The organism is Bacillota bacterium (assembly GCA_013178125.1).
In the GTDB taxonomy this organism is placed as follows: Bacteria; Bacillota; SHA-98; order Ch115; family JABLXJ01; genus JABLXL01.
Genome location: JABLXJ010000016.1, coordinates 1 through 111,845 on the forward strand (window position 1 = coordinate 1; position 111,845 = coordinate 111,845).

The window sequence follows — 111,845 nt, forward strand, 5'->3', positions numbered from 1 at the left end:
CTCAGTCCCTCATCACTGCTTAGTTTTCAAGGAGCATTCGAGAAACGTTGCCGTCCCTCCGTTTGCCGCCGTGTCGAGCGGCAGTTATTAATATATCACCTTTCACTATGCCTTTCAATTTACTATATCGGAAGCTAGAGCTAATTAACGCGGATTATTACGAAACTGCTGATCATATTATGTTTTCTTTAAGCGGCTCTCAGTTATGTTAACGTATGCTCTACAAAGTCTGTCTACCAGGTTGCTTCAATCATAGTTATTATATGCGCCCGACCACGGGATTAGACCTCGCGCCGCAAAATATACCCTATCCTACCTACGTCCTACCTTGCGGCCGCGCTCACGCTTTTGCTCGACCTTGCCTTCGCCCCCAGGCTCCTGCGCCAGAATATCACAGCGAGGCCAAGCAAGATAGGTATAGCGGATAGGATGTAGAGCGACCTTACAGCGCCCTCATTTATGGCCTTTATGCCCCGCACGCTCTCAGGGATCACATTCCCATCCTTGCCAACCATGCGTATCTGCATATTGCTCCCGGCATCAACCTCCACCTTGTAGGCTTCAAAAGATGGCTGCTTGTCCTTATCCTTCTTGGGATCGAATTCAACTATTTTATAGCCGAGAGCGTAGCCCGGCGTCTGATCTACCCGATACGGCTTCGATTCGACCGTCGATATAACCTTGCCATCCTTCAGGATCTGGAGCTTCACATCATTCCGGTCCCTGTGGTGCACCCAGATCCAGTTGTTCTCCCTCCCCCTTCCCGCCAGGGGGAACTGTAGCTTCGTCAGCTTGGTGTAGTAAAGCTCATTGTACTCCGCTTCGTCGAATGCCTTCAGGAAGAGCGCCCGTTTGCCCTGCATGTACATGGTCTCCTTCGGCTCGTCCGTCTTTGAAGGCATAGTCCATTTCTCTTCAGGTATTATCTCGTAGCCCATACCGTGGCGCCGACCCACGAAGACCACCAGCTTCTTCTTGAAAGTGCCCTTTGGCTCCGGTTCGGGCTTTTCATCCTTCTTGCCGGCAGTTGGCCCGCCCTTCTCCCCGGCGGCCTTCTCCTCGGCCTTGTGCTCTACAAATTGCATCTCATAGGTCCCGACCGGGAGGTTTATAATATAGGTCTCCTGGGGGTCGGTAACGTAATAGCTGGGTGGAACCGGCTGCTCAGGTGCCCTGGGAACGCTCTTGAACTTTTTGGGGTTCTTGATATATTCCCCTATGGCCTCCTGGTACTTGCTCTGCTGGTCATAGTAATCCATGACCTTCTTGTAATACTTATCGATCTCAGCCTTATAATCCTTGTATTTGGCCTCGGCCTCGGCCCCCACCATGAGCTTCATCTCAGCGTCGTAGGGTCCCTTGGGATAATAGAAGACATACTTGACCGGGGCTATAGATACGACCTTCTTGTCGCCCTGCCAGATCTCGAGTTCTCCCTTGAGATCTTTCTTGTAGTCAAACCATGAGCCCATGTATTCCTGGGTTATGGGCCAATAGTATACATCGGTAATCAGCGGATTTACCAGATTATCCTTCCCGGCCATCATGTATATGGTGTCTATCGCTCTTGGGCAGAAGGTGCTCTGGTAGGTCAAACCATCGAAAAGGTTCAACCCATATACTCGTTGCCGCTCTTTTGGAGGCTCGGCGGCAGCGGCGGCACCCCCCAGGGTGGCAATGAGCAACAGGATACAGGCCAGCCTGATAATGCCTGTCCACTTCACATTCACATTCATATCCATGCGATTGAGGTATGTCTTCATCGCCGCACTCCCTTCCTCTCAAAGGCGATCATCGAGAGCCAAAGCAAGATGCCGCTGTAAAGCACCGGTGAGATGATATTAATCAAAAGCTGGCGGACATCGCCTACCCTCGCCGCATCAATGCCACGGCTTAAATACGAAAGCGGTGATACCCACCCGATGCCGTGCGCCAGCCATGCAACAAATGAACGAGCGTATTCGAGTGGGGCCGATAGATCACCCTGGAATGAAAGAAGATAGCCCTCCAACATCGAAAACCCCGCAAAGGCCGCCATGACCAGTATGAACAGGAGGATGGAATTTCGCATCTTGCCCGTAACGGCTGAGAGGAATATGCCAAATGATATCATGCACGACGCCATGAAGATGGAAAGCACCAGGCCCTTCAATACCCCCGCCGTCAAGCTGAACCTTGTTATCGAGGATGCGAGCCCCAGAAACACCAAGGATGCAAGCCCCATCACCACAAACGCGGCCATGTGTTCGAGGTACTTACCCATGACGTACGAGGCTCCATCTACGGGGCCATAAAACAGGACCTCCATGGTGCCGCGTTCGCGCTCGCGGGAGATTGATACCGTTGCCGAAAGCCCCAAGTATACTGTGGAAACAAGGAGGATGATATAGAGAGGGGACATCATGGGGTCCGGTATGACAACAAGGCCTGCGTCGACCACGGCGCCTGTATAGCCCATAACAATCAGGCTCGAGACTACAAACGCCAAGGCCAGGGCCAGGTAAACGCCTATGCCATAGAATATGGAGGTAAATTCACGTCTTGCTACCGTCTTCACTGAATTGAACTGGTAGGAGAAAGGGCTTTGAGCCATGACTAGGCCTCCTTCCCTGTAAGCTGTGAGATATGCTTCTCAGTGATTGTGATGAAAGCGTCCTCGAGGCTCATCTGCTTCCTGTTGAGGCCGACGACAACGCCGCCTACCGCCGCGATCGCCCGCGATATATCGAGCCGGTAATCCTTATCCGGGTTTGTGCTGACCCCCAGGATCTTGCCGTCGAGCTGAACACGCTTCACAAACGGGAGCCCCGATACCGCCTGCAAAATCTCGGGGGCTGCCGCCTCCAGCTCAACCTCGATTTCAATCTCATCCACCAGGCGGGTCCTGATATTATCCATCGTATCTTCCGCTACAAGCGTCCCGGCGTTCATGATCCCAACCCTGTGGCACGTACGCTCGACTTCGGAGAGGAGATGAGATGAAATCAGAATGGTCTTGCCTTTCTGGTTTTCGTCCTTGATTAAATCGCGGACTTCCTTTATCCCATAGGGATCAAGCGACGAGACGGGCTCGTCCATGATGAGGATGTCAGGATCATGCAGCAATGCCCGCACAACCCCTATTTTCTGAGTCATTCCCTTGGAATACCCCCGCAGCATTTCGTTGCGCCAGTCGTAAAGCTGCACACGTTCGAGGAGCTCTGAAACGCGCCTGGCTTTGTCCTTGACGCCGTAAAGATCGGCGAAAAAGCAGAGGTATTCCCATGCGGTCATTTCTTCATACATGTACTGAACCTCTGAAACAACCCCTATCCTCCTCTTCAGGCCAAAATAATCCTCCTTGAGCGTCTTTCCGAAAAGGCGCACCTCGCCCCTAGTAGGCTTCACAAGCCCGAGCAACATGAGAATGGTGGTTGTCTTCCCAGCGCCGTTCGGACCCAGAAAACCATAGATCTCTCCCTTCTCCACATGGAGATTCAGGTCCTTCACGGCAGTGAAATCCCCGTAATCCTTGGTTAACCCGATGGTTTGGATCATTCCGCTCCCTCCGGTGGCAATTTTGTGATTGGCAAAATTGCAGCTCTCTCAGATTAAGATCTTAACCGCTTTGATTCCTTGTAAAACATCATGTTAAATTCTACAAAACCTGCTAATATTCCTGCTTCTAAGCATAATAAAGCACGAACGAGCTGACTTAAATACATGATATAACATGATACCATCATGATATCATAAAAGCCATGGAATTTGCATTGTCACTTTTCACCCTATAAGGAAGTATCTTAGAGCTATAAGTAGGACTACACCAGGAATGCCAAGAAAGCCAGCTACAAGTGCAGTTACGGGATTGACCGGGATCATGATGTTGAAGTGTCTGCCTACGATGTTAATGATCCAAAGAAGGATCCCGCCGATGATTCCATTATAGATAAGCTTCAGGATGAATCTCAGCGGGACGACCAGAATGCAGGCCAAAAGGCACAAAAGAAAAAGACCGAAAAGGTAGGCTACGACCACCGTCCAATCCATGCCATCTCGCCCCCCATATCAGCTCTCCCATATACCCTCCCCCCGGAACTGGGTTACCCGGCGGTTCACCGTTCTCCACCATTTTCCGCTCTCCCGGCCCGGTACCTGGTCTAGCTTGTGGCCTTGAAGTCTTCAGCCCTCCGGTCTCCATTCTGGGGTAGTACCCTTTCGCGATGAGGTAGGGATGAATCCTCCTGCCGCGCCTTTTTCAGAAGGTAAATATACTTCTTTTCCGCGGCACGCGCTGCATAGATAGCGTGATCCACAAGATCCGGATCTGTGACGCTATTGAAATAGGACTTGGCTAGCAGCCATTCTCGCCGGGCTTTTTCAACCGCGTCGGCAAGGGAGGGCCAGCGGGTTTCGCTATCCGTGGGTTCCCCCTCATTTCGAACCGGTAACCTCAATGCAGAGATCACCCTCGCCAGTCGCTTGTTCATAGGATATTCTCCCTCTCTTAACGCCAGCGATCTCCTATATCTACCATATTAATACAACAAAAATATATATCTTGTACTAAATTATAGGCGGGAGCTATCCTATTTATACATGAATCTCTTGCGAGAAATACCGAACCTGGCCCGAAACCCTCGTGGCTAGACCTCCCTCCGGCCCTCCAGCGCCCTCGCCAGGGTAACCTCGTCGGCGTATTCTAGCTCTCCACCGACAGGGACGCCATGGGCTATTCGGGTCACCCGGACGTCCAGCGGTTTAAGCAGGCGCGAGATGTACATAGCTGTGGCCTCGCCCTCGATGTTGGGATTCGTAGCCAGGATGACCTCCTTTACCCCACCATCACGGACTCTGGCAAGAAGCTCCTTTATCCTGATATCATCCGGCCCGATCCCTTCCATGGGTGAGATCACGCCGTTCAACACGTGATACAGCCCCCTGAATTCCTTCGTCCTCTCCATGGCCATCACATCCCTGGGCTCCTCGACAACGCAGAGCAGGCTCCGGTCCCGGTCGCTCCCTGAACACACCCTGCAGGGATCGATATCTGTGATGTTCCCACAGATAGAGCAGTAGCGGACCTTGTCTTTCGCCTCGATTAACGCCCTGGCTAGCTTCTGGACATCTTCGGCCGGGGCCTTCAATACATGAAACGCCAAGCGCTGCGCCGTCTTGGGCCCAACGCCCGGCAACTTCGTTAGCTCATCAATCAGCCTCGCGATAGGCTCAGCAAAGATCAAATACCCACACCCCCTTACCTTCCCTTCACTTCACTTCTAGCTGCCGCGCCCCCCTGCACAGGGCTGCGCAAAGGCTTTTACCTCAGCTAAAGTTCGACCAGATCAGATCCAACCGAAACGCGATCGAGATATGCGCATACAATAAAGCATAGTTAGAATCTCATCCTCCCGAGGCCTGGCATGCCCGGCAGGGAGAGTCCCCCGGTGACCTTCCCGAGCTCGGAAGCTGCCATCTCGTTGGACTTACTGAGCGCCTCGTTGGTTGCGGCAAGAATAAGATCCTCCAACATCTCAACATCATCTGGATCGACGGCTTCAGGCGATATCGATATCTCCACAATCTCCTGGTGGCCATTGGCAACAACCCTCACGACGCCACCCCCGGCTGTGGCCTCCACCGTCTTCGACTTGAGTTCCTCTTGAACCTTCTCCAGGTCCTGTTGCATCTTCTGAATCTGCTTCATCATCTTCCCCATATTTCCCATATTTCCCATCATCCCTATCGTACCTCCCTTGGAGCATATGCTTCCCACCAGTGCAGCAATACCATCATAGCGGAGTCACCACATGTCACGTGGATCAGCTTTGCTTCGGTTCGATCTTCAAGATGTGCCCACCAAAGAGGTCGAGGACCTCCTTCACAACATGGTTGTCAGCCAGGTTTCCCTGGGATTCGAGGGTGGCGGCAATTGCAGCCACCGCCTCGTTTTCCATCCCTCCCCCAGCCCCGCCTTCGGGGCCAGAGTCATCCATCTCCGGGCGGTCCTCCTCCCCCGCGTCATCGCGGGCACCCCATCTACCGGCATCCGCGGTTTCCTCGCCACCAGCCTTCCCTGTTCCCTGGGAACTCCCGGCCGTGATCGATACCAGGGCCGCTGGGGACGGAGCCAGGGCCGGGGCCGAGGTGCTGCGGCCTCCCCTATTTTGCGCTCCAGCTACCGGATCTTCTACTGCCGCTGATCCGGAAGCGTTCAGGTCCTCAGTATGCTGGATGATTTCACAGCGAAGCCTCACAGGCTGCCCAAAAACCGAGGATAGAATCTCCTGGATTACCGCCCTGTGAGCTGGGGACTCGATCTGTTCCTTATGAAACACGTGCTGAAATCCAAGGAGTATGCAATCCCGCTCGACGTCGACCGGGGCCGCATCAAGTAAATAGCCCCGGAGTCTCATTTTCCTTTCAAGCTTCAGGGCCTCCAGGACTTCAGGCCACCCTGGTTTTTACATCCTCAATGCTCAAGCCCGCGGCGGGGGCACCCGGTTGGACAATCCCGGTGTCCGGCCGGGCAACCTCAGCACTGTTACCCGGTGCGGCCCCCACCTCCTGCGCCACCTCAATATCGCTTTGCGGGGCGAGACGTTTCCGTTTTTGCGCATTTTGCAGATCCTGCAGGGCGGCATGAAGCCTCTTGACAGTCTCCTCAAGCATCCTGACGCGGTTGAGAAGATCAACCGCTTCGCCCGCCGGCGCTCCCTCCGCCGCAGCCACCGGCATCCTGGCCAGCCTCACAAAGGCCATCTCCATCACCAGCCGGGGCCGCGCCGCCCACCTCATCTCGCCCTCGGCCGCGCACATGACATCGATCACCCTCTGGAGATCATCTACTGTATAGGCGCCGGCCTGTCTCCGCAATTCCTGAAGGGGGGTGGTAAGGCCGTCTACGAGACGGGCAGGGTCCGAGCACTCCTTTACGATGAGCAAATCCCTGAAATGCTCGACAGCATCCTTTACGAATTGCCTCAGGTCCTTCCCTTCATCGCTTAACTTTTGAATGAAGGATAAACCTCCCAGGAGATCCCTGCGTGCCACCAGGTCGGCGAATTCCTTGGCGCCCTCCGACCCGACAGCGCCGAGCACCTCTACCGCGTTTTCATAGGTTATCTCATCCGTTCCAAAGGCCATGCACTGATCCAGGAGGCTCAAGGCATCCCTCATGCTGCCCTCGGCGTTCTTCGCGAGAAAACCGGCGGCCCGCTCATCCAGGTTTACTCCCTCCTTGTGAGAGATATCCTTCAGCTGCCCGGTAATCTCTGGCACAGTAAGCCTGCGGAAGTCAAAGCGCTGGCACCTAGAAAGGATGGTAGCAGGAATGCGGTGAGGTTCTGTGGTCGCCAGCACGAAGACCACATAGGCGGGCGGCTCCTCCAGGGTCTTTAAAAGGGCATTGAATGCCTCTGTGGTTAACATGTGGACCTCGTCGATTATATATACCTTATACCGCTCCTCGGCGGCCGTAAACTTCACCTTCTCCCGGAGGTCGCGGATCTCATCGATACCGCGATTGGACGCGGCGTCGATCTCTATGACATCCATCGAGTAACCCTCGCGGATTCTCTTACACGCCTCGCATACATCGCAAGGATCCGCTGTAGGGCCCTTTTCGCAGTTCAAGGCCTTGGCAAGGAGCTTTGCAACACTTGTCTTGCCCGTCCCCCTCGGGCCACAAAAAAGGTATGCGTGTGCCACCCTCCCGAAGCTCAAGGCGTTTTTGAGGGTCCGCGTCACGTGCTCCTGTCCAACTATCTCGTCAAACATCCGTGGGCGCCAGCGGCGGTAGAGCGAAAGGTAGCCCATAGTTCCTCGTCCTTCCTTAATATAACAGCCCGGTCAACCTGTTACCTTGATCTAACACGGGTTAAAATGACATCTTACCCGAGGGAATTTACCCAGCACATATGAGGTATGGCTTGAGTTTGAGCATGATCAATATCGCGGTAAAGCGGGAACGAATCTATATTACCTCGGCTTCTTGCCTTAATTTCTCCCAAAGACCTTCAATATCCAACCTCTTAGCCCACGAATCTATATAGTTGAGATCCAGCTTCGCAAACTGGACCTCATAGACCCTCAAGGCATCTATAAACTGTTTCTCGCTCCCTCCCGATAGCTTAGCCCATCTGAGTTTAGCTAGAATCGTATCCTCTGGGCTCGAGACCTTCATCCTAATGCCTAAAACATCTTCAACGTACTTTCGAGAAAAACGCGACTTGTCAAAGGGATCATCGGTCAGCATCCAAAAGTCAACCTTGATCCCTTCGTTTACATCGAGTAGGTTGAACATACCATTACCCTCAATCGCCGCTAGAATGCTTCTTTCATCAAGGTAGAATTCAGGGCCCGAGAAGGCTTTAACAAAGGCCTCTATTGAGGTCCTCTCCATGGAAATGACCAAATCTACGTCATGCGTTGAACGGGGCTCTCCTTGGAGACTGGATACCAATGAGCCTGTCACCATATAGTCGATCTCGGACCTCTCGAGAGCCTCTATGACTTTCATCAGTAATTCCTGTTGTGACATTTCTCGATACGCTCCAGATATAGTCGCCTAATCTCTTCATCTGATAATTGAGCGAACCTTTTTCGCAAACCGTGAAGGAAGAGCCTCTTTGTGAAATCAGATAGCTCAAAGGCCTTCTCTAGTCTCTGTGCCGGGGACATTTTACGCAGCGCATCAATGTATCTCCTGTGATTTGGATGTGGTTTGATCTGCATTATTCACCACCCCTTTTGCCCATACAATATTATATCCCATCTTTGACAAGCAAGGAATAGAAATACATAGATGAACAATTAAATGGCCCGTAGCAAGGCATACGGGCCATCATACAAAGAATCTCTTAGAGGCCGTGCACCCACCTTCGACAGCCTCTCCCGGGCGATACCACGGTAGCCAGCTCTGACCAGGCAACCCCACGGCACATGGAACATTCTACTTACCGCTGCTACCTCCCGGTCCTGACGGGGTTCATAGACTTCCATTGCGTGGGACCCAATCTTCCTCGCCCCTTGCCGAGGCCGGGCCCCAAGAGAAGACAGCCTCCGCTGGGAATTCGACCCCGCTATAGCGGATTGCGGGTACAGGGCACCGCTGCCTCCCCATCTAGCACGGCCAATTCTTCTGCCGGACAACTGCCAAACAGCATCTCTTTCTTTCTAACTAAAATCCAAACTAAAAACCTAAAATAAATAAGATATGGCGGAGAGGGTGGGATTCGAACCCACGAGGCAGAGAGCTTCTGCCTACCCGCTCTCCAGGCGGGCGCCTTAGACCAGACTCAGCCACCTCTCCGGATAATATGGCGGAGAGAGTGAGATTCGAACTCACGGGGCAGGGACTACCCGCCCACTCGCTTTCGAGGCGAGCGCTTTAGACCCCTCAGCCATCTCTCCACCCAAATCTCATGGTCTTAGTCTCATGGTCTCATCCTTGATGCTATCTTAATTCCATCTTTTATCCTATTCTTATTCTTAATCTTATAATCTTATTTCCCCTTGTCTCCCTCTCTCAGCTGCGCGAAGAAACGCTGCAATATCTCGGTGCATTCCTCGCGCATGACGCCCTCCTCGACCTCCATACGGTGGTTAAAGGCATCGCTCCCTACGAGGTTGACGATGGATCCCGCTGCTCCCGCCTTCGGATCCCTCGCCCCATACACCAGGCGACCTATTCTGGCCTGAACCATGGCGCCCGCACACATGGGGCACGGTTCAAGTGTAACATAAATCGTCGTATCAATCAACCGCCAGGAGGCCATCTTCGACGCGGCATCCCGGATAGCCAGGATCTCGGCGTGCGCAGTAGGATCCTGCAGCTCCTCCTTGCGGTTATGGCCCCTGGCTATCACCTCGCCCCCGTGTACGATCACCGTGCCAATGGGGACCTCACCCTTATCGAAGGCTTTAGCGGCCTCGCGCAAAGCCTCGCTCATAAACTCCCGGTCGCGCTCGGATGGCAAGACAAAACACCTCGCGCTCACGATAAGCCGTCCGTAACAGATTATAGCATAGACCCAGTACCAATACAAGATTATACCCGTTCCGCCCCATAGCCTCTTACCTCGCCATTTGCAAGGACGCGGACCCCGTTTCGCGTCAATACATCCACAGCCCCATCCGGATCTTCCACCCTGAATATCACGAGTGCATCGCCGGCGCTCTTGCCTGTAAAGGCGTAAAGGTATTCGATATTCATCCCCGCAGCCTCCAGTATGGCAAGCACCTCAGCGAGCCCGCCCGGCCGGTCGTGAACTGCCACTGCGATCACGTCGGTTACGCTGACGGTGAAGCCCTCGCGCTTCATTACGTCATAGGCCTTCTCAGGCTCATTCACGATGAGACGGAGTATCCCAAAATCGGTAGTATCGGCGATCGAAAGCGCCCGGATATTGATGCCGTTCTCACCAAGGAGCCTGGTCACAGCCGCCAGGCGGCCGGATTTATTCTCTAAGAATACAGAGATTTGCCTGACTTTCATCAATCCTAGCTCCTTTCCAGTCCTCTAGCTCGACTTCTATAACCCTCTATAACCCTCGACTTTATAATCCTCGGCTCTCATAATTCCCTTTTATCTATCACGCGTTTTGCCTTTCCCTCGCTGCGCTGGATCGTCTTGGGCTCGACAAGCTTGACCTTGACCGAGATGCCGAGCGTTGTCTCGATGTTCTCGCGAATCGCAGACTCGAGCGCCTCGAGCTTCTTGACCTGATCGAATATGATGGCCTCCGAGACCTCGACCCAGACCTCCAGCTCATCCAGTTTATCCTTCCTATCGACCACCAGGAGGTAATGGGGCTCGGTCTGCCCCACCTCCAGCAGGGCGCTCTCGATCTGGGATGGGAATACATTCACGCCGCGTATGATGAGCATGTCATCGGTCCGGCCCATGATCCGCGCCATCCGCACATGAGTTCGGCCACAGGGACATGGCTCATCGTAGAGCGCGGAGATATCGCGGGTGCGATAACGAATGACGGGTATACCCTCCTTGGTGATGGTGGTGAATACGAGCTCGCCCTGCTCCCCCGGGGGCAGGTTTTCGCCTGTTTCGGGGTCTATTATCTCAGGAATGAAGTGATCCTCGTTAACATGAAGACCGTTCTTCTCCGGACATTCACACGCCACTCCTGGCCCGATGACCTCGCTCAGGCCATAGATGTCCAGGGCCATAATTCCCAGCTTCTCTTCGATCTCCGCCCGCATTCTGTTTGACCACGGTTCGGCGCCAAAGATTCCCGCCTTGAGGGCAAGCTCATCCCGGCGAATGCCCATCTCCTCCATAACCTCTGCAATGTAAAGGGCGTAGGACGGGGTGCATGCCAGGATCGTGCTTCCTAAATCCTTCATGAGCATAACCTGTCGCTTTGTATTGCCACCGGACATGGGAATCGTCGTAGCGCCCAGGAGTTCGGCCCCATAATGAACGCCCAGGCCGCCTGTGAAAAGGCCGTAACCATATGCTACATGCACCACGTCGTCGCGGGTCGCGCCCGCGGATACAAGGGCTCTTGCGGTGAGCTCCGCCCAGGACGCGATGTCGTTCCGTGTGTAGCCTACCACGATCGGCCTACCGGTCGTGCCGGAGGATGCATGGACCCTTACTATCTCCCCCTGAGGCCTCGCAAACAGGCCAAACGGGTAGTTGTCGCGCAGGTCCTGTTTGGTCGTGAATGGCAACCTGTGAAGGTCTTCGAGGGACCCGATGTCACCCGGCTTTACACCCTTCTCGTCGAAAGCGCGCCTGTAAAACGGGACGGTCTCGTAGACGCGCCTTACGACCGCCTGGAGCCGCTCGAGCTGGAGCTTTCTCAGCTCGTTACGCGGCATGCACTCATGATCTTTATCCCAGTAGTTCTGAGGCTTTATTCTATCTATATCTATGCCGTAATTCATTTTCTTGACCCCAGTCCTCTCTTCTATAACCTCTCTATGGCGACCTCTCTATAACCTCTTTCTTGTGACTATAATCTTCTCTATGAGAGCATGATCTCTAGGGGTATAATCCTCCTTATGACCCCTTATGACCCCTTTTTATATTAGCCCTCTTTCCTTCTCTATCAAGCTTTCCTTCTCTATCTCTATCAAGGCTTAGCTCTTCGAAGGCTTAGTCTTCATGAGGACCGCCGGGTGGTGAGAGTTAAACCGGCACCGCTCATGAAAGCCCTCAAATTCACATCCATGAAACGTGAAGGGATGCTTTCTCCCAGCGCATCGAGCCAGCAGGATTTCTCAACCCCCAGGAATCTCGAGGCCACGCCGAGGAGCACAATATTGACCGATCGCGCCGACCCCGCCGCCCTGGCCAGCTCGAAAGCCCTGACGGTGACCATATTGGGCGACCTGGCCTCCAGCTCCTCGAGGATCCCGCCGGGATATGGTTCCCTTCCCGAAAGGGTCGTGATGGGTGGTATGGCGTAATCATTCACGATCAGTATCCCGCCGGGACGCAGGGAATTCACCCACCTGAGGGCTTCGAGCCTCTCAAAAGCTATGAGGCAGTCGACCTCCCCCTCCGGGATGAGAGGCGAATACACCCTTCTCCCGAATCTCACGTGGGTTACTACGCTCCCGCCCCGCTGGGCCATGCCGTGAACCTCCGAGGTCTTGACATCAAACCCTGCGAGCCTGGCTGCCCCTGCCAGGACCTTGCCCGCGAGGATTATGCCCTGGCCGCCGACTCCCACGATGAGCACGTTTACCGGCCTGTCGCCGGGCAGGCCTGCCAGTCTGATGGACGCCTCAGGCGCATTCGCATTCCCTGGCACGGGTGCCGAGGCCGAACTGGTCACCCGGCCTACAGGTCCAGCAATGGATGCAGCTATGCGATCCAAAGCACCAGCCGCAGCTCCAGCCCCCGATTCAGCTCCGGATTCAGCTCTGGATTCAGCCTCGGACCCCGTTCCGGGTCCAGCCGCACCACCTGTAGGGGCCACCCGCCTGATCGCCCCGGATGGGCAGACCTGGATGCACAACCCGCAGCCCGTGCAGAGCTCGCTGAAAACAACCGCCTTGCGGGCGCCGAGCCCCAGCGCCGGGCAGCCAAGGGCGAGGCATATCTTGCAGCCTTTGCACGCCTCCTCATCAACCTCGACGGCACCCGCAGCCACCGTAGCCACCGTAGCAGTACCGGCACTGGTGCTGGCACTAACACTAGCGCCGGCAGAGCCTTTATGCAGGAGCACGCAGGGCCGCCGGGATATCACGACCGATGGTTCCTCCGCGCTCACTTCCTCCTTGATAACCGCCTCGAGCGAGCCAAGGTCGTAGGGATCAACCTCCCTCACACGCTTTATGTTCAGGGCGGCCGCTACCCTGGCGGCATCCATTTGCTCTGCAGGCTCCCCGAGGAGGGTTATGCCCGTGCCAGGGTGATCCTGGTGGCCTGTCATGGCCGTCGTGGAATTATCCAGGATGATCACGGTGGAGGTGCCCTTGTTGTAAGCGACGTTCATGAGCGACGCGAGCCCCGAGTGAAGAAACGTGGAATCCCCTATGACCGCCACCGTCTTCCTGGCCAGCTCGGGCCGGGCCTTATCAATGCCATGGGCCATGCCGATGCTCGCACCCATGCATATACAGGAGTCCATGGCCTCGAGGGGAGGGAGGGCCCCCAGCGTATAGCATCCAATGTCGCCCGTTACAGTGAGTTTGAGCTTCTTGAGAACGTAAAAAACCCCCCTATGCGGGCATCCCGGGCATAGGACCGGCGGCCTCGCGGGAAGAGCCACCACGCGCCCACCCGCCGGGCCCGGCCCCGACCCCGGACCTGACCCCGAAGCCACGCCCGGGCCTGATCCTGAACCCGATCCCGAACCCGGTCCTGACTCCAAGCCCGGCTTTGCCTCAAATGTAGACCCCTGGCCCATTCCATAGCAGGGGAAGGAGATGGCCTTTTGTAAGGACTTGGCCACTATCGCAGGGGTGAGCTCCCCGACCCGGGGCAAGAGCTCCTTCCCCATGATGTCTATTCCAAGGAGCCTTATCTGCTCCTCGAGAAAGGGTTCCAGCTCCTCAACTACATAGAGCTTCTTCACCTCACGCGCGAATGAGCATATCAGATTAACCGGCAGTGGGTAGATGAGCCCGAGCTTGAGGCAGGATGCCCCGGGGAAAGCCTCCTTAACGTATTGATAGGCAACCCCGCTGGTAACGATTCCTACATCCAGGCTCCCCCACTCGATGCGGTTGACATCAAGACCCTCAGCAAAATGCCCTATCTCCTCGAGACGCGCCTCGAGGACTTCATGCCGTGGGCGGGCGTACGCGGGGATCATCACAAATTTCCTCGGGTCCTTTATAGGCCACCGGGCCCCACCGGCACCCCCGCGCCCGGCCGCAGCTCCAGCCGCAGCCCCGGTCCCAGGCGCTTGCCCACACCCCGAAACCGGAACACCCAGACTCTGGCGCGCACCGAGGGCGACCAACCCCTTGGAATGGGACACCCTGGTCGTGGTCCTCAGGAGAACCGGTGTGTCAAAACGCTCGCTGAGCTCCAGGCCCAGGCCCACAAGATCCTTCGCCTCCTGGCTGTCTGCAGGCTCCAAGCAGGGAATCTTCATAAACCTTGCGTAAAGCCTGTTGTCCTGTTCATTCTGCGAGCTATGCATCCCCGGGTCGTCGGCCGTCACAACCAGGAGGCCCGCGCCAACACCCGTGTAGCTCGCCGTAAACAGGGGATCGGCAGCGACGTTGAGGCCCACGTGTTTCATGGTCGCAAGCGCCCGGCCGCCCGCGAGCGACGCTCCCAGCGCGACCTCGAGAGCCACCTTTTCATTGGGGCACCACTCGGCGTGAATCGCGACCGGAGATGCTGGAGACGCCTCCCCTCGGCCCTCCTTCAGCTCCTTCTCCTTTATATGCTTCGTGTGCTTTATATACTTCGCTATATTCTCGAGTATCTCCGTGCTCGGCGTTCCCGGGTAACCGGTCGCAACAGCGACCCCGGACTCGCACGCACCGAGGGCAATCGCCTCGTTGCCTGAGAGTATCTCTCTCCCCGTCATACCCGTGCCTGCCATAACTCCCTGCCCTGGTTCCACCAAAACCCCTCTTGCCAAAACCCGTTACTCTCCCATCTCAGCGTTTTCAAAGCTTCTCGCCGGTCAACTTGCAGTCAGCTTTCTTCTATCGATTACCCTTTTTGCCTTGCCCATGCTCCGCTCCAGGGACATGTATTCCACCAGCTTGACCCCGGGCCTGAGTGACAGGGCGTTCTCGAGACGTTCTTTAACCTTATTTTCCAGCGCCTCGAGATCTCGCCAGCTCCCTGTGAAGCCTTCCTTCGAGAGTTCGACTATAACCTCTATATCATCCATAAAGCCCTTCCGGTCGACGATGATCTGGTATTGAGGCCCGACGCCATCGATATTCATCAAAACGGCCTCGATCTGCGACGGGAATATGTTAACACCGCGAATTATGAGCATATCATCGGACCGGCCCGTGACCTTTTTCATCCTGACCGTAGCCCGGCCGCACGGACACGGCGAGTAATCAAGAGAGGAGATATCCCTCGTGCGGTAACGCACAAGCGGGATGCCCTCCTTGGTGAGCGTTGTAAAGACCAGCTCCCCCTCCTCACCCGGCGGGAGCGGCTCACCGGTTTTGGAGTCGATGACCTCAGGGAAAAAGTGGTCCTCCGATATATGCATCTTGCCCCCATACTCGCACTCCCCAGCGACCCCAGGCCCCGTTATCTCGCTCAGCCCGTAGTTATCCGTGGCCTTTATATGCCACCGCTTCTCGATCTCGGCCCGCATCGCCTCGGTCCACGGCTCCGCCCCGAAAAGGCCGAGCCGGAGCTTTAGCTTGCTCGTGTCAACGCCCATCTCCTCGGCCACCTCTGCCATATGGAGGGCGTAAGATGGCGTGCCGACCAGCACGGTGGTGCCGAAGTCCTGCATGAGTTGAATCTGGCGCTGGGTGTTGCCGCTCGACACCGGCAAAACCGTGGCCCCGACCCGCTCGAGGCCGTAGTGGAGGCCAAACCCGCCCGTGAAGAGCCCATACCCGAAGCTTATCTGGGCTATATCGCGCCGCGTAACCCCTGCCTGCACCGCTACCCTGGCAACCATATCCGCCCATATCCTGAGATCCCTGCGGGTGTAGCCTACCACTGTGGACTGGCCCATTGTGCCTGACGAGGCATGAAGGCGCACGATCTTCGAGAGCGGCACCGCAAACATACCATAGGGGTAGTTCTGCCTCAGCATATCCTTTGTTGTAAATGGAAACCTCCGGATGTCATCGAGCGTCTTGACTTGCTCGGGCTTCACCCCGGCTTCGTCCCACAGCTTACGATAAAACGGCGACGTCCTGTATACCCGTTCGACCAGGGCCTGGAGCCGCGTGAGCTGGAGAGCCCTCATTTCATCGCGGCTCATGGTCTCATGACGTTTATCCCAGATCAATTATGCGCGCCGCTCATTGGCGGCGCATCCCCCCTTCCGCCTCCCTCATCTTCCTCACGTGCCTTTTCCCGTTATCTCAAACCAGTCACCAGTCTTCTAGCGTTCCCGCCAGGAGGCAGGGCGGGCAGCCCCTTACTCCTTTGTAGCCGCGAGAGCCGCAGGCTCGACCGCTCGCCCCAACCCGAGCTCGCGCTCGCGCTCGAAAATCCGCGATAAGTGAGCCTCCGGGTACTTCCGCGTAACCATGCTAACGGCCGGCACCACCAGGAGCGGGATCAACATAGCGAGCGAGCCCGTCATGGGGATCTTGCCCGCATCCATCTTGAAGTACCAGGCCAGGCCCACGGAGATAGCCAGGCCCGCCACGAGCCCAGCCCAGGCTCCGGCCCTTGTGACGCCCCTCCAATAAAGCCCATAGAGGTAGGGGGCGAGGAACATCCCGGCCAGCGTGCCCCACGATAGAGCCATGAGCGAGAGGATGAAGGCCGGCTTGGTAAATGCTATCAACGCTGAGAGCACGATGAAAAGCACGCAAAGTCCCTTCATGAGCCAGAGGCTTCTCAGCTGATCCTTCTGCTGGCTCCCGCCCCATTGGCTTCCACCCCGCATCCGGCCGCCCCTGTCCCGGGCGCTTGCCCTTGCCTGAGCCTCCCTTGCCGGGGCCTGTTGTTTACCTCTCCCCTTTTGCTTCGACCGGCCCCTGCCGGCTCGCGCGCCGCCCAACAGGTCTTGCGGCTGGCGCTGCCCCTGTGTGGAGGCAGGACTCTCCCCCAGGAGGTCTATGGCAATGGCCGAGCTCGAGACCAGGACCAGCGACGATAGGGTTGACATCGACGCCGAAAGCACAAGGACCAGGATGAACGCTGAGACAAGCCCGGGCATCGCCATGGTTATCATCTGGGGGATCAAGAGGTCCGCATTAGGCCCCACCTTGTCGGCGGGAAGCTGCGCGAAGAAGAGGTGCGAAAGCGAGCCAACGAAGTACGCCGCCCCAGCGATCACCAGCGCGAATAAGGTCGAGACCACCATTGCACGACTTATAGATTTTTCATCCTTTATAGCATAAAACTTCTGCACCATTTGTGGCAAGCCCCAGGGGCCAAGGCTCGTGAGCAAGACCAAAAAGAGAAGCGGGAAAAAGCCTGGAGGCCCGACAGGCCCCGCAAGCTTGGGGTTGATGCTGGCCAGGCGGGAAAGCCCCACCGCCAGCCCACCAACCTGGGGCTGGGCCAGGACCTTCCAAACCATCAGAACGACCCCGAGTATCATAATCGATCCCTGGAAGGCGTCCGTGAGGTTTACCGCAAAATACCCCCCGACGACCAAATACCCCGCCGTCAAAATGGTCATAAGCGTAACCGCGTAAACATAGGGGATCCCAAAAACGCCTTCAAACAGGTAGCTCAGCCCCATGTAAACCGAGGCAGAATAAGGAACCAGGAAGATAAAGATAGCCAGCGCCGAAAGAAGCTTGAGGCCCCTGCTATCATAACGAGCCTCAAGGAATTCGGGCATGGTTCGAGTGCCGAGGCGAGATGTTATTTCCCGCGTCCGCCCTGCAAGGACCCTCCACGCCAGGTAGGAGCCGACCAGGGCATTGCCGAGGGCGATCCAGAGCCCCGACACGCCGAAGCCCCACCCGATGCGTCCTGCATAACCGATGAAAATTACGGCCGAGAAATAGGTTGTCCCATAAGCGAAAGCCGACATCCAGGGCCCGATCCCCCGATTCCCCAGGAAGAAGTCTTCGAGGGTCCCCGAGCGGCGTCTACTTATGTATCCCATAGCCGCAAGCACAATTACGTAGACCGCCAACACCACTATCTTCATACTATTTCCCCACCCCCACATCATTCATTAACCTAAAATTACCAAACTGAAATCACTCAAATTGCCGGGCCATGCTGTCGGACCATACCATCTATCCCCTAGGCCTCAAGCGATCCCTCCTTCCCCCGCCTTCCCATCCATCTCCTCTATACAATGATCAATGCAGCTTCACCTTTAAATACAACCCTAACCCGCATCTACCAGCCTGCAGGTATCCTCTCGCCTTATGTCGTTGTCCCCGCAGTTTATCCCTGCTCACCCCTGCACACACCGGGGCGCGCCATCTTTGCCGGATATCGGCCTTGGCCGCTAATCTTTATTAAAACAACTTCATCTAAATGATCTAATGATGATCAACGATGATAAATTACGAAAACGCAATCGGTAGCCTGACACTCCGCGATAAAAAAGGCAATGTAGTATTTAATTCGACGCGGTTATAGCATATCCTCTCGGATGTTTATACCAAAAGCGCAATAGTGCTCATAGCAGGATAAAAATTTGATATTGACAAAATATAACCGGATATGTTATTGTTTTAGTGTCTAAACCTTTAATACTAATAAGGATGGTTTCGTACCAATGACATCAGATTTAAACTCAAATGCACCTTTATATATACAAGCCAAACAAAGGCTTGAGCAGATGATCAAGTCCGGGGAATTACGCCCAAGCGATAAAATCAGCCCAGAAACGGAACTATCTCAAAAACTCGGCATAAGTCGAACAACGGTACGACAGGCATTGAGGTTACTAGAAGAGATGGGCATCGTCGTCCGCGATAGAGGTCGAGGCACCTTCATCAGCGAGAATGCCCGAGACATCCTATCCTGCAGAATCAAAGGGAGCATAGGGTTCGTCCTCCCATTCCTGGATGCCTCATACGCTGCCGATATCATGGCCGGTGCTACGCGCGAGGCAGCCAAACAAGGTTATAACTTGATTCTAAGAGATTCGGAAAACGATCCCGGTAAGGAAGCTCAGGCCATAAAAAGCCTGGTAGAACACGGAGTAGAAGGGATTCTCCTGTTTCCATGTACCGAACGCTTTTACTCGCGAACAGTCTTAAAGCTTCACCTGGATGATTATCCCATCGTAATGGTAGGGCGGAAATATAGCCACCTCCCGATTCCGGCGGTTGAGGCGGATAACTACAATGGAGCTCGGGAAGCAGCGGAATATTTACATGAGCTCGGCTGCAGGGAATTCGCTCTCATCTCACCGGCCGTCTCCCATATGAGCTCCGTGGAAGCTCGTCTAAATGGTTATAGAGACGTCTGTCTGGAAAGAGGCATACCAGCCAAAACCGTCTGGATCGAGACTGGCCACCCCGAGGAATCAAGCATCTATTGGGAAAGGCGGGATGTAAATGCCCTAGAAAATTCAATTGCCACTATACAGAATTTCTTGGAAAGAAACCCAAAGGTGGACGCTATTTTAACATGTAATGATCTCCTGGCAGTAGATGCTTTGAAGGCAAACGCACGTCTGGGGCGCCGTGTGCCCGACGACATCTCAGTTATCGGGTTTGATGATGCCCCGTTTTCGAGTCAGCTGGACCCCATGTTAACTACCGTTAGGGTGCCACGGTTGGAAATGGGCCAGGCAGCCATCACGGTTATAACCAAGTTGCTCCAAGGGGAGATGCCTGAATCACTATCTATATGTATTCCGACATCCCTTGTAGTAAGGGGATCGACAATTCATTCATCGCAAGAAAAACCTATATTGGCAGTTAGTGTAAATGCTATTTAGAGCCATGGAGGTGTACCCAATGTATAATGTAATCGTCGTTGTCATGGACAGCCTCAGGCAGGACCACGTGGGGGCTTACGGCAACACCTGGATCCAAACACCTAACATCGATTCCCTAGCTAAACGTTCAGTAGTTTTCACAAATGCCTACCCGGAAGCACTTCCCACAATTCCCGTTCGCACGGCGCTTTTTACCGGCCAGTATACTCTGCCTTTTCGCCCGTGGCGACCTCTTAATAACGAAGACATCACAGCAGCACAGATTTTCCGCTATCATGGTTATACCACCGCCCTGATCACTGATACATATCACCTCTTTAAGCCCGGCATGAATTTACACAAGGGTTTCCATATATTCCGTTGGATACGTGGTCAGGAGGCCGATGCCTATGAATCATCCCCTCACAACAAAGATATAAACGATTATATTAAGCCCGCTATGCACGGCGATCCCGTAGAAGAAATGCTCCACCAGTATTTTAGAAATACGATGAACCGCAAGTCTGAGGAGGATTATTTCGCTGCACAGGTGTTTCGCGAGGCAACTCAGTGGCTCGAAAAAAATGCAGATCATGGGCCATTTTTCCTTTGGGTCGACTCTTTTGATCCACATGAGCCGTGGGATCCGCCCGCTCCTTACGACAAGCTATATACATCACAAGATTATAAAGGGCCCCGCCTGATCCATCCTAAATATGGAAAGACCAATTGGATGACGGAGGAAGAGCTGCGCTACGTTCGAGGACTCTACGCAGGAGAAGTCACCTTCGTAGACAAATGGTTTGGCATATTCCTCGACAAACTCGATGAACTCGGATTATATGAAAACTCTATTATAGTGCTCCTTTCAGATCATGGTCACCCGCACGGTGATCACGGCTCAATAATGAAGACCCCGGATAATCTTTACGGTGAATTGCTGAAACTTGTTCTTATGATCTACCATCCAACGGGTGAATACGCAGGTCGATATGTCGATGCACTCGTAGAGACCCCGGATATCCTCCCTACCCTCCTACATCTTACGGGGCTAGAACATGAGGCTATTGCCATGCATGGGAAGAACATATACCAATTGGTCACGGACAGACAAAAGACGCTCCACGATTATGTAATCACCGGATACAATGAGGCGCCCGACCGTTGCGTTAGAACAAAGGAATGGAGCTATATTTATAGAGCCGGAAATGGGCCCGACGAGCTGTTCAACCTGATAGAAGATCCGCGCGAAAAGATCAATTTAATAGAAGACCGCCCTGATATAGCCCGGGAATTGCAGGCAAAGCTTGGCCGTTATGTCGAATATCAACCCATTATAAGGGAATCAATCGTAAAGGGATCTATCCAGCTGAAGTACGAAGTAGCTGATACTGCCGCGGAAAACCGCTAGCGTATCTAGCGTATATTGACTCTATAATCAATTAAATATTAAACGATTAAACGCACGCGAATATACGGTTCTGCTCCTGGCTCCTGTCATCGACACGACATAATCACGACATAATTGAGGAGGTGGTCCCAGACTCCTGATGTAATATTTAAGCCCTCACGAATTCTAAACGTTCGGGGATTATGAAAAGACTTGACGAAGGAGGTAGACTATCTTGAGGCGTTGGCATGTGACAAGTATGACGATTGCCCTGGTGCTCCTGCTGGTGGTCGGCACTCACTCGTTGGTCCAAGCCAAAGTCAACCTGGTTTTTCGTCAAAGCGACAGCCCTGGAGAGGTCAAGGGCCTAAAAAAGGCCATCGACGAATTCAATCAGCTTCACCCGGACATTCAGGTCAGGTTTGAGACAGTGCCGTGGTCCGATTCTCGGGATCAATTCATACGAGAATCTGTGGCAGGCTCAGGACCCGATGTATTGCAGCTAGCATTCGTATGGACGCGAGATCTAGCCAAAGCAGGTAGCCTTCTCAAGCTCAATTCCCTCATTAAAAATGATCCTCTCCCTAACGGTATCGATGACTTCGTCGGGCTGGAGATGGGACAACTCGATGATGGTATTTACGGCATTCCATGGACAGTCGACACATTTGCAATGGTTTACCGTGCCGATATTCTACAAAAAGCAGGAATTAAGACATTCCCTGATACGTGGAAGGATTTTCAACAAACCGTCATCAAGTTAGCAGAGAGTCGTGGTCAGCCCGGGTTTGGTTTTCCGGCCGGAAGCGCTTCGGGCGGCGGAATGTGGTTCCTGGCGAATTACTTCCTGTGGAGCAACGGTTATGACTTCGTCAAACGGGATACTAGCTCTGGCGTTTACAAGCTCGGCGTTGACGTTGAAAACGTAGCAGACGCTATCCGTTACTTCAAGACGTTCTTTGACAAAGGCGCATCGCCTCGTTCTTTAATCGGGGTTGATTCCTGGGCTGACCCCACGTTGTTACATGGCATTCAGTCGGGCACCTACCCCATTATATTTATCCCTCCAGCTACCTTGAGAGCCATCCTTGCGTCGAATCCAGAACTACCCTTGCGTTCCGGTTTGGTTCCGCGAGGGAAAGTCCGCCGGATCTCCCACATGGGTGGTCGTGCGTTAGGTATTTCAGTCAACACCAAGCATCCCAAAGAGGCCTGGGAGCTCGTTAAATTCCTGACATCAAAGAACGTTTTCGAAAAGTACTATACCGAGCAATTTCCCGCACAACGCGCTCTGCTTCAGCAAATAAATTTCGATCCGGCCTTCCGAGGCTACGCAGAATTACTCCAGTATGCACGCTCCTTCAATGATTATATTGTATCTCCGGCACCAGTAGGCGCAATGTGGGATGCCACCAACCGGGAATTTGCTGCAGCGTTCTCAGGACAAAAAGATCCGGAAAGGGCTGCGCGTGATCTTCTGGAAAGCATCCAGAAACTATTAAAATAGGATGTTCCGGTTCCAGGGCTAGTAATGTGTTCCTTGACGCCCGTGTCACAATACATCGAATCAAATGATACTTTAATGTTAAGTCGATAATATTAAGTCGATAAAATATTAGGGGAGCAGTGGTGCTGGCATGAAGAGGCAGACTCGTGTAGAGAATAGGTGGGGGATCCCACCAGGGGCTACGAATTTTGCGAGGCACATGAAACGAATAAGCCCTTATGCTTTCCTCATGCCAGCACTATCTATTCTTCTGCTTTTCTTCTTTTTCCCATCCATATACAATTTTAAACTTAGCTTTACTGACATCAGTCTTCTCGATATTCGCCGAGGAGGAAGATTTATCGGTTTGGAGAATTACTGGCAGGTCTTAAAAGACCCAAATATCCATTTAGCATTTAAAAACACCCTCCTCTGGTTGACTGGAGCGACTGTTTTAATACGAATATTGATCGGAATTCCGTTAGCACTATTATTAAATAGTGCTGCCCTAAAAAGGTGGCAAGTCGCCGGAATAGCCAGAGCATTGGTGCTTATCCCTTGGGCTACACCTCCTATCGTTGCAGTCGCTGCCTGGAAATGGCTGCTCGATCAACAATACGGCATCCTGAACCTCATTCTCAAACATATCGGTATTCTCGATTCAGGCATTGCTTTCTTTTCGGATACGTCTACTGTATGGGCATGTATTATTGCTATCGTTGTCTGGAACCAAGTACCCTTCGTAGTTATAACCCTCTTAGCTGCCTTGCAGTCCATTCCAGAGGAACTATACGAGGCAGCCAGGGTAGACGGCGCTGGCCCGATCACAATCTACTGGTATATTACCCAGCCCCTTTTATATCCTGCATTAGCAATCATTACGTTGCTCAATGTCATTTGGACTTTTAACAACTTCGTTTATGTCTGGTTGAGCACTCGAGGCGGGCCCGGCAATTTCACTAATGTTCTCGGAACCTCCGTATATCTCGAGGCATTTACCTCTTACCACCTTGGGTATAGTGCGACCATCGGCATCTGCATGACTCTTATTTTGCTGATCATGGCTGTTATCTATTTTCGCACTACTTTCACAAGGAGCGTGATGAGTCGATGAACATAGGGCGAAGAGTAACAGTATATCGTTCAAGTAACACATGGCTTACGCGCAAGAAAAACATTCTTGATGGCTTGATCGTAATTACAACATTCACGCTTCTCGCTATCATGCTCTTTCCTTTCCTTTGGATATTTGTTACATCTCTCAAACCCGAGCGGGAACTCTTCTCGGCCTCTTTAGCCCTAAACGTCAAAAGCATAACCCTCGTAAATTATATGGGACTTTGGGAAGCCGGTTTCGCGCGCTTCTTCATGAATAGTTTGTTTGTCTGCACTGTCGCCGTGATTATCTCAACATTTTTAGCTGTGCTTGCCGCCTATGCTTTTTCCAGAATGCATTTTCGGGGTAAACAAAGCCTGCTAACGACGATAGCGGCAAGCCAGATGTTCCCGTGGGTAGTCCTTATAACACCCATCTATGTCCTCTTCTGGAAGCTAAGGTTCATAAACACTTATCGCGGCCTGATTCTTTCGTATATCGCCATTACCTTGCCTTACTCTATCTATCTGCTTTTAGGGTATTTTAACGCGATCTCAAAGGAGCTTGACGATGCCGCAAGTATCGACGGTTGCTCGACACTAGGAACCATATTCCGCGTAATCTTACCAGTATCCACCCCAGGCTTAGTAGCTACTGCCACCTATTCCTTTGTTCAAGCCTGGAATGAGTTCCTATTTGCCCTGACCTTTATGACTCGTACCGAGCTAAAAACGCTCCCGGTGGGATTAGCTAGCTTCTTTGGAGAGTACACGACGGAATGGGGAAAAGCCATGGCCGCCTCTGCCATCACCACCATTCCCACTGTTCTTTTCTTTCTACTAATTCAGCGGCACCTCATATCGGGGCTTACGGCTGGGTCGCTCAAAAGCTGAGGCCTTGAGGGTTTCAACGTATCCTACGCACCTTGAAGCAAAAAGCATGGTAAATTCGAAGGAATTTTGCTTTGTGTGTAGAATATAATTTATGAAATATTTCAAAACACAATCCCGTTGATTCCATTAGATACTTTTACATACTTAATGATAAAGCGTTTTAGGTTATTTAAACTGGGCCAGATATCTGTATAAGGATATTGTGTTTGGGCAGCCGGTTGGATGAAGGTCTTCGTTAACCGCTAAGTCAGCGAACTACTAGAGAAGGCGGAAAATAAGGCTGTAGGGAAAAGAGGTGAGCCAGAGAGTTCAAATCAAAATGTAGCTCTGAGATTGATTTCTAAAACCATAATACTTACGAGGTGAGACAATTGTTGATTATTAACAAAACAACCAGGCGACTCTTTCTAGTCCTGCTCTTGTTGGAGTTCGGCATTGCGTTGCTGGTCAGTACTTTTGTCTTTGCAAAAAGCGAGGAACCAATTAATGTCGCTATTCACGAATCTCCGTGGTTGCCTGCATATAAGCAACTAGTGGCGGCTTACGAAGCAGAGACAGGTGGAAAGATCAAGCTTTTAACCTTTACCCACTCAACGTTGTATGATAAGGAGATAGCCGCTGTAACCCAGAAGAGTGACATCTTTGATATCATGCACTTAGATGACTCCTGGATTCCCTTCATGATGGGAGGACACTATGTGACTCCGTTAAAGGAGATCGATGCCTCTTTCGAACTTGATAGAGAGGTCATTGAATACAAGTACTCAACGCGGTTTTCACATGAGAAAAATTATACGACAGCAGATGGAATTCTCTATGGCATTCCCGTTACTGGTAATATGCAGCTTTTCTTCTACCTCGGAGAGAAATTCAAAGAAGCGGGGTTAACCACTCCTCCAGGGACCTGGGATGATGTAATTAATGCAGCGAAAAAGCTATATAAGCCGCCATCTATGTATGGGTATGCTACAATTACCGTTGCCAGGATCCAAGCTGTCTACTTCTGGATGCCAGTTTTGCGGGCCTTTGGTGGCGATATCTTCGCTAACCCGCCGAGCGATTGGACGGTGACCATTAACAGCGATGGAGCTCGAGAATCGCTGGAGTTTATAATCAACATGAAGAAGTATTCGCCACCCGGCATCGGCAATACGGGCCAACAGGACGCTCTGACCTATATGGCCAATGGACAATTAGCCCAATCCATCAATGTTACCGCCACCTACCCATTTGTTGATAAACCCGATTTCGCAGCCCAGCCCTATAAAGTCGACTTTGCGCCTATCCCGAGAGGTAAAAGTGGGAAGAGTTCGACCACATTAGGCAACTGGCTAGCAGTTATCCCTGTGACATCGAAACATAAAAAAGAAGCTCTCGAGTTTCTGAAATGGATTACTAGCAAAAAAGCCCAGATAATGTATGGAGAGGCTGGCGGTGTGCCAGTGCGCTGGGATGCTATAGCCGAATTGGCATCGAGACCAGAGCGCAAATACCGGTTTTTCCGTGCCCTCCTCCAAACCATTCCGTATGTCCAGGAGCGACCACGAATTCCAGAGTGGCCAAAGGTTGAGGATGCTATCGGTATTAACTTCCAAGATGCCGTGATCGAAAAGATCGGCGTGAAAGACGCGTTACGCAACATGGCCACCAAAATCTACTCGATCATGAAGGATGCCGGGTACCCCACAAAGATCGCTGAGAAGTAATCTAACTTCAGGCCTACCGCACCGGGAATAAATAATACGGGCGGTAGGCCTTCTATGAATTAGGTAAGGGAGAGGGAGCGGATGGCACCTACGTTTACGGAAAAGCAGTTGAAATACATTATGCTAATTCCACTAACTTTGCTCTTGATCAGCATGATTTTATACCCCCTTATCCAACTCGTGCTCGTCAGCATCGATTCCGGAAACATCGTCAAGCATCTGGGTCGCCTCGCTAAAGATGCAGAGTTTTGGGGTTCCGTAAAAACCACTCTGATTTTTGTAGTGTTCAGTGTCGCGCTCGAGTTTTTACTAGGCTTTGTAATGGCACTTCTAGTGTCCGATTTAGAGAGCACCTCGATTAGGGCGATCCTCCTCTTGCCGATGCTGGTCGCACCGGCCGCAGCAGGGTTGATCTGGCGCATTATGTTCCAGCCAATGTTTGGGATCATTAATCTCATACTGCAAGCGCTACACCTACCGCCCCAAGGCTGGCTCGCCGATCCCAAGCTGGCTCTGCCTTCGGTCATCCTCGTAGACGTATGGCAATGGACTGCTTTTGTCTATCTAATTTTGCTCGCCGGCCTGAAATCTATCCCCAAAGATCCCTACGAGGCAGCCCGCATTGACGGAGCCAGCAGTTGGCAGATGTTGCGGCATGTCACTTTGCCTCTCCTAAAACCAACTATCTACGTTGCGCTATTGTTCCGATCAATGGATGCATTTAAAGCGCTAGACAAATTCATCACTTTGACAGATGGAGGACCAGGTCAGGCAACCGAAGTTTTGGCGCTTCATATTTACAAGGTCTCATTTCGATTCTTGGAAATGGGCTACGGAGCCCTACTGGCCATTGTCGCGGTTATCTTTGTAATTATCTTCAACGAATCGTTTACCAGAGCGTTTAACCTGAGAGCAACCAGGTGAACATGCAAGGGGAGTGGAGTAATCCATGAAGACTCGTATGAGACTTATCTTGATAATCGTTATTTTGTTTACGATCTTCCCGTTTTTTTGGATCGTCATTACTTCTTTCAAACTGACGAAGGATATCATGACGAATGAGATTTTCTCTAAACCAACGCTGAAGAACTATTTAGTCATTTTCGCACCCAGATCTCCGTTTCCCCGGTATCTGTTAAATAGTTTCGTGACCGCAGTGGTTTCCACGCTATTAAGCATCTTTACCGGTGTGCTTGCCTCCTATAGCCTTTCTCGGTTCAGGTACGCAATTCGGGTTGATACATATATTCTAGCATTTCTGTTATTCACTCGTATGATCTTTCCCGTTGCTCTCGCCATCCCATTTTATGCTCTGATGCAGATGCTGGGCCTTTATGACACCGTCTTGGCTTTGATATTAGTAAATACGGCCGTCAACGTTCCCTTCGCTATCTGGATGCTGAAAGCATTCTTCGATGAATTCCCCGAGAATATCGAGGACGCCGCCAAAGTGGATGGCTGCTCGACGTTGGGAGTCCTCGTGAAAATTGCTCTTCCACTTATCAAGCCAGGAATCGCAGCCGCTGCTATCTTTGTTTTCATGCTTAGCTGGAACGATTATCTTTTCGCAGCGACATTGACTACTTCGCCCCGAGCTATGACACTACCTATAGGCCTTGCCAATTTTATTCAGGAGAATATTGTCCAATGGGGCCCTATGAGTGCAGGTGCCGCTTTATTTACCGTACCTATATTTCTGTTTGCCTCCTTAGTACAGGAGCACTTGATCAAGGGATTCTCTCTGGGTTCTTTCAAAGGATAGAGATATTGCCTTCTACTAATCAAGACTGGGCATTGATAGGTTAATTAAAAATACTAAATAGCAGCTCTATTAAGGGGGAACTATTCGAAATGTACAACAAATATGGTAGAGCAGAATTTACGCCATCTAGTCTTGTAGTAGGTACCAAAGCAACTATATCATTAATTTATACGGTCGGTAAGTCAACCATCTGCCCAGGGGGAGGCATCAAGTGCGGATTTCTTCACAGAGAAAATTTTCCCCTATTACAAATCGATGACCCAACTGCGGGTAATTATATCTTCGCAATATGCTCCCGCCCGGAGACACAAGCTCTAGTCGTGAAAAATCGCCTTCGTAACGATTTTGAATACACCGAATTTACAGTGATTACATTTGGCGCTTCTTTATCTGAGGGAGACACTATCACCGTAATCTTTAAGGAATTCGATGTTCCCTTGATTACCCATAACAACAGGGTGCTGTTTTGGGTCGATGTAGACGGCTCCCGTAATTACAATAAACTCGGCAACCCACCGATCCTTAAATGGGTGGCAGATAAACCCAATAATTTGGTTGCTTATCTACCATCTGAGGCTCTGGTCAATGATCGGTTTTACCTTCATGTCAAGGTTATGGATCAGTTTGGCAATCCCGCAACATCTTACCGAGGTACCATAAAGTTCTCTTGTGATCAATCGGGCCTTAATTTACCCGAACCATATACCTTTACCGCAGCCGATGGGGGAGTCCACCACTTTGCGTCGTCTTTATATGCACAACAACCTGGATGGTACCGCATAACTATAATTGATGAAGAAAACAATCTACGGTGCCACAGTAACTTTATCCGTGTGGGAGCAAGCAATCCGGAATTCAACCGTTACTGGGGGGTTATCCACGGACAGACATTGATGAGTGACGGACTTGCTACACCTGATTTGTACTATCATTGGGGACGCGATGTCGAAAAACTAGATGTTTGTTCAGCTACGGACCACGACACGCACGCAACGCATCGAGAAATTGGGGGGGGCGGCGAGTATATTACTACGCCGTTCTGGCAAAAGCCGGACGATCCCTGGGCCATCCTACGCTACGAGGCAGATCGGTTTTACGAACCTGGGAAATTCGTAACCCTGCTCGGCTATGAGTGGACATCCGGGCACTGTTTCACCCCGGAAGGAATGGGTTTTGGGCATAAAAACATATACTACCTTAACGACGATGGCCCAATGTACTCGCATATTGACCCTGAATCAAACACTCCTGCCAAACTCTATAACTTATTAAGATACAAGGACGCAATTGTCGTGCCACATCATACATCTCGTCCCGTGAATCCAGAAGGGACTGGTCACCCTAATCCGTTGCTCAACCGTCCAGTCTCTGGTAATGACTGGCGGTATCATGATCCTGAAAAAGAAAGGCTCGTCGAAATTTATTCGCACTGGGGAAACAGTGAACTCCATGGTGGTCCGCGCCCGGTCATCGATTCCCAACCCGGAGGATATGTCCAAGAGGCCTTGGTTCGCGGCTATAAACTCGGTTTTATCGCCGGAAGCGACACTCATAAAAGTCGGCCGGGAGGCTATGTTGCATCAGATATGCGATATCCCCAGGGGGGGTTAACCTGTTTTCTAGCCAGAAACCTGACCCGCGAGGGGATTTTCGATTCCATGTATGCGCGACGGTGCTACGCAACCACTATAGCACGAATTTATCTCGATGTACGCGTGAACAATTTGCTGATGGGCGAGGAGACCAGAATACAAGAATCTGATTGCAAAGAGCGGTGCGTGCAGGTTACTGTCGCCGGCACAGACGACATTGACAAGATTGAAATCATCCGCAACAATCGCAATGTCTACATGTATCAGGGTGATGGCCCCCTGGCCGAGTTTACCTGGACTGACACAGACGACCTCAAAGGGATACTGTTTCAGTCTCTAGTAGATGACACTCAGTTGGTATTCTACTATGTACGAGTCACTCAAAGAGACGGAGAGATGGCCTGGTCGTCGCCCGTGTGGTTCCAAATCAAGTAAGCTTGCCTTGATGCCTTATCGGTTATATGTGTAATCCTACAGTGTAATCCTCTATCTTGAGCAGACCCCCTAAGCAGGAATTTCGGTGAAAAAGGGAAATATACATTAAGGGGTCTCTAAGGGGTCTCTTGTGCCATAGTTTCTGGAAGGTTGGGCGGTATTAGATGGATATGTCTACAGAAAATTTCATCCCCAAGTATCAACGATTAAAAAACTATATCAAAGGTCTAATCTCCAATGGTGAGATTAAACCCGGGGAAAAGATCCCCTCGCAGCGGGAACTGGTCGAGATGTTCCAGATCGGTCGGCTCACAGTTAGACAGGCGATTAGAGACTTGATTTACGAAGGATACCTTTCCAGCGAGCAAGGAGCGGGTACATTTGTAACTACACGAAAACCCGCGCAGGGTGGGCGCGCCTCAAAGCGTGTGGCCCTGTTATTCCCGGAGGACTCAGGCCAGTATCCCAATCCTCACTTCACAACTATTATTTCCGGCGCAAGTGCGGTCGCCAAAAAAGAGGAACTGGCAACCTTCTTTTTAAGCTTAAAAGAAGGAGAAAGTCTCGAAGATTCGGGATTACTTCGAACCCTGGACTCCCAAAGAGTGAATGGGGTTATTACCATCGGAGTTATCGATACCGGGGTTACAGACATTCTGCTTGAGAAAAACATCCCTTTTGTTGCCACTCTTAACCGTCCACAGCGAAGAGGGGCTTACTACGTTGGTACGGATAATATATATGGCATTCATCTAGCCGTTTCACACTTGTATAAGTTAGGGCATCGTCGGATTGGGATGATCGCGGCAGGCCGAGAGCCAAAATGGTCATATCTCGCTGAGCGTCTGGCCGGATATCGTAAGGTGATGAGAGAGTTAAATCTTGAAATACCAGAGGAATACGTTATCGATACATGGGAAGAGAGAGAGCTACTTAAGTACTTCTCGTGCGCTGATCGCCCCACCGCAGTTGTTGGAGGTACTGACCTGGCTGCTCTGCAAGCGCTACGAGTGTTAAACCAACTAGGTATCATCAACGAAGTCGCTGTAATTGGATATGGAGGTATTGAGCTGGGGGCTTACGCTCACCCACCTCTCACGACAATAGAAGAGCAATTTCGGAAGGTCGGCTCAATTGCCATGCAACAACTTGTGGCCTTGATGAATGGACAAACTTTAGTGAAGTCGACTGTCCTGATCAAGCCAAAGCTTCTAATCCGAGAATCATGTGGGTCGCCATTAAAATAAGAGTTGGGGATTTAAGGGAGTGGTCCAGGTGGGCGAAAGGAATAGGTGGAGTGCCGCCCGCCCTTATTGGGGGGATCTTCACAGCCATTGTAATATAAGTTATGGACATGGAACTCTTCAATATGCGTTAAGCATGGCCCGGGAACATTTAGACTTTTGCTCCGTTACTGGGCATGCGAGTTGGCCGGACATGCCGACGGACCGCAAAGAATATAGCCAGATCATCGACTATCATAGCAAGGGGTTTGCTAAGCTGAGATCCGACTGGCCCCGAATTGTTGAGGAGGTAAATCGCCATAATCGTGATGGCGAGTTTATCACCTTCTCAAGTTATGAGTGGCATTCTTTGGAATATGGTGACCACAACCTGTACTTTCCCGGAGAGGATGCCCCTCTTTTAGAAGCCTCTGATATAAACGGCTTGCATGCTATCTGCGAAGAATTTAACGCCTTTGTCATCCCGCATCATATTGGTTATCCCAAAGGCCTCAGGGGCGTGAATTGGGACGTCTTTTCTGAAACCCACAGCCCATTTGTGGAAATCTTCTCCATGCACGGGTGTGCAGAAAGTGATAGCGGTCCCTACCCTTACCTGCACGACATGGGGCCGAGGACAACGCAAAGCACGGCGGTTGGTGGTCTAAATGCTGGCCACAAATTCGGGTTCATCGGTTCAACCGATAACCATGCAGGGTACCCTGGTCATTACGGCGGAGGACGCGCGGCAGTCTATGCCGATGAGTTGACGAGGGAGAGTTTGTGGGAAGCTTTCCAAAAGCGCCGTGTATATGCCGTGACCGGCGATCGTATCCTTGTAAAACTTTGGGTGAACGATGGATTTATGGGGGAAGTCTTCGCCGACTCCACGTCTCCCAGGGAAATCGAAGTGGACATTCTTGCAAGTGATCGGATCGACTATGTCGAAGTGGTCAAAAACGGAAAACGGTTACAGAGAGGAGCTGACGTAGAGGCGCGGCGCCTCAGTCCGGATGCGTCGGGAGTCGTGCGGGCAAAACTCCGCATCGAATGGGGCTGGGGGGATAAACACCGTCCCATTCAGTGGCGGGGCGATTTCCAATTGGCCGATGGGCGGATCATTGATGTGGAACCTTGTTTTCGAGGGGCTTCATCCTTGTCACCCGAGGAACTTGAGCGGTTGGGAGACGACCTGCCATGGAACCGGATCGCCTCCAGGGAGGAGCGGGGGGTGATATGGGAGTCTATCACCCTGGGCAACCCATCTCTTCTGGACCCGAGCACTAATGCTCTCGTCTTCGAAATAGAAGCGCCCTTGAATACCCCTGTAGAGCTTCGGATCAATGGTAAAACACTTTCCACCTCTGTGCGGAAGCTGTTGGAGGGTTCTGTCGTTTCCCCGATGAGGGGCTGGCTTTCGGAATCGGTTTGCATTCATAGGGCTGTCTTACAAGAGGAGTACTGCTTTCATTGGGTTTTTCAAGATATTCCGGAGGCCGTAACGGATTACTACTACATCCGGGTTGCCCAAAAGAATGGCAACTGGGCTTGGAGTTCCCCGATTTGGGTTTCAAGATAGAGGGATAAATAGCATGGTACAGGCAGATTTGCCATTTTCTTGATCAATAATAGATCCCATGCTCCTCCAAAAGAGACATGGCCAGCAAATAATTGTCGTAACTGACAGATGGGGGGACGGAGTTGTCTGAGTGATAGATATAACCCCCGCCTTCTTTCCCTGCGGTGATTTTTGATAACATCTCAGTTCTAACGTCTTCCTTGGTTCCGCCCAAGGCTCTGACGTCTATGTTACCAAACAGCACTAACCTACCGTTGTAAATCTTCTTAAGTTCGCGCAGATCCATTCCGGCCTTGGCTTCCAAAGGATGGAGGCCTCGAAAGCCGGCTTTAATGTAAAGTGGTATGAGAGAACGGCAGTCTCCATCTGTATGCAAGATCACCGGAATGCCCAGATCGCGACATGCATTACAGATCATCCGATCAAAGGGTAAAAGCAATTCTTCATAAAACTGTGGCGAAAAGAGCGGCCCGTTGCGGTAGCACATATCGCCACCCAAGACCAAGGCATCCACTGGATAACCTGAGGAAAACAGATCCTGAACCATTGCAATGGTGAGATCGGCCGAGGTCTGAAACATATCTCGCACGAGGCCCGGATCATTTACCATATCCATCAGAGTATTCTCAACACCATGGAAATGCCACGTATGAACATAGGGTTCATTGGTGCGGGCATAGATAAAGAGCCCATGTTTTCGCCAGCGATGATAAGTCTCGGGATCCACCTTGAGTCGATTGCGTGAATATGCAAGGCGAGATTTATATTCATTCCAGTCTTCCCTTGTTTTCACAAGCACGTCGATCATCTGCGGTGGGCCAGATGCCTCCTTGAAGTGCTTGACGGTCATTCCATCTGCATTTCTTTTTACAATATAGTTATCGGTTTCGTCGAGAAGCTCTTCGGGCAACTGTAAGGTATTATCTAATCCTATCTGGCGCATATCGTGACCAAAATAATCGGACAACCACGAGTTTATCGGGGACTCCTCGTCGAAGTAAGCAGGCAGGTCGACCCCTAATGCCCCCAGATTTCGGGGTAGTCCTTCCTCAGTCCAGCGCTGAATCGTTTCCGGCCAGTAAAGGTCCTGTTTTGGTATACGGTCAGGGATCTCGAAATTCAGCACGGCGGCGACGCGATCTTTTGAAGTCCAAGCCACACACATCACCCTTTCAACCCGCTAAAGGTCAAACCCTTTATAAATTGCTTTTGCAGGAACAAAAACAACGTAACAATCGGGGCTGTGGAAACGACCATTCCTGCCATCAATAAATTATACTGTGTCCCGTACATATCCTGGAACGCAGAGAGCCCCACTGGCAAGGTAAATAGCTCTTTCGAACTCGTGGAAATCATCGGCCACAAAAATGCGTTCCAGGTCCAAACGAAGATAAAGATGGCGAGAGCGGCCATGGGCGGTTTGATTATCGGTAGGATCATTTTCCAGTAGATGGTCCATTCACTCGCGCCGTCGATCCTGGCACTATCCATAAGGTCCTGGGGGACATCCATGATCATCTGACGCATCAGAAATACACCCATCGGATTTATAATATTTGGTAGGATTAGGGCTCCGTAGGTATTCACTAACCCTAGGACTTTGACTACCAGAAAAAGCGGAAGAAAAATCATCTGTACGGGTATCATCATGGTGCCCAACACCAAGACAAAGATGATATCTTTGCCCGGATAATTGTATTTGGCCAAACTGAGCCCAGCTAGCGTGCAGAAGAACAGGTTACCGACCATGACTGTTGTCGAAACCAATATACTGTTGAAGAAGTACCGGGCTAAAGGGATAACAGTAAAGACATCTACGAAATTCATCCAGCGAATATTTTCAGGTATCCATCGGATCGGGTAAGTGAAGACCTCCTCCGGCGGCTTTAAGGATGTGGATACCATCCACACCAAGGGGAGTAGCATAATAAGCGCACCGGTCGTGATCACCAAATATAACAGGAAGCGTCTCATAAGTCTAGTAGTTAAAGCCATTTATGATGCCTCCAACTAATTCTCATCGCGAGTAGTAAGTTTCGGTTTTGAAGAATTTTAAATAAAGCAAACTAAGGCACATGATAACGATGAGAAGAATAATCGCGAGAGCCGACGCATAGCCCATATCCTGTAAATAGAATGCCGTCCGATAAATGTAATAAACGGCCACCAGTGTCGAGTTGGCTGGCCCTCCTCTAGTCATCACATAGACCTGGGCGAATACCTGTAATGTTTCGATAGTCGACATCACGATCGCAAACAGCAAAGTTGGTCGCAATAGCGGCAAAGTAATATTCCAGAAGGTTTTCACTGGAGACGCGCCATCGATAACGGCTGCTTCATAGAGATTGGGGTCGATAGCTTGTAGAGCCGCCAAAAATATCACCATATAAAACCCAATAGCTTGCCAGATACCTATTACCATAATGCCAGGCAGGGCTCGCTGGGTTGAGGTAAGTATAGGTATTGGGGTTATATGCAGTAAGTCGGCTATGTATGAGACCAAACCAAAAGAAGGGTTATACATCGTTTTCCAAATAATAGATATAACAACCCATGAGATCACTGTAGGCAGAAAGTAGGCGGCCCGGTACCAGTTTCTGAAGGATAGAGTCTGATCGAATAATACCGCTAAAACAATCGATATAGTGAGTGTACAAGTCACCACCACTATTGAATATGTGAGACTACGCTGCAAAGAAGCCAGGAAAACCTTATCTGTCACAGCTCTAATGTAATTTGCTCCGCCAATGAATCTCATCTTCTCCACCAGGTTCCAATCGGAGAAGCTTGCGATCAGGGAATAGATGATGGGGCCAATCCGGAAGACGAGAAAGTAGATGATGGTCGGCAGAATGATTAGCATACCGAATTTAGAATATCGGTTGGGTAATTCCCAAAAGAGTAGACGAGGTTTTCTGGTTTGATCTGTACCAAGAAATGTATCTCTGGCTGCCATTTTGCACCACATCCCTGGAATTTGTGTTGACATTCCGAACGCCGGGGTAGGGCACGGCGGGCACACCCTAGCACACCCTACCCCGAGCCCCCCAAAGTAATCATTCACCTATCTGGAACTCACTTAGAACCGACTTAGGAAATTGCCATCCTAATTATTGGGAGCGTGGCAGTTTCGCAACTAGCTCCTTGTAGGCATCCTCAGGGGTCATGCCCCCCATGCTGATATCTTGCATGACTTTGGAGACTGCGACGGAAACCGCTGCGTAACTGGAGAACCTATCCAAATAGCGCGACTTCCCCAATACCGCAATCCAGGGCCTGACTTCTGGATGAGCCTGAATCCACGGCGACTCTTCCCAACCTTTCAATCCAGCTACAATTCCCCCCAATTTCAATCTCTTTTCCACTATATCAGGGCGGCTCAGAAAAGCAATGAATTTCGATGCCTCCAGTTTGTGTTTTGAAGCCGCGTTTAGGCCGTAGGACCAGGACCACCGTATTGTGCTCTGGTGCGGCCCGGTAATCCAATCAGTCGCGACCCAGTTCTTTACGATCTTATGGTTATTGATCAGTGGGGTAACCCACATACCTGCAGTGTAAGTTGATGCAAACCCTCGGGTAAATACATCTGGACTTATCGAGCCAAAGGTGGCTGCGAAATCGGGATTGGCGAATTTAGCAGTGTGTATCGAGTCATAGTAGTATTTGAGAGCCTTTATTGTCTTTTCTTTGTCCAAAGCCAGGGTTCCGTCGGGATTGTATAAGGTGGTCCCTTCATTGCGCAAAAGAACAGTGAATTGTTGTGTATCCCAGAGCTCGTGGTCGTACTTCCACTCGAATCCGGACCTTATCCAGCGACCATTCTGTACTTTCGTCATCTTCTGCATCGCCGTGACCCAGTCCACCGCATTTGCAGGAGGTTTAGCAAAACCAGCCTCCTTCAGGTGGTCGAGGTTCACCACTAATAGGAGGTTGCACGCATCTTCTGGGACTGCATACAACCCCTCTTTCCTGAGAAACGGGTCAAGCACACCCGGAACAAATCGGTCGACCACTTCTTTAACGGTTTTAGCCCCGAAAGCGCGGATGTCCAAGGGTGCTACTACGCCATCGCGAATGTACTCGTTAATAGTCCAGTCGCCGACCCGGAAAACATCTGGGCCTGACCCTCCCGCAATAGCGGTTAGGACCAGCTCGTTATATTGTGCGCCCGGTTTCTGATAATATTCGACGTGTATATCAGGGTTTTCTTTTTCAAACTGTTTAATAAGTTCCTCATACATGCTCACCAAAAGGGGGTAATTGTGCCCCCACCAAGTGATGGTTACCTTTTCCGCGGCCAAAATCAACCCAGAACCTAGTCCGACCGCTAGCAAGCAAACCAGCATCAACGCGACAAATGTCCTCCTCAACACTATTGACACCTCCCTTTGATGTTGACTGCGCGACTTTACTATCTTTTCTCACTCTTCTCCCACATTCCACTTGTTGCTTCTCTAGATATCTGGACGCAAGCCGGCCAAACATCACCCTCCTTGATGACGCGATTTTACCTCAATTCCATCTCTAATCCGAGGCGTTCAAGATCATACCGTTACTTCGCAACCATATTGTCGATTGACCATGAAAGGTCAAGGGTTGGTTGCCTAAAAATCTCTCTCAGCACAAGGGTGCTCGCTCCCACGATACCGGCATCATCTGGATGCATAGTCGCAGGGAGCACCCGGAGATTTTGTTTTAATACGTTCATTAATCTATCTTGCACGGCAGCCTGGACGTATTCGGCGAGCCACTCGCCCGCCAAGGCTAAGTCTCCACCCAATATAATAGTTTGTAGTTCGAAGAGGTCGACCATATTAGCAATTCCAACAGCTAAGTAATCCATAGAACGAAGAAGCTCCCAGCGACAGATAGGGTCGCCGTCGTTGGCGGCTAGAATAATCTGTTCACTTGTTGGCTCACCTGGGAGAGCCAAACGCGACGAACTGGAGGGATTATCCGGGGCCATCAGGGATTTGAACCTCCGTTCAAGAGCCCTCCCTGAAGCATAGAGTTCCAGACATCCCCTGTTGCCGCAATAACACCTATCTCCGTTCATATCTACGGTAGTATGACCCAACAAGGCAACGTTTCCGAACCTCCCTTGGTATAATTGGCCGTTCAAGAAAACACCTGCTCCTAGACCATGAACGAAACCGATGTAACCCACATTATCGTTATTGGATATCGGCGTCTTTTCTCCCAGCTCCCCTAAAGCCAATACATTGCACAAAGCCTCGATAAAAACCGGAACCCCGAAGTGCATCTGTAGGCGTGCCCTTATAGGGACGTTCTTCCAATGGGGAGCGCGAGGGCTTTCAAGATAAACACCGGTACGGTTATTCAAGAAACCCGAGAGCCCCAGGCCGATCCCATATACTTTGTCGCGTGGTATGCGGCCGTTTACGAGCAGGTTTTCAATCTGGGCTATTAGCTGTTGCATGATGGTATCAGCTGAATCGTCCCGCGACACATAGTAAGTGGCCCGGGCCACAACTTTTCTGCCGAGATCTGTTACGCCCAGACGCACCTTGGGGATCTCAAATTCAACCCCCACCACAAAATGCGACTTGCTGGCAAATTCATATAGCACAGGGGCGCGACCTCCTGTTGATGGGCCAAAACCTTGAGGAACTACAAGCTTTGCCCTTTCAAGCCCCCGCAAGTAATTGACCACAGTAGGCTTGCTCAGACCTGTCAAGCGCATGATATCATCCACTGCCAATGGTCCGTGAGTTCGAAGCGCCTCAAATACTGAAAACCTGCTGAGTTCCGCCAGAAACTTCTTCTTTTCTTTGACTTTCTTGTTGAAGACCATAGATATCAACATCCTTGATAATTTCAACAAAGTCGTTCCTAGCTGCTAGATAGGAGAGTACTTTCAAAAGAAGAGAACCCCCTGCGAAGGAATAGCGAACCCGAGATAATCAGCAGCCCGCGAGATTCTTTCGGTGTACCGCTTCCGCAAAACGTCGCAGTTTAAGTTCGAGAGCATCGGCCACCTCTGTCTCGCTAGAAATGAGATTGTGTTGCTCACCGCGGTCTTGCCGACGATTATAGAACTCGGGTTTCCATTGGGGATCCACGGGATGTAAGTAGGTCCAATCCCTGGTTCTGATGCCCCACTGTGCGTTATGGTGTGCTGTCACGGCAAAGTCACGAATGCTTTCAACCTCTCCACGCATGATGGGGAGAAGGCTTTTACCATCAAGATCTATCTCTCGCTTGCTTACAATAATATCCTGCGGGAAGGTGAGTTTTACAGGCGCCAGAAATGGCAACTCAAGATGTCGGTCAATTCTAAGAGCATCGAGAATCGTCGGCATAAGATCCGGTGGCTGAACAAACGCTGGGAACCGCTTCCCCGCCCCCCAGCCCTCTGGGTGACGTATGAGCCAGGGAATATGCGCAAGTTCCTCGTAATTCCAGGGGAGGGCCTTCCTGATGATACCGTGTTCTCCAAACGGCTCACCGTGATCGCTCGTGAACATGATCAAGCTGTTATCATATATTCCAAGCTCCCGAATCCGATCCAAGAGAATTCCAACCCATTTATCCACAAAGCTAACCTCTCCAGCATAAAGAGCCTTTGTGTGTTCCAGCTCGCGATGAGTCATATACCCTTCGATAGGCCCAGGGATTGGGTCGATTAGCTCCTGGCCCTTATATTCGGGGTCATACATCTCACGAAAAGGTGATGGCGGATCCCACGGCTCATGAGGGTCAAAGGAATCCACCCAGAGGAAGATTCTATCTTTCTGCTTCTTAGTTACATTTTCTAGCCACCGGATAGCCTCCTTGATGACCCTCGGAAGACACCAGTCTTCCTCCGTCTTATACCAGCTCCGATTCCGCATGTACTGCACAAAACGCTGCCTCCACATATCGTCCGTGGAGTCTCCTTTAAGCCGATGAAAGGTGTCGATATCAACCTTGATGGAATCATCCATGATCCAATGATCATATTCTTGACCCCTCACCCAGACCACCGTGTCGAACCCTCGGCCACAATTGTACACAGGCTTATGCATATGGTAGGTATCAGAGACCAGGCACGAAGTCATTCCCTGATCCCAAAGGACCTCGGCAAGGGTATAATCCCACGGCTCAAAGTGTTGCCAGCCGCGCAGGGTGAATAGATAAAGCCCGGTCCACCAGGATGTCCTGCACGGAAGCGTCGGAAGGTTTTCGCTATAAGCCTCCTCAAAAAGCGCAGATTCCCTTGCGAGTCGATCGATATTCGGCGTTTTTACCCTGCTTCCATAACAGCCTACATGGTCTGCCCGCAGGCTGTCGGCCACGATTACGATAACATTCATTCTTCAAGAACCTCCAGCTTCGCTTCTCTCCATTTTTCCCCATCTTTTAGTAACACTTCGCCATGCCCAACATGAAATTACGAAAAGAACGAATAAGGAATATAGACATCGGTATCTTCGGGTGGCTTACGCCAGCACTTATTATAAATAACTTTATTAAAGTTACTTCGATGAAGTTTTGCAAATTCCTGCTTATGTTGGGAACTTTTTTGACTGCTATTATTTATTTCGCCCCTTCCCTTACTCACTAAACGCGATATGCGTTGTAATTCGGCAGTCTGTGCTGATTTATCAGGTCAACAAGGGTGTCCACAGCCACCGGGAAAAACTCCCGATAAGCATCGCACAGGAAATCGACCTGGGCTGCGTCACCGTTTCCAAAACCCCGATTGCGAGGACAACCACCATGACATAGATCGAACCAGCGGCAATCTTTACATCTTGGCGGTCGACAAAATGCTGATGCCCGATTGTAAAATATCTTCGCAAGCGGACTATTAATCATTTCCTCCAGGGATTGTTCCATGATATTGCCTAATCTCCACTCATCTTCAACATAAAAGTCGCATGGGTATGCCCCACCATCGTAATCCACCACAACCTTGCCGTCGCACCGTCCCCTGAGGATGCAAAGATCTGGCCCAACTCCGAGAAGTGCCTGAACTAGATTATCAAAAAGCTGGATGCTGATCCGATGGCCTCCATACAGATCCTCGATCCATTGAGTGAAGATTACCTTCAGGAATTGAGCATAATCCTCAGGAGTCACGCTAAAGGCGGCCAGATCGCCTGTCCTTGGATTTCTCTCTATACATGGGATAAACTGTAAATAAGAAAAACCCTGGCTACGAAGGAAGTTGTATATACGCATCGGATGACGCGCTGTGTAATTATTGACAACCGCCAGGATATTGAAATCAGCTCCGCACCTCTTTAACAGGTTAATCCCCTGCATCACCCTGTTATAACTTCCGCGACCCGCGACATCCAATCGATAACGATCATGTTCCTCTTTGGGACCGTCTAAACTCACTCCGACAAGAAAGCGATTTTCCTTGAAAAAAGTCGCCCATTCCTCGGTGAGCAAGATCGCATTTGTCTGAATACAGTTGAAGACTTCCTGGCCCCTCCGGCGATACTTATCTTGGAGACGAAGAGCCTGTCTGAAAAAGTCCAGGCCCATTAAAAGTGGTTCTCCGCCTTGCCAGCCAAATATGCATTGCCTCTCGGAATACTCAAGGCATCTGCTAATTAAGTGTTCGAGCACTTCCGTGCTCATGCGATGTCTCTTCTCAGAAACGTTCTGCGCCTTCCCCAAATGGACGAAACAGTACTCACACCTTAAATTACAATCGCCTGACGCCGGTTTAATGAGAACAAATAATGAGAGCAAGCTCTTCACTCCAAATATTTCAAATTCACATCATCAACCCATATCAATGCTTCTAACCCAGATGCCAGCTACCTGATCCGATGCTGGAATCGGTACCGCCCTTCACCGCCGCTATTTTTCAATTACCCGCCCATCCGGCGTGATCCTTTTAAGCCCCTTATAACTTGCATACACCAAGGCCTTCAGTGTGGTCTGAATGCTAGCACTCGCCTTAATGAAAAGCGTATCGCCCTTTTCACTCGCCTCGGCAATTGTCCGGCTTGATGTTGACCACGGCTCCAATGCAATATTATAGGTCCGGCCATACCATGGATAGTCCAGATGTCCCTTATAAACCTGCCAAAAGACAATACATGGGAAGACCTCTTTATCCCAGACCAGCCCGAACCCGAGTCCGAGTTTGGTATTTGTTATGCCGTACCATCCCTCTTCCAGCTGAGTCAGCCGAACTATGTCTGCGCTTTTGCTTTCCGGCGGCGGAATCTTGCTCAGGTCTACCAGCCCACCATGCTCCCCCTGAGCAATAGGCCACTGGAAACTCTGTCCGTTCACCAAGCGATTGTTGGCCCCACCGAGGTTAGTTACTACACCCATTCGAGCCGGGAGGTCAACAACGCAAGCCTCGCTCAAGAATGGCTTGCCCAAGGCTGGGTGATGTCCCCAAAATAGCGGGAGGTCTACCTCCCCTTCATTGGTGACCATCTCCTTTATCTCCAGAACTGACGAGCCCGACTGGAGAGATAATTCCTTCTCCACATAGAAAGGCGTGCGGACGGTACGCACCCATAGCTTCAGGGTAATCCTTTCAGGCCTATCTTCAAGGATCGTGTAATTCCAAGCCAGCAAAGGGGTCTCCCCGTGTAGACCGAACTCGGTTCCCCAGAAAGAACACGGTCTACCTCCCGAAGGCATAAGCTCCTGCCAACCACCCTCATAATAATCAGAGAAGGAGCCTTCTTTGCTGGCAATTGTCGGGACAAAGGTCTTCGGGTCTTTTACTCCCAACGGTGAACGCCACATGAAATCCACATCCAACGGCTTATAGAGGAACTCGAAGATGTCTGAGCCCTTGTCTACCAGGATGCTAATGCGAAGTTTCTCATTCTCCATGGTCACAGTCCTAAGGCCGCGATAAATGTACTCGAAAAAGCGACAACCATAGTTTCGTTCGTGGATGTAATCCATTTTCAACCCCCCGGAACCTACATGATCTCCCCATGATCTTAGATAGATTAGATAGATTTAAATAGAATTAGATAGATCTTGAAGCAAATCTGTGAGATGAATCCTACTGTTTAACCGCGCCTAGAGTCAAGCCCTTTACCAGGTATTTTTGCACGAACGCCACAAAAAAGAGGGCCGGCAGCGTAGCCAGAAAAGCAGCTGCGCTCATTTCGCCGTACTTTACGCCATATTCCTGCACGAAATTTGCGATCCCAACCGGGACGGTCATAGCGTTCGCCGTGGACGTCAACGACAAAGCAAAGAGAAATTCGTTCCAATTAAAGACAAAAGTAAGAACCGCAGTAGCCGCAAGCCCAGGAGCTGTCAAGGGAAGCACAACGCGACGGAAACAAGCTGCTTTTGTACACCCATCAATGTACGCGCTTTCCTCCAGCTCACGCGGGACTTCATTGAAGAATGACCGCATCATCCATATTGCAAAAGGCATATTAAGGATCAGATAGACCAGAACCAAACCCCAACGAGTATTATATAATCCCAACTCAGACACGATTACGTAGAACGGACCAACCATAGTAACTGGCGGGATTATCTGAAAAAATAAAATCCAATTAAGCACACCAGAGCGAGTGAGTTGCCCCCAGCGAAATCGGTCAAGGCTATACGCCCCAAGCGAGCCTATGCTGACGCAAGCCAAGGTAGCGAGTATTGCGACAATTAAGCTGTTGCCGAAAAGTGCAGGGAAATCGGAGCCACGATCAAAGAACAGTCGATAATAATTGATCAGGGTTGGCCTAAAGGTCCAGGTGAAATTCACAATGTCCCTGAAGTACTTAAGCGAATTTAAGAGAATCCAAATAAAGGGAATCAGGGTTATAATACATGCCATCCATAGAACAATATGACGCATAACTTCAGAAAAGCGCAGCCGACTCATAAACTCATACTCCTTCCCTGCGGAGCATCCTTTGATAGGTCAGTATAAACATCATAACCACGGCGATAACCAAAATAGATAGAAAAGCGCCATACCCCATTTGGTATTGATTGAAAAATACTCGGTAGATATACGTACTCGTCACTTCCGTGGCGGTCCCCGGACCGCCACTAGTCAATAAGAATATTTCATCAAATACCTTAAATGCATACAGGGTTCGGAACATGACCGCTACTGCTATAGTTGGTTTCAGCAGCGGCAATGTAACGTAGAGAAAGGCATGGAGATCAGACGCTCCATCAACCTTCGCTGCCTCAAAAGGCTCGGATGGGAGGGCTTGCAATCCTGCAAGAAGTATCAAGAATACATAAGATGTCCAATGCCATACGTCTACAGCAATGACTGCCACCATGGCCAAGCGAATATCAGATAGCCATGTTTGGCCGGGTAAAGCCATGCGTTGTAGGAGGGCATTAATCAATCCGAAATTCGGGTTATACATTAAACGCCAGACCGTGCTGATGGCGATAGGAGGGACAAGAATTGGCAAAATCAGTATAGCTCGATAAAAATTAGCCATACGTTTAACAGTGTTGGCAACCAAAGCCAAACCCAACCCCAATATCAATTCCAATCCGACCGTGGCGATAACGAAGATAAGAGTATTCTTTAGAGCTATGATAAAAATCTTGTCAGCAAGAACTTTATAGAGATTAGCTAGACCCGAGTACGCCCATATAAATCTCCCACCAGATAAAGACAATGTTGAAACGCTCATCCTTAATAGTTCGGCGAACGGATAGACAGTAAACAGGAGTAAGATTATGAAAAGCGGAATAAGTGCCCAATATTTGAAGCCAACATCGAACCAACGGGCAATATATTCCTTACGAGGTGAATTGAGGGCCATACGTTTCCCTCCTTAGGATTTAGACATGACGCAAGTTTTTCGAATAGGGGAGCCCCGCCACGGGCCCCCCATCGTTCGATGAGTTCCAACCCCATTGCCAGAGATATATTCACACTATTTATTCTTTAATTTGTACCCAGCTTCTCTCACAATCCCGGATATTTCCCTTTCCATGGTGGCAAGGGCTTCATTTATGGACAATTGCTTGGTAAGAGCTTGATTCAGGCGTAACTCCAAGACCTCGAAGATTCTCGGGCCTTCAGGGATGCGAATAATTGGATCGATATATGAGGTACTTGCGGCCATTGCCTTCATGTAGCGGAACTTTGGCTCGTTGCTTAGCTCAGACATAAACACGTCCTGTCGTACTGGAACCGCTCCGAACTGCGCATAAGCCATCTGAGCCTTCTTAGATACAGCCCATTTAAGAAATTCGAGAGCTTGAGATTGTCTGGCTTTCGGGAGATTCTTGGGGATGCCCATGAGCCAAATCCCAGACGTCGTAGAGTGTCTCCCCTTGGAAGGTCGAGGGATTATCGTGTAACCAATTTTATAAGGCACAATCGACTTCTCAGGATCATCCATGTGGGGAAAAGCAGCAGCCACCAAAATGGTCTGCACGACTTTACCCGAACCCATCAATGCAATTTGCTCAGCTTGACCGATATCACCTACATTGGGTGGTGCAAATTTCGCCAAGTTGAGGTATAGCTCAAGTGCTGACTTGCCCGCCTCACTATTAATCGTCACTGTCCAATCGTTCGGCGCGTCTGCAAAGATGTCCCCATTAAAGCCTCTCAAGAAGGGGAACCAGTCATATGAGATGGATATACCGCCCTTCTGGCCCCTGTTCACGTATCCATAGATACCTTTGCGAGGATCCTGAAGCTTTTGAGCTGCGGCGATAACATCCTCCCATGTGGTGGGGGCTGAAAAACCTCCGTTTTTGTAGAGATCGGTGCGGTAGTAAAATAGCTGAATGTTCCCATTGATAGGGACTCCATAGACGGGGGCATCCTTAACCGAATAATTTTTCTTCTTATCCCATCTTGTCGCCCATTGGTATTCAATAACCTGGGGATCGAGCTTAAAGCTAGGATCGATATCCGTAAGCGGACTTACAAGACCTCCGGCATAAAAAGTACTATACCAGCCTTCGTTAAGGTTGATAATGTCAAACTCGCTTGTCTTTGCGTTGACGGCTGTCAACTCTTTTTCCAGAAGGCCCGTGAAGGGAAATACATTAAGCTTTATTCTATTGCCTGTCTCTTGCTCATACAAATCAATTAGGCTCCTGAATCCCGGTAGCCATGGCGAATCCGCGATCGCAATAGATATAGTTTTCTCTGCCGACGCAAGATCTAAAATAACAACCTCGCCGAACAGAATCACTATAGAAAGGCACATTATTAGGATAATATACTTTGGATTTCGCAAAATTGGGCCTTTCATAAAAATCCCTCCGTAAATCATTTTCCGCATTTAATTTTACTTTCCAGGGTAGAACCTAATACCGCCGGCGCTCCAGAGGACAGAAATTGCCGACCATCAAGAATAGTTATTGAGCTTATACCAACATCCAGTCTCGCACTTCATTTGTATATAGGCATCCCCCCATTATCCCCTTTATGTTTTAATACCGCCATCCCCTGCGAAATATCGAATAGGCTCGCTACAGTGAGATGCATTGCCCCTTTGAGAACAGCATCCACATCCCTGTGAGAAGCATAATTAATAACAAGGCTTCTCCTGAGAATCGGCGGGGTATTATCGCAAATCAGGTTGGATAAAAGCTGAGCCAAGTTGGGAGGAATGCTGGCCAGCACACCTCCCATGATGACTGTCTGAATTTCGAAAAGCGTAATCAAGTTTGCAACGCCGGTAGCCAGGTATTTGAAACCCTCTTCCACGACCCGGTGGGCAATTTCATCGCCCGCCTCATATTTTGAAAAAATAATATCGGCCGAGATGTCCGTATCCCCGTTCTCTGGGGAGTTTAGTTCACGAAATCGCCGAACCAAAGCCGGTTCAGAACAGTATTGTTCGAGACAGCCGCGCTTTCCACAATGACATTGGCGGCCTCCGGGTTCCATCACCATATGTCCAATGACTCCAGCATTTCCAAATGGTCCAGTGTAGCTTTTCCCACCGAGCAACAGCCCCGCGCCGACCCCACGGCTCACATCAACATAAGCGAGATTTTCACCCAACGGCTGAAAATCAGCATTTATCTGTCCTAAGAGCGCAAGGTTAATCCAGCTATCAAGGTAAACAGGTAAGCCAAATCGCTGCTCAAAATAACTCCGCAATGGTACATCTCGCCAATCCGCTAAACGAGGAGAAAATAACGCAACGCCCTGCCCTTTGCTTAAGTAGCCACTTACGCCTATACCTATACCAAGGTATCGATTTCCCGGTATACCAAGTTGGGTCATGATCTCGTAGATTTGCTCAGCAATATCCAGCAAAGCTTGTTGAATACTCTTTGATGAGGATATCATATATTCAGAGTGCGATAGCACATTTCCCTCTAAATCCACGACTCCAACGCGACACCTCGGGATCTCCAGCTCAATGGAAATAGTATAGAATGCCGAATTACAAAATGCATATAGAGTCGGACGTCTCCCCCCATTTGACTCTCCTAACCCCTCAGCGTAGATGAACCCATCCTTTCGCAGCACTTCAACGTACTGATCAACGGTTGGTTTACTAAGGCCTGTAAATTGAACAATGCGGGCGACAGAAACTGGCCCATATTTTCTGACCGCCTGGATCACACGTACTTTATTAGGATTAGCTAAAGATTTATGAGGCAATTGGATCTTTGAAGAATTGCCTCCCGGCACATGCCTCGTTTTCATAGTCTACTCCTTATCGTTCGGAAATACCAAGTCTAACCAATTGTTCTCTAGGTGCGCCGATTGAGGCGATGAAATCTTTTAAGCCGTTAACAAGCCTTCGCACGACACCGGGTTCTTCGTCTATCAGGTTTCTTTGTTGTTGGTAATCATCTTTCACATTATACAAGGCACTCCTGGAATGCCCGCGGGGGACTTCGCAGGGGTACCGACCATTTTCGTATGGCCCGATAACCTTTTCTACATGGAATTTGGGAGGCCGCGGTGAGTACCAATACAACGGATTATTGGCTTCAGTAGGCGGCCAAAGAAAGAGAGTCCATTCTCCATCCGTAATATTTATTGCCTCACCATAACGACCATAGCAAGCATATTCACGAATAGTTGTGCTTTCGCCGGAATTCAAAACGTAAGGCAGCAAGCTCTTCCCGTGAATATTATCCGGGATAGGAATATGTAAAGCTTCAAGGACAGTCGGGAATACATCAACGATTTGCACTAGCTTAGAGATGCGTTTGCCCGGCGTCTCCAGTTTGGGGTGATAAACCATCAGAGGGATATGGGCAATCTCTTGATACAAGTTAGAGTCGGCCATCGCACTCCAAGGTTTACCCATCAGCCCGTGCTCGCCAAACATATGCCCGTGATCGGTGCATATAACAATCATTGTATCCTCCATCAGTCCCAGCTGCTCGACCTTGTCGAGAAAAAAACCCAGCCAGCGATCGGTCATCGTTACCTCACCGGCGTACAATGCTCTTACCTGGTTTAGCTCTTCGGGGGAAAGATCGCAGTAACCGTAATTCGGCCATATAACCTGGTCCCCCTTATAGCCGGGGTTGTACATCTGATTATACGGGAATGGCGGATCGAAAGGCTCATGTGGATCGAAGCAATCGATCATAAGGAAGAAATCCTTATGATTGCGATTACGCTCAACCCAGTCAATGGCCGTCTGGAAAACCAGGGGGGCGAAATAATCCCGCTCAGTCTTCCGGAAGGCTATATTCCTGGCGTACCGCTCGAAACCACCCTGTTTTATATGTTTCGCGAGTTTTTCCTTCGCCGCAGGATATTCAATCTTAATATCTGGATCGGTGATCCAAAAGTCGTTTTCCTGGCCACGGATGAATTCGAAGCCAGTAAAGGCGAAATGATAGTTCCCGGAGCCCCTTTCCCACAGATGAAAATGGTCGGTAATCAACATGGAGGGGATGTCCGCCGTTTGTAAGATGGAAGCTATATCTGCGTCATTATCTTCCAGGGGGCCCCAGCCCCGCCAGGGGAACTCGTACCTCCCAGTGAAAAGCTCGCGTCGCGCCGGCATGCACGGATATGATCCTACATATGCGTTATCGAAAACGACAGAGCGCGCAGCGAATCTATCGAGGTTTGGAGTCTGAATCCACTTATTCCCGTAGAATCCCAAATGATCTCGTCGCAACGTATCTATCAATACTACAATCGCCTTCATCCAGCCATTACCCATCCTTTCAAGTTAACTGAAGTCAAGTTAATTGAGGGGAACATATTCTAAGAACTAATTTATAAATGCTTTTACTAATCGTTTGTTATAAGTATTCGACATTGACATCGCAAATCCTGCTCGGTACCCCCTATCCTCAATAACTTTCGATACCGAACCTGACAAACAGACGAATATATATTATTCAGAGAAGGAATTCGGGTCTCGACGCCGAATATAAAATGGCACACAGGTTGATCTAGGAGATCTCTATAAAAAGTAACCCTATATAAAGAATTTGCCGAAGAAGGCACACCGCAGCGCGACAGGATGCGCTACGCAAGCGTAGGGAAGTAGGAAAGGGAAGTAGAAAGGTAAAGTAAGGAAGGTCACGAAGATCTTCACTAAAGCCGTGTAGGCTTAAGTAAGCTCGTCGTGGCCTTTTTGCGTTGTTTCTGTTGTTTCTAAGGAAAAGCCTATTTCAAGGAAAGGCCGCGGCTACGCTATGTATTGGAGGGTCGGCAATGCACATCCCTGATGGTTTTCTTGATACGAAAGTCTGGTTAAGCACTGCACTCCTGAGTGCAGGAGCGGTGGCCTACAGCATCAAAAGATTTCTTAGCACGCATAAGGTCTGGGATGACCGGTCATTAAGCGGCCGCTTGACGGGCCCAGTAGCTATCCCACTCAGCGTTATGCCAAAGAGTAGTCAAAGCACAAAGGGTGTCTGAACCTTCTAGGACCAACTCATCCCAGCCCCCTTCTGGCGCCTCGCTACCAAAATGTCATTTGCTTTCTCTACAACGCCATTTCCGTTATATTCGCGGTTTATCCTGCGTGTATTATAGTCCTTTATGGCTGGCTTCCTCGCCTCAAGATACGAGAGCAACTCCTCAAACCGCTCCGGATTCCGCGGCTCGGGCAGTAGAGTACGCAGTCTGTCTATCGACTCGTCCACTTTCCCATTCCAGAGTAGCGGTTGGATCTCGTCCATGATTGCGTTCCTGTGCTTCTTGCGGTTGCATACCATGCTGAGAAGCTCCCCAACCTTCTTCCGTAGATGGTACCAATCCAAGACAAGCCTAACCTCATCTCCCAAACCCACCAGCTCCCCATAAAGCCCTTCTCGTATCCATCGAGCGCCATCCCCAACGAGGGTGATCTTTGTGGGTTTAAGTGCTATCACCCATGCTCTCACAATCCGTGTTACTTCATCTCTGGCCCCGCTGAAATACCGACCTCTATCCCCCATCCGTAAAACTACTATGGTCTCTTCCGGACGCTTACATGAACCCCTACCATGGATGACAATCCCGTCCGCGAAGATTACCACCTCTCCTTCTTGGGGTTTAGGCCCTAAATTAGCTAATAGAAAGGGGTCTAATTCTTTAGTTGAGTGCCAACTTCCCCTCACGTATTCTAAAATCCTATCCCAGTCCCTCTTTGGTAAACCAAATGGAACCTCTTCTATCTCAGGCCGCTCAAGCGTGCGATTCACCGCTTCTTGAACATCCTCCGGCCAGACCTTCCTCCGCGATGGAGACATATCCTTCAACTGCTGGAAAGCCGCTTCCGGTTTTACATCAGGGGTATTCTCCATAACCTTGGCTCTTTCCGCCTCCTGTTGTCTTACAATAGACCCATGTTGATTTACCAAATTCTCCACCTCCCGAGCACACAAGACATCGGGGTCGTGAGAGATCTGTCCCAAAAGGCGCGCAGCCCCCTCATATGACGAGAAAAGCGAAAACAGACAAGCCATCTCTTGGAGCCCCCTGGTGATGACTATCCCATTGTGTTCAGGGAGAAGAGCATTCATGGGGATGAAATGCTCACCGCAAGTCTTACACTCCAATACCTGACGTTCCACATTGACCACACCGAACCTGGTAGCGACTTTTAAGGATGTGTACCCGTCGCGAACAACCTGACACTCAGGGCTCCGATGGGATAGATTCTCACATACCTGCGCGTCAATCAACTTCAGATGCTGAACAAAGAGCGCACGTTGTATCTGATTTGCAATCTCTATAACAGCCTGCTCTGCATTATCCATAAAACCTGCTCCAGATGAGCCTGAATTAGGTAAAAACATAGGTAGGGCTGGTGCCTCGAAGTTCAACCTATATTCTTGCTGTTGCGTGCTGGGGTGGGTGAAGCGTATAATTATAGCGTAGCTAGCCGTCATCATGCTGTGCCTCCATTATTGGTTTTTGCTTACCTTAATGGTAGCACAGGGCTAGCTACTTTGTTTAGCGGCAAATGTTGGATACTCACCGCCTAACTAACAACCTCACCGCTACCTATCCCAAGGGTTATGCGTGCTAAGAAAGATTTAATAAGATGGGTGAGAAAACTGATGGCGGAAAGCCTGAATCCCCGGCGGAGTTAGAGTCTTCCGCCCCCTTGATGGGAGTTATGGGAGCCTTTATCTTCGCCGCCCAGATGTTGAATTTCCCCGTGGCGGGCGGGACGTCCGGACATTTGATAGGTGGGGTCCTTGCGGCTACGCTCCTGGGGCCTTACAGGGCGACGCTGGTTATGACTGCGATTTTGATCGTGCAATGTCTCCTGTTTCAGGACGGAGGCCTTACCGCGCTGGGAGCCAATGTATTAAATATGGGAGTCATAGCGACAATGATAGGATATGCGGTATTCGTTGCCGTTCGTAAAGCCTTCGGCGGCGGGGTGCGAGGGGTATCCCGCGGCGCGTTCGTAGCATCATGGTTTTCCGTCGTCCTGGCTGCAGCGGCGGCATCGCTGGAGCTTGCGCTTTCGGGGACGGCGCCGTTAGGCGTCGTCTTGCCTGCCATGGTCGGATGGCATATGCTCATCGGAATCGGCGAAGGCCTGATCACTGCGGGCGTGGTTGCATACCTGGCTCATGTAAGGCCGGATCTTATCGAAGGGCTCGGTCCCGGTAAGATATCGCTCGAGGCCAGGCCATAGTCGAGGATTACGAGGATTACTATGATGCGAGGTGCTGAGAAACCATGAAAAAGGAATACCTTGTGGGCCTCCTGGTGGCCCTATTCCTTGCCGTTATCGTCTCCCCGTTCGCCTCCCCCTCGCCCGATGGCCTGGAGCGAGTAGCGGAGGATCATGGATTTATCCAGAAGGCCGAGGGGGAGCCGGTGATCAGTTCTCCTATTCCGGATTACGCCCTCCCGGGAATAAAAAATGGCGTGATCGCCACATCGGTGGCAGGATTCACAGGCACGGTCGTGGTCTTCGGCCTGATCTATTTCTTGTTCGGGCAGCTGATGAAGCCCAGGATGAGCCGCAGCCGCGGCCACGGGTCGATGCGTTAGGCCATGGGCCACGAAGAATGCGTCAACCAGATCAACCAAACCTGCCGGTCCGATAGCGGCTGCGAGCCCGATACTGGCCGGCCTGAACCTGCAGGAGGCGCAGCGTACGAGACCGTGATCCATGCCATTGATCCGCGGGCAAAGCTCCTTTGCGCGGCGGCATTCGTTATACTTGTAGTGACAATGCCCCCGGTAGCGCCGTGGAAATTTGCATTCTTCCTGATCCCGCTCGGCGTGGCGTCCCTCTCTGCGAGAATTCCGCCGGGCCGCCTCCTGCGACGCTCCCTTGTCGTATTGCCATTTGCAGCGATGGTAGCGTGCTCGACCTGGCTGGGAGCCCTCATGCACGCTGATCCCTCTTTTACACCCGCGGGCGCGGGCAAGGCGGCGTCGCTCGGCAAATCCCTGGCCGCGTCCCTGGCGGCATCCCTGGGTAATTCCGGATTCAAGGCGTGGCTCTCCTCACTTGGAGTGATCATCCTCACCTCCACGACGGAGTTCGCCGATCTCACAAAGGGGATGGAGCATCTCAGAGTGCCAAAGGTCATAGCTGTCACGCTCCTATTCCTTTATCGCTATATGTCTGTGCTGGGAGAGGAAATCCGGCGCATGAAACTCTCATATGATATGAGAGCCTCTGGTATGAGATTCTCGCATGAGGTTGGAGTGAAAACTTCATGGCGAACCTCGTGTCGATTGAAGACTTCACGAACCGGAGAGGCTACAAGGGCTATAAAGGCTACAAGGACTACAGGGGCGATAGGGGGCGGTTCGCTTTGGCGCTTCAAAATGACGGGCTACCTCATCGGGAGCCTCTTTCTCCGCACATGGGAGCGGGCCGAAAGGATATCCCGGGCGATGAACTCCAGGGGCTTCACTGGAGAGATGCCGGGTTTTAAGAAGTTCTCTATGAACGCAAAGGACTGGTTATGCCTAGCCTTGTTTCTCATCCTCATTCTCGCAATTAGATTTATGGTGGTCGACGTTTTATGACGACTGACCTTCGAACAACTGAATATCCATATGATGTGAAAGCTCCTGGCCATGAAGCCGTGCAGGGCCCGGAGAACCTGGAGAAGATCGTGGAGATTCGAAACCTGAGCTATACCTACCCGGATGGGACCCGTGCCCTCAACAACGTCTCTCTTGATGTGTATACGGGGCAATCCGTCGGGATCGTTGGACCAAACGGCGCAGGCAAATCGACTTTGCTCCTCAATCTGGGTGGGATCCTGCGAGGTGAGGGCATCGTAAATGTCCTCGGCCTTCCGGTTAACCGGCAGAATCTGCGAAAGATCCGTTCCAGGATAGGTTACGTATTTCAGAACCCCGATGATCAGCTCTTTTGCCCCACGGTTTTCGATGACGTGGCGTTTGGCCCCCTGAATCAGGGACTCTCCCCAGCGGAAGCGAGTGAGAGGGTAAGGCACGCGCTTGCAAGCGTTGGAATGGATGGTTTTGAACGGCGCCTGCCGCATCATCTTAGCTACGGCGAAAAGAAGCGCATCGCCCTGGCGACGGTCCTTTCGATGAATCCATCCCTCCTGATCCTCGACGAGCCTTTTGAGGGACTTGACCTCAGGGGCAAGAGGGGGCTCCATGCCGTCCTGCAAGAGATCGGGCTGGCCAAGATTCTCGTCGGTCACGATCTGGACTTCATCTCTGAGCTCTGCACCCACATCATCATCCTCGATAGGGGTGAGGTTGTGGCTCATGGAGAAACTCATGAGATCATAAGCGACAGGGACCTCCTGGAATCTCACGGTGTCGAATGGCCTCGCGCGCATGGTCCTGATGTATTGAGCCCCAAAGGGGCGAGAATTTATGTGCGCTAACCGAGGTATCTGATTAGACCCCCCATGCCGCGCTGCGGCGCCACAGAGAATGAAAATGCATCTGGAAGTAATTGGATCATTTTCGGGGTAGAGCGGCATAATGCGGCATAAAGAATAAAGATAGGTGCAGAAAGATGGGGTGTGGAAAATATGCCATCGACGAAAACCCTGCAAGGCAAACTTGCTGCTCTACGTGAAAACCTGGCCGAAATGAGCAGCATCCTTGTTGCCTTCTCGGGCGGGGTTGACAGCAGCTTCCTCTTGAAAATCGCAAGCGAGGTATTGGGGTCGGAGCCTCGACTCCTCGCTGTCACTATTTACTCCGAGGTCCATCCCACCCGCGAAATAGCCGAGGCTCGCGACCTGGGCCGTGAATTCGGCGTCCCACATGAGATAATAAAAATAAAGGTCCTGGATATCCCGGGCTTCAAGGACAACCCTCCCGACCGTTGCTACCTATGTAAAAAGAACCTTTTCTCCATGTTGAAGGAGATGGCCGTGGCGAGAGGGCTTGCCTGTGTGGTGGATGGTTCGAATAGTGACGACTCGGGTGATTACCGCCCCGGGATGGCGGCTCTCGCGGAGCTCGGAATTCGAAGCCCTCTCAAGGAGGCGGGACTTACCAAGCATGATATCCGCGTCCTTTCGAAGGGAATAGGCCTTACCACGTGGAATAAGCCCGCTCGTGCCTGCCTCGCCACGCGTTTCCCTTACGGTGTGGAGATTACGGAGGGTAAGCTCCACCAGGTGGAGGCGGCTGAGGACTTCCTGAGGGATATGGGAAAGGATATGGGCCTTCGTGACCTGCGCGTGCGTCATCACGGGGATATCGCGAGGATCGAGATATCTAAAGATGAGACGACCTTCTTCCTCGAGAAAGCGGATACTGTAGTAGCTAAGCTCAAAGAGCTAGGGTATGTTTACGTAACACTCGATCTCGAGGGTTATCGCATGGGGAGCATGAACCTCCCACTTACAACTGAAAGGCGAAAAGAACCGAAAAGGATTAATGGCATCTCTAGAAACGAGGATAAGGATGGTTTATGAACCCAGAAAAAATCAGGCGATTGTTGGAATCGGTAAAAGACGGAAGCGTCGAAGTCGATGAGGCGCTCCAAGAACTACGCCACCTCCCATTTGAGGATCTCGGCTTCGCGAAGGTCGATCATCATCGACATCTCAGAAACGGATTTCCCGAGGTCATATACTGTAAGGGCAAAACCCCAGCTCAGGTGGGACAGATCGTCCGGGCCCTTGTCGATAAGGGATCCGAAAATATCCTCGCAACGCGAGCGGACTCCGAGGTATTCAATGCGGTGAAGGAGATCGCCCCGGACGCCGTCTATCATGAAACCGCGAGGCTGGCGGTGGTGAAGCGAGCTGCTGGCCGATTATCAAATGGGATCATCCTGGTCATTACCGCCGGCACATCAGATATCCCGGTGGCCGAGGAAGCCGCCGTAACGGCTGAGGTTATGGACAACATGGTCGAGAGAATCTACGACGTGGGGGTGGCTGGCCTCCACCGGCTCCTCAGCCACGTCAAACGATTCCTCGCCGCGCGGGTGATCATAGTGGTGGCCGGCATGGAGGGCGCGCTCGCGAGCGTTGTAGGAGGAATAGTCGACAAGCCCGTGATCGCCGTCCCGACAAGCATGGGATATGGTGCCAGTTTCCAGGGACTCGCTCCTCTTTTAGCTATGCTGAATAGTTGCGCTGCAGGCGTAGGGGTGGTCAACATCGATAACGGCTTCGGGGCAGGATATCTGGCATCGATCATTAACAAGCTTGGGGAGAATACCACCGGAGAAGGGGAAAATAACTAACGCAAACTAACGCAGGAATGCATGGAGGTGACTGGTGAAACACCTGATGAAGATAGCGTACTTCGAGTGTTTTAGCGGCATCAGCGGGGATATGATACTCGGGGCCCTCGTGGATGCCGGGCTGGATCTTGGTGAGCTCAAAACAGGCCTCGACAAACTGAAACTGGCGGGGCCTGATGCCTTTGAACTTAAAGTGGAAAAGACAGCCCGGAATGGAATAAGCGGTACAAGCATCGAAGTAATTACGGACTTGAATCCAGGCCATCCCCGGGCTCAGGGGTTCCGCCGCCTTTCTGATATCGAGGCCGTGCTCGATGCAAGCGACCTGGACGAGGCGACAATGGAGATGAGCCGCCGGATATTCCGGCGACTTGCCGTCGCTGAGGCTAAAGTGCATAACATCCCTGTGGACCAGGTCCATTTTCACGAGGTGGGTGCAGTCGATACCATTGTAGATGTGGTGGGGGCCGTCCTAGGGTTCCGGGCTATGGGGGTCACGAAAATCTACGCCTCCCGGCTGCACGTCGGGACCGGGTTTGTGAAATGCGCGCATGGCATGCTCCCGGTGCCTGCGCCTGCGACTCTGGAGCTTTTGAGGGGTGTGCCCATATACGCCACCGGCGTCCAGGGTGAGCTCGTCACCCCGACCGGCGCTGCGATCATCACCACGCTTGCTGAGTCCTTCGGCGGGTGCCCGGAGATGCACCTTGAGCGCATCGGCTATGGCGCGGGCAAACAGAATCTTGATATACCCAATCTCCTCCGAATATACCTTGGCGAAAAGGTTAAGCGCAAGAGAGCGGATGGTAGCGAGGACCGCGCCAAGGGAAAAACTGGAGCAGTTGAGGCCCTGGCTGAGGTGACAGGGACTAATGATGCCGGATACGAGGTAATTGTCGAATGCAACATCGACGACATGAACCCGGAATTTTATGACCACGTAATGCAGGTCCTTTTTGAGAAAGGGGCGCTTGATGTATTTTTGACGCCGGTCATCATGAAGAAGGAACGGCCTGGCACTGTGCTCACCGTGCTAACCTGCGGCGAAAAGCTCGACGAAATAGCAAGAACCATAATGATGGAGACCACGACCCTCGGGGTGAGGATTCACAGGGTGATGCGCCGAAAGGCTGAGCGCGATTCGATCTCCGTGACTACGCGATTCGGCGAGGCCAGGGTCAAGGTTGCGCGGCTAGAGGGACAGATTTTGAACATAGCCCCGGAATACGAGGATTGCAGGAAGCTCGCCAGAAAACATGGGGTGCCCCTCAAGGTAGTCTACGAGGAGGTCAAAAGGGCAATCCAGCTCTAGACTCCAGCGCCTTTCCCGCTCAAGCCTGGCCGCGGGTGGCCGTGGGAACTATATTCCTCCGCGGCCAGGCAGATTTGGAAGGTTACGAGCCTCTCTCTACAATAGTATCCAGTATCCCGCCAGGGGAAATGTATAGTGTAATAGTGTATAAGGAAAAATATAAAGAATGTAAGGCCCAGTCAAGGTCTAGCGAAAAGTCTAAACGAAATAAGGATCTAGAAGTTTCTTGGCAAGGTAAATCCCATCAAGGATATTCTCCTCGTTCCTCTCCCAGCCCCTGTCCTCATGTTCGACGCTCACGACATAGTCATAGCCAACCTCGTAAAGTGCCCTCAGATACCCCTTCCAGTCAATATCCCCCAACCCCGCTATCTTATCCATATAGAACCCGAAGCCATATATCCCCTTCCTGCCGAGCTTATCTTTGAGCATCTTCGTATCCTTGGCGTGGGTGTGGAATATCTTGTCCTTGAAGTCGTAGACTGCCTGGATATAGTCGATCTGCTGCCAGATGAGATGCGAGGGATCCAGGTTGAGCCCGAGATAGTCCGAGGGGATCATTTCAAACATCCTCTCCCATATCTCAGGGGTGGAAGCGAGGTTTGACCCGCCAGGCCACCTGTCTTCATAGAGCATGGGGCAGTTCTCTATCGCTAGCTTCACACCGTGATCCTCAGCAAATTTCACAAGGTCAGGGAACACCCTTTTATACTCTGTAAGGCTCTCCTCCACGTTCGCCTTCGGGTCCCTGCCGACAAACGTCCCGACAACGCCGACACCAAGCATCTGGGCCGCGACTATAACCCGTTTGAGGTGCTCATGCGCCTCTCGCCTGGCAGCAAGGTCAGGGTCCAGGTTATTGGGATAGTATGCGAGAGAGGAAATCTGCATGTTCTTCTCGGCGAACATGGCCTTGATCTCCGATGCCTTATCTGCCGTGAGGTTGACTACATCGATATGCTGGGTGCCAGCGTATCTCCTCTTCTCGTATGAGGCAGGCCAGCATGCAACCTCTAGCATCTTGAAGCCCTTGCTCGAGCCCCAGTCCACAAGCTCCTTCAGGCTCTTCTTGGGCAGCGCTGCGGTCAGAAAACCCAATTTCATCGTAGGTCCCTCCTCTATTTTACTTCCACCCATTTGCGCTCGCGCGCGCTCTTCAGGATGACCTCGCACATCATGATCTCCCGGTGCCCGTCCTTGAACGTCGGGAATTTGGGGGCTATGCCCTTTTTGTAGTCCCCTGAGGCGATGTATGAATACACCTGCTTGAACATCTGCTTTGTTGTATCCGGAAACCCCTCGGTGTGCCCTCCCGGGAAGCTCACTATGTCCCTAGCCTCGGGATACATGAGCGATGGGTCCTTGATCATGACCTCGTTGTTCCCATCACGCCTCCCTATCCAGAGCTCATTGGGCTTCTCAGAATCCCATGCCAGGGCCTTCTTCGAGCCATCGATCTCGAAGTAAAGCCTGTTCTTCCGGCCGGCTGCAACCTGGTTTACGGTCATAACGCCCTTTGCCCCGCCCTCGAACTCCAGGAGCACCGTTGCGTAATCCTCGGTGTTTATGGGGACATCCTGGTAGTCCTCCGGGCTCAATATCTTGCCTGCATAGGTCTCAACAGGCTTCAGGGGCTTCTTCCTGACCGGGTGGAAGGTGGCGAAGTCAGCGCACACAGCTTTGACCTTGAGGCCCGAAATGAATTCAATGAGATCGAGCCAGTGGGAGCCGATATCGGCTACCGCCCTCGATTCCCCGCTATACTCGGGCTCGAGCCGCCAGTTATAGTCGGTCTCATAGAAGAGCCAGTCCTGGAGGTAAGACCCGTGGATTGCAAATATCTTCCCGATATCGCCCTTTTCAATCATCGCTCGGGCCTGGTGGGCAAGCGGGTAGTAACGGACATTGAAGTGAACGGCGTTCACGAGCCCGGTGCGGCTGGCCAGGTCAACGAGGTCCTCAGCCTCTTTAGAGTTCATGGCGAGGGGCTTTTCGCAGACCACGTGCTTGCCTGCCTCGAGAGCTGCTTTGCTCATGGGGTAGTGAAGGTTGTTGGGCGTGCAGATGTGAGCAGCCTCGATATCGGGATCGGCCAGTATCTTCCGCCAGTCCCCATATGCCTTCTCGATGCCGAGCTGCTCTGCCTTGCGATCTGCGACCTCCTGATCTATATCAGCGATAGCAACAACATCCACGAGCCCCGTGCGCCGCAAAGCCTCAACGTGCGCAGGCCCGATAAAGCCCGTACCTATGACTCCTACCGAAACCTTCTTCATGGTTTGCCTCAACCTCCATTAAAGTGAGTCTCGAATATATCCTTTAACGCCCCAGGCGCTCTTTGGCCCACAGGGCAGCACCTATCATGCCTGCATCCGGCCCGAGCTCTGCAAGGACCACCTGGATCTTCTCGCCCGGGACTATGTGAACCCGTGAATGGATCGTCTCCTTGATCTTGTTCATCAGCCTTCCCCCCGCTTGCGCCACCCCTCCTCCAATCACGACCATTTGAGGGTTGATAGTGGTAGCTGCACTCGAGAGGGCTATCCCTATATACTCCCCAGCCTCCTCAATAACATCGATCGCAACCCTATCGCCCTTCTCGGCGGCCTCCGCGATAACCTTTGGGGTGACCTTGTTTAGATCCCCGTCAACGAGATCGCGTATCAGGGTATCGTTCTGTTGCACTATCGCCCTGATCGCCATGGCGGCCATGGCGGGTCCGCTCGCGTAAGCCTCGAGGCACCCCCTGTTGCCGCACCCGCACAAGATCCCGCCGGGCTCCACGATGATGTGGCCGACCTCGCCCGCGCCGCCGTCCGCTCCGAGGTAGAGGTCGCCGTTCACAACAACACCCCCGCCTATACCCGTCCCAAGCGTAGCCAGCACCAGGCTATCCACGGATTTCCCCGCGCCAAGGCGCTTCTCGGCCAGGGTGGTCGCCCTGGCATCGTTTATCACATAGACGGGCAGTTTGAGATCCGCTTCAAGAAGAGATTTCAGCTGAACACCTTCCCACTTCCCGGGAAAATTGGGCAACATAATGCAAACGCCTGCATCCCAGTCTATGAGACCCGGAATGCCCGTCCCAACCGCCCCCGCTTCATAGCCTCTTCCCCTGGCCTCATTCATGACCACTCTAGCCATCCCGGCCATCGTCTCAACCACAGCCTGCGGGGGACGGTGGACATCGGTCGGGCCCATCGTCTTTGCTATCACCCACCCCTCGTTGGATACCGCAGCCACCTTGATATTGGTGCCGCCAAGGTCGATGCCAATGAAACACTCCATATGCCCCATCGCCATATACCCCATCGCCGTACCTTTCTTGAAGTTGTTTTTGCTCCGCCATCCCGCGGGCCCTCACTATCATATCCCCAAGATCATATCTCAGAAATGATCCAGTTCCTTTTTATCCCCTGCTCATCCGTCACCTGTCTATCCCCTGCTCGCCTGCTACCTATTGGTCACTTGTTGAAATTGACTGGGCTTCAAGGTGCGCGTGATCTGCGCGCTATTCGCCCAAAGCTCCACCACGAACTTGCATTTGTCCCCGCGAGTTATTGAGTTTGTGATCTCGATAGGCTCACCCGTCTCAAGGTAAGCTATCCGTTCGATGGAGAAACCACTTATGCCAGGTTTACACTTGAGCAATTTAGCTTCTGAAGGTGCAAGCGAGATAGCCTCGTGCGTCTCCACAGCCCTGTACGGTTCAAGGCCATATTCGTCCCTGAGTATGTGATAAAGGGATTGTCGCGAAAGATCCCGCTTGATGAGGCCCGGGCAGAGATAGTGTGGGATGCATGTGGTCTCGATCAACAAGGGTTCGTCATTTGCCATTCTTATCCGGGTGAATCTGGTCACCTTTTGATCGCTTGCGGGCAGCACCAGGTTCCTGCCAATATCCGCGCTGGCCTCGGTCACCACCATCTCCAGTATCTTTGAGCTTGGAATGAGCCCCATCCGGTACATGTCTTCCGTGAAGCTGTAGAGATGTTGCAGGGATCGTTGCATCTTGGGGCGGCCTATAAAGGTGCCCTTGCCCTGCCTCCGGTAAACCAGGCCTTCGCTCACAAGGGCATCTATCGCCTGCCTCACGGTCGAACGGCTTACCTTGTATTTCTCGCAGAGGTCGCGCTCTGATGGCAACATATCTCCTGCATTGAACAGGCCTGCCATTATCCCGCGCTTTATTATCCCCAAAAGTTGGTGATAGAGGGGCACGGCGCTTTCTTCGCTCAAGCTCCCTCCGAACTCTACCCGATTATCAGCCATCCTCCCCATCGCTCCCGATTCATTATTCCCTTCCGTTATTCCCTACCGGCCCAGGTTCGGCCCAGGTCAGGGTTAGCCCCGCTCAGCATCTGGCCCGCGGGATTCCAGGCGCTGACCACTCTGGTGGTCGAAGAAATGGATCTTGTTCCACGGCAGCTCAACCCACACAGCGTCCCCCACGCGCGGCTCAAATGCCACCTGGCTGCGGTAGACCCTGCACTTCAGGGAATGCCCATTTCTGCCGCCAAGGCCTAGATCCAGTAAAAGCTCATCGCTGTAAGGCTCCACAACCTGCAAAACGCAGGCAATAGCGTTATCCTTTTTCTCCCGGAAGACCCTCACATGCTCAGGTCGTATGCCTATGACAACCCTCCCGTTGCAGGCGCTTCCCTTTAAAGCATCATGTAAAGAACCATATAGCGTTCCTGGCAAGCCAATCCATTCATCAGCTGCCGTAATCCTCAGACCACCGGGGAGGTCCGCATCAATAAGAGCGTCGAGGAAGTTCATAGGCGGACTGCCTATAAACCCGGCGACAAATCTATTTGCCGGATTGTCGTATACATCTGATGGCGTGCCAAACTGCTCTATGATACCCTGCCTCATGACCGCTATATAATCCCCGAGCGCCTGGGCCTCCATCTGGTCGTGGGTAACATGGATGGTTGTGACTCCAAAATCCTGTTGAATCCGTTTGAGTTCAACTATCATCTCAGCCCTCAACTTGGCATCCAGTGCGCCGAGCGGTTCATCGAAAAGGAAGACCGCCGGCTCGCGCACGAGAGCCCTTCCGAGGGCAACTCGTTGCCTCTGCCCCCCAGAAAGCCTATCCGGCAACCTATCTAGAAGGTCTGCAATGTGAAGGAGCTCGGCTACCTCCCTTACCTTCTTATCAATCTCTTGTTTCGTCTTTCTCGCCACAACCATTGAAAAACTGAGGTTCTCGTAGACTGTCATGTGCCTGTAAAGGGCGAACCGCTGGAAGACCATTGCTACGTTCCTGTCGCTAGAATTCACAGTTGTAACCTTTTGCGAGCCTATATAAATCTCCCCGCACCTCGGAGTCTCAAGCCCCGCCACAGCTCGAAGGAGTATGGATTTCCCGCACCCTGATGGCCCGACAAGCACGGTGTATTTCCCATCAGGAGCACAGAGATTCACCCCGCGAAGCACGTCCTCCTCGCCAAACCCTACTGCTACATCCCTTAAACTGACCTCCGCCATGAAGCACGCGCCTACCTTTCATCCTGCCGTGAGATCGCAATAAGGTAAGTAATACCACGCCCTGCTCAGGCCCACTCATAGCCATATACCCGCTATATGATTCGCTCCGTTGTTCTCTTATCAAAGACGTAGGTCTTATCACCCGGTAGCTCAAGCCATATGTCCCTGCCCGGAGCCGGCCTGAACCCCAGGAAATCCCTATCTCTTCGTACCTTCACTACCTGGCCCCCAACAATTATATCGATGACCCATTCGTTCCCCACATGCTCCAGGATGGCAATCCTGGAGCCAAACCCATATTCCCTGGCTCCAGATTCAGATTCAGATCCAGATCGGCAGGCCCCGTTCTCCTTTATGAGGATATGCTCCGGCCTGGCACCCACAACAACCTCCCTCGGGGCCGATATCTCAATAAGCCTGGCAGCCACAGGTGGGGGAAGGGGTATCCGGTAGTCAGCACCCACGAGATAAGTAACCCCACCCTCGGCCTCGAGGTGCCCGGAGAAAAAATTCATCGCAGGGGTCCCTATGAAGCCGGCGACAAATAGATTCCTGGGCTGGCGGTAGACCTCCTGGGGTGAGCCAACTTGCTGGATAACGCCGGCATCCATAACCACCACGTTGTCTCCGATGGCCTGCGCCTCTATTTGATCGTGAGTTACGTGCACGGAGGTTATCTGGAGGTCCTGCTGGAGCTTTCGGAGAAACGTCCTCATCTCCGCCCGGAGCGTTGCATCCAGGTTTGATAAAGGCTCATCCAGCAAGAGGACCTGGGGCTGGCGGATGAGGGCCCGACCGATCGCCGCCCTTTGCTGCTCACCGGCGGAAAGCTCCCTGGGGTATTGATCCAGATACTTCTCCAGGCGCAACATCCTTGCGATATCCTGGATCCTCTTCTCAATTTCATATTTCGGAACCCTCCGACTGCGGGCATTGAGGCAAAATGCGAGATTTTCGCGAATCGTCTTATGGGGGTAGAGGGCGTAGCTCTGGAAAACCATACCTATATCTCTATCCCCGGGGTAGACGTTATTTACCAACTTATCTCCTATCCATACCTCTCCTCTGGAAGGCTTCTCGAACCCCGCGATCATCCTCAGGGTCGATGTTTTCCCGCAACCGGATGGCCCGAGAAAAACGGTGAACTTTCTATCTTCTATGACCAGGTTGATCCCTTTTACAGCTTCCTCCCTGGCTCCTGGATATCTAAGGGCCAAATCCCGAAGTGTGATGCTAGCCACGCACCCGTCATCCTCCTTCCCGCTTCCCGTGATCCCCATGCGCGCCGATCTCTCGCTATTTGTTTCGCATCATGCTATTGGCCTCCATCATGCCGCGTTTAATTCATTCATTTCACACCACTAATTTAATTCATTTCATGCCGCCGAAGCTCAGCCCGCGGATGAGATACTTCCGGACGAATATCGTAAATATGATGACGGGGGAGAGGAATATCGTTGCGGCGGCTGTTATATTTCCCCAATCTATCCCGAAGAACGCATGAAATCCGCTAAGGGCAACCGGAGCCGTCACGGCCACCCTGTTAGTAAGAATAAGAGCCAGCATGAATTCATTCAGGGTCTGTATGAGGCAGAATACCGCAGTCGTGGCGATTCCAGCGGATACCAAGGGGAGGCTGACCTTGGAAAATACCTCGAACGGGGAGTAGCCGTCAAGCATGCCAGACTCCTCGAGGTCGCGCGGGACCTCATCAAACATCCCCTTCATAAGCCAGACCGTAAAGGAAATGTTGAATATACTGTAGATAAGGATCAAGGCAATGTGGGTATCGAGCAGGCCAAGGGCCCGGAATATCATATACATTGGGACTATGATCGCAATGACAGGCAGCATCCTTAGAGATAGCATCCAAAATAGCAGGTTCTCGCTCAAGCGTATGGGATATCTCGATAGCCCATACGCCGTAAGCGTCCCAAGGATAACTGAAAAGACCGAAGAAGCGACTGCAATGATTATGCTGTTCTTGAACCCCGTCATGAAGGGCGAGTGCAACACGAATGAATAGTAGCCCAGAGACGGTTTGAATATGAACTTCGGAGGTATCGCCAGTATCTCAACCCTGGTTTTAAAGGAGGTAAGAAATAGCCACAACAACGGAAAGACGAATATCGCGGTCACCAATATCGTAAGAAGGTAAATCAACACCGTGCGAAAGTTGACATTCCTCATCCTCGCTTCTCCCCCCTCAAGATATAGCCTTTTGCGATTGGGGCTTCCCCTTTATCACTTTCATAAGTATGGTTACTATGATATTCACGATAATAACCATGACCCAGGACAGGGCTGCAGCCTTACCGATCTGGAAGAACTGGTAGCCATATTTATAGGCTGCAAGCGATAAAGTCTGAGTGCTATTGCCGGGACCTCCACCGGTCAGGATGTATACCAGGTCGAACATCCTGAAGGAATCTATTGTTCGCAACAGTGTTGCAAGAAGTATAGAAGGCTTGAGGTATGGGAGGGTTATCTTCCTGAATTGGAGCCAGCTCGATGCCCGGTCCAGGCTCGCGGCCTCATATTCCTCAACTGGAACGGTCTGGAGCCCCGCGAGTATTATCAGGACCATGAACGGCGTCCACTGCCATACATCCACAAGAATTATCGATGGCAACGCGAGGGCGCGGCTTGTGAGCCAGCTTACAGGCCCGGTCCCCACGAGCGACAAGAACCAGTTGATTATGCCGAATTGGGAATCGTACATAAACTTCCAGAAGTATCCTAAGACCAGCGGAGATAGCATCATCGGGATGAAAATCAGCAGCTGAAACAGGCCAAACCCCTTCCAGCGCCTGTTTAAAAGGATCGCGATAACCATGCCGAGCACCAGCTCTATGCTGACCGTGGACGCGACGATTATAAGGGTATTCAGGGCTGAAATCCAGAAATCCGGGTCCTTGAGAAGAAAGGCGTAATTGCCAAGGCCGACGAACTTCGCCCCTCCCCCAGTCAGGGTGTAATCAAACAGGCTTATATAGAGCGAGTAAATTAGAGGGAATATGGTCAGTGCTATAAGATAAGCGACCGTTGGCACATACAGGATGGCTTGAAGCATACGCATCTGAGCCCCTTCCCGGATGGACTCTTTTGATGGCACCCTTTGCTCTAAAGCAGCACCGGAGCTAATAGTAATCGCCCCTTTCTATCCTCATGTATATCCGGTATACCCGGGCGGGGCCCCCGGAGCAAACCCGGCCAGGCTTTCAGCTCATTCAAGCGGTTCCAAGGCATGCGTTTGGAGGCCCCCAAGTTCCGGTCCGCCTTCATATTTCCTAAGTTCCTAATCCACTATTTAGTCATTTTTAGGCTTATACTGCCTGTTGGAGTCGTAAATGGAATCCAGTATCTTGGCTGCATGGTCCAGGGCTTCCTTCGCGCTCGCCCTGCCGCTATAGACCAGGTTCAACTCCTTCTGGATGGTATCGAGCAACTCAGCATATGGCGGGATATTCCAGAAATCGCGCACATATGGGATCGAGTCCGCAAAAGCGCGATTCCAGGGATTGCTAGCCCTGTTGGCCTCCATCATATCCTTCCTCGACGAGAAGAATGATGCCTCTGGTATGCTGAGGAGCCTTTGCTGCGTCTCCTTGGAAACGAACCACAGCATGTACTGCCAGGCTTCCTTCTTATTCTTGGAATACCGGTTGATGCCCATGCCCTGGCACCCATACATGGCCACCCGGCCCTTTGGGCCCGCTGGCAACGGTGCGAACCCGATCTTGCCAACAACCTTAGATATGGCTGGATTGTCCATCAGCCCTCCGACCAGGTTCCACTCCTCGCAGAGGGCAACCTTGCCCTGGGTCAGAGCGTTCAGCTTCTCGTCCATTTGATAGTTCGGCGTGTCCGGGGCGGCAAGCCCCTCCTTGTAGAACGATGCAAAGAACTCCAGGGATTCAATATTCTGCTTGCTGTTGACGACACCCTCAGCCTTCCACTCGTCCTCGTCCCACAGCGAGCCTCCCCAGCTCCACATCATCGGGAAGTAGTCCATGGATATGAAGTCTGCAGTGCGCGATGCAGAGAATGTGGTGCCATACATGCGCGGGGGATCATTGAACTTCTTTGCAAGCTCCTTATACTCGTACCACGTCTTCGGTGGCGTCGGAATGAGGTCCTTGCGGTAGAACAGGATCTGGGCATTCAAGCTCCAGGGAAGGCCGTAGACCGGGGCCTTCTTAGCAGCCTCGTAGTCCTTCTTGACAAATAGCTGTTCCTCATTGTTAGGATAGGTCATGAGGCGTAAACACACTTCCGGGATGAATGTATCCACGGAAACGGGACAGCCCGGCGCCTGCAGGTATTCCTTCGTATCAAGCCTCTCGAGGCCTTGAGCCGCCACATACCCGCCAAGCCACTGGGAGTCGTAGTTTATGATATCGTAATATGGACTCTTGCCTGCGAGTTCCTGCTTCGCCTTTTGTTCGCAGAAGGCATAGGGCAGAGCCTCGACCACGACCTTGATGCCCGTCTTGGGGGTGAAATACTGGTCGGCGAGCTTCTGCTCTATCGTAGCCTGAGGCCAGTTCAGCGTGAGAATGTGCAACACTTTTCCGCTCGCTCCAGCATTGACGCTGATCGCCATTAAGCACACGAGGGTCAACATGACTATAATGTAGGAAAGACGTTTCATAGTTACGCATTACCTCCCTGATACTAAAGTAGTTTTAGCCTCCTTCTAGCATCGAACCCGAGAGATAATGAAACCCAGCATTGCCTTTCGTCCCTAAATCCCTGCAAGACCCGATCATCTACCCTATGATCTACCCCCTTTACCCGGATATCCTTGAATCGCGTCCTTGACTTATTGAATCCCACCTCCTGCCATGTTGAGAACTCTTCTAATACTGTTCATTTTGCACACACTACGTCGAGAGGGAGGCCGTACGCCAATGTGCCGTTAGCGTTCATAAAGATATCATCGTCAAGCGTAAGTCCGAGATCAGCGCCGTCGGTGACAGCACCACGCACATTCCTGACCTTCACCGAATCCCCCATATTGGCGACCGTTATGCCCGCAGCGAGGAGCTTCTCATAGAGCTCGTTATCGGGCACTGTGTGGGCGAGGACCACGGTATCAATGGCCAGCTTCGTCCGCCTGAATTTGTTATCCTCGACAACGACCTCCCCTTCGCCTATCTCCCTTACGATCGTGCTGGTGAATATCTTCGCAGGTATCTCGATCGTCCGGCCCTTCAACCCCTCACCATTACTTCCTGCGAGCCTCTTCATCAAAACGTCCCTGTGAATGGGCTCAAGGTTTGAAGCGAATTCACGGGCCTCGGTCACCACCGTCACCTCTTTGCCCTGGAAGGCCAGCATCTCCGCTGTGTCGGCGGCAGCGAAGTGATCTCCCCATACAAGCACCCTCTGCCCGGTCTCGACCGGCGGCTCCTTGTCGGTGGGGTGATACTCGCAAGTAGTCTTGTTGCACCCCATGACATCCTCAAATGTCACTGCCCTGTCGATGCCGGGTATGTCGGGCCTCAAGGTCCTGGCTCCGGTCCCGCAAAGCACCACATCGAAGTCCTTTACATCATCAGGGCCCGCTACCTCCCTGCGCAGCTGAACATCGACGTTGAGCTTCTCGAGTTGCCGGCGTATCCAGTCCATGTACCATTTCATCTTTTGCTTGCCGGGCACCATGCAACAATATCTCATTGCGCCGCCTAGCTCGCCGTCCTTCTCGAATATCGTAACCTTGTGCCCGCGAATCGTCGCGACCCTAGCGGCCTCCATGCCCGCCGGGCCACCTCCTATGATGGCCACCCTGAGGCTCTTCCGGGCCGGCTTCATGTTGAGGAAGCGCATGTCACCGACCGCAGGATTTATAGCGCATCGCATTTCGCGCTTGATCATCAGGGACTCCTGCCAGCACCCGACCAGGCACGATATGCACTTACGGATCTCCTTCGTCTCTCCCGCTTTTGCCTTGTTCGCCCAGTAAGGATCGGCAACCAATTGACGGGAGAGGCCGACCATGTCCGTCTTGCCTTCCCGAATGATCCTATCGCAATACTCAGGATCTCGAAGTGTGTGACTCGTGATGACAGGGATCTTAACCACGCTCTTGATCGCTTCTGCGCTATAAGTGTTCCATCCCTGCGGGTAATACATGGGATCCATTGTGGGGCCGGGGACATCGAATATGCCCGCGCTTATATCGAGAGCAGCAACTCCCGCCTCCTCGAACATCTTGGCCACCTTCTTGCTCTCCTCTATATCGCGGCCCCCTTCGATCCACTCGTCGCCCGAGTAGCGGATCAGCACGGGGAAGTCGTCACCGCACTTCTCCTTGATGCGAGCTATGATCTCGAGCGGGAACCTCATCCTGTTTCGCAGCGAGCCACCAAAGCGATCATGGCGTTTATTGGTGTAGGGGCTCATGAACTGGGCGATGAGGTAGCCATGGGCTCCATGGAGCTCGACAGCGTCGAACCCCGCCTGTTGCACCCGCCATGCAGCCTCGGCGAACTTTTCTATCAGGTCGTAGATTTCCTCCACAGTCATGGCACGGGCTATCTTGCCCTTTCTCTGTCCTCCAGCATAGACCACCTCATGGCCTGCTGAGCCGGGGAGATCGCTGATCATATCGCTGCACGATACCTGACCATAGCGCGGCACGGCCGCCTGGCGGCCTGGATGCTGGATCTGCACGGCGCACTTCGCCCCGAAGCGCTGCATTGCAGATGCGAGACGATGCAGGCCTGGGATGTAGATATCGCTGTCCACGGAAATGCAAGTCACCGTGGGACGGCCGGTTTCCTTATCGGGCGTTGAGGCCCCGACGATAATGAAACCCGTCCCTCCCTTCGCCACTTCAGCGTGATAGGCGATGACTCGCTCGTTGATGCCGCCGTCCGCGTCGGCGGAGCTTATGTCGGTTGGGACATGAACTATCCGATTTTTAATCATAACATTTCCAATCTTGATTGGTTGAAAAAGATTGGGAAAATACATATTATCCATATCTATCTCATTCCCTCCCGAATGATACGAATGGTAATGGCACTATGGCAGTGTCTTCAACTTGAGCCATATTTAGAATCCTCTAGAGTCAGCCTATCGATCCTATCGATCTGGCTCAGACGCCCGGGGCCCGCCTTCCGCCTCCCTCCTGAGACATTCCTCCATGATGGCCTCGGTCGCTGTCGCGCCGAACCTGGTGCAACCGGCGGCCCTTACCTGTATCGCCGCCTCGAGCGTCCTCACCCCGCCCGCGGCCTTGATTTTCACCTTCGGGCTGACCGAGCGCCTCATGAGCTCGATGTCTGGTATCGTCGCGCCACCTGGTCCGAAACCCGTCGATGTCTTGACATAATCAGCACCTGCCCGCTCGCAAATCTGGCAAGCCATCACCTTCAACTCATCCGTCAGGTAGCAGTTCTCGAGGATAACCTTAACCACGACCCCGCGGGCGTGCGCCATCTCAACGATCGCCTTGATCTCCCTCTCTATATAATCATAATCGTGCGAAAGCAACTTCCCGATGTTTAGAACCATATCGATTTCAACTGCGCCGTTTTTTATCGCCTCCTCAGCCTCAAAAAGCTTGGTTGCAGTAGTGTGGGCTCCATGGGGGAACCCAATAACCGTGGTAACCAGGACATCACTGTCTTTCAGGAGTTCCTTCGCCCGGGTCACATCGCTCGGCCGGACACACACCGAGGCTACGTTGTACTTCTTTGCAATCTCACAACCTTTAACTATATCATCGTCTGTAAGATTCGGCCGCAAGAGAGAGTGGTCGATCATCTCGGCTATCTCCCGGCAGCTGACTTCCTGCATAGCACAACGCCATCCTTTCTCTTCTCTCTATGTGCCATGTGTCTAAGCTAGGGATTCGTGACTTCCCGCCGTTCTCGAATCCATCACCAGACAGCAACGCGCCCGGCGAAGCGGCGGTTAAATAATAGACAATTATTCATCTTTTTAGAACTGAATACGATATTGACATGTAATGCGGGTATCCTGGTACGGACATCATACTCATCATTTATATCATGCTTATCCTGATACCAGGTTACCATTGGCATATATTCCAGTCAACGCATTGTGCGGGCCATGGACTCCTAAAAAGTCCCGAATAGTACTGGTACAGGGCAAATCGGGGATATGTTCGAACCCCTTTTGATTCTTCAGCCTATACGATCCTGGAAGGCGTTGATTCCAAAAATGATCACTTAAAAAGCCTTTAACGCGAAAAGCCTTTGGCGAGTACACAGCGCATACTCAACGCGTAGATATTGGCAACCGATACGAAGCCTTGTAGATATACATCCTTCCCACGGTACACGAAGCGGGGGGATGTAGCGGGCAGGCCTTTCGCCTCTGGCCCTGCCAGCTCACACCCCGCCCACGCGCGCATTTCATAGAATTCCTCCAGATTTGCTGCCGGTTATTCGTCGACTCAAGACATCCGTCAACCTAAGACACTCCTGGTCACATCAACATACTGCTTTACCTTCTGCAATGCTTTATCAGCCGAATCGATTACAGACCCCTCTATACGAATTGTATAATCCACCCGCCCGTCGCAGGTAGCCTTTATCCACTCTACCTGTTGGCGCATGCTCTCCTCTGTGGCCATTTGAATATCAGACGCGGGATCCAAACATATCTCAATCGCAATGTCCGGACCGAAGACTTCAACGGCTGCATTTAGATCAGTCCATGGACCTCTATGAAACATGCGTAAATTAGGGATCTCCTTGATGTACCTCATTAAGTCGGTTGTATTACCACAGCTATGCCAGTATGCGATGCCGCCGTGAAATGCGCTGAGCCTTTGTTCTGATGGTAAGACGAAGTCCCTATACATACCGGGCGATAAGAGAGGACAATTGACCTCATCATTATAGAGATTCCCAGGCTGGATCAGCGTCTTCATAAACTTGAAACGCTCCCTGGTCCACTCCATCCGGCATTCAGCAATAAAATTTATAAGCTCTCTTACAAAAGACGGCCGATCGTACATATCCATGACTATCCTGTCCATGCCTCTCAGGTGCAACGCTACAGCGAAGGGGCTACGGCCCCATTCGGGAAAGGCCACTGTAAAATCCTCATCGAGCAGCTCTCCGATGCCGCTATAAAGCCTGTGAGCGACGGGCATCAGCCCGCTCTTATAAAAATCCGGCCTGGGAAGACGAGCTAAATCAGATTCGTCGTTTATAACTGGTTTTTTCCCAATCCAGGGATCTGCTCCAGGCTCGAAAACTACCTCCACGCCAAAGAAACTAGGCTCAAATGGGACGCCAAGCCAAATGGGAACGACCTTGCCAGCGCAGGCATCATCATCAAAGTTTCTAAAGCGAAACAGCATCATCCTTAGCTGGCTTTCCAAGTAAACCGCCGGATCATTGTAATATTCTTTCAAATCAAAGCCAAGAATCCTCGACCACATGGAATTCTCACAATCGGCGTAAAAGGGCGCCTTACGGCTCCCCCTCTTTGGAATGCCACGCCAGTGGTCTCTAGCATCTCCCTCCTGTTTTTCCCAAAAAGCAATCCTTCTTTCATTCTCAGGGCTTTCGACGATCGTACGAACTCCATCCTGTAGCTTCTTGATCCGATCAAGTTGCTCCGTGTTCATCTACGTTACCTCCATACATCCCAGAATCCTAAATAGTATTGCGAGATTCCCTATTGGTTACTTACTTTATCGCTCCAAATGTGAGACCCCGAACGAGATGCTTCTGGATAGCAATAATGAAGACCAATCCCGGCAATATGGCGAGAACCCCGGCTGCCGACAATCCTCCCCAATCCACCGCCAAGTAGCCCACAAACTCCGTCGCCATATACACTGGCAGGGTGCGAACATTAAAACTCGTTAAGCTCAAGGCAAATATAAATTCATTCCAGGCGAATAGAAAACTCAACATTGCAGTCGCAACAAGACCCGGTGCAACTAAAGGCACAACAATGCTTCTTAATGCTCCAACCTGGGAGCAACCGTCAACCATTGCTGCTTCCTCGAGTTCCTGAGGTATACCCATAAAAAAGCCCCTCATCATCCAAACTACGAGGGCTAGGTTCACCAGGATACCAGCCAGTATTAATCCTATATAGGTGTCACTTATACCAAGGTAGTGGAAGATGCGAACAAATGGAACGATAACCACTATAGGGGGCATCATCTTTGTAGAAAGCACAAAGAAACCAATGTCCTCTCGTCCGCGGAACCTAAAACGAGATAGGGCATAGCCGAAGGGGGTGCCCACTAGTAAAGTAATGACAACCGAACCAAGTCCTACAATTAAGCTATCTCGAAATGCAGAAAGAAATCCATGTCTATGTAGCGTTGCAATGTAGTTTTGGAGAGTAGGCTTAAAAATGAATTTGGGTGGGATAGCAATGGCATCAAAGGAGCTCTTAAACGATTGTAGAATTATCCAAAGTAACGGGAACAAGACCACTATCGCCGCTATTGTTAAAATAATATGCTTAGCTAGGTTTAAGAGCATGGCATCCTTTCTTTTCCTTCCCAATTCTTACTCACCCCTGCCTTATTGATCAAGGACGCGCACAACCCTCTTGCATATTATGAGGGTCACTATTAGCATTATCACGCCTATTACGGCCCCGACCTCCAGTCTGTGGAAACGGAAGCTCTCCAGGTAAGCCCGGATGATCCAGGTTTCCGTTGCGTGACCAGGACCTCCCTTAGTTATGGTGTAGATCACATCAAATGCCTTAAATGCTTCAAGTCCACGGAAGATCAAAGCAATTGCCATAATCGGCTTTAGCAGCGGGATGGTAACAGACCAAAAGCATTGAAATGGCGAGGCGCCGTCGATCAGGGCCGCTTCAAATGGTTCTTTAGGAAGCATCTGGAGCCCTGCATACAGGATCAGCATCATGAATGGCGTCCACTGCCATACATCGATCATGATCACCGAAGGTAACGCCAGGGCTATATCTGTAGTCCAGCCTAGAGGTCTTATGCCAAATAATCCTATTAGGTAGTTTACAACCCCGTAAAGTGGATTCAATAACATATTCCAGGTAAGGCCTGTTACCACCGGGCTTACCGCTATGGGTAAAATAAAGATGGTACGATAGATAGCTACGCCCTTACCTATACTGTTTAGAATAAGTGCCAGACCCAATCCCAGGATGAAACTCATAATTATAGAGCCCGCTGTAAACAGTAATGTATTCAAGCTATTAGACCAGAACTCGTTACTTGTAAACAAGCTGATAAAATTCTGTAGCCCGACAAAGACGAGTCGGTTTGTGCCGCCCCCCGTGGATTGGAAGCACAGCGTTATCGCATATATGGTAGGATATAACAATAGGACAAACAACACTACTGTTATGGGCAAGGTAAGTAGATATGGTAGTGGCTTGGTTCTCCCGTGTTTCATTTTTTCCTCTCTTCTCGCGGCTTTATTTTAACAGGCGAACTCGGCGGATTGTCCCGGCATCACCATAGACAATCCGCCTTAATGACACCCCAGATATATTAACCAGCTATTAATGACTCACCTGCAATAACCCACTTGTCACTTGCTTGCCTTGATCTCCGCAAGCATCTTTTGCCATGCCTTATCTACCGAAGCGAGGTCGGGCGCTTTCTTGGTGGAGAAAGCCTCCTGCACCTCGGCGCGGACAACATCCATCATTTCAAAGAATCGCATGTTGGCAGGTGAGATCACGGCCGTCTTAAGGGTTGTCGCTACGCTATCGACAAAATCCTTGGGGAATGTCTTAGCAAAGCCAGGATCTCCCCACACAGAGCTCCGCGGGGCGAGTACACCCTTCAATGCCAGCTGCAGTTGGATCTGTTTGGACGTTGCCCATTCTATGAAGAGCCAACCGGCGGCTTTCTTCTTTGATTTCGGGTTGAGTGAGATCGACCAGTAGTGCGAATGGGCAATACGCCCGACCGGCCCTTTTGGAAATGGAGCTATACCTATCTTGCCAGCTACGGTGGAACGCTTTGGATCCTCAAGCCTGGAATAGATTACAGAAGAGTCAAGGACCATGGCAGCCCTTCCGGTGATCATAGCTGTATTGATTTCATCCCAGCCGAATGATGTCACCCCTGGGGGTGTATACTGAAGTAGCTTCAGGTACATCTCCACTCCCGCTTTGCTCCCCGGGGAATTGATGTGGGATTTGAAGTCTTTTATCGTCATATAATCTCCGCCATAGGAACGAACAACGCCATACATCGGCCACCACAGGTCCTGGCCACCCCGTATTGTAATGCCGTAGAGCTTGGTCTTTTGCTGTATTGTTTTAGCAGCATCAAGCAATTCATCAAAGGTATCTGGAACATTCAAACCCAGCTGGTCAAATATGTCCTTGCGATAGACAAGGACCTGCGCCTCCGCAGTTATAGGTATTCTGTCTTTGTAAGAAGCACCAACGGTCGCGACCGCCCGCGCCCCCGGGAAGAAATCCTGCCAGTCATACCACTTGGCATCAGTCAAAGCTGGGTTGGTGAGATAGTCGTCGAGGGGTTCAGTCCACTTTTCAAGGGTATATTTAGGAGCATCATAGTACTGGCTCATGAATACATCAAAACCAAATATACCCGCAGTCATGTCCGCCGGGACCTTGGTCAAAAATTCCTGCTCCGGCAGCTTGGTAACACGGACCTCTATACCTGTCAGCTTTTCGAATTGTGGGATCAAGGGCTCAATTGCTTCTTGCCACGGGTGAATCGAGAATAATACATCGATTGTCTGTCCAGAGAATTGCTTCCAATTTATATTTTGACTAAATTCGCCGGGTATTGGTTGCGCCGCCCACACGCCAGATACCAGTACCACCATGATGATAAAGCAGCAAACCAAACTTACGTGGACCAGTCTTCTCATAATTCGCCTTCCCCTCCTAATATAACTTGGGTTACACGCTGTTTGACTTTGACTCGCCTACGGGCACCTATTCTGCGTCTAAAACTTCTTTGCCAGCTCACCTCCATAATCCATGCTGTCCAGGCGAAATCTCCTTATCTTTTCACCCGCCCTTGCCCCCGCGAGCGGCATTGCGGCGCAGGCCTTACTGCCGCCTAGGTGCCTACCCTACCCCTATCCCATCGCCCTCATCGAGAGCTCGTGCAATCTGCTGCTTTTTACAACCCGGCGGAATTCCACATCCTTTTTAATAAGGGTGCTATAGACCTTGGCCATCTCCTCAAGGGCGTCCTCAACCCCCATTACCCCGGTCAAGGCATGGGAGCCGTAAAGAGAGGTAACCTCCATCAATGCCCTTGCCTCCCTGTAACGTCCCCAGCCCCGCCCCTTCCTCCACGCCCGCTCGATCACGCCTGCGCATGGGTTTCGCTTGTTAAATGTCGAATCCTGGACGATGGAAAGCCAATATGGAATGACGCCCTGGTTCATATAAACCCTTGCGACATCAGGCGAAGCACCCGTTGCAAACTTGATGAACTCAAACGCCTCAGCCTTGTGCTGGGAATCATATGGTATGGCGAGCTCCCAGCCGGCGACCTGAGGGCACTCGGGCGGGAAGAGGGCATACCCAAGCTTGCCGGCCACCTCAGAATAATCCGGGTTCTCGAGGCATCCTATCAAAGAGCTCCAGTTCATCATCATAGCCACATCGCCTTCGGCCATTATCTTCACGCCATCAAAGACGCTGTGGTTGACGCTCTGGGGCGGTGAGAATTCGAGTAGAGACTTATAAAACTCCAGGGCCCTCCGTCCCGCCGGCGAATTCACGATAGGGACCAGATCGCTATCGAAGAGATCGCCTCCAAATGCCCAGAGAAAGCCTATGAAGTCCTCCGCAAGATCAGCGCCGGTTCGCTTGGCGTTGAGCGCTGTTCCGAAGGGGATATGCCCCCCGCTTTCATCAACCGAATTGGTAAGCACCCTCGCAGCGTGAGCGTATTCATCAGGCGTTCGCGGCGCCTGCAAACCATACTTTGAAAACAGGTCCTTCCTGTAAAGCAACACGTACACATCATTCTGCACTGGTATCCCGAATCTTCTTTCGCCGACGCCAGGTATGTAAAAAGCACAAGTATGGTCGATAACCGGGCGACCATCAGGTCCTTTGAGATAATCGCGAGAGAAGTCCAGGCCTGATTCTTGTATATATGGATCGAGAACCTCCAGCTTGCCGCCGAGGACATACTCAGGCATCAACGAAAATGGGACCATGATTATATCAGTATGCCCGGCGTGGTGTATAAATTCGGTGTAAAAATGCTCATGAACAGCTTCGTATGGAGCCGAGATCACGTTGATCTGGATATCTTCGTGAAGGCGCATAAACTCCTCGGCTAACGGGCGCCCTATCAGGTTTGCATGAAAATCCGGGGCGAGAAAGGTAAGGCGAGTCTTAACCCGGATCCCCGGCTGCGTTATGAAGGTTCCACGCCCTTTCTCGCGTCGCAGCAGACCTTCACGCTCCAAATCGTCAAACGCCTGGCGTATGGTGGGCCTGCTCACTCCGTATATGCTGCAGAGCTCCACTTCTGCGGGAATTTTATCTCCAGGTCGATATTTCCCCTCAGCGATATCCTTCAGGAGGGCCTCTTTCACTTGAAGGTAATAAGGTATTGTGCTAGCTTTATCTATCAACCCGACCTGCCCCTATTATCGTAGTTGAGCTGCAATAAAACATACTGAACTTTGCATGTAAGTGATCAATGTTACAACTATAGGCAATTCATAGAGGTTAAGTCATTACTTTTCTATATTTCCTACCTTGGCAGTACTAACATTTCGACGCCGATTTAGAAATTCCTCCTTGTTATAACCCATTTTAAATCATGGGAGCAGGAAAGAACGTAGCAGGATAGAATCCGTAAAATTGAGGATTCTTATCATGCAATATCGCAGTATCACATGCAGCATCGCAGTACGAGAGGCATGAGAGAACATAGATAAAAAATCAAGGAGGATTGAATTCCATGAACCAGTATGAATTCCCCAGAGGCTTCCTGTGGGGCGTTGCAACGGCTGCGTATCAGATCGAGGGAGCGCCAGCCGAGGATGGAAAGGGCGAGTCGATATGGGACCGCTTCAGCCACACGCCCGGCAACATCTTGAACGGCGACACGGGCGATGTGGCCTGCGACCACTATCACCGGTATCGCGACGATGTTCGCATCATGAGGGACCTCGGCGTGACGGCCTATCGTTTCTCCATCTCATGGCCGCGCGTGCTGTCAACAGGCAAGGGCCAGGTCAACCGCAAGGGCCTCGACTTTTACAGCCGCCTCGTGGACCTGCTCCTCGAAGCAGACATAAAGCCCGCCGTTACCCTGTATCATTGGGACCTGCCGCAGGCGCTACAGGATAAAGGGGGCTGGGTCAACAGGGCCACAACAGACTATTTTGCAGAATATGCCTCCATAGTCTTCAACGAGCTCGGAGACAGGGTCCCGATGTGGATCACCCACAATGAGCCGTGGGTGACCGCCTACGCCGGCCACGCCCTCGGCGTGCACGCGCCGGGGCTCAAAGATCTCCCATCTGCGATCCAGGTATCCCATCACCTGCTGCTCTCCCACGGCAAGGCAGTCCAGGCCTTCCGCGACCTGGGGATAAAGGAGGGCAGAATCGGGATAACGTTGAATCTTCATCCCGTATACCCCGCATCTTCAGAAGAATCGGATACGACCGTCGCCCGGCGGGCGGACGGCACTAGCAACAGGTGGTTTCTGGATCCGATCTTCAAAGGCGCCTACCCTGAAGACATATGGGAACTGTTTAAGGAGAAGGTCAGGGCCCCCAAGATGGAAGAAGGGGATTTTGAGCTGATCGGGTCCCCGGTGGACTTCCTCGGCGTAAACTACTATTTCAGAAACGTGGTCCGCGCTCTCGGACCGGACGACGAAGGCGACGCAAGCCCGCTGGACCGCATAATCGGAGGCGCGCCGGTGCGGCCCGAAGGCAAGTACACTGAGATGGGCTGGGAGGTGTACCCTGAAGGCATCTACGACCTTCTCACGCGAATCCGGCGCGACTACGGCGACGTGCCGCTCTACATCACTGAAAACGGAGCCGCCTATGAAGACCGGGTCAATGAGGCGGGCAAGGCAGAGGACGACGACCGCCTCGATTATATTAAAGCCCACCTCATCCAGGTCCACCACGCGATAGGGGACGGCGTTAATGTCGCCGGGTATTTCGTATGGTCGCTGATGGATAATTTTGAATGGGCCTATGGCTACAGCAAGCGCTTCGGGCTCATCTACGTTGACTACCGCACGCCCGACCGCGATCGCACTTGGAAGAAGAGCGCCTTCTGGTACAGAGATGTGATCAAGAATAACGCGGTGACCATAAAGGATTAACGATTAGAATTTCTTGCCTACCGGGACCTGAAGTCCGCCGGACTTTTCCGGGTAGCAGTATCAGCAGTTGATGCACACTGAGCTGGCGGCATCCCTCTGTTCCGCCAGCTCAGCACTTACATGCCCCCGGCCCTCCGCGCCACCTGGAGGTAAGAGTCGCAGTAAACCTCCTTATTAAGGAGGATCCTCGCCGTCGCCATCGCGTCCATGAGCTCGGCGTCTGTCACGTCCAGGATCGCCCCGTCGAGGCCGGCCGCCATCGCCATGACGAGGAAGACCCTGTTTACGAGGCTGCGATTCTTCGTCTTCTGGGACACGTTGCTCAATCCCACGAGTGTGCGCGGCGGAGGGTCAGCCAGGAGCTTGACCTGCCTTATGGTTTCCAGAACCTCCACAGCGTGCTCCTGCGCCACGCTCACCGGGAGGATGAGAGGATCTATAAAGAGGTCCGTGGTAGGTATGCCGTATTCATCGGCTGCTGCAACGATCTCCATGGCTATGGCGCAGCGGTCGTTGGCGTCCTTCGGGACGCCTTTTTCATTCATCGCAAGGCCTATTACATAGGCATTGTGCTCCTTTACGAGGGGCAGGATCGCCTCGAGCTTCGCCCTCTCCCCCGTTGTGGAATTGATTAGTGCCCGCCCCTTGTGCACACGGAGGCCAGCCCTTATGGCCTCTATGTTCATGGAATCGATGGAGATTGGAAGATCCACAGCCTCCTGGGCGGTCTTGACAAGCCACCCCATTACCTCCACCGGGTCTTCCACGGCAGGTCCCGTGTTTATGTCAAGGAAATGCGCCCCGGCGTCCCTCTGAGCCACGGCGAGGGCCCTTATCGGCTCGGGGTTGCGCTCCTGAATAGCCCGGGCCACGTCCTTGAATAGCCCGTTTATTCGCTCTCCCACCAAAAGCATAACATCACCCCCAATAAATATTCCTTAATTACACCCACCTACTGCCCGGCATCCGCCATCAACCCCGCTATATGCTCGCGTAGCTTCTCGAGGGCCAGCGGGTGGCGCAGGACTATGAGATCAGCCCCTGCCTGCAGGAGGGTGCTCGCCGTCATCATCTCCCAGAGTGGTCCCCTCATAGTCTCCGGGCCCCACTCAGGGAAGGCATCCTCCGTCTCCTTCGCCTCCTTCGCCCTCCAGGCTTCTTGACCCGCGAAGATCACAACGGGCATCGCCAACATCTTATCCCCCTGGAGCGAGCCGAGCCTCACGCGCTCCATGATTGAGTAACAGTATTCGATCCCGTAGCCGAGGGCCCCACTCATCGGGTCAATGACTATATTCTCGGCGGGGAGGCCCATCTCCGTAATGAGGATGTTCAGCTGCTTACATATGTTGATATCCAGCGGCGACTGGGCGATGATGTTGTGCTTATTCACCATGCAGGTCGCTACCAGGGACTTATAATTCTCCTGCTTGGCTATGCCCAAAAGGCAATTCTCGCCGGCGAGCGCCTCCCCCACGGCAGGCATCACCTGGTTATCCTTGTCTGGGTCGCCGCACCCCACCACGATCAGGGGCACGCCCACCGCATCCCTCACAGCCGTCACGGTTTTCACCGCATCGTCGGGGCTGGAATTCTTGAGGTCAGGGTCAGCGCTCACAAGCCGGATCAATACAAGATCAGCGCCATACTCCTCAACACACTTCTGCGCCCACTCTACCGGATTGCCCAGTACATCCTTATACGGCTCCACCAGGGTCGCCGGCCATTCCTCGGGGACCATGTCGAATACCTCGAGCGCAAGCCCCGGCGGATTCGGCATCGTGCCTTCAAAATGCAAAAACGGTAGACCCGTCGCGCCCCCGAGCGTAACCACGCTCGCCCGCGTTCCCCCGGCATCCTTCTTGGCACCTATGGTGACCTCACGCACCTTGCCCGTCCATCGCTCCTTCAGGATCTCGACCGCCATCAGCTTCCCTCCAATCTAATCCAATCTATAATCTAATCCAATCTATAACCCCGATCTCCCAATCTTGCAAATCTATAACCCCAACCCTGTAAATAGCTCCCCCGCGGCGCGCACGGCCGGGGAGTCCCCGGGGAGGTCCGTTATTGACTTACCGTTGATATCGTTAGCCTCTATCTCAGGGTCAAAGGGGATAACCCCTGCCAGGCGAAGGCCCGCCGCCTCGATCTCCCATCTCAGCCGGTCGTCCAGGGCGCCTGTCGGCCCCGGGGCCTTCAGCACCACAAGGCGCCGGTCCTTCACCTTGAGCGAAAGGCCGCCCACGAGATCATCGATCCTCTTCGCCGAGCGTATCCCCTTGATCGTCGGGTCGCTGGTCACCAGGAGGATATCGACATCATTGGTAGTCCGCCTGCTCAGGTGCTCGAGGCCCGCCTCGTTATCCATCACAACAAACTTATACCCCCCGCTCAGGGAATCCATCATCTTGCGCAGCAGGTTATTCACATAACAATAGCAGCCCGGCCCCTCGGGCCCGCCCATAACAAGGAGATCGACACCCTTCCCTTCAGAGATAGAACCCTGGAGCCTGTATTCGATGAATGCTTCCTTAGTCATGCCGCTGGGAAGGGAATCCGCCTTGCGATTGCACTCGGACAGAATCCCAGCTATACTGGGCCCGGGCTTCATGCCCAGGGCCTCGCCTAAATTTGCGTTTGGGTCGGCGTCGACGGCCATGATCGGGGCGCCGCCCCTCTCGAGAAGGCGCCTGATCAAGAGCGCGCTGAGGGTGGTTTTCCCCGTTCCTCCCTTTCCTGCAACCGCTATTGTATATGCCATCAGAGGATCATCCTTTCTCTATCGTTCACCGTGGGGAAAAGGCTGAGGTCCGTGTGAGGTATGAAGAGGCCCGAGACGAATTCATCCATGAAGTCATTTCCCGCGCTAAGTTCAAGATAGGTCATCCGCCTCGCTATCGCCTCCGCCTCTCGCCGCGCCTTCCTCGAAAGCAGGTAAAGCTCCGCGCCCTTCACGGACGCGTTGCCCACATAGACGTAGCGCTCCCGCGGCAGGTCGGGCAAGAGCCCGATGCTTATGGCCCGGTCAACATCGAGGTAGTTGCCGAACCCGCCGGCGATCAGGATCCTGGATATGTCCTCAAGATCCATCCCCACCATCTTTAACAAAACCCTGATTCCCGCGTAGATAGCGGCCTTTGAACGTATCAGGTTTTTGACATCGCTCTCGGTGATCACAATATCCTCGCTGTTGCCGCTATCCTCCCCCCAGGCCAGCACGAACTCGGGCCCCTCGTCGCCTCGCCGCACCCGCTGCCCCCGTTGCCTCGTATGCCGCTTACCCTCTCGAGCTCCGTAGGCCGTTCCATAGGCCATATTGCAGGCCATATTGAATGCGCCGTTCCGCTCGATCACTCCCGCCCTGCGCAGCGAGGCGAGGCAATCCACGAGCCCGGAGCCGCATATGCCGAGGGGCCTTACCCCCCCAATAACACCGCACCTGACCTCGCCCGTTTCCGGGTCTATTTCGACCCGCTCTATAGCCCCGCGGACCGCTCTCATCCCAAACTTAACCCCCGCTCCCTCAAAGGCCGGCCCCGCCGAACAGGCGCACGCCAGGAGCCAGTCGCGGTTGCCGAGCACCATCTCCCCATTAGTCCCGATATCCACAAGGAGCTGTATCTCACCGGAATTCCCGATCCCGGTGGCGAGGACGCCCGATGTTATATCTCCCCCTACATAGCTGGCGATCCCGGGAAGGCAGTAAACCAACGCGCCCGGGTGCATCTCCAGTCCGAGCTCACCAGCCCTGACGGGCGGCACGAAGCTCGCCGCCGGCACGTAGGGTTCAAGGCGGATGTACCTCGGGACGATCCCGAGGAAAAGGTGGGTCATGGTGGTGTTGCCGGCGCAGGCCATCGCCCTTATCGCGTCAGGGGCGACCCCCCGCTCCGCGACAGCCTGGGCGATAAGCTCGTTTATCGTGCCAACCACGGCGCCCTGGAGCTCCCGGAGCCCGGCACCATGTTCGCCCGAACCATGTTCGTCCGCGTATATGATCCGCGAGATCACATCCTCGCCGTAGCGGACCTGCCGGTTGTATGTGCCGCGGACATCCACCGTCCGGCCCGTCGAGAGGTCTATAAGGTGAGTGACGACGGTGGTGGTCCCGATGTCCACCGCAAGGCCGTAATAAGGCTCCCCGGCCGCGGCGGCGCCAGGCAATACCTCTGCAATCTCGAAGCCATTGATCATCTCGGCCAGCGAGACCGTGACCTCCCAGTTTGAATTTCTGAGCACATCCGGGAGGCTCCGCAACACCCCGAGGCCTGTGTGCAGCAGCCTGGCCCCCTCCTTGAACTCTGCCGCCTGAATAGCAAGGTAGAGCCTGCTCAAATCGCTGGCGTTCTCCCCGAGGGAGGGCTCGGGCACCTTCACGCGAATCCTCCTGAATACCGGCGTGAGATCCTGCGCAAGGTCCTGGACGGGCCGGCAAGCCCCCCGGGCATCGAGGACCTGGATCTGGTGCTCGCCGGGCCCGGCAAGCCTGGACGCGGGCGGGATCTCAACCACGACGTCGCCCCGGACTACGGCCTGGCAGGCGAGCACGCGCAAGTGCCCGCCCTCACCCTCATCCCCTCCCCCGCTCACGCGGGCGGCGACAGGGCAGTCCACCAGGCCGCTTCTCACAATCACCGCGCACCTCCCGCACGCGCCGTTTCCGCCGCAGGCGCTCTGAATCTCGATACCAGCGAGGCGGGCCGCCTCAAGGAGGTTCAGTCCTTCTCCTACAGTCACTTTGATATTATCTGGTAAGAATGTTATCGTACATTCATTTGCGTTGATCTTGTCGCTACTCATATCGTTCATGCCGCCCATATCGCTCATTAATTAATAATCAATCGTCCGAGTTTGCGCCCATGAATTTCCGCCTCTTTTAGGACTCTCCTCGGGCGGGCGTCTGGCGTCTATGTTGCTCGCATCGATGTATTGTCGCATTGCCATTCCGCATTGCTGTTGCCGACTACGCGCTCCACTTCGCCTTCACAAATGAAGGAATCCCTGCGGATTCGCGAGGCCCGACCAGCACCTGCCACCCTGACTTCTCCTCGAGCTTCCCGCTCATGGCCGCCACATAACCCGGGATGATTACCCTCCGGTGCCTCACCCTGCCCTGAACCTCCGGGGCGCCCAGAGCCTCCGCGATCTTCTCCGCCGTAAACTTGCCCGCAGCCCACGCAGTAAGAACAGATGTCCCCTCCGTGTCGATGACCAGGAGGTGAGCGGGGATCTTGCTCGCCTCGATATCGCCCTGTACGGTGAAAAAGGTAAGCGAGAAATTGCTTGTAACATAAAGCGGTGAATCGTCCTTGGGCTCGCCGCCCACGGAATAGAGCTTCGCTTCAACCTGGATCGGTTTCTGCGGGTCGGTGTAGATGTTTTGTCGCAGCGTGAGGAGGGGGAGCACGAGCCACGGATAGCGCGACTTCAACACCACTATCCCCGCATATTTTGCGATATACACGCCCGCCTCCATGGCCTCATGATAGGGGTCGCTGGCCCCGACAAATGCCATGGCGGGGAACCCGAAGGTCCTGAACTTCTTCTTTATGGCAAGCCGCCTGATCTGGGTCAGGTCGGCGAGCCGGTCCGCGATCCCCGTCCTCCCCGGATCGAGAACCAGGTCCTTACATCCCGCCTTGATCACCTTGTCCGCGACGTTCGCAAGCTCATCCAGGCCCTCGCCGCGGACCGCCAGCGGGCAGTTGTACTTCCTGGCGAGCTCCGCCATATCCTTGAGGTTGGCCTGCGTAGCCGCGTAGATCAACGGTCTCCCGGCCCCTACGGCATCCAGGGCCCTCGCCATAGCAACAGGGTCCTGGCTTATGAGGATGAGCGGCAGCTTCGTGCGAGATACGATATAAGCGGCGCTCGCCGCGAAGGTAGCCGGGTCCCCTGAATCATTCCGGACTGCTATGAGGTTCACCCTCAATCTCTGGCCAACGCGTTCGAATTCCAGGCGGTTTACCTGTGAAACAACACCTGCAAGCCCGTCCTGACCCCCGTCCCGGGCCTGGTCCTGGCCCTGGCCCTGGTCACGGCTTAAGGCATCGCTCACCTCGAAGGCAAGGCCCGTTTCATGAAAGAATGTCTTGTCGTGCCGGAAAAGCACTGTCTCATCGCCGATATCCAGCTTCGCATCCCCGGTTCCTATCGTCACAAGCCTGATCGGCGGGGCCGATGCCGACTCCAGGGCCTGGCGCGCCTCGTCGGACACATAGGGGCAGGCATCCAGCGATGCCTTGGCGGCCGCGAGCTGCATGGCAAAGGCGAGGCACGTCGGCGGCCCGCATTCCCCGCAGTTCTTCTTGGGCAGGAGCTTATAGATTTCTAGACCCGTAAGCCCCATATCATACACCTCCTTCGCAACAACTAATAAGCTACTGAGCTACTGAGCTACTGAGCTATATAAACCTATCTGATCTGAATCAAGTTCGAATCAGATTTGAACCAGGGTGTGAAAGTTAAACGGGCTTCTCAGAGAGTTAACCAGACTTCCTCGGGCAGCAATTGCAATGAGCCCTAGCCTAAAAATTAGCCCTCACCTAAAGAAGAGGCGGCATGCTCAACGCAGGATGGCCCTTTTCTTCGAGGAAGGGCAGCACCTGCTCTATCGTCGTCCCCACCTTCTCATCGGCGATCTTATCGTAAAAGTCTACAAGGCCGAGCCCCTCGCTCCGTCTCAGGATATCCTCCCTGAGAAATTCCTTCAGCTCTGAAGGCATCCACACTACCCTTGCGAGGCCCCCATCAGCCTGTATGAACTTGCGGCTCGCTACATACGCCCTCCCATGGCCCATGAAGCCCGGCGTCTGCACGCCGCCCCCAACTGTCCCGGCGAGGGTCGAGAATTTCATCCCGCACGGGGTCTGCCCCGGGTACTCGCGATTCACGATCATCACGCCGTTCGCCTCGGGAAGGATGGCCATGATGCACTCGAAACAGCCGCAGGACGTCATGGGGTTTTCCATGAGGGTATAGAGGTTCACCGATTCAAGTGTACGATGGGACGCACTATACAAGAACTCGTTCACGCCCTTCCACTGGCCCTTGACCTCGTCGAGGCACTCACCCTTCAGAATCGGCTGATTGGGCCCGGTTGGCGTTATCTCATACGAGGCCTTGGCGTCGAGCCAGCTCACCGCCCCGCAGAGCCCGCTCCGCTCGGGAGCCACGATGCACACGTGATTGGGGGCAAACGACTGGCATAGGGTGCAGGAATAGAACGTGTCCACGGCCTCATCCGTGAGGCCTCGCAGGCGGGCATCCCGCGCGGCATACTTCTTCCGCGCAAGCTCCACATGCTCCAAAACCTGGGCCTCATCGGTCAGGATCGTGACCTGGACGCGGTCTACAATCGCGGGGAAATCCGACTTGAATTTAGCGTAGAGGATGTCGCCGTAATGCTTGATCTTGAAGCCGCGCGATACCGCATCCTTGCTTATCCTGAGCCAGCATATATCCCGTTGGGCTATATGCCAGCACCCCTCACAATAGTTTATGAAGTAATGAATGCGCCGCTCCAGGACAGGCTCGAAATCCTCCTGCATCTTGCGCCCGGCGACATCGACCACAAGGCCCAAGGGCATAGCGGTCCCGGCCGGTATCTCGTCCACATCCGGGCCTACCACGGTGATCCGCCCGTCCTCGACCTCGTCCATGGATTTCATCTGGACGAGCTCAAACGCCGGGGACCTCCCTCCGCCGAACTCAACATACATGTCCTCCTTGCGGATTCTCTCGCCCTCGAAAGCAGGGCCGTAAGTCACGGGAATCGGGATATCCACGATCTTGATCTTGATGTTCCTGAGCTCGAGCGCCGTCTGCACCATCTTCACATAATCCGGCTCGTAAACGAACTTTCCGGGTATCTCCTCAACCGGCTGGTCGCTGACGACGGGGAAGCCCAGGTGGATAGCGCCAAATTCCGCGGCGATCCTGACCTCGTCCAGCTCCCCAAGGGCGAGGACAAAGGCATCCACGCGCTCGGCCTGGTATTTCAGCATCTGGTCCCTATTGCCGGGAGGCACATTTCCAAAAGCGAGGCCCGCCCTCAGCGCGAAGTTGACCGCATGGATGGCCGCCGTAAAATGCCCGAGCGGGAACGCCATGTAGTCGACGCCCAGGCGCATCCCCTCATCGAGGAGTTGCTCAATGATGTTGTTTACCAGGATGACGAGTATCCCCTTTTTCTGAAGCTCCCTGAAGAGCTGCACGGCCGCCTTCGAATCCTGCGCTTCCCCTATAATGACCGCCACGCCCGGGATGGTGTCATCCACAAGCGGGACGCCGAGCTTCCTCAAAACCCCGTCCGAAACGAAGCCCATGTAGGGATCATTATAAGGGGCTACCCCATTTATGTATTTCAGAGCCTCGATGATCTCGGCGGCGAACAGCGTGGCCTCCCCGGCGAGCTTCGCATTCTCAAAGGTCGGCTCGTGCCTTATGTTGGCCTTGAATTTATTCAGGACCTTAGGGAGGTCCCCTATCACCGGGGTTTCCTCGCCGCTCAGGCTCCTTATCACAGGTAGCCTGTATGCCGTATCCGGGTAAGCCACGGGCCTATCCTCGCCATGGCGCCGTATGGCCTGGTTGAGCAGGATCTCAGCATAGCTTGTGGCGATGATCGAGCCCTCAATGGCCGCCTTGCATAATTCTCTGGACATTTCGCTTCCCTCCTCCCTCAAAGAATCCGGCCTTCTCGTCTATGAGGTCGATGAATGTAGCAAAGGTAAAGTCGTCGTGAAGAATCCGGTATTTGGCGTCGCCGCTTGCGTTGACGTTAACCCGTTTCTTTATAAGGGCGAGCACCACGCCGGCCTTCTCCACCCCGCCGACGAAGATCGCGCCCTTTATCATCCCGTCCTTCAGGACGAGCTTCCTGTACCAGTTGCCGGGTTTTCTGAGGGAGAGGACCTCAAACCCCTGGCCCCCACGGTCCGCCGGCCCTGCGTGCTCTCTTGTATGCCCCACCGCCTGCCCTCCAGGCTGACCTCCTGGCCGGCCTCCTACCTGCCCGCTACTTCCAGGTCCAGGCTGCACCCGCGGCGATGTGATCCCCATGGAGATCACGGGGACTCCAAACAGCTCCAGGGAATTCATCCCGATGCCCCCGGCATATTCGCGCTCCCTCCCGGCCATGTTGGAGCCGGCGACCTTGCCCTGCTCCACCGCCTGCGTCCACAGGGCGTTAACCCTCGGGCCTTCGTGAGCCACATCATACCCCTCGGCCACGTCCCCGGCGGCGTAAATATCCGGGACCGATGTCCTCATTCGACTGTCTACAAGGATGCCGCGATTGGTCTCGATCCCCGCGCCCAGGGCGAGCCCTATATTCGGCTCGACGCCCTTCCCGGTCACGACCATCTGGCATTCGATGCGCCTTCCAGTGTTGGTGACGACCCCCTCTACAGAGCCCCTTCCGGAGCTGCCAGTGCTGCCGGTGATCTCCGCGACATCCGCCCTCGTCTCGATCACGAGGCCGTGCTTCTCAAGGTGATCCCGCAGCATCTCCCCGGCCTCATCATCCACCATCTGCGAGAGGACCCGGCCCGAGCTCACCAACATATGCACGGCAAGGCCCCTCTCATACAGGGCATGAGCGACCTTCATGCCTACAAGGCCCCCGCCCACGATCACGGCCTTTTTCGACCGGCTTGCCCGGGCGAGGATGCGGTTCGCGTCGTTCCATGTGCGGAGGACAAACACCCCATCAAGGTGAGCCCCGGGGATGTCCGGGAGCTTGGCGTTCCCGCCTGTGGCTATAAGCAGGCGGTCATACGGGACCCTGACTCCGGCGTAGTCCTCCCGGCAGTCACCCGCGTCGGCGTCAAATTCATCTTTAAGAAAAACCATTCTCGCCTCAGGGTCTATCCTGACGGCCCTCCGGCCGAGCATCGCCTCAAAACCCATCTCTGAATAATAGCCCGGGCCCCTGAGGCACATATCCCCCTCGCTTATAGCCCCCGCGATGTAATATGACGTGAGACAGCGAGAATAGAACGGGTGAGGCTCATCCGAGATGATCGTGATACTGGCTTCCGGGTCAAGCCTCCTTATAGTCTCGGCCGCGCTCACCCCGGCGGCGCTATTCCCTATTATCACGTGCCTGGTGCGCTTTGCACTCATCGCGCCTCCTCGCCTCCTCTCTTTCTCTCCACTACTCCCTTCGCTGCCCTCTTTCCCGACCTCTTCCCTACCTCCCCGCCCTTTTCATCGCCACTCCCACCGCTTCCGCCCCGGCATGCATAGCTCCAGCTCCGCCCTTACCAGCCCCGGGCTTAACCTGCGGCATCGGTGGATGAACCGGCCGCGCCATACAACGCCCCGGCTGCCGCACCACGGGTGAACTTAAGCCGCCACCTTCGCTCGTCGAGCTTCCGGATGAGCTTCCTGGCGCTCGAGACGGGGTCGGTGTCGAAAATGAAGTAACCGCCATATACATCCTCGGCTATCTTGGTGACGACCTCGGTCACGAGGCTGCTGCCATAAACGGGAGGAATCACGCCAACATGGGTCGGGAGACCAAGGGCCACGGCCCATGCCCCTATGGAGACGGCCTTTTCGTTCATTGCCTCGGGCGCCGAGGCCACATAGGGGATGTCGCTGATATCGACCCCCATCTCGTTGGCCACCATCACGGCCAAGTCAACGGCGCGGGAATTGTCTACGCATGAGCCCATATGGAATATGAGGGGCAGCCTCACGTTGCGGCTCCCGCTCTCATTCTCGCTCTCGCTTCCGCTTTTGTTTCCGTTTCCACCCTCGTCCCCGCTTCCACCCATGTCTATAGCCTCATTCAACCTGCCGAGAAACCGTTTCAAGCCCTCGCCTGCATATTTATCTACCGCCTCAGGCGAAAGGTAGCCAGCCTTCGCGAAAGCCCCCGCCGCGCACCCCGTCGCCACGATGAAGACGTCATGCTTTGCAAGCTCCCGGGCTATGGTGAGGTGACCCTCATCCTGTTTCGCCTTGGTGTTCGTGCAGCCCGCAAAGAGGGCCATCCCCCGGAGCTCCCCGGACTCTATAGCATCGACGAGGACCCGTATAGGCCTCTCCCTGTTCACAAGGGAGAATATCTCGAGCATGGCCTCGAGGCTGAACCCCGCGGTGACATCGCTTTTGATATGCGGCACATGGACCTTATCGGGATTCCGGCTCTTGTAGGCATCGATTGCGACCCTTACGATCGCCCTGGCATCCTCCCTGGCGCTCGCCTCGCGGAACTCGATGTGGCAGGCGCCCGGGATCTTGGAGAACGGCATCGTCGTGATAATGCGCGTGTGGAAACACTCCGACAGGGTCTTGATGGCCGGCATTATGCACTGGAAATCCACCACCATGGCGTCGAGGGCCCCCGTCATTATGGCGAGCTCCTGCGATATGAAGTTGGTGGCAAGGGGCACCCCTTTGCGCATGAGAAGCTCGTTCGCGGTACAGCAGATTCCGACGATATTTATCCCCTTCGCCCCCACGGCCCTCGCTTCATCCTCCATCTCACGGGCCACGTCCACCACTATCTCGCTGAGGATCGGCGTGTGGCCGTGCACGGCGAGATTCACCTTCTCCGGGTCTATCACCCCAAGGTTGGCCTCGCTCCTCACGGGGCGCGGCGTCCCGAAGATAATATCCGTCAAGTCGGTGCTCAGGTGGCATCCCGCATAATCGGCGAGGGCGCACTTGAGCCCCCCGAAGATGAGGTTTATGGGGTCGGCATCAACCCCCATGAGGGTCCGGTGCATCACCTCGGCGATCGCGCCGTTTATGTTCGAAGGCATGATAGCGCACTCCTCAAACTTCCGGACCCTGCCCCCCGTCACTGTGGACCTGACCCATGTACAGGGCTGCTCCTCAAGCCTTGAAAAGTCCTCAAGTGCGGCGATTGTCACTTCTCTGACAATTTCCTCTACGCGCTTACCCCCCGTCTCGATGCCGAGCCTCTCCGCTATCCTCCTGGCCTTCTCAGGGTCCGCTATCCTGTAACCCGGAGCGTGGCCGTCCAGGTACGCCAGGAGCGTCAGGGCCACATGCCTCCCATGATCCGAGTGGGCGGCGGTCCCGCCAGCTATCATCCGGATGAGATTCCTCGAGACGATGGAATAATCCCTCGCCCCGCATATGCCCGCCTTCGCCCCTTCCCCGAACGGGTCGATCCTGCAAGGGCCCTGGAGGCAAATCCGGCAGCAAATGCCCAGGTTCCCGAACCCGCAGAGGGGTTCCTGGCTGGCGGCCCTGTCCCAGGCGGTTTCGAGGCCGTGCGATTGCGCTACCGAGAGCATCTCCTGACTTGCCGGGTCGGCGGATCTCTCCTTATAAATGGACATTTAGCCTCATCCTCCTTTCCCAATGATGAATACAAGAAGTATAATGAGAATCAATATTATGGGGTTACGGAGCAGGAAAGCCCTTGCATCCTATCATCTAACCTCACCGGCCTCCATACCGGACCCCATTAACGGCTCGAGGGCATGCTTCGGAACCGCAGGCTTCGCGATCAAAGCCCCGGTCGGGCAGTCCCTCACGCAAGCGGGTTCCTCCTGGTCGGGGCATCTATCGCATTTCAGCGCCACCCTGGAATCCTCATGGCGCTGGATTACCCCGTATGGGCACACCATCACGCACATCCAGCAGCCAACGCACCTCTTAAGGTCATTGACTACCCTTCCCGTCCCAACCTCGACTTGCATAGCACCGCTAATACATGCACTGACGCATGGGGGGTCTTCGCAATGGAAACATCTGAGGGGGTAATACTCCATGCTCTCCCTGACCACCCTGACGCGCTGCCTGGGCCCTGGCCGTTCCCATACGGCCTTATAGAGGTCCTTCGTTTTGGAATGCTCGAGGGCGCAAGATATCTCGCACTGTCGGCATCCCAGGCACCTGTCGAGCCTCACGAAGATGGCCTTGAAAATGGCCTTGGCGCCTTCATCTTCGCCCACGCCCATGCTCTCCACCTCCACCCCCATCTTCATCCCTTCTTTCCCTTTCCATCTCTATCTTCACTTCCTGCTCCTACCCTTGCCCCTGAGCCTGCCTTCACCCTTTCCAGGATCCTCTGAAACTCGGAAAATAACCGGCTATCTCGCGCAACCGAAGCCACAGGTTCGCCACGCCTCACGTCATCATCAAAGGGGAGCACCCCGAGCAGCCTATTATCTCCACCGCCGCCTCCAGGGTCGATATGATCGCGTATCGTCTTGAGATCCTCCGCCCCCTTTATTTTATTCGCGACAAACGCCGTCCTGGCTATCCCCAGATCCAGGGCTAGTCTTTCAACGATCCTGCCCGTCCTGAGGCTCGCCGCGGTTGGCTCCACAACGATAAGCATGATATCGACGCCCCTGGCGGTGCCACGCGTGAGATGTTCTATTCCTGCGCTCATATCCAGGATTGCAACTTCACGGCGTTTAAGAAGGAGAGAGTTCATGAGGGATGAAAGAAAAGCGTTTTCCCTGCAATAACAGGCCGTCCCGGCCTTCTTCACCGCACCCATCCGGAGGAGCCGGATATCCCCGATATCCCCCTGGCGGGCGGAATAGGCATCCAGGAGGTCGTCGACCTCGGGGCCGACCCTGAAGAAGGCCCCCTCGCCCACGCGCTCCCGGATAACCCCCTCGAGCTCCACAAGGGGTCTCAGGTTGAGCAGGCTCTCTTCGGAGAAGCCGAGAGCAAGCCCGAGGTTTGCATCAGGATCCGCGTCAACAGCGTAAACAGGGCAGCCCGAGCCGGCGAAGGCTAACGAAAGGCCTGCTGCCAGAGTGGTCTTGCCGGCCCCGCCCTTTCCAGAGACCGCAATTTTCATATAGCACCTCCGCCCACGCACGCCCACGTAAATATACAGATCTGCAGGTGATTTGCCACGCCTTATTGTACTTCAACCTTAATTTTAAAAATCCTTCAAAATTATACTGATTCCATCGTAATATCTCACCTCTGACCTGAGAACGGCCCGATTATTAGCCCAATTATTTCCGGAAATCTTGCGAACCAGTCGTCCGCCAGGGTCTATTTACCGAGTTATGGGGCGCCTAGTACTTCGTTTCATAAATTTTAATAGCCTTTGCTCCCCAAACATGCGCCCAAACCCAAGCCCAAGCATGCGTAGTGGTAACTTTCTTGGCAGACGCCCATGCCGCTACGCAGCACCATCAGGTAGAGGAAAATCCCCTGATGCGGCTACGGCGCTCGCGACCGCCGGCGCGGCCACCAGGGCCCAGTCACCAACCCCCAGGGGCGCGAGGCCGAACAATCTCGCAACAGGCGAAATATATATGCCTCCCAGTATGGCCAGCCATGAAACGCCCAGGGTATTGCGGAGAAAGGCTTCTGTCCTGAGCCACCTAGCAGCGTTGAGCCCCAGCGATGGCCAGTGCAAGAAGTGCAGGTACTGGCTCCCAACAATACTCGCGAATGCCATGGTCCTCGCCGTCACGATACTGCGGCCCGTAAACAGGGCAGCGGCGTAGGTGGAAAGCGAGCCGAGGCCTGTCAGAAGGCCGCGAATTATAACCCGGGGGTAGAACCCATCCTCCATAGTCTGCGTCTGCCCGTTCATAGTCTGCCCGTCTTTCCTGGATTTTATTGCCTCAATATCCGGTTTTCTTATAGCGAGCCCAACTGCAGGGAGCGCGTCGGTCAAGAGATTTACGAGCAGTATCTGAATGGGTATGAGCGATAACGGGAGCCCAGTGACAACAGCGAGGGTCATAAACAGGACCTCCCCCATGTTGCCAGTAACGAGGAATTCCAGGGCCGAGTGTATATTCCTTTGAATAACCCGCCCCTCTTCAACGGCCATCAGGATCGTTACGAAGCTATCATCTACGAGAACGACTGACGAGGCCTCCTTGGTCACATCCGTCCCGGTGCCCATTGCAAACCCGACATCAGCCCACTTCACAGCAGGGGAATCGTTTACGCCATCGCCCGTCTTGACTACCACCTGCCCCGCTCTCCTGAGGGAATTCACAATCCGGAGTTTATGGGAGGGCGTGACCCTGGCGAATATCTCGATGCGCTCCACGATCCTGTCCAGCTCATCGTCGCTCAAGCTATCAAGCTCCTCGCCCGTCATTATGCAACCTTCAGGCCCCAGGATCCCAACCTGGCCCGCAATGGTCCGCGCCGTATCCGGATGATCTCCTGTAATCATGACGACATGAATTCCGGATTCCCTGCAGCGTTTGACCGCGCCCGCAACATCCGAGCGTGGTGGATCCATCATCCCGACGAGTGCAGCAAAGGTGCTGGAGCTGACAGCGGCATCTGGGTCAGCGCCGACGCCAGCGGGTCTGGTGGAGCCAGCCCGGCTGTGGCTCATGATAGAGGTCATTCGGACCGTAGATGGCAAGGCGATCCTCGGCCTCGGATGTGGTTAAGCCACCCGCCCCTTCGTGCCCGCTGAGGGTTGAAATGACGCTGGCAACTGTATCAACGATATCGCTGACCTCGGAGGGATTGAGTCTTACGGCCACGGGAACTCCCGCCCCGCGGCCGTTGCCGCGGCCGTTGCCGCGGCCATTGCCATCGCCTGGCCCCCCGCCTGGCCCAGGGCGCCGTCTTGGGCTTCCCCTTCCGAGCGGAGGACTGCCGCCGAGCCCAATAGAGCTCAGGCGGTCAGCGTTAAAGCTGACTCCCAGATTCAGGAGGTCGCTCACGAGTATGGCAACCGGCGCGAGGAGCCGGCCGGCCAGGGCCATGGCTATTCCCGCTATGCCTATGCCGGCGGCCAGGATTACATTCTGCCTGTTTATCTCACGGAGCACCCGGCCAAGATCCACGAGGTCCACCACATCCGAGATATCACCCCTCGTGGCTACGAGCTGTGCCGCTTCTATAGCATCGCAGTCAGCGTCCTCTGTGGCGAGGCTGAGATAGGCCTGTCCCATATACGGCGCTGCCGCTTTGCTCCTGCCTATGATGAGTACCCTGGATTCTGCGGGCGCCGCGGGATCGGGCCACGGTATGACAGGGAATTGGCTTAGTATGTCCTGAAAGCTTAATTGAAATGTCAATGGCTCCGGCTATAGTTTATGTTAAAATTGAGCAACATTTATGTAACAAATACCTTAAATAAACAAGGGGGACGGAGGACCTCCGACACTGGCCGGAGAAAACTATATAGTAGTTATCTGCATGATTTCGGGATGATTTCGGCATAATCGCATAATTGAGGATGATCAAGATGGAATACCACAAAGAATACCACAAATTGCGCTTTTTGAGCGCCCTAGCCGCGGCGGCGTGCCTCGCAATCCTTGCAGTTCTCGCGCTGGCGCCGGATAAATACTCATCGATAAATGGAAACATCCAGATTGTCACCTCCCTGACGATGGCGCTGATAGGTAGCTGTGTAGTCTTTGCGCTTTCTTACGTGATGGCTGGCACGCCGTGGAGGCGCATGGCGAAAAGACTCTGGCAGCTCGGTGCGGGCTTCGGCATCCTGATTGCCGCAAGTATAGTCCTGAGCTTCCTTGCCCCCAGCAATGAGTTTGGGGCAACTATCATCGCCCTGGCAATGATCTTTATGCTAGTAAGCTTACTGCCGCGAGAGGGCAGGTCGTGATTCAACAGGCCGTGATCAGCATGGCCGAGAGCAATAAAAAATAGGTAATAGGTCGTAGTCGTAGTCGTAATCACCAGGATTGGAAGCAAAGCATAGGGCGGGCCATTAATACCCGCCCCCGCCCTGCATTGCCCTGCATTGGTTTGCATTGGCCTGCCCCGGCCCACCCCTTCCTCATCATCCGTGAATTCTGCCCTTTTCCGATTCTCATCCCTTTTCCATCCGTCGCTATTGCTTCGCTGCTACCCGCTTGCTGCTACTTGTTTGCTGCTATTTGGTTGCCGCTACATGCTGCCGGGCAACTATGGTCCGCCCATAATCCTTATCCTTATCCCTACTAGAATATCCTTCTGCGCTCCATGTGCTCGTGAAGGAGGTTGAGGGTCTCGCCGAAACGCTGGAAGTGAACCACCTCCCTCTCCCTCAAGAACCTCAACGCATCTGTGACACCAGGATCGTCCGAGAGCTGGATCAGATATTCATAAGTAGCTCGCGCCTTCTGCTCGGCCGCCATATCCTCGTGTATATCCGCTATGGGGTCACCCTTGGACTGGATGTAGGTTGCAGTCCAGGGAGCGCCCGCCGCGTTCACGAAGTATAATGCCCGGTCATGGTCGGCGTAGTATGCGTCAAGGCCCGCCCTGATGATCTCATCAAGCGATGCTTCCTTGATGAGATTGTAAACCAAGGACGCCACGACCTCCATATGTGCAAGCTCCTCTGTTCCTATATCGGTCAACACCCCTTTGGCCTGCGGAATCGGCATGGAATACCGCTGGGTGAGATACCGCAGCGAGGCTGCGAGCTCCCCATCGGGCCCTCCGTACTGGGTGATGATGTCTTTAGCCAATCTGGGGTTCGGCCCGGCTACCCTGATCGGATATTCCAGGATTTTCTCGTAAACCCACATAGATGATCAATCCTCCCTGTCGAACGTGATCTCCCATGGCCACGGCTCTTCGATCCAGCGCCACGTATCTGCGCTCGGACTCAGGCCATAATTCAGGAGCGGCCCGTAACGCGACTCATATGTCATCCTTGCCCGCATAAGCTCCTGGGCAGTAGCATTATAATCAGCCAGAGCACGCTGGTCCTGGGGATGTGTATCAAGGAATAGGTTGAGGTCTATGGCTGTAAACTCGAGCTCCATTATGCGGAGTAAATCCTGACGTCTTTGATCCATGGTCAACCCTCCCCGCGTCGTCGGATTCCACTAGACACTAGATAAATGACATTAGATAAATGGCGCAAGCGATGGCTCATATGGCCTGTAGAGTTCGGGGAAGACGGTGCCCCGCATCAGCGCCTCAGCCGGGCTGAATCTCTCCCCGTAGATCTGAACCGGGACATATGCCCGCGCCAGTTCACCATAATATGAAAGCGGCTTCACCGCTCTATTTGCTGCTCCGGCCTCCGGCTCCGGCGACCCACTACCGCCGCAGCTGCTGCTGCCGTTACTGCCGGCGACCCTGTTCATATTCACATCGGAATCGCTATATGTTGAATCGCTGTATGTTCCTTGAGACATGGCAGCGCCCCCTCTCCATCTTCTGGACATCTCGTAAGCGCTCAATAGCCCCCGATGGCTCCCTCCGGCCTTCGACGGCTACCTTAGTATATTCATCCAGTGGGCGGTGCGTGAACGATATGGTAGACAGCATAAGAGTAAGAGTAAGAGGTAATATGACAGGCAGTAAAACTGAGATTAAGACCCCAAAAAATAAAAGCCCGGCAAACTCTCCGAGCTTCTGACATGCTGTCTCATGGCATTCTAAAGTCTATCCCAAGGCTTCTACCTGAGCATCGCTGGCAGCTCCAGGTTATTCTCCCGCGCGAGCCGCAGCAATGCGACCTTGCAAACCATAACGTGACTCGGGGGTATCGTCGCCGCGCGCTCGTGAGTCAAACAACTTCAAAATCCGGGGAATAGAATCCAAAGAAGCTTGGGTCTTCGGTCGCCTCTATGATCAAAGAATACTTCAGATCAATCATAGGATCACCTCGGAATTAGGCTAAGAATGACCATTGAGGCCGAGAAACGCGCTCTCCGTCTCCACATAATCCCGGAAGACATCCTCATACGCCGCGACAAGCCCGGGGTCCGGGTTCTCGCGCGAGCGCAGGCCCTCGACAGCCGTCAGGCCTTCTGCATAGGTCTTGTATATCCCGCTCCCGACGCCTGCAAGAATGCTCGCTCCAAGGCTGGCTGCCTCGGAGGTGCTGAGTCGTAGGACCGGCTTATTGAGCGCATTCGCAAAAATCCCCGCCCAGACCGGACTCCTGGCACCGCCGCCGAATATTATGACCTCATTGACGGGGCCTACCAGGCTCTCGATTATCTCCAGGTTTTCCTTGAATTCAAAGGCAATGCCCTCCAGGACAGACCTGAAAAGGTCACCGGCAGTGGTGGCGAGGCTAATCCCATGGAACAATCCCTTGGCGCCGGCATTCCAGTGCGGCGTGGAGGCGCCGGCCAGGTGTGGGAGGAAAAACAGGCCGCCTGACCCGGCTCGAGACTTGGACGCCAGCTCATCCAGGTGTTGGTAGAGCCTTGATAAAGTTCTAGATGAGTCTTCCCCTGCCGCCGCGATTGTGTCACCGATATTACCAGCTTTACCGAAACTATCTCTATCGCCTGTACTGCTTACGTTACCCATATTGCCTATATTGCCTATGTTACTTACGCCACAGCCTTTACTCAGATCATCAATGCTCGAGACGTTTCCGCTAGCTGCAAACGCTTCCATTACTGCGCTGGCAAACCATTTTACGCTTGCCCCGGCTGTACTGACCACGCCCTCGAGCACCCAGCGCTTTCCCTCAACATGGGGGCAGCACGGGATGCGCATCCCGGCGTCCAGCACCGGCCTGCGGGCATAGGCCGTCAAAGCCCCGGCAGTCCCAAGCGATATAGTAGCCGTCCCCGGCGCAAGACCCGCGCCCAGCGCAGCGCACTTTTGATCCTGGCCGCCCAGGACAACTAGAGTTTCAGGGGATAGGCCGAGCTCGCGCGCAGCCTTAGGCATGAGCTTAGATATCGCCGAGCCTGCCCACCTGATCTCCGGGAGCACGGCGCGCGAAATACCGCACTTATCGAGAACCGACCCTGACCAGCCACCCTCATGTAAATCGTACATGAGGGTCCCCGATGCCATGGAATGATCCGTCACCGCTTGGCCGGTCAGGCGTTTCACTATGAAATCAAGCGGCATTAGGAACTTGTCGGCCGCCCTGAAGACATCTGGCTCATTATCCCTGAACCAGAGGAGCTTTGGCAGGGTGTACGCGGCGCTCGGGCGTTTTCCCGTGGCGTGGAATATCTTCTCAGAGCCGCCCAGCTCTCGCTCCAACCACTCGCCCTGATCCCTTGCCCGGGTATCAAGCCAGCTGATCGCCATTCGCAAGGGCTCACCATGCCTGTCAACAGGGACTACAGATATCCCCTGGGAGCTCACGCTCAGCGCGACAACCTCGTCTGGACTCACACCCGCGCCCGCCCATATCCCTGTTTCCACATGCGACCCCGCACATAACCCGGCCCTCCCTACTTGTGCGCTCTCGAAAGCGAGGTTCACGGCCCGGACGGTTACGTCCCACCATTCTCCGGCATCCTGTTCTATTTCAACCTCCGACCTGGCGACGAGCGGGTATTCTACATAGCCCTCGCCCAGCACCCGCCCGCCCGGCTCAAAGACCGCAGCCTTACACGCAGTCGTTCCTAAATCTATTGAAAGAAGCAAATTACGGTTCATAAGGTCATCCACCAGCCCGTTTGCTCGAGTTTACGAATTATGTTCCTATATTCCGGTATTCCGGAAGTCATCTCCGGGGCTCCCCACCCACCCCACGCTGTGCCGGACCTGTTACCTCGAGCCTGCAAAGAAACTTGGCAGGAGCTCCAGGCCCCTGCCAAGGAATTTGGCAGGCCCGACCCTAATCTGCCAAGAAACTTGGCAGGGTGACCCCTTAGTGTTGTAAAACCGCCAAGAATCTTGGCACCTTCATGCGCGACCTGGCAAAAAACTTGGCATTTTCACCTTTGACCGGGGCAAACTGCCAAGATTTTTGGCAAGATAAGTGAGTACCTGCCCAGAATCGTGGCATCTTCAGATTCAACCTGCCGAGAAAGTTGCCACTTTGACTTTTTACTGAGGAACACTGTCAAGAATCTTGACATCATTGCTCAGTACTAGATAACAATAGCCTCAATCCCTAGCATCTTTGCCAGCAGCTCCAGCTCGCGCAGGATGTCTCCGTACACGACTGCGTAATGCTGGCTTGCCAGATTCCGGATAAAGGCGTCCATCCGGTCACCGCTTCCCAGTTTGACTCCCACGGCCGGGAACATCCCCTGGCGCAGAGGGGTCGCGACCCCATCGGCGACGCCCAAAATTATCTTATAATCCCCCCTGCCCTCAACCAGCCGGGCGAAGGTGAGTTTACCAGGCTTCAGCGTAGCCGACGTCAGCAATCCGTTGAATCCCTTATGCTTAAACGGCTGGATCTCAGCCTTAAGGTCCCCGGGGTCCCCCGAATCAGAGCCGCCCAAGAGCGAAAACGGCGCAAACCCACACGATGAAAGAAGCAGCCCATCTGAATCCACATCAACAACATCGCCATAATATATGGGTTGACCTGTAAGCAGATTCAGAATCAACATCGTAACGGAGAGGGGGATATCCCCTTCACACGTCGAGACGGTCCCCGCATCGGCGAGCCATGACAGTGGAACGCATTGGGTATAGCCATAAATCTTGGATAGCTCGTACTGGCATTTCACATTTACGACATCCAGCCTGTATTCGTCCACCAAAGACTTAAGCCCCTTATAGAGCTTCACGGTCTCAGACAGCTGCCTGGGTGTCGCGCCAGCATTCACTTTCACGACCTTCTTGAGCTGCGCCAAATCACCGGCGCACTCATCGTCCGAGTATCTGCGCGCCCGCTCGATGAGCTGGTAAGTATCGAAGTGAAATACCTCCGGGCCGATGATGTCGCGAAGAAGCACATGATCAAATGTGCCCGGGTACATCCCCATCGAGGCGTAGCCGATAAGACCTATTCGCGCATGCCGCAACCTGTAACGCGCGCCGGCGGCGATACAGAAGGCTCTAAGTTCGTCCGCCACTTTTCCATTGCCGGGACCCGGGTCCGGCAGGCCGAGGATAAAACTGAACCTCTTATTAGTCCGGTCGAGAGCCCCCTTCACCACCGCCGCCCCGCATAGCGACCCTGTCGATTCACGCCGCCCATCCCAATCCAGCATCGGAATGGTCCACAGGGCAAAAGGGAGGTGCTCTATTTCCTTAATTGCGGCGAGCGCGACCGGACCCTCCACCCATGTGGAAACAAAGACGATCACCCCGGCAATGTCGCTCGCGGCCAGCCTCCTTGCGGCATCCGCCGCCCCGGAAGGCGTAACCTCGGTGGTGCCCGCCGAAACCACGTCAACCTCAAGGGCGGAGAGCAACTGGGATGCACGCTCAGCCAGGTGCTCGCTGAGTTCGCCGACGTAGTCTTCGTGTCCTATTGAGAGAAAGCCAATTTGCATGACTCATATCACCTCAAAATGCTTCATCACTAGACCAATGATTTACAGCATAGCACATCCACGGCACGGCCCGGCGCATAGCACATTCGGCGCACCCCGGCGCCCCACCAGGTGCCCCTTTAGATCCTGGACAATAGCGGGGACCAATAATTAACAATATATGGGAAACAATACGACCAACCCGAGATAACTCAATTCCTTCTATAGCTCAAGCCCTTCTAAAGGTGCTTTCACTCTCTGTGGCGCCGCACCGTGACACCGTGACATAGGGGGTTTTAACACCTAATGAGGCCTAATGAGCGTAGAATTCCCTGATGAACTTTACATAGTTATCCACTATGAAACGCATGATCTGCTCACCAGTCTCCTTCGATGCGACCGTGGGGTCGCCGTAGATTCCGGTCTTGCTCTGCTGCACGCCCCAGGTTGACCAGAATACCTTCTTCCCGCTAACGAAGTTATCCCCGGGCAGGAATTCAGAATGGTATCTCATGATGTCCTCATCAGTAGCCCTGTCCATGTTGACGTTACGACCTAGATGCAGCATCAGCGAAGTCTCCCACTCACCCCCATGAATGCTCCCGCCGACCACCGACCGCCTTATCTTGCCGTAACCCTCCGCGCTCATGGCTGCGGGCGCGGTTATGGCCATATAGACGCCATAGGTGTCCGCGATCTCCCGCGCCACCACATTCAGGATCCCGGAGTGATGGCCGTGACAATCCAAAATCACGATCTTCTTGAACCCCATCTCAATCAGCGAGCTGCAGACGTCGAAAAGCATATCTGTAAGGACGCGCGGCCTCACCCTTATGGTCCCTGGCCACCTCGTCATCTCCTTGGCCGAATACCCCGTCCAGACGGTGGGCATTATGAGGAGGGGGATCTCGTCCTTAAGTGCCTCCCCGATCCTGCGCGCCACGGCTTCGGCAATGGCCGCATCCGTCTCCACAGGGAGGTGCATGCCATGCTCCTCGATAGTCCCCACAGGGAGAATTATGAGGGTGTTTTTCTCAATCGCCTCTTTAAGCTCCGGCCAGCTGCGTTCGGCAAAAAACATGATATCACTCCTCCATATATAGTTCTCCATTGCATACTCGCCCAATTAGCGCTAACGTTTCTTAAGCATATCTATCAATACAGCGACTACGAGAACCGCGCCTTTGATCACGAGTTGCCAGTAAGATGAGACATTGAGCAGATTCAGGCCATTGCCCAATACACCCATAAAAAGGGCGCCGAAGATCACTCCCCAGATGGTCCCCTCGCCGCCAAACAGGCTCGTCCCGCCTAGCACGGCAGCCGTTATCGCCTCGAACTCGTAACCCACACCTGAATTAGGCTGGCCGGACGCCAGGCGCGAAGTTAGGATTATACCGCTCACGCCGGCAAGCATACTGCATAAGACGTAAGTCGCCCCGCGGTAAAACGCAACATTGATGCCTGAAAGCCTTGCCGCCTCTTCGTTGCCGCCAATAGCATACACAAACCTCCCAAATTTTGTTTTAGTGGCCGCGAAGTGCGCCAGGAGCACGATAGCCAGCATGATGATCACGGGGATTGGCACAGAGCCGATATATCCCCTTCCAAGCTCCTTGAACCCCTCCGGGAGCCCGAAGACTGCATAGCCATTGGTATATACAAACGCGAACCCCCGGGCGGCCGACATCATGCCAAGCGTGACTATGAACGGTGGAATCCTCCACTTCGTCACGAAATAGGCATTGATGAACCCCAACGTAGCTGCCAGTAGCAACGAAAGCCCTACCGCGAGTAGCACGCTCAGATGGCTCTTAACAACCAGGCCGGCCATGACTACACCGATTAACGCCACAAGGGACCCAACGGAGATATCTATCCCGCCCCCCACTAATACGAAAAACATTCCGACCCCAATTATACCGATCAAAGATACCTGGCGGGCTACATTGAAAAAATTGCTGACCGTCAGGAACGAGTCAGACGTGGCCGTCAGAAAGATGCAAAGCGCTATAAAAACCCCCGGGAGGCCGAAGCGTTGTAGAGATACTTTCACGTCGCTTATGGAAATTGCGGTACGCACGTTGCTGCTATGATCCATAGTACACCACCCTCCTACCTGACCAGCACCGAGGTCTCTGTCCTTGTCCCTGTCCCCACCCCTGCATACTGTCCCGTCGCGAGCCTCATAATTTCCTCTTGTGTCACAGATTGATCCTGGTTGTCAAGTTCCCCAGCAATACGGCCCTCGTGCATTACCAAAATCCTATCGCTCATCCCGATCACCTCAGGCAACTCCGAGCTCACCATGATAACGGCGACCCCTTCTTCAACGAGGTTGTTCATGAGCCGATAGATTTCAGCCTTCGCCCCAACATCTATCCCGCGTGTCGGCTCATCAAAGAGGATCAGCTTGAGCTTCCCAAAAAGGCATTTCCCCAATACAACCTTCTGCTGGTTACCGCCGCTCAAGAACTTCACCTTTCTCTCAAGACCCGGGGTCTTTATGCCAAGCTTCTCCACAAGGTCCCGGCAGGCGATCGTCTCATTCCTTGAATCCAGGACAAAAGACCATCTGCAGATTCTATCTATCGCCGAGAGCGACATATTCTCCCTTACACTCATCCCCAGCACAAGCCCGTGCCGCTTCCTATCCTCAGGGACCAAGCCGATGCCCATCCTGAGAGCCTCCTGCGGCGATTTGATGTCAAGAGGTTCATCATAGAAGAGAACCCTGCCACCGCTCCTTTTATCCGCGCCGAATATGGCCCTTACCAGCTCCGTCTTACCTGCGCCCATAAGGCCTGCTATGCCCAGTATCTCTCCCTCGAAAAGGGAAAAATTGATATCCCTAAGTACGTTCCCGCGTGACAGGTTCTCCACAGACATGATTCTCTTTCCCCGCTGCACGCTACGCTTCGGATACTCAAATCCCAAAGGGCGCCCGACCATGGCCTTTATCAGCTCTTCCCTGCTGATTTCCGTCCTATCTTTAGTCGCAATTATCTTACCGTCCCTCAGGATCGTTATCCGGTCCGCTATGCGAAATACCTCATCCAGCCGGTGGGTTATGAATATCACGGTAACCCCTTGAGCCTTCAGGGCCTTAACTACATTAAATAGCCTATCGACTTCATCTTCGGATAATGCGGATGTAGGCTCATCCATGATAAGCAACCGGGCATTGCTGGATACGGCCCTTGCTATCTCAACCACCTGCATCTGGCTTACGCTGAGGGTCTTCATGATAGCCCTGGGGTTGATCGACACACCAAGCCGTTCAAGAGCCTCGTGTGCTGTTTTGTTCATGGCCGGCCAATCTATCATGCCCATCACGCCTCGACGGATCATCGGCGGCCGGCCCAATGTGATATTCTCCGCAACAGAAAGGTGGGGGACATTCATGAGCTCCTGGTGTATAACTGCTATACCCAAACTCTGGGCATCGGAAGGTCCAGCCAGGCGCACGGGGCGCCCGTCAAAGTATATTTCCCCTCGGTCAGGCTGGTAAACCCCCGAAAGAACCTTGATAAGCGTTGACTTCCCAGCCCCGTTTTCCCCAACTAACGCGTGAATCTCACCCGCATTGATGCTCAGGCTCACTGAGTCAAGTGCCACAACCCCCGGAAATTCCTTTGTAACACCCTTCACTTCAAGAATTGGGGTCGGCAATTTAGAATCCACCCCCAACAGATATAGTATATTGCCGGTACGGGATGGTCTGGAGGACCCCGGACCATCCCGTTTAGTAAGGGACCTGCACTTAGGTGAGGCAATCAGCCGTTGTGTCCATTCCGTTCTCAAGATGAGCGTATCTACGTTGTTATCATTTAACGAACTTATCTACGTTCTCCTTCGTTATGAGCACTGGAGGGACGGGCGATGATTTGGGAATTCCGGCTGCCTTGCCTTCCAGGACTTTTATTCCTATCTCCATAGCCTTTGTCCCTATGAGCTTAGGCTGCTGGGCAACGTCACCTATCAGCTGAGAGCCCTTCTTTATGAAGAGACATGCCTCCTTGGTCCCGTCATATCCTATAAACACCATTTCCTTGATCCTGCCGGCACCTTCAGCTGCAGCCATAGCTCCGAGAATCGTATCATCATTGATACCAAATACCACATCGATCTTGGGGTTCCCCTGCAGGATATTATCCATAACGGCCATAGCTCTATCTCTCATGGCACCGCCATCCTGCTTGGCAACGATCTTGACTCCCGGTAGCTTCTTGATCTCGGATTCAAATCCCGCAACCCTGGCACCGCAGATGACAGGAGACTGCGGGAAATCGAGAATTACCACGTTGGCCTTTCCACCCAGCTTCTGCTGTATGTACTTCCTCGCGAGTTCGCCTGCGAGCCGCCCGCCCTCGAGGTTATCGGTCGCAACCTGCGTAACGATATTACCGCCCTCGATTGTCCCATCGACCGTTATTACAGGTATACCTGCCCGGTTTGCCTCCTCTACAGCCGGGATAAGGCCTCTTGGGTCAGATGGCCCGATGATTATCAGGTCCACCTTCTTTTCGATAAAGTCCTCTACCTGGGCAAACTGCTTAGCGGGATCCATGTTAGAGTCAACGCTTATAAACTTCATCCCGGCTTTTTCGGCTACCTCTCTAATGGCAGCCTCCATCTCCAGCTGGAATTCATGCTGCCTTGTGAGAAGCGTCAAGGCGACCGTCTTGCCCTTGACTGATGCCGATGCATAAGGGACAAACAGGCATGCCACCAACACCATAACCGATAACAAGGTCAATAGCAAAGCCAACCTATGTTTCATGGTTCAATCCCTCCCTTAAACTCCTAATAATTCGCTCTTTACCGCGTTGCTCTTGGACCTTACACAGAAATCAACCGGAACTTTCCCTTAGCCTCTTTTCTCTATACCCGAAGCCACTTCCCGGAGGAATCACCTCCCCCCTTCCAACGAACCATGGATTCACCTCCAATGGACATTACAGAGTTTTCTCCTTAATTTAAGATAGAGTTCTTCAGGCTAAAGTTCTTCTCAGAGAGTAGACCCCCATGCCGCCATGTGATGCCACAGAGAATAAAAATATCTCCGGAAATGATTGGGCATTTTCAAGGCAAACCAGGGGACTAGCGGCATATCGTCTTATATTTTAAAGATTACCTATAGATGCTCGACAAGTAAGCGATGCAAATATGCAACTATTACTGATCACCCATTCGGCTGGCAAACGTGCGGGATGCCAGCAACTGGGCATCTATGAGTGCATTTCGGAATAAACTCCTAGGTTTGTATATGACTAATCTACAAGCTACTGTCTACTGCAAAAGCCTCTCTTATCCCGCATAGGCCTAAGGATAAACCTACGCGCTGGGAAAATCATCTTAGACCACGGCGACCTCTATCCCCCTCTCGCGCAACACCTTCAACTCCTCCTCCGGCACCTTATCGTCCGTGACGATCTTGTGCAGGACGGTGACCGGCGCGACAAACGCAAAAGCCTCCTTGCCAAACTTGCTGTGGTCGATCACTGCCGTGACATGCCGGGCCGCCCTTATGATAGCCTTCTTTATCTGGGCCTCGGCCACGCTGCCCGTGCTCATCCCCCGGGCCGAAGTTATCGCGCTGACGCCGAGAAAGGCCTTATCCACACGCACCTCATCCAGGACCTGCTCGGCATAGGGGCCGACAAGGGCAGCCGTATGCTTCCTGAGGTCACCCCCTGTCAGCATGATCGATATGTCCGGATCGTTCTGAAGCTCCGCTGCAATGTCGATTCCGTTAGTTACTACTAGGAGATTCTTTTTCCCACGAAGGTTACGAGCAACACAGAGCGTAGTAGTCCCAGCCTCGATGAACACCGTCTCCCCGTCCTTGACCCCCTGGGCAGCTGCCCGGCCAATCCTTTCCTTCTCCTCGGCAAAGGCCTTCTTTTGCATGGCGAAGGGCGGGTCATAGCCCGTGCTGTCAATCGACATCGCGCCCCCGTACGTCTTCTCCAAGAGCCCTTTCCTCGACATCTGGTCGAGGTCGCGCCTGATCGTGCCCTCGGATACATTAAACAACTTGCTTAATTCAGCCACCTGTATGCTACCATTTGTCTTGAGCATCTGCAGGATGGCAGCCCGCCTTTCCGCAGGTAGCACCCGACTTCACCAGCCCCTCTATCTCCTGACTCCGTTATACCTTCACCCATCCCCGCTCCTCGGAGGACCGCATGGCGGCGCCCATTACCTCGTGGATCCTCAGCCCGTCCTCGAAGGTCGCGCCCGTTGTCGGACGCCCTTCCTGGATGCTGGCCAGGAATTCATACTCGCTCGCGAAGTGGAACCTTATCCATCCCACGGCGAACTTCGGGCCCGGGAAGCCGCCGGGCTCGGGGAACTTCTGTATGGTCTCTATCTTTGTATAGCCCTTCAAGCCGCCGATGGGCGAGCCAGGGCGCGTATTATCATAGAACCACAGCCAGTTCGGATCCATGAGGTTAAAAGCCAGGGCGCCGCCGCTCCCATGAATCTCGAAACGGAGCTCATCGTTTGCGCCCGTCGCCACCCGGGACACCTCTATAGTGCCGATGGCCCCGTTCTCCATCCTGGCCTGGATCAGGGCGAAATCATCAACATCCACCGGAACCATCACGGACCGGTCCGCCTGGGACGGCCGCTCCTTTATAAACGTCTCGAGCGACGCCATTACCTCCACATAGTCGCCAAGCAGATAATACATGAGATCCAGAATATGGGCGCCGAGGTCGTATATGGCGCCGGCGCCCCCTTGGGCCTTGCTCAGGCGCCAGCTGACCGGCCGCATCGGGTCGACGTAACCCGAGTGGAGGTAGGCCGCCCTGAAGTGGAATATCCTGCCCAGGGCACCCTCATCTATGAGCTGCTTCGCCCGCATCACCGCCGGGATGAACCTGTAGATGCAGGCCACCTGCGTCTTGGCGCCCGCCCGCCTCCCGGCCTCCCTCGCAGCCTCCGCCATCTCGCGCGCCTCGGCCACATTTCTGGCAAGCGGCTTCTCGCAGTAGACGTGTTTGCCAGCCTCCAGGGCAGCCAGAGCTATATCGAGATGTGTATCGTTAGGCGTGCAGCAGTCAACGACGCGGACGTCATCGCGTGTCACAAGCTCGCGAAAATCTGGGCACGACCACGCATACCCCGCCTCCTCCACGGCCTCGCGCCGGTTGGCCTCCGATCTCGAGCATACGGCCGCGAGCCTCGGCTTCCATTCAAGACCCCGGTAATACATGGGCATGTTCATATACCCGAGTGTGTGAACCCGTCCTATGAACCCGTATCCTACGAGCCCGATACCAACCTCAGTCCTGGTCCTTGAACCATTGCCCATGCCTCCATCCCCTTTCCCCTATCCTATGGCCCACTGGTCACGCCGCTCGCTGGGCTACTCGCTGGGCTCACTAGTCATGCCGTCTGCCGCCATATCACACCACATGCCACATTCCTCTATATCACGCCAAGCTCCTTCTCGGTTTCATAGAGGGCCTCATCGATGATATCAAGGGCCTTCGAGGCAACCTCCTCGGGCATGATGAGCGGGGGCGACATCCTGAGGTTATGGCCTGCAGGAATCCAGGCGAGCCCCTTGGCAAAAGCCTTCTGGTAGACGAGCTGCCCGGCTTTCACGAAGGGCTCCTTGGTGACCCTGTCCTTCACCAGCTCCATGCCGAGCAAGCAACCCTTGCCGCGGACCTGACCTATGATCGGGTGGTTGCTCTGCATCTCCTTGAGCTTATTCAAAATGAATTCGCCAAGCCTCGCCGAGTGCTCGACAAGCCCTTCCTCTTCTATGACCTCGATGGATGCCAGGGCTGCGGCGCAGGCCACGGGGTTCCCGCCGTAGCTTGTCGACGCGCTTATGAGCTCGAGCTTCTCGGCGAGCTCCTCCTTCATGAGAATCGCCGTGACCGGGAAGCCATTGCCGAAGCCCTTGCCCACCGTCATTAGGTCCGGGATAACGCCATAGTGGTCTACGCAGAACATCTTGCCGGTCCTGCCGAAGCTCGTCAGCACCTCATCAACGAAAAGGAGAATCCCGAGTTCATCGCAAAGCGCCCGCAGTTTCGGCAGGAATTCATCAGGTGGGACTACGGACCCTCCCCAGCCCTGGACCGGCTCGAGCACGATGGCCGCCACGTTGCCCGTCGTCTCCTCAGCGATGACCTGGCGGATGTAATCCACGCAATATATGCCGCAGTCCGGGTAGTCCTTCTTGAATGCACATCTATAGCAGTTGCCGTAAGGGACCCTGTGGTAGCCGACCGCCCGCGGGCCGCCCGTAAAATCCATGCCTGCGAGGCTGTTGGCGCCCATGGTCTTGCCGTGGAAATCCCTGAAGAATGATATGAACTCAAACTTCCTGGTATATGCCCTGGCCACGCGGAGCCCGGCCTCTACGGCCTCGGAGCCCGTGCAATAGAGCTGCATACCGGTGAGCTTCCCGCCAGGGCTTATAGACGCCACCTTCTCCAGGAGCAAGGTCTTGACCTCGGTGGAGAAGTCGTGACAATTCAGCAGCTTGCCGGCCCACTTTTGGATCGCCTCCGTGACCTTGGGGTGGGCGTGGCCGCAATTCGTTACATAAATGCCCGAGCTAAAATCAATGTACTTATTACCATCTACGTCTGTCAAGGTATATCCATGGCCCGATTCGAAGGCCACAGGGAAGAGCCTGACCTGCGAGGAAAATCCCTTCATATGCCTGGCCGCTCGCTCGTGGATATCACGCGACTTCGGACCGGGGGGCGTTACAACAATATGCGGGATATCATCTATATCCACATCGCACCAGCGTTTGACCTCGTTAGTATCGCTCCCTCTCCCTCGACCAGGCATTGAATCTTGCGACATATCACTAGCCTCCTTGGCTTTTTCTTATCTATTGTTGATAGTTATTAATATTCTATGCCGATGTTTATATTCCTTCTGGGTTTGAAAATTTTTCTGGTCGGGTTGCCCGCATGCGCCGGCAATTGGCTTGTCCCATGGTTTGGGGATTCTCGAGAGAAATCCTTGTTGCCTGCAGGGAAATTCCCTTTCGCAAAAAATAATAATATAACACAAAGATAGTTAATCATAGTCAAATAACATTTAAGCATTCACGACGATATGCTTGACTGGTAAAATCCTATAAACAAAACAATATTGAACTTGCAGGATGCAGGTACATGACGCGATGGTCCAGAGGAGATGGGTCAGCACAAGCGCATAAGCGTATACAGCGAATAAGCGTATACGCGAACGGGCGATCTGCCCCTCTTTGTCCGCCGGCTTCCGGCTCTTCGCCGGCTTCGTAAATAAAGTTTTCAAAAACTCCTTGGCAAAGTCTTGTAAAAACCGGAATTGTAAAGTAGAATAAAGATGGTATTCAACCCCAATTCTGCCGGGTCCCATGAGTCTGTCTCAAGCTCCCAGGAACCCGGCAGAATCATATCTGGCTCTAAACGATGAAGGTGGCCGATTATATATGTATCAAGGCGCTCTGATCTATGCGATAAAAGAGAGAATAGGCCTGCCTGAGCTCTTCGTTGGCAGGAGGGAAGAGCTCGCCTCTCTCCTAGATTGGGTGGGTTCTATACCGAGGGAACTCTCTCGCTCCACGGCTCTGCTCTCCAGAAGGAAGAAGGGCAAGACAGCCCTTGTCGAGAGGCTCTACAATATCGTATACACCCAGAACGGTAAGGTCATCCCCTTTTACTTTGAAGTAAAAGAGGGGAGCAAGTGGGTTGTTGATTTTGCCGAGGTCTTTTATACGACCTTCATATCTCAGTACATTGGGTTTAAGACCCGGGATCCCGGCTTTTGTAGGAGGCCCTCGAGCCTTGATGACCTTGTTGAGCGGGCCCGCAAGCATGGGTTGGATGTTATCGCTGATGATATCCCATTATTTAAGGAGAAGCTCGCCCGCACCCATATGGTGGATGTGATATGGGATCACGCGCAGTCTGCGCCCCACAGGATCGCCAGTGTAACTGGGGACTATATAGTCCAGATCGTAGACGAGTTCCAGTTCCTGAATAGCGAGATATACAGGGATAAAGCTTGTACCATCAGAATAAGCGACCTTGCGGGCTCATATCTCTCCCTTGCAGAGTCCAAGATAGCCCCCTTGCTTGTTACCGGCAGCTGGGTGAGCTGGCTCAAGAACATAATCCATATGCAGCTACCCGGCAGGTTCATTGAGATGGAGCTCGGAAACCTCACAGAGGAGGAGGGCCTCGAGGCTGTCTTGAACTATAGCCTCATAACAGGGGTGCCTGTGGGGGAGGATGTGGCCATATACCTCAATAAGCTTGTGGACTCAGACCCGTTCTATATAAGCGCTGTCATAAGAAGCACGTATAAGCATAAGGACCTCACCACGGTGGATGGGCTTCTTGATACTTTAGAGTATGAGCTCAGGAAGGGGACTATTTACGGTACATGGCTTGAGTATATAGGCAGGACCCTTGCTCAGGTGA

General features: G+C 53.2%; 91 protein-coding genes, 2 tRNA genes, 1 other RNA gene and 2 pseudogenes. 22 read left to right on the plus strand and 74 right to left on the minus strand.

The window, feature by feature from the left end; genetic code table 11:
- Positions 1-323: 323 nt before the first annotated feature.
- The 20 genes and pseudogenes from HPY71_11940 to HPY71_12035 form a co-directional block, all read right to left on the minus strand.
- Positions 324-1,763, minus strand: coding sequence for a hypothetical protein (locus HPY71_11940; protein ID NPV54210.1), 1,440 nt, complete (start codon positions 1,761-1,763; stop codon positions 324-326).
- Positions 1,760-2,593, minus strand: a complete 834-nt coding sequence (locus HPY71_11945) for an ABC transporter permease subunit (protein NPV54211.1) — start codon at positions 2,591-2,593, stop codon at positions 1,760-1,762. The genes HPY71_11940 and HPY71_11945 overlap by 4 nt, the downstream gene beginning before the upstream one ends.
- Positions 2,594-2,595: 2 nt before the next feature.
- The gene (locus tag HPY71_11950) at positions 2,596-3,537 is read right to left on the minus strand and encodes an ABC transporter ATP-binding protein (GenBank protein NPV54212.1); all 942 of its coding nucleotides are present in this window, start codon (positions 3,535-3,537) and stop codon (positions 2,596-2,598) included.
- 225 nt (positions 3,538-3,762) lie between these two features.
- A complete protein-coding gene (bofA, locus tag HPY71_11955) occupies positions 3,763-4,029 on the minus strand; it encodes a pro-sigmaK processing inhibitor BofA (protein NPV54213.1) in 267 nt (88 codons plus the stop codon).
- Positions 4,030-4,139: 110 nt separating this feature from the next.
- Complete coding sequence (locus tag HPY71_11960; GenBank protein NPV54214.1) at positions 4,140-4,469, minus strand: YaaL family protein; 330 nt, start codon at positions 4,467-4,469, stop codon at positions 4,140-4,142.
- 156 nt (positions 4,470-4,625) lie between these two features.
- Positions 4,626-5,222 carry a recombination protein RecR gene (gene recR / locus HPY71_11965; protein NPV54215.1) on the minus strand — a complete coding sequence of 199 codons (597 nt, stop codon included), beginning with the start codon at positions 5,220-5,222 and terminating at the stop codon, positions 4,626-4,628.
- A 152-nt stretch (positions 5,223-5,374) separates the two neighbouring features.
- Positions 5,375-5,719, minus strand: coding sequence for a YbaB/EbfC family nucleoid-associated protein (locus HPY71_11970; GenBank protein ID NPV54216.1), 345 nt, complete (start codon positions 5,717-5,719; stop codon positions 5,375-5,377).
- Between the two features lie 82 nt (positions 5,720-5,801).
- Entirely contained in the window at positions 5,802-6,395 is a 594-nt protein-coding gene (locus HPY71_11975; protein NPV54217.1) for a hypothetical protein, read from the minus strand.
- A gap of 31 nt (positions 6,396-6,426) precedes the next feature.
- Complete coding sequence (dnaX, locus tag HPY71_11980) at positions 6,427-7,797, minus strand: DNA polymerase III subunit gamma/tau (GenBank protein ID NPV54218.1); 1,371 nt, start codon at positions 7,795-7,797, stop codon at positions 6,427-6,429.
- 157 nt (positions 7,798-7,954) lie between these two features.
- Entirely contained in the window at positions 7,955-8,521 is a 567-nt protein-coding gene (locus tag HPY71_11985) for a hypothetical protein (GenBank protein NPV54219.1), read from the minus strand.
- A 326-nt stretch (positions 8,522-8,847) separates the two neighbouring features.
- An RNA gene (gene ffs, locus HPY71_11990) (signal recognition particle sRNA large type) lies at positions 8,848-9,112 on the minus strand.
- 85 nt (positions 9,113-9,197) lie between these two features.
- Positions 9,198-9,292: transfer RNA gene (locus HPY71_11995), tRNA-Ser, on the minus strand.
- Positions 9,293-9,300: 8 nt separating this feature from the next.
- Positions 9,301-9,393, minus strand: a tRNA-Ser gene (locus HPY71_12000).
- A 92-nt stretch (positions 9,394-9,485) separates the two neighbouring features.
- On the minus strand, positions 9,486-9,932 hold the full coding sequence (gene tadA, locus HPY71_12005) for a tRNA adenosine(34) deaminase TadA (protein ID NPV54220.1): 447 nt from the start codon (positions 9,930-9,932) through the stop codon (positions 9,486-9,488).
- Between the two features lie 98 nt (positions 9,933-10,030).
- A complete protein-coding gene (locus tag HPY71_12010; GenBank protein ID NPV54221.1) occupies positions 10,031-10,477 on the minus strand; it encodes an ACT domain-containing protein in 447 nt (148 codons plus the stop codon).
- Positions 10,478-10,554: 77 nt separating this feature from the next.
- On the minus strand, positions 10,555-11,892 hold the full coding sequence (locus HPY71_12015) for a phenylacetate--CoA ligase (protein ID NPV54222.1): 1,338 nt from the start codon (positions 11,890-11,892) through the stop codon (positions 10,555-10,557).
- Positions 11,893-12,110: 218 nt separating this feature from the next.
- Positions 12,111-12,716: an indolepyruvate oxidoreductase subunit beta gene (locus tag HPY71_12020; protein ID NPV54223.1), complete on the minus strand. Its 606-nt coding sequence runs from the start codon at positions 12,714-12,716 to the stop codon at positions 12,111-12,113.
- Between the two features lie 219 nt (positions 12,717-12,935).
- Positions 12,936-15,002, minus strand: a pseudogene (locus tag HPY71_12025) (4Fe-4S binding protein).
- Positions 15,003-15,101: 99 nt separating this feature from the next.
- Entirely contained in the window at positions 15,102-16,409 is a 1,308-nt protein-coding gene (locus tag HPY71_12030; GenBank protein NPV54224.1) for a phenylacetate--CoA ligase, read from the minus strand.
- 771 nt (positions 16,410-17,180) lie between these two features.
- A pseudogene (locus HPY71_12035) lies at positions 17,181-18,239 on the minus strand (sodium:solute symporter).
- A gap of 582 nt (positions 18,240-18,821) precedes the next feature.
- Between HPY71_12035 and HPY71_12040 the strand changes: the two are divergent.
- The 11 genes from HPY71_12040 (at position 18,822) to HPY71_12090 (ending at position 33,135) form a co-directional block, all read left to right on the plus strand.
- Positions 18,822-19,994 (plus strand): GntR family transcriptional regulator, encoded by a 1,173-nt coding sequence (locus HPY71_12040; GenBank protein NPV54225.1) that lies wholly within the window; start codon positions 18,822-18,824, stop codon positions 19,992-19,994.
- 19 nt (positions 19,995-20,013) lie between these two features.
- Complete coding sequence (locus HPY71_12045) at positions 20,014-21,384, plus strand: sulfatase (GenBank protein ID NPV54226.1); 1,371 nt, start codon at positions 20,014-20,016, stop codon at positions 21,382-21,384.
- Between the two features lie 238 nt (positions 21,385-21,622).
- On the plus strand, positions 21,623-22,870 hold the full coding sequence (locus HPY71_12050; GenBank protein ID NPV54227.1) for a sugar ABC transporter substrate-binding protein: 1,248 nt from the start codon (positions 21,623-21,625) through the stop codon (positions 22,868-22,870).
- Positions 22,871-23,069: 199 nt separating this feature from the next.
- Positions 23,070-23,963, plus strand: a complete 894-nt coding sequence (locus HPY71_12055) for a sugar ABC transporter permease (GenBank protein NPV54228.1) — start codon at positions 23,070-23,072, stop codon at positions 23,961-23,963.
- A complete protein-coding gene (locus HPY71_12060; GenBank protein NPV54229.1) occupies positions 23,960-24,838 on the plus strand; it encodes a carbohydrate ABC transporter permease in 879 nt (292 codons plus the stop codon). The genes HPY71_12055 and HPY71_12060 overlap by 4 nt, the downstream gene beginning before the upstream one ends.
- 374 nt (positions 24,839-25,212) lie before the next feature.
- A complete protein-coding gene (locus tag HPY71_12065) occupies positions 25,213-26,544 on the plus strand; it encodes an extracellular solute-binding protein (GenBank protein ID NPV54230.1) in 1,332 nt (443 codons plus the stop codon).
- 81 nt (positions 26,545-26,625) lie between these two features.
- The gene (locus tag HPY71_12070; GenBank protein ID NPV54231.1) at positions 26,626-27,468 is read left to right on the plus strand and encodes a sugar ABC transporter permease; all 843 of its coding nucleotides are present in this window, start codon (positions 26,626-26,628) and stop codon (positions 27,466-27,468) included.
- A gap of 64 nt (positions 27,469-27,532) precedes the next feature.
- Complete coding sequence (locus tag HPY71_12075) at positions 27,533-28,306, plus strand: carbohydrate ABC transporter permease (GenBank protein NPV54232.1); 774 nt, start codon at positions 27,533-27,535, stop codon at positions 28,304-28,306.
- 89 nt (positions 28,307-28,395) lie between these two features.
- On the plus strand, positions 28,396-30,333 hold the full coding sequence (locus tag HPY71_12080; protein ID NPV54233.1) for a DUF3604 domain-containing protein: 1,938 nt from the start codon (positions 28,396-28,398) through the stop codon (positions 30,331-30,333).
- Positions 30,334-30,497: 164 nt separating this feature from the next.
- A complete protein-coding gene (locus tag HPY71_12085; GenBank protein ID NPV54234.1) occupies positions 30,498-31,580 on the plus strand; it encodes a GntR family transcriptional regulator in 1,083 nt (360 codons plus the stop codon).
- A gap of 190 nt (positions 31,581-31,770) precedes the next feature.
- Complete coding sequence (locus HPY71_12090) at positions 31,771-33,135, plus strand: DUF3604 domain-containing protein (GenBank protein ID NPV54235.1); 1,365 nt, start codon at positions 31,771-31,773, stop codon at positions 33,133-33,135.
- A gap of 43 nt (positions 33,136-33,178) precedes the next feature.
- Here the strand turns inward: HPY71_12090 and HPY71_12095 are convergent, their stop codons facing one another.
- From HPY71_12095 to HPY71_12155, 13 genes are all read right to left on the minus strand, one after another.
- The gene (locus HPY71_12095) at positions 33,179-34,294 is read right to left on the minus strand and encodes a hypothetical protein (GenBank protein ID NPV54236.1); all 1,116 of its coding nucleotides are present in this window, start codon (positions 34,292-34,294) and stop codon (positions 33,179-33,181) included.
- Between the two features lie 5 nt (positions 34,295-34,299).
- Positions 34,300-35,109, minus strand: a complete 810-nt coding sequence (locus HPY71_12100; protein ID NPV54237.1) for a carbohydrate ABC transporter permease — start codon at positions 35,107-35,109, stop codon at positions 34,300-34,302.
- Between the two features lie 43 nt (positions 35,110-35,152).
- The gene (locus HPY71_12105; GenBank protein ID NPV54238.1) at positions 35,153-36,091 is read right to left on the minus strand and encodes a sugar ABC transporter permease; all 939 of its coding nucleotides are present in this window, start codon (positions 36,089-36,091) and stop codon (positions 35,153-35,155) included.
- Positions 36,092-36,245: 154 nt separating this feature from the next.
- On the minus strand, positions 36,246-37,508 hold the full coding sequence (locus tag HPY71_12110) for a sugar ABC transporter substrate-binding protein (protein NPV54239.1): 1,263 nt from the start codon (positions 37,506-37,508) through the stop codon (positions 36,246-36,248).
- 179 nt (positions 37,509-37,687) lie between these two features.
- Positions 37,688-38,950: an ROK family transcriptional regulator gene (locus HPY71_12115; GenBank protein ID NPV54240.1), complete on the minus strand. Its 1,263-nt coding sequence runs from the start codon at positions 38,948-38,950 to the stop codon at positions 37,688-37,690.
- 109 nt (positions 38,951-39,059) lie between these two features.
- Positions 39,060-40,451 (minus strand): sulfatase, encoded by a 1,392-nt coding sequence (locus HPY71_12120; GenBank protein ID NPV54241.1) that lies wholly within the window; start codon positions 40,449-40,451, stop codon positions 39,060-39,062.
- Between the two features lie 247 nt (positions 40,452-40,698).
- Positions 40,699-41,844: an anaerobic sulfatase maturase gene (locus HPY71_12125; GenBank protein ID NPV54242.1), complete on the minus strand. Its 1,146-nt coding sequence runs from the start codon at positions 41,842-41,844 to the stop codon at positions 40,699-40,701.
- A gap of 111 nt (positions 41,845-41,955) precedes the next feature.
- Positions 41,956-43,029 (minus strand): DUF4432 family protein, encoded by a 1,074-nt coding sequence (locus tag HPY71_12130; protein ID NPV54243.1) that lies wholly within the window; start codon positions 43,027-43,029, stop codon positions 41,956-41,958.
- 103 nt (positions 43,030-43,132) lie between these two features.
- The gene (locus HPY71_12135) at positions 43,133-43,966 is read right to left on the minus strand and encodes a carbohydrate ABC transporter permease (GenBank protein ID NPV54244.1); all 834 of its coding nucleotides are present in this window, start codon (positions 43,964-43,966) and stop codon (positions 43,133-43,135) included.
- A 4-nt stretch (positions 43,967-43,970) separates the two neighbouring features.
- Positions 43,971-44,876 carry a sugar ABC transporter permease gene (locus HPY71_12140; protein NPV54245.1) on the minus strand — a complete coding sequence of 302 codons (906 nt, stop codon included), beginning with the start codon at positions 44,874-44,876 and terminating at the stop codon, positions 43,971-43,973.
- A gap of 114 nt (positions 44,877-44,990) precedes the next feature.
- Positions 44,991-46,328 carry an extracellular solute-binding protein gene (locus HPY71_12145; protein NPV54246.1) on the minus strand — a complete coding sequence of 446 codons (1,338 nt, stop codon included), beginning with the start codon at positions 46,326-46,328 and terminating at the stop codon, positions 44,991-44,993.
- A gap of 140 nt (positions 46,329-46,468) precedes the next feature.
- Positions 46,469-47,740 (minus strand): ROK family transcriptional regulator, encoded by a 1,272-nt coding sequence (locus HPY71_12150; GenBank protein NPV54247.1) that lies wholly within the window; start codon positions 47,738-47,740, stop codon positions 46,469-46,471.
- 10 nt (positions 47,741-47,750) lie between these two features.
- Entirely contained in the window at positions 47,751-49,211 is a 1,461-nt protein-coding gene (locus tag HPY71_12155; GenBank protein ID NPV54248.1) for a sulfatase-like hydrolase/transferase, read from the minus strand.
- Between the two features lie 515 nt (positions 49,212-49,726).
- Here HPY71_12155 and HPY71_12160 point away from each other — a divergent pair.
- Positions 49,727-49,933, plus strand: coding sequence for a hypothetical protein (locus HPY71_12160; protein ID NPV54249.1), 207 nt, complete (start codon positions 49,727-49,729; stop codon positions 49,931-49,933).
- A gap of 5 nt (positions 49,934-49,938) precedes the next feature.
- On the opposite strand, the gene HPY71_12165 is transcribed toward HPY71_12160, so the two are convergent.
- Positions 49,939-51,258 carry a hypothetical protein gene (locus tag HPY71_12165; GenBank protein NPV54250.1) on the minus strand — a complete coding sequence of 440 codons (1,320 nt, stop codon included), beginning with the start codon at positions 51,256-51,258 and terminating at the stop codon, positions 49,939-49,941.
- Positions 51,259-51,545: 287 nt separating this feature from the next.
- Between HPY71_12165 and HPY71_12170 the strand changes: the two genes are divergently transcribed.
- From HPY71_12170 to larC, 7 genes are all read left to right on the plus strand, one after another.
- Positions 51,546-52,151, plus strand: a complete 606-nt coding sequence (locus HPY71_12170) for an energy-coupling factor ABC transporter permease (GenBank protein NPV54251.1) — start codon at positions 51,546-51,548, stop codon at positions 52,149-52,151.
- Between the two features lie 44 nt (positions 52,152-52,195).
- Positions 52,196-52,513, plus strand: a complete 318-nt coding sequence (locus HPY71_12175; protein ID NPV54252.1) for a hypothetical protein — start codon at positions 52,196-52,198, stop codon at positions 52,511-52,513.
- Positions 52,514-52,516: 3 nt separating this feature from the next.
- A complete protein-coding gene (locus HPY71_12180) occupies positions 52,517-53,506 on the plus strand; it encodes a hypothetical protein (GenBank protein NPV54253.1) in 990 nt (329 codons plus the stop codon).
- A complete protein-coding gene (locus HPY71_12185; protein NPV54254.1) occupies positions 53,503-54,348 on the plus strand; it encodes an ABC transporter ATP-binding protein in 846 nt (281 codons plus the stop codon). Before HPY71_12180 ends, HPY71_12185 begins: the two co-directional genes overlap by 4 nt.
- A 150-nt stretch (positions 54,349-54,498) precedes the next feature.
- Positions 54,499-55,395, plus strand: coding sequence for an ATP-dependent sacrificial sulfur transferase LarE (gene larE / locus HPY71_12190; GenBank protein ID NPV54255.1), 897 nt, complete (start codon positions 54,499-54,501; stop codon positions 55,393-55,395).
- Complete coding sequence (gene larB / locus HPY71_12195) at positions 55,392-56,174, plus strand: nickel pincer cofactor biosynthesis protein LarB (GenBank protein ID NPV54256.1); 783 nt, start codon at positions 55,392-55,394, stop codon at positions 56,172-56,174. The genes larE and larB overlap by 4 nt, the downstream gene beginning before the upstream one ends.
- A gap of 46 nt (positions 56,175-56,220) precedes the next feature.
- Entirely contained in the window at positions 56,221-57,486 is a 1,266-nt protein-coding gene (gene larC, locus HPY71_12200) for a nickel pincer cofactor biosynthesis protein LarC (GenBank protein NPV54257.1), read from the plus strand.
- A 198-nt stretch (positions 57,487-57,684) separates the two neighbouring features.
- On the opposite strand, the gene HPY71_12205 is transcribed toward larC, so the two are convergent.
- The 16 genes from HPY71_12205 to HPY71_12280 form a co-directional block, all read right to left on the minus strand.
- Positions 57,685-58,590 (minus strand): sugar phosphate isomerase/epimerase, encoded by a 906-nt coding sequence (locus HPY71_12205; protein ID NPV54258.1) that lies wholly within the window; start codon positions 58,588-58,590, stop codon positions 57,685-57,687.
- Positions 58,591-58,604: 14 nt separating this feature from the next.
- Entirely contained in the window at positions 58,605-59,762 is a 1,158-nt protein-coding gene (locus tag HPY71_12210; protein NPV54259.1) for a Gfo/Idh/MocA family oxidoreductase, read from the minus strand.
- Between the two features lie 43 nt (positions 59,763-59,805).
- On the minus strand, positions 59,806-60,774 hold the full coding sequence (locus HPY71_12215) for an ROK family protein (protein ID NPV54260.1): 969 nt from the start codon (positions 60,772-60,774) through the stop codon (positions 59,806-59,808).
- Positions 60,775-60,939: 165 nt separating this feature from the next.
- Positions 60,940-61,758: a GntR family transcriptional regulator gene (locus HPY71_12220; protein NPV54261.1), complete on the minus strand. Its 819-nt coding sequence runs from the start codon at positions 61,756-61,758 to the stop codon at positions 60,940-60,942.
- Positions 61,759-61,830: 72 nt separating this feature from the next.
- Positions 61,831-62,982: an ABC transporter ATP-binding protein gene (locus tag HPY71_12225; GenBank protein ID NPV54262.1), complete on the minus strand. Its 1,152-nt coding sequence runs from the start codon at positions 62,980-62,982 to the stop codon at positions 61,831-61,833.
- Positions 62,983-63,074: 92 nt separating this feature from the next.
- The gene (locus tag HPY71_12230; GenBank protein ID NPV54263.1) at positions 63,075-64,223 is read right to left on the minus strand and encodes an ABC transporter ATP-binding protein; all 1,149 of its coding nucleotides are present in this window, start codon (positions 64,221-64,223) and stop codon (positions 63,075-63,077) included.
- 130 nt (positions 64,224-64,353) lie between these two features.
- Positions 64,354-65,172 (minus strand): carbohydrate ABC transporter permease, encoded by an 819-nt coding sequence (locus HPY71_12235; GenBank protein ID NPV54264.1) that lies wholly within the window; start codon positions 65,170-65,172, stop codon positions 64,354-64,356.
- A 16-nt stretch (positions 65,173-65,188) separates the two neighbouring features.
- A complete protein-coding gene (locus tag HPY71_12240; GenBank protein ID NPV54265.1) occupies positions 65,189-66,061 on the minus strand; it encodes a sugar ABC transporter permease in 873 nt (290 codons plus the stop codon).
- A gap of 231 nt (positions 66,062-66,292) precedes the next feature.
- Positions 66,293-67,636, minus strand: coding sequence for a sugar ABC transporter substrate-binding protein (locus tag HPY71_12245; GenBank protein NPV54266.1), 1,344 nt, complete (start codon positions 67,634-67,636; stop codon positions 66,293-66,295).
- Between the two features lie 218 nt (positions 67,637-67,854).
- Positions 67,855-69,972, minus strand: a complete 2,118-nt coding sequence (locus HPY71_12250; protein ID NPV54267.1) for an FAD-dependent oxidoreductase — start codon at positions 69,970-69,972, stop codon at positions 67,855-67,857.
- Between the two features lie 102 nt (positions 69,973-70,074).
- On the minus strand, positions 70,075-70,791 hold the full coding sequence (gene deoC / locus HPY71_12255) for a deoxyribose-phosphate aldolase (protein NPV54268.1): 717 nt from the start codon (positions 70,789-70,791) through the stop codon (positions 70,075-70,077).
- A 634-nt stretch (positions 70,792-71,425) separates the two neighbouring features.
- Positions 71,426-72,598 (minus strand): hypothetical protein, encoded by a 1,173-nt coding sequence (locus tag HPY71_12260; protein ID NPV54269.1) that lies wholly within the window; start codon positions 72,596-72,598, stop codon positions 71,426-71,428.
- Between the two features lie 61 nt (positions 72,599-72,659).
- A complete protein-coding gene (locus tag HPY71_12265; GenBank protein ID NPV54270.1) occupies positions 72,660-73,496 on the minus strand; it encodes a carbohydrate ABC transporter permease in 837 nt (278 codons plus the stop codon).
- Between the two features lie 18 nt (positions 73,497-73,514).
- On the minus strand, positions 73,515-74,135 hold the full coding sequence (locus HPY71_12270; protein NPV54271.1) for a sugar ABC transporter permease: 621 nt from the start codon (positions 74,133-74,135) through the stop codon (positions 73,515-73,517).
- Between the two features lie 378 nt (positions 74,136-74,513).
- A complete protein-coding gene (locus HPY71_12275; protein NPV54272.1) occupies positions 74,514-75,836 on the minus strand; it encodes a sugar ABC transporter substrate-binding protein in 1,323 nt (440 codons plus the stop codon).
- 213 nt (positions 75,837-76,049) lie between these two features.
- Entirely contained in the window at positions 76,050-77,570 is a 1,521-nt protein-coding gene (locus HPY71_12280) for an extracellular solute-binding protein (protein NPV54273.1), read from the minus strand.
- 332 nt (positions 77,571-77,902) lie between these two features.
- On the opposite strand from HPY71_12280, the gene HPY71_12285 reads away from it, so the two are divergent.
- Entirely contained in the window at positions 77,903-79,291 is a 1,389-nt protein-coding gene (locus HPY71_12285; protein ID NPV54274.1) for a beta-glucosidase, read from the plus strand.
- A 116-nt stretch (positions 79,292-79,407) separates the two neighbouring features.
- On the opposite strand, the gene HPY71_12290 is transcribed toward HPY71_12285, so the two are convergent.
- The 12 genes from HPY71_12290 to HPY71_12345 all read right to left on the minus strand — a co-directional run bounded on the left by HPY71_12290 (position 79,408) and on the right by HPY71_12345 (position 95,184).
- Positions 79,408-80,205, minus strand: coding sequence for a methyltetrahydrofolate cobalamin methyltransferase (locus HPY71_12290; GenBank protein NPV54275.1), 798 nt, complete (start codon positions 80,203-80,205; stop codon positions 79,408-79,410).
- A gap of 38 nt (positions 80,206-80,243) precedes the next feature.
- On the minus strand, positions 80,244-81,218 hold the full coding sequence (locus HPY71_12295) for an acetyl-CoA decarbonylase/synthase complex subunit delta (GenBank protein NPV54276.1): 975 nt from the start codon (positions 81,216-81,218) through the stop codon (positions 80,244-80,246).
- A 72-nt stretch (positions 81,219-81,290) separates the two neighbouring features.
- On the minus strand, positions 81,291-82,055 hold the full coding sequence (locus HPY71_12300) for an AAA family ATPase (GenBank protein ID NPV54277.1): 765 nt from the start codon (positions 82,053-82,055) through the stop codon (positions 81,291-81,293).
- Positions 82,055-84,094: a DUF4445 domain-containing protein gene (locus HPY71_12305; protein NPV54278.1), complete on the minus strand. Its 2,040-nt coding sequence runs from the start codon at positions 84,092-84,094 to the stop codon at positions 82,055-82,057. The genes HPY71_12300 and HPY71_12305 overlap by 1 nt, the downstream gene beginning before the upstream one ends.
- A 163-nt stretch (positions 84,095-84,257) precedes the next feature.
- Complete coding sequence (locus HPY71_12310; GenBank protein ID NPV54279.1) at positions 84,258-85,643, minus strand: acetyl-CoA decarbonylase/synthase complex subunit gamma; 1,386 nt, start codon at positions 85,641-85,643, stop codon at positions 84,258-84,260.
- Positions 85,644-85,839: 196 nt separating this feature from the next.
- Positions 85,840-87,960, minus strand: a complete 2,121-nt coding sequence (gene cdhC / locus HPY71_12315) for a CO dehydrogenase/CO-methylating acetyl-CoA synthase complex subunit beta (protein NPV54280.1) — start codon at positions 87,958-87,960, stop codon at positions 85,840-85,842.
- Positions 87,929-89,422, minus strand: coding sequence for an NAD(P)/FAD-dependent oxidoreductase (locus HPY71_12320; GenBank protein ID NPV54281.1), 1,494 nt, complete (start codon positions 89,420-89,422; stop codon positions 87,929-87,931). Before HPY71_12320 ends, cdhC begins: the two co-directional genes overlap by 32 nt.
- A gap of 152 nt (positions 89,423-89,574) precedes the next feature.
- A complete protein-coding gene (cooS, locus tag HPY71_12325; GenBank protein NPV54282.1) occupies positions 89,575-91,617 on the minus strand; it encodes an anaerobic carbon-monoxide dehydrogenase catalytic subunit in 2,043 nt (680 codons plus the stop codon).
- A gap of 93 nt (positions 91,618-91,710) precedes the next feature.
- Complete coding sequence (locus HPY71_12330) at positions 91,711-92,241, minus strand: 4Fe-4S dicluster domain-containing protein (protein NPV54283.1); 531 nt, start codon at positions 92,239-92,241, stop codon at positions 91,711-91,713.
- Positions 92,242-92,264: 23 nt separating this feature from the next.
- Positions 92,265-93,098, minus strand: coding sequence for an AAA family ATPase (locus tag HPY71_12335; GenBank protein NPV54284.1), 834 nt, complete (start codon positions 93,096-93,098; stop codon positions 92,265-92,267).
- Between the two features lie 333 nt (positions 93,099-93,431).
- Positions 93,432-94,628: a cation-translocating P-type ATPase gene (locus HPY71_12340; protein ID NPV54285.1), complete on the minus strand. Its 1,197-nt coding sequence runs from the start codon at positions 94,626-94,628 to the stop codon at positions 93,432-93,434.
- Entirely contained in the window at positions 94,567-95,184 is a 618-nt protein-coding gene (locus HPY71_12345) for a hypothetical protein (protein ID NPV54286.1), read from the minus strand. Before HPY71_12345 ends, HPY71_12340 begins: the two co-directional genes overlap by 62 nt.
- A gap of 281 nt (positions 95,185-95,465) precedes the next feature.
- Here HPY71_12345 and HPY71_12350 point away from each other — a divergent pair, with 281 nt between their 5' ends.
- Positions 95,466-95,861: a hypothetical protein gene (locus HPY71_12350; protein ID NPV54287.1), complete on the plus strand. Its 396-nt coding sequence runs from the start codon at positions 95,466-95,468 to the stop codon at positions 95,859-95,861.
- A gap of 337 nt (positions 95,862-96,198) precedes the next feature.
- Here HPY71_12350 and HPY71_12355 read toward each other — a convergent pair whose 3' ends face one another.
- From HPY71_12355 to HPY71_12410, 12 genes are all read right to left on the minus strand, one after another.
- A complete protein-coding gene (locus HPY71_12355; protein NPV54288.1) occupies positions 96,199-96,771 on the minus strand; it encodes a manganese catalase family protein in 573 nt (190 codons plus the stop codon).
- A gap of 6 nt (positions 96,772-96,777) precedes the next feature.
- Positions 96,778-97,044 (minus strand): spore coat protein CotJB, encoded by a 267-nt coding sequence (locus HPY71_12360; GenBank protein NPV54289.1) that lies wholly within the window; start codon positions 97,042-97,044, stop codon positions 96,778-96,780.
- 51 nt (positions 97,045-97,095) lie between these two features.
- Complete coding sequence (locus HPY71_12365) at positions 97,096-97,389, minus strand: spore coat associated protein CotJA (protein ID NPV54290.1); 294 nt, start codon at positions 97,387-97,389, stop codon at positions 97,096-97,098.
- 484 nt (positions 97,390-97,873) lie between these two features.
- Positions 97,874-99,613 (minus strand): hypothetical protein, encoded by a 1,740-nt coding sequence (locus HPY71_12370; protein NPV54291.1) that lies wholly within the window; start codon positions 99,611-99,613, stop codon positions 97,874-97,876.
- A gap of 437 nt (positions 99,614-100,050) precedes the next feature.
- Positions 100,051-101,412, minus strand: a complete 1,362-nt coding sequence (locus tag HPY71_12375) for a hypothetical protein (protein NPV54292.1) — start codon at positions 101,410-101,412, stop codon at positions 100,051-100,053.
- A gap of 292 nt (positions 101,413-101,704) precedes the next feature.
- On the minus strand, positions 101,705-102,472 hold the full coding sequence (locus HPY71_12380) for a creatininase family protein (GenBank protein ID NPV54293.1): 768 nt from the start codon (positions 102,470-102,472) through the stop codon (positions 101,705-101,707).
- Between the two features lie 51 nt (positions 102,473-102,523).
- Positions 102,524-103,492: an ABC transporter permease gene (locus HPY71_12385; GenBank protein ID NPV54294.1), complete on the minus strand. Its 969-nt coding sequence runs from the start codon at positions 103,490-103,492 to the stop codon at positions 102,524-102,526.
- Positions 103,493-103,506: 14 nt separating this feature from the next.
- Positions 103,507-105,063: a sugar ABC transporter ATP-binding protein gene (locus HPY71_12390; GenBank protein NPV54295.1), complete on the minus strand. Its 1,557-nt coding sequence runs from the start codon at positions 105,061-105,063 to the stop codon at positions 103,507-103,509.
- Between the two features lie 154 nt (positions 105,064-105,217).
- Positions 105,218-106,174, minus strand: a complete 957-nt coding sequence (locus HPY71_12395) for a substrate-binding domain-containing protein (protein NPV54296.1) — start codon at positions 106,172-106,174, stop codon at positions 105,218-105,220.
- A 575-nt stretch (positions 106,175-106,749) separates the two neighbouring features.
- Entirely contained in the window at positions 106,750-107,511 is a 762-nt protein-coding gene (locus HPY71_12400; GenBank protein ID NPV54297.1) for a DeoR/GlpR transcriptional regulator, read from the minus strand.
- 34 nt (positions 107,512-107,545) lie between these two features.
- A complete protein-coding gene (locus tag HPY71_12405; protein NPV54298.1) occupies positions 107,546-108,715 on the minus strand; it encodes a Gfo/Idh/MocA family oxidoreductase in 1,170 nt (389 codons plus the stop codon).
- Between the two features lie 116 nt (positions 108,716-108,831).
- Positions 108,832-110,235 (minus strand): aspartate aminotransferase family protein, encoded by a 1,404-nt coding sequence (locus HPY71_12410; GenBank protein NPV54299.1) that lies wholly within the window; start codon positions 110,233-110,235, stop codon positions 108,832-108,834.
- Positions 110,236-110,851: 616 nt separating this feature from the next.
- On the opposite strand from HPY71_12410, the gene HPY71_12415 reads away from it, so the two are divergent.
- The coding region (locus HPY71_12415) for a hypothetical protein (protein NPV54300.1) at positions 110,852-111,845 on the plus strand (994 nt) is incomplete at its 3' end.

Coding starts and splice junctions, on each gene's coding strand:
- HPY71_11940 (NPV54210.1), bottom strand. CDS start 1,763: ATGAAGACATACCTCAATCGCATGGATATGAATGTGAATGTGAAGTGG.
- HPY71_11945 (NPV54211.1), bottom strand. CDS start 2,593: ATGGCTCAAAGCCCTTTCTCCTACCAGTTCAATTCAGTGAAGACGGTA.
- HPY71_11950 (NPV54212.1), bottom strand. CDS start 3,537: ATGATCCAAACCATCGGGTTAACCAAGGATTACGGGGATTTCACTGCC.
- bofA (NPV54213.1), bottom strand. CDS start 4,029: ATGGATTGGACGGTGGTCGTAGCCTACCTTTTCGGTCTTTTTCTTTTG.
- HPY71_11960 (NPV54214.1), bottom strand. CDS start 4,469: ATGAACAAGCGACTGGCGAGGGTGATCTCTGCATTGAGGTTACCGGTT.
- HPY71_11970 (NPV54216.1), bottom strand. CDS start 5,719: ATGATGGGAAATATGGGAAATATGGGGAAGATGATGAAGCAGATTCAG.
- HPY71_11975 (NPV54217.1), bottom strand. CDS start 6,395: ATGAGACTCCGGGGCTATTTACTTGATGCGGCCCCGGTCGACGTCGAG.
- dnaX (NPV54218.1), bottom strand. CDS start 7,797: ATGGGCTACCTTTCGCTCTACCGCCGCTGGCGCCCACGGATGTTTGAC.
- HPY71_11985 (NPV54219.1), bottom strand. CDS start 8,521: ATGTCACAACAGGAATTACTGATGAAAGTCATAGAGGCTCTCGAGAGG.
- tadA (NPV54220.1), bottom strand. CDS start 9,932: ATGAGCGAGGCTTTGCGCGAGGCCGCTAAAGCCTTCGATAAGGGTGAG.
- HPY71_12010 (NPV54221.1), bottom strand. CDS start 10,477: ATGAAAGTCAGGCAAATCTCTGTATTCTTAGAGAATAAATCCGGCCGC.
- HPY71_12015 (NPV54222.1), bottom strand. CDS start 11,892: ATGAATTACGGCATAGATATAGATAGAATAAAGCCTCAGAACTACTGG.
- HPY71_12040 (NPV54225.1), top strand. CDS start 18,822: ATGACATCAGATTTAAACTCAAATGCACCTTTATATATACAAGCCAAA.
- HPY71_12045 (NPV54226.1), top strand. CDS start 20,014: ATGTATAATGTAATCGTCGTTGTCATGGACAGCCTCAGGCAGGACCAC.
- HPY71_12050 (NPV54227.1), top strand. CDS start 21,623: ATGACGATTGCCCTGGTGCTCCTGCTGGTGGTCGGCACTCACTCGTTG.
- HPY71_12055 (NPV54228.1), top strand. CDS start 23,070: ATGAAACGAATAAGCCCTTATGCTTTCCTCATGCCAGCACTATCTATT.
- HPY71_12060 (NPV54229.1), top strand. CDS start 23,960: ATGAACATAGGGCGAAGAGTAACAGTATATCGTTCAAGTAACACATGG.
- HPY71_12070 (NPV54231.1), top strand. CDS start 26,626: ATGGCACCTACGTTTACGGAAAAGCAGTTGAAATACATTATGCTAATT.
- HPY71_12080 (NPV54233.1), top strand. CDS start 28,396: ATGTACAACAAATATGGTAGAGCAGAATTTACGCCATCTAGTCTTGTA.
- HPY71_12085 (NPV54234.1), top strand. CDS start 30,498: ATGGATATGTCTACAGAAAATTTCATCCCCAAGTATCAACGATTAAAA.
- HPY71_12090 (NPV54235.1), top strand. CDS start 31,771: ATGCCGACGGACCGCAAAGAATATAGCCAGATCATCGACTATCATAGC.
- HPY71_12100 (NPV54237.1), bottom strand. CDS start 35,109: ATGAGACGCTTCCTGTTATATTTGGTGATCACGACCGGTGCGCTTATT.
- HPY71_12105 (NPV54238.1), bottom strand. CDS start 36,091: ATGGCAGCCAGAGATACATTTCTTGGTACAGATCAAACCAGAAAACCT.
- HPY71_12115 (NPV54240.1), bottom strand. CDS start 38,950: ATGGTCTTCAACAAGAAAGTCAAAGAAAAGAAGAAGTTTCTGGCGGAA.
- HPY71_12120 (NPV54241.1), bottom strand. CDS start 40,451: ATGAATGTTATCGTAATCGTGGCCGACAGCCTGCGGGCAGACCATGTA.
- HPY71_12130 (NPV54243.1), bottom strand. CDS start 43,029: ATGGATTACATCCACGAACGAAACTATGGTTGTCGCTTTTTCGAGTAC.
- HPY71_12135 (NPV54244.1), bottom strand. CDS start 43,966: ATGAGTCGGCTGCGCTTTTCTGAAGTTATGCGTCATATTGTTCTATGG.
- HPY71_12140 (NPV54245.1), bottom strand. CDS start 44,876: ATGGCCCTCAATTCACCTCGTAAGGAATATATTGCCCGTTGGTTCGAT.
- HPY71_12145 (NPV54246.1), bottom strand. CDS start 46,328: ATGAAAGGCCCAATTTTGCGAAATCCAAAGTATATTATCCTAATAATG.
- HPY71_12150 (NPV54247.1), bottom strand. CDS start 47,740: ATGAAAACGAGGCATGTGCCGGGAGGCAATTCTTCAAAGATCCAATTG.
- HPY71_12155 (NPV54248.1), bottom strand. CDS start 49,211: ATGAAGGCGATTGTAGTATTGATAGATACGTTGCGACGAGATCATTTG.
- HPY71_12160 (NPV54249.1), top strand. CDS start 49,727: ATGCACATCCCTGATGGTTTTCTTGATACGAAAGTCTGGTTAAGCACT.
- HPY71_12165 (NPV54250.1), bottom strand. CDS start 51,258: ATGGATAATGCAGAGCAGGCTGTTATAGAGATTGCAAATCAGATACAA.
- HPY71_12170 (NPV54251.1), top strand. CDS start 51,546: ATGGGTGAGAAAACTGATGGCGGAAAGCCTGAATCCCCGGCGGAGTTA.
- HPY71_12175 (NPV54252.1), top strand. CDS start 52,196: ATGAAAAAGGAATACCTTGTGGGCCTCCTGGTGGCCCTATTCCTTGCC.
- HPY71_12180 (NPV54253.1), top strand. CDS start 52,517: ATGGGCCACGAAGAATGCGTCAACCAGATCAACCAAACCTGCCGGTCC.
- HPY71_12185 (NPV54254.1), top strand. CDS start 53,503: ATGACGACTGACCTTCGAACAACTGAATATCCATATGATGTGAAAGCT.
- larE (NPV54255.1), top strand. CDS start 54,499: ATGCCATCGACGAAAACCCTGCAAGGCAAACTTGCTGCTCTACGTGAA.
- larB (NPV54256.1), top strand. CDS start 55,392: ATGAACCCAGAAAAAATCAGGCGATTGTTGGAATCGGTAAAAGACGGA.
- larC (NPV54257.1), top strand. CDS start 56,221: ATGAAGATAGCGTACTTCGAGTGTTTTAGCGGCATCAGCGGGGATATG.
- HPY71_12205 (NPV54258.1), bottom strand. CDS start 58,590: ATGAAATTGGGTTTTCTGACCGCAGCGCTGCCCAAGAAGAGCCTGAAG.
- HPY71_12210 (NPV54259.1), bottom strand. CDS start 59,762: ATGAAGAAGGTTTCGGTAGGAGTCATAGGTACGGGCTTTATCGGGCCT.
- HPY71_12215 (NPV54260.1), bottom strand. CDS start 60,774: ATGGAGTGTTTCATTGGCATCGACCTTGGCGGCACCAATATCAAGGTG.
- HPY71_12220 (NPV54261.1), bottom strand. CDS start 61,758: ATGGCTGATAATCGGGTAGAGTTCGGAGGGAGCTTGAGCGAAGAAAGC.
- HPY71_12225 (NPV54262.1), bottom strand. CDS start 62,982: ATGGCGGAGGTCAGTTTAAGGGATGTAGCAGTAGGGTTTGGCGAGGAG.
- HPY71_12235 (NPV54264.1), bottom strand. CDS start 65,172: ATGAGGAATGTCAACTTTCGCACGGTGTTGATTTACCTTCTTACGATA.
- HPY71_12240 (NPV54265.1), bottom strand. CDS start 66,061: ATGCGTATGCTTCAAGCCATCCTGTATGTGCCAACGGTCGCTTATCTT.
- HPY71_12245 (NPV54266.1), bottom strand. CDS start 67,636: ATGAAACGTCTTTCCTACATTATAGTCATGTTGACCCTCGTGTGCTTA.
- HPY71_12250 (NPV54267.1), bottom strand. CDS start 69,972: ATGGATAATATGTATTTTCCCAATCTTTTTCAACCAATCAAGATTGGA.
- deoC (NPV54268.1), bottom strand. CDS start 70,791: ATGCAGGAAGTCAGCTGCCGGGAGATAGCCGAGATGATCGACCACTCT.
- HPY71_12260 (NPV54269.1), bottom strand. CDS start 72,598: ATGAACACGGAGCAACTTGATCGGATCAAGAAGCTACAGGATGGAGTT.
- HPY71_12270 (NPV54271.1), bottom strand. CDS start 74,135: ATGAGTTTCATCCTGGGATTGGGTCTGGCACTTATTCTAAACAGTATA.
- HPY71_12275 (NPV54272.1), bottom strand. CDS start 75,836: ATGAGAAGACTGGTCCACGTAAGTTTGGTTTGCTGCTTTATCATCATG.
- HPY71_12285 (NPV54274.1), top strand. CDS start 77,903: ATGAACCAGTATGAATTCCCCAGAGGCTTCCTGTGGGGCGTTGCAACG.
- HPY71_12290 (NPV54275.1), bottom strand. CDS start 80,205: ATGCTTTTGGTGGGAGAGCGAATAAACGGGCTATTCAAGGACGTGGCC.
- HPY71_12295 (NPV54276.1), bottom strand. CDS start 81,218: ATGGCGGTCGAGATCCTGAAGGAGCGATGGACGGGCAAGGTGCGTGAG.
- HPY71_12300 (NPV54277.1), bottom strand. CDS start 82,055: ATGGCATATACAATAGCGGTTGCAGGAAAGGGAGGAACGGGGAAAACC.
- HPY71_12305 (NPV54278.1), bottom strand. CDS start 84,094: ATGAGTAGCGACAAGATCAACGCAAATGAATGTACGATAACATTCTTA.
- HPY71_12310 (NPV54279.1), bottom strand. CDS start 85,643: ATGGGGCTTACGGGTCTAGAAATCTATAAGCTCCTGCCCAAGAAGAAC.
- cdhC (NPV54280.1), bottom strand. CDS start 87,960: ATGTCCAGAGAATTATGCAAGGCGGCCATTGAGGGCTCGATCATCGCC.
- HPY71_12320 (NPV54281.1), bottom strand. CDS start 89,422: ATGAGTGCAAAGCGCACCAGGCACGTGATAATAGGGAATAGCGCCGCC.
- cooS (NPV54282.1), bottom strand. CDS start 91,617: ATGTCCATTTATAAGGAGAGATCCGCCGACCCGGCAAGTCAGGAGATG.
- HPY71_12330 (NPV54283.1), bottom strand. CDS start 92,241: ATGGGCGTGGGCGAAGATGAAGGCGCCAAGGCCATTTTCAAGGCCATC.
- HPY71_12335 (NPV54284.1), bottom strand. CDS start 93,098: ATGAAAATTGCGGTCTCTGGAAAGGGCGGGGCCGGCAAGACCACTCTG.
- HPY71_12340 (NPV54285.1), bottom strand. CDS start 94,628: ATGACCTCTATCATGAGCCACAGCCGGGCTGGCTCCACCAGACCCGCT.
- HPY71_12345 (NPV54286.1), bottom strand. CDS start 95,184: ATGGGACAGGCCTATCTCAGCCTCGCCACAGAGGACGCTGACTGCGAT.
- HPY71_12355 (NPV54288.1), bottom strand. CDS start 96,771: ATGTGGGTTTACGAGAAAATCCTGGAATATCCGATCAGGGTAGCCGGG.
- HPY71_12360 (NPV54289.1), bottom strand. CDS start 97,044: ATGGATCAAAGACGTCAGGATTTACTCCGCATAATGGAGCTCGAGTTT.
- HPY71_12365 (NPV54290.1), bottom strand. CDS start 97,389: ATGTCTCAAGGAACATACAGCGATTCAACATATAGCGATTCCGATGTG.
- HPY71_12370 (NPV54291.1), bottom strand. CDS start 99,613: ATGAACCGTAATTTGCTTCTTTCAATAGATTTAGGAACGACTGCGTGT.
- HPY71_12375 (NPV54292.1), bottom strand. CDS start 101,412: ATGCAAATTGGCTTTCTCTCAATAGGACACGAAGACTACGTCGGCGAA.
- HPY71_12380 (NPV54293.1), bottom strand. CDS start 102,472: ATGTTTTTTGCCGAACGCAGCTGGCCGGAGCTTAAAGAGGCGATTGAG.
- HPY71_12385 (NPV54294.1), bottom strand. CDS start 103,492: ATGGATCATAGCAGCAACGTGCGTACCGCAATTTCCATAAGCGACGTG.
- HPY71_12395 (NPV54296.1), bottom strand. CDS start 106,174: ATGAAACATAGGTTGGCTTTGCTATTGACCTTGTTATCGGTTATGGTG.
- HPY71_12405 (NPV54298.1), bottom strand. CDS start 108,715: ATGGGCAATGGTTCAAGGACCAGGACTGAGGTTGGTATCGGGCTCGTA.
- HPY71_12410 (NPV54299.1), bottom strand. CDS start 110,235: ATGTCGCAAGATTCAATGCCTGGTCGAGGGAGAGGGAGCGATACTAAC.